Origin of the sequence: Tateyamaria sp. Alg231-49, assembly GCF_900143535.1 — a bacterium.
GTDB lineage: Bacteria > Pseudomonadota > Alphaproteobacteria > Rhodobacterales > Rhodobacteraceae > Tateyamaria.
This window is the reverse complement of record NZ_FRFA01000006.1, coordinates 170,637-272,279: the sequence shown is the minus strand read 5'-3', so window position 1 is coordinate 272,279 and position 101,643 is coordinate 170,637. Positions and strand designations below refer to the sequence as shown.

General features: G+C 58.4%; 94 protein-coding genes and 1 tRNA gene (1 of these 95 cut by a window edge). 38 read left to right on the top strand and 57 right to left on the bottom strand.

Annotated elements, in window-relative coordinates; genetic code table 11:
- Positions 1-540 (top strand): transposase (locus DHN60_RS11960; RefSeq protein WP_159089198.1); only part of this gene is annotated, 540 nt, incomplete at its 5' end.
- A gap of 98 nt (positions 541-638) precedes the next feature.
- Here DHN60_RS11960 and DHN60_RS11955 read toward each other — a convergent pair.
- From DHN60_RS11955 to DHN60_RS11910, 10 genes are all read right to left on the bottom strand, one after another.
- Positions 639-1,922 (bottom strand): DUF3422 family protein, encoded by a 1,284-nt coding sequence (locus DHN60_RS11955; protein WP_108837525.1) that lies wholly within the window; start codon positions 1,920-1,922, stop codon positions 639-641.
- Positions 1,923-2,328: 406 nt separating this feature from the next.
- Positions 2,329-3,846 carry an NAD(P)(+) transhydrogenase (Re/Si-specific) subunit beta gene (locus DHN60_RS11950; RefSeq protein WP_108837524.1) on the bottom strand — a complete coding sequence of 506 codons (1,518 nt, stop codon included), beginning with the start codon at positions 3,844-3,846 and terminating at the stop codon, positions 2,329-2,331.
- A 16-nt stretch (positions 3,847-3,862) separates the two neighbouring features.
- Positions 3,863-5,443, bottom strand: coding sequence for a Re/Si-specific NAD(P)(+) transhydrogenase subunit alpha (locus DHN60_RS11945; protein WP_108837523.1), 1,581 nt, complete (start codon positions 5,441-5,443; stop codon positions 3,863-3,865).
- 155 nt (positions 5,444-5,598) lie between these two features.
- Positions 5,599-6,051, bottom strand: a complete 453-nt coding sequence (locus tag DHN60_RS11940; protein ID WP_234423618.1) for an isoprenylcysteine carboxylmethyltransferase family protein — start codon at positions 6,049-6,051, stop codon at positions 5,599-5,601.
- A gap of 110 nt (positions 6,052-6,161) precedes the next feature.
- Complete coding sequence (locus DHN60_RS11935; protein WP_108837522.1) at positions 6,162-6,719, bottom strand: transposase; 558 nt, start codon at positions 6,717-6,719, stop codon at positions 6,162-6,164.
- Between the two features lie 43 nt (positions 6,720-6,762).
- On the bottom strand, positions 6,763-7,542 hold the full coding sequence (locus DHN60_RS11930; RefSeq protein WP_108837521.1) for a gamma-glutamyl-gamma-aminobutyrate hydrolase family protein: 780 nt from the start codon (positions 7,540-7,542) through the stop codon (positions 6,763-6,765).
- A 111-nt stretch (positions 7,543-7,653) separates the two neighbouring features.
- Positions 7,654-8,079: a heme-binding protein gene (locus DHN60_RS11925; protein WP_108837520.1), complete on the bottom strand. Its 426-nt coding sequence runs from the start codon at positions 8,077-8,079 to the stop codon at positions 7,654-7,656.
- Between the two features lie 112 nt (positions 8,080-8,191).
- The gene (locus tag DHN60_RS11920) at positions 8,192-10,345 is read right to left on the bottom strand and encodes a malate synthase G (RefSeq protein WP_108837519.1); all 2,154 of its coding nucleotides are present in this window, start codon (positions 10,343-10,345) and stop codon (positions 8,192-8,194) included.
- A gap of 135 nt (positions 10,346-10,480) precedes the next feature.
- Positions 10,481-10,627, bottom strand: coding sequence for a DUF2256 domain-containing protein (locus tag DHN60_RS11915; protein ID WP_108837518.1), 147 nt, complete (start codon positions 10,625-10,627; stop codon positions 10,481-10,483).
- 1 nt (position 10,628) lies between these two features.
- On the bottom strand, positions 10,629-12,146 hold the full coding sequence (locus tag DHN60_RS11910; RefSeq protein ID WP_108837517.1) for an FAD-binding domain-containing protein: 1,518 nt from the start codon (positions 12,144-12,146) through the stop codon (positions 10,629-10,631).
- 146 nt (positions 12,147-12,292) lie between these two features.
- Here DHN60_RS11910 and pepN point away from each other — a divergent pair, with 146 nt between their 5' ends.
- From pepN to DHN60_RS11890, 4 genes are all read left to right on the top strand, one after another.
- Entirely contained in the window at positions 12,293-14,836 is a 2,544-nt protein-coding gene (pepN, locus tag DHN60_RS11905; RefSeq protein WP_108837558.1) for an aminopeptidase N, read from the top strand.
- Between the two features lie 97 nt (positions 14,837-14,933).
- A complete protein-coding gene (locus tag DHN60_RS11900) occupies positions 14,934-15,431 on the top strand; it encodes a DUF1993 family protein (protein WP_108837516.1) in 498 nt (165 codons plus the stop codon).
- A gap of 18 nt (positions 15,432-15,449) precedes the next feature.
- Positions 15,450-16,193, top strand: a complete 744-nt coding sequence (locus tag DHN60_RS11895; RefSeq protein ID WP_108837515.1) for an SDR family oxidoreductase — start codon at positions 15,450-15,452, stop codon at positions 16,191-16,193.
- A 7-nt stretch (positions 16,194-16,200) separates the two neighbouring features.
- Positions 16,201-16,632, top strand: coding sequence for a hypothetical protein (locus DHN60_RS11890; protein WP_159089197.1), 432 nt, complete (start codon positions 16,201-16,203; stop codon positions 16,630-16,632).
- 87 nt (positions 16,633-16,719) lie between these two features.
- Here the strand turns inward: DHN60_RS11890 and DHN60_RS11885 are convergent, their stop codons facing one another.
- Positions 16,720-17,505, bottom strand: a complete 786-nt coding sequence (locus DHN60_RS11885; protein ID WP_234423617.1) for a transglycosylase SLT domain-containing protein — start codon at positions 17,503-17,505, stop codon at positions 16,720-16,722.
- A gap of 219 nt (positions 17,506-17,724) precedes the next feature.
- On the opposite strand from DHN60_RS11885, the gene DHN60_RS11880 reads away from it, so the two are divergent.
- A complete protein-coding gene (locus DHN60_RS11880) occupies positions 17,725-18,987 on the top strand; it encodes a hypothetical protein (RefSeq protein WP_234423616.1) in 1,263 nt (420 codons plus the stop codon).
- A gap of 18 nt (positions 18,988-19,005) precedes the next feature.
- On the opposite strand, the gene DHN60_RS11875 is transcribed toward DHN60_RS11880, so the two are convergent.
- Positions 19,006-19,494, bottom strand: a complete 489-nt coding sequence (locus tag DHN60_RS11875) for a hypothetical protein (RefSeq protein ID WP_159089196.1) — start codon at positions 19,492-19,494, stop codon at positions 19,006-19,008.
- A 119-nt stretch (positions 19,495-19,613) separates the two neighbouring features.
- On the opposite strand from DHN60_RS11875, the gene gatB reads away from it, so the two are divergent.
- A complete protein-coding gene (gene gatB, locus DHN60_RS11870) occupies positions 19,614-21,137 on the top strand; it encodes an Asp-tRNA(Asn)/Glu-tRNA(Gln) amidotransferase subunit GatB (protein ID WP_108837511.1) in 1,524 nt (507 codons plus the stop codon).
- A gap of 221 nt (positions 21,138-21,358) precedes the next feature.
- Complete coding sequence (locus DHN60_RS11860) at positions 21,359-23,023, top strand: alpha/beta-hydrolase family protein (RefSeq protein WP_108837509.1); 1,665 nt, start codon at positions 21,359-21,361, stop codon at positions 23,021-23,023.
- Positions 23,024-23,125: 102 nt separating this feature from the next.
- Here DHN60_RS11860 and DHN60_RS11855 read toward each other — a convergent pair whose 3' ends face one another.
- The gene (locus tag DHN60_RS11855; protein WP_108837508.1) at positions 23,126-24,313 is read right to left on the bottom strand and encodes a bifunctional 2-polyprenyl-6-hydroxyphenol methylase/3-demethylubiquinol 3-O-methyltransferase UbiG; all 1,188 of its coding nucleotides are present in this window, start codon (positions 24,311-24,313) and stop codon (positions 23,126-23,128) included.
- Between the two features lie 79 nt (positions 24,314-24,392).
- Here DHN60_RS11855 and DHN60_RS11850 point away from each other — a divergent pair, with 79 nt between their 5' ends.
- Both DHN60_RS11850 and DHN60_RS11845 read left to right on the top strand, forming a co-directional pair.
- Entirely contained in the window at positions 24,393-24,866 is a 474-nt protein-coding gene (locus DHN60_RS11850) for a thioesterase family protein (RefSeq protein ID WP_234423614.1), read from the top strand.
- 85 nt (positions 24,867-24,951) lie between these two features.
- Entirely contained in the window at positions 24,952-25,353 is a 402-nt protein-coding gene (locus tag DHN60_RS11845; RefSeq protein WP_108837506.1) for a DUF4177 domain-containing protein, read from the top strand.
- 92 nt (positions 25,354-25,445) lie between these two features.
- Here DHN60_RS11845 and DHN60_RS11840 read toward each other — a convergent pair whose 3' ends face one another.
- The gene (locus DHN60_RS11840; protein ID WP_108837505.1) at positions 25,446-25,703 is read right to left on the bottom strand and encodes a BolA family transcriptional regulator; all 258 of its coding nucleotides are present in this window, start codon (positions 25,701-25,703) and stop codon (positions 25,446-25,448) included.
- A gap of 74 nt (positions 25,704-25,777) precedes the next feature.
- Here DHN60_RS11840 and DHN60_RS11835 point away from each other — a divergent pair, with 74 nt between their 5' ends.
- Complete coding sequence (locus DHN60_RS11835) at positions 25,778-26,404, top strand: J domain-containing protein (protein ID WP_108837504.1); 627 nt, start codon at positions 25,778-25,780, stop codon at positions 26,402-26,404.
- Here the strand turns inward: DHN60_RS11835 and DHN60_RS11830 are convergent.
- Complete coding sequence (locus tag DHN60_RS11830) at positions 26,397-26,858, bottom strand: hypothetical protein (RefSeq protein ID WP_108837503.1); 462 nt, start codon at positions 26,856-26,858, stop codon at positions 26,397-26,399. The genes DHN60_RS11835 and DHN60_RS11830 overlap by 8 nt on opposite strands.
- A gap of 225 nt (positions 26,859-27,083) precedes the next feature.
- On the opposite strand from DHN60_RS11830, the gene cobS reads away from it, so the two are divergent.
- The 5 genes from cobS to DHN60_RS11800 all read left to right on the top strand — a co-directional run bounded on the left by cobS (position 27,084) and on the right by DHN60_RS11800 (position 32,899).
- Positions 27,084-28,070, top strand: coding sequence for a cobaltochelatase subunit CobS (gene cobS, locus DHN60_RS11820; protein ID WP_108837501.1), 987 nt, complete (start codon positions 27,084-27,086; stop codon positions 28,068-28,070).
- Between the two features lie 26 nt (positions 28,071-28,096).
- Complete coding sequence (locus tag DHN60_RS11815; protein ID WP_108837500.1) at positions 28,097-28,450, top strand: hypothetical protein; 354 nt, start codon at positions 28,097-28,099, stop codon at positions 28,448-28,450.
- Positions 28,451-28,760: 310 nt separating this feature from the next.
- Positions 28,761-30,638, top strand: a complete 1,878-nt coding sequence (cobT, locus tag DHN60_RS11810; RefSeq protein ID WP_108837499.1) for a cobaltochelatase subunit CobT — start codon at positions 28,761-28,763, stop codon at positions 30,636-30,638.
- 51 nt (positions 30,639-30,689) lie between these two features.
- On the top strand, positions 30,690-32,480 hold the full coding sequence (locus DHN60_RS11805) for an aminopeptidase P family protein (protein ID WP_108837498.1): 1,791 nt from the start codon (positions 30,690-30,692) through the stop codon (positions 32,478-32,480).
- Positions 32,481-32,554: 74 nt separating this feature from the next.
- On the top strand, positions 32,555-32,899 hold the full coding sequence (locus DHN60_RS11800) for a DUF427 domain-containing protein (protein WP_108837556.1): 345 nt from the start codon (positions 32,555-32,557) through the stop codon (positions 32,897-32,899).
- A gap of 186 nt (positions 32,900-33,085) precedes the next feature.
- Here DHN60_RS11800 and DHN60_RS11795 read toward each other — a convergent pair whose 3' ends face one another.
- The 19 genes from DHN60_RS11795 to DHN60_RS11705 form a co-directional block, all read right to left on the bottom strand.
- A complete protein-coding gene (locus DHN60_RS11795; protein WP_108837497.1) occupies positions 33,086-34,774 on the bottom strand; it encodes a chloride channel protein in 1,689 nt (562 codons plus the stop codon).
- A gap of 133 nt (positions 34,775-34,907) precedes the next feature.
- Positions 34,908-36,557 carry a DNA repair protein RecN gene (recN, locus tag DHN60_RS11790; protein WP_108837496.1) on the bottom strand — a complete coding sequence of 550 codons (1,650 nt, stop codon included), beginning with the start codon at positions 36,555-36,557 and terminating at the stop codon, positions 34,908-34,910.
- Positions 36,558-36,597: 40 nt separating this feature from the next.
- Complete coding sequence (locus DHN60_RS11785; protein WP_108837495.1) at positions 36,598-37,461, bottom strand: outer membrane protein assembly factor BamD; 864 nt, start codon at positions 37,459-37,461, stop codon at positions 36,598-36,600.
- A gap of 198 nt (positions 37,462-37,659) precedes the next feature.
- Positions 37,660-38,583, bottom strand: coding sequence for a UDP-3-O-acyl-N-acetylglucosamine deacetylase (gene lpxC, locus DHN60_RS11780; RefSeq protein WP_108837494.1), 924 nt, complete (start codon positions 38,581-38,583; stop codon positions 37,660-37,662).
- Between the two features lie 197 nt (positions 38,584-38,780).
- Positions 38,781-40,421 (bottom strand): cell division protein FtsZ, encoded by a 1,641-nt coding sequence (ftsZ, locus tag DHN60_RS11775; RefSeq protein WP_108837493.1) that lies wholly within the window; start codon positions 40,419-40,421, stop codon positions 38,781-38,783.
- 468 nt (positions 40,422-40,889) lie between these two features.
- Entirely contained in the window at positions 40,890-42,224 is a 1,335-nt protein-coding gene (gene ftsA / locus DHN60_RS11770) for a cell division protein FtsA (RefSeq protein ID WP_199913666.1), read from the bottom strand.
- 9 nt (positions 42,225-42,233) lie between these two features.
- On the bottom strand, positions 42,234-43,091 hold the full coding sequence (locus tag DHN60_RS11765; RefSeq protein WP_234423613.1) for a cell division protein FtsQ/DivIB: 858 nt from the start codon (positions 43,089-43,091) through the stop codon (positions 42,234-42,236).
- Complete coding sequence (locus DHN60_RS11760; RefSeq protein WP_199913665.1) at positions 43,088-44,014, bottom strand: D-alanine--D-alanine ligase; 927 nt, start codon at positions 44,012-44,014, stop codon at positions 43,088-43,090. The genes DHN60_RS11765 and DHN60_RS11760 overlap by 4 nt, the downstream gene beginning before the upstream one ends.
- A gap of 89 nt (positions 44,015-44,103) precedes the next feature.
- The gene (gene murB / locus DHN60_RS11755; protein ID WP_108837491.1) at positions 44,104-45,039 is read right to left on the bottom strand and encodes a UDP-N-acetylmuramate dehydrogenase; all 936 of its coding nucleotides are present in this window, start codon (positions 45,037-45,039) and stop codon (positions 44,104-44,106) included.
- 220 nt (positions 45,040-45,259) lie between these two features.
- Positions 45,260-45,529 (bottom strand): hypothetical protein, encoded by a 270-nt coding sequence (locus DHN60_RS11750; RefSeq protein ID WP_108837490.1) that lies wholly within the window; start codon positions 45,527-45,529, stop codon positions 45,260-45,262.
- Positions 45,526-45,774 (bottom strand): DUF2484 family protein, encoded by a 249-nt coding sequence (locus DHN60_RS11745; protein WP_108837489.1) that lies wholly within the window; start codon positions 45,772-45,774, stop codon positions 45,526-45,528. Before DHN60_RS11745 ends, DHN60_RS11750 begins: the two co-directional genes overlap by 4 nt.
- Complete coding sequence (locus DHN60_RS11740; protein WP_108837488.1) at positions 45,771-46,034, bottom strand: DUF2484 family protein; 264 nt, start codon at positions 46,032-46,034, stop codon at positions 45,771-45,773. The genes DHN60_RS11745 and DHN60_RS11740 overlap by 4 nt, the downstream gene beginning before the upstream one ends.
- A 64-nt stretch (positions 46,035-46,098) precedes the next feature.
- Positions 46,099-46,374: a hypothetical protein gene (locus tag DHN60_RS11735; RefSeq protein ID WP_108837487.1), complete on the bottom strand. Its 276-nt coding sequence runs from the start codon at positions 46,372-46,374 to the stop codon at positions 46,099-46,101.
- On the bottom strand, positions 46,371-46,691 hold the full coding sequence (locus DHN60_RS11730; RefSeq protein ID WP_108837486.1) for a hypothetical protein: 321 nt from the start codon (positions 46,689-46,691) through the stop codon (positions 46,371-46,373). Before DHN60_RS11730 ends, DHN60_RS11735 begins: the two co-directional genes overlap by 4 nt.
- Positions 46,692-46,697: 6 nt before the next feature.
- Entirely contained in the window at positions 46,698-48,104 is a 1,407-nt protein-coding gene (murC, locus tag DHN60_RS11725) for a UDP-N-acetylmuramate--L-alanine ligase (protein WP_108837485.1), read from the bottom strand.
- Positions 48,101-49,198 carry an undecaprenyldiphospho-muramoylpentapeptide beta-N-acetylglucosaminyltransferase gene (gene murG / locus DHN60_RS11720; RefSeq protein WP_108837484.1) on the bottom strand — a complete coding sequence of 366 codons (1,098 nt, stop codon included), beginning with the start codon at positions 49,196-49,198 and terminating at the stop codon, positions 48,101-48,103. The genes murC and murG overlap by 4 nt, the downstream gene beginning before the upstream one ends.
- A 109-nt stretch (positions 49,199-49,307) precedes the next feature.
- Positions 49,308-50,474: a putative lipid II flippase FtsW gene (gene ftsW, locus DHN60_RS11715; protein WP_108837483.1), complete on the bottom strand. Its 1,167-nt coding sequence runs from the start codon at positions 50,472-50,474 to the stop codon at positions 49,308-49,310.
- Positions 50,475-50,764: 290 nt separating this feature from the next.
- Entirely contained in the window at positions 50,765-51,388 is a 624-nt protein-coding gene (locus tag DHN60_RS11710) for a DUF922 domain-containing protein (RefSeq protein ID WP_159089195.1), read from the bottom strand.
- 223 nt (positions 51,389-51,611) lie between these two features.
- Positions 51,612-52,139, bottom strand: coding sequence for a peroxiredoxin-like family protein (locus DHN60_RS11705; RefSeq protein WP_108837481.1), 528 nt, complete (start codon positions 52,137-52,139; stop codon positions 51,612-51,614).
- A 110-nt stretch (positions 52,140-52,249) separates the two neighbouring features.
- On the opposite strand from DHN60_RS11705, the gene DHN60_RS11700 reads away from it, so the two are divergent.
- Positions 52,250-53,425, top strand: coding sequence for an NAD(P)/FAD-dependent oxidoreductase (locus tag DHN60_RS11700; RefSeq protein WP_108837480.1), 1,176 nt, complete (start codon positions 52,250-52,252; stop codon positions 53,423-53,425).
- 314 nt (positions 53,426-53,739) lie between these two features.
- Here the strand turns inward: DHN60_RS11700 and murD are convergent, their stop codons facing one another.
- From murD to DHN60_RS11640, 11 genes are all read right to left on the bottom strand, one after another.
- Positions 53,740-55,143: a UDP-N-acetylmuramoyl-L-alanine--D-glutamate ligase gene (gene murD / locus DHN60_RS11690; protein ID WP_108837478.1), complete on the bottom strand. Its 1,404-nt coding sequence runs from the start codon at positions 55,141-55,143 to the stop codon at positions 53,740-53,742.
- Between the two features lie 132 nt (positions 55,144-55,275).
- On the bottom strand, positions 55,276-55,695 hold the full coding sequence (locus DHN60_RS11685; protein WP_108837477.1) for a hypothetical protein: 420 nt from the start codon (positions 55,693-55,695) through the stop codon (positions 55,276-55,278).
- Positions 55,696-55,836: 141 nt separating this feature from the next.
- Positions 55,837-56,919 carry a phospho-N-acetylmuramoyl-pentapeptide-transferase gene (mraY, locus tag DHN60_RS11680; RefSeq protein ID WP_108837476.1) on the bottom strand — a complete coding sequence of 361 codons (1,083 nt, stop codon included), beginning with the start codon at positions 56,917-56,919 and terminating at the stop codon, positions 55,837-55,839.
- Between the two features lie 12 nt (positions 56,920-56,931).
- A complete protein-coding gene (gene murF, locus DHN60_RS11675) occupies positions 56,932-58,380 on the bottom strand; it encodes a UDP-N-acetylmuramoyl-tripeptide--D-alanyl-D-alanine ligase (RefSeq protein ID WP_108837475.1) in 1,449 nt (482 codons plus the stop codon).
- Positions 58,377-59,852, bottom strand: coding sequence for a UDP-N-acetylmuramoyl-L-alanyl-D-glutamate--2,6-diaminopimelate ligase (locus tag DHN60_RS11670; protein WP_108837474.1), 1,476 nt, complete (start codon positions 59,850-59,852; stop codon positions 58,377-58,379). Before DHN60_RS11670 ends, murF begins: the two co-directional genes overlap by 4 nt.
- Positions 59,853-59,868: 16 nt before the next feature.
- The gene (locus tag DHN60_RS11665; RefSeq protein ID WP_108837473.1) at positions 59,869-61,656 is read right to left on the bottom strand and encodes a penicillin-binding protein 2; all 1,788 of its coding nucleotides are present in this window, start codon (positions 61,654-61,656) and stop codon (positions 59,869-59,871) included.
- A complete protein-coding gene (locus DHN60_RS11660; protein ID WP_108837553.1) occupies positions 61,653-62,009 on the bottom strand; it encodes a cell division protein FtsL in 357 nt (118 codons plus the stop codon). The genes DHN60_RS11665 and DHN60_RS11660 overlap by 4 nt, the downstream gene beginning before the upstream one ends.
- Entirely contained in the window at positions 62,009-62,971 is a 963-nt protein-coding gene (rsmH, locus tag DHN60_RS11655; protein WP_108837472.1) for a 16S rRNA (cytosine(1402)-N(4))-methyltransferase RsmH, read from the bottom strand. The genes DHN60_RS11660 and rsmH overlap by 1 nt, the downstream gene beginning before the upstream one ends.
- A 28-nt stretch (positions 62,972-62,999) precedes the next feature.
- Entirely contained in the window at positions 63,000-63,491 is a 492-nt protein-coding gene (mraZ, locus tag DHN60_RS11650) for a division/cell wall cluster transcriptional repressor MraZ (RefSeq protein WP_108837471.1), read from the bottom strand.
- A 652-nt stretch (positions 63,492-64,143) separates the two neighbouring features.
- The gene (locus tag DHN60_RS11645; protein WP_108837470.1) at positions 64,144-64,479 is read right to left on the bottom strand and encodes a gamma-glutamylcyclotransferase; all 336 of its coding nucleotides are present in this window, start codon (positions 64,477-64,479) and stop codon (positions 64,144-64,146) included.
- A 2-nt stretch (positions 64,480-64,481) separates the two neighbouring features.
- Positions 64,482-65,555 (bottom strand): Mrp/NBP35 family ATP-binding protein, encoded by a 1,074-nt coding sequence (locus tag DHN60_RS11640; RefSeq protein WP_108837469.1) that lies wholly within the window; start codon positions 65,553-65,555, stop codon positions 64,482-64,484.
- Positions 65,556-65,780: 225 nt separating this feature from the next.
- Here DHN60_RS11640 and DHN60_RS11635 point away from each other — a divergent pair, with 225 nt between their 5' ends.
- Positions 65,781-66,014, top strand: a complete 234-nt coding sequence (locus tag DHN60_RS11635) for a DUF1127 domain-containing protein (RefSeq protein WP_108837552.1) — start codon at positions 65,781-65,783, stop codon at positions 66,012-66,014.
- A gap of 652 nt (positions 66,015-66,666) precedes the next feature.
- Here the strand turns inward: DHN60_RS11635 and DHN60_RS11625 are convergent.
- The gene (locus DHN60_RS11625) at positions 66,667-69,090 is read right to left on the bottom strand and encodes an ATP-dependent helicase (protein WP_108837467.1); all 2,424 of its coding nucleotides are present in this window, start codon (positions 69,088-69,090) and stop codon (positions 66,667-66,669) included.
- 169 nt (positions 69,091-69,259) lie between these two features.
- On the opposite strand from DHN60_RS11625, the gene DHN60_RS11620 reads away from it, so the two are divergent.
- Complete coding sequence (locus tag DHN60_RS11620; RefSeq protein ID WP_108837466.1) at positions 69,260-70,399, top strand: alpha-hydroxy acid oxidase; 1,140 nt, start codon at positions 69,260-69,262, stop codon at positions 70,397-70,399.
- Here the strand turns inward: DHN60_RS11620 and hisH are convergent.
- Together hisH and hisB are read right to left on the bottom strand one after the other, a co-directional pair.
- Positions 70,396-71,037, bottom strand: coding sequence for an imidazole glycerol phosphate synthase subunit HisH (gene hisH / locus DHN60_RS11615; protein ID WP_108837465.1), 642 nt, complete (start codon positions 71,035-71,037; stop codon positions 70,396-70,398). The genes DHN60_RS11620 and hisH overlap by 4 nt on opposite strands.
- The gene (gene hisB, locus DHN60_RS11610) at positions 71,034-71,621 is read right to left on the bottom strand and encodes an imidazoleglycerol-phosphate dehydratase HisB (RefSeq protein ID WP_108837464.1); all 588 of its coding nucleotides are present in this window, start codon (positions 71,619-71,621) and stop codon (positions 71,034-71,036) included. Before hisB ends, hisH begins: the two co-directional genes overlap by 4 nt.
- A 142-nt stretch (positions 71,622-71,763) precedes the next feature.
- Here hisB and DHN60_RS11605 point away from each other — a divergent pair, with 142 nt between their 5' ends.
- Positions 71,764-72,003, top strand: coding sequence for an Lrp/AsnC ligand binding domain-containing protein (locus DHN60_RS11605; RefSeq protein WP_108837463.1), 240 nt, complete (start codon positions 71,764-71,766; stop codon positions 72,001-72,003).
- 2 nt (positions 72,004-72,005) lie between these two features.
- Here the strand turns inward: DHN60_RS11605 and DHN60_RS11600 are convergent, their stop codons facing one another.
- Entirely contained in the window at positions 72,006-72,440 is a 435-nt protein-coding gene (locus DHN60_RS11600; protein ID WP_108837462.1) for an acyl-CoA thioesterase, read from the bottom strand.
- Between the two features lie 287 nt (positions 72,441-72,727).
- Here DHN60_RS11600 and DHN60_RS11595 point away from each other — a divergent pair, with 287 nt between their 5' ends.
- The 9 genes from DHN60_RS11595 (at position 72,728) to DHN60_RS11555 (ending at position 81,821) form a co-directional block, all read left to right on the top strand.
- A complete protein-coding gene (locus DHN60_RS11595) occupies positions 72,728-74,461 on the top strand; it encodes an ABC transporter substrate-binding protein (RefSeq protein WP_108837461.1) in 1,734 nt (577 codons plus the stop codon).
- A 95-nt stretch (positions 74,462-74,556) separates the two neighbouring features.
- Complete coding sequence (locus DHN60_RS11590; protein WP_108837460.1) at positions 74,557-75,621, top strand: ABC transporter ATP-binding protein; 1,065 nt, start codon at positions 74,557-74,559, stop codon at positions 75,619-75,621.
- On the top strand, positions 75,621-76,694 hold the full coding sequence (locus DHN60_RS11585; protein ID WP_108837459.1) for an ABC transporter ATP-binding protein: 1,074 nt from the start codon (positions 75,621-75,623) through the stop codon (positions 76,692-76,694). The genes DHN60_RS11590 and DHN60_RS11585 overlap by 1 nt, the downstream gene beginning before the upstream one ends.
- Complete coding sequence (locus DHN60_RS11580) at positions 76,691-77,554, top strand: carbohydrate ABC transporter permease (RefSeq protein WP_108837458.1); 864 nt, start codon at positions 76,691-76,693, stop codon at positions 77,552-77,554. The genes DHN60_RS11585 and DHN60_RS11580 overlap by 4 nt, the downstream gene beginning before the upstream one ends.
- Positions 77,551-78,348, top strand: a complete 798-nt coding sequence (locus tag DHN60_RS11575; protein ID WP_108837457.1) for a carbohydrate ABC transporter permease — start codon at positions 77,551-77,553, stop codon at positions 78,346-78,348. The genes DHN60_RS11580 and DHN60_RS11575 overlap by 4 nt, the downstream gene beginning before the upstream one ends.
- Positions 78,348-78,749, top strand: coding sequence for a DUF2160 domain-containing protein (locus DHN60_RS11570; protein WP_108837456.1), 402 nt, complete (start codon positions 78,348-78,350; stop codon positions 78,747-78,749). Before DHN60_RS11575 ends, DHN60_RS11570 begins: the two co-directional genes overlap by 1 nt.
- Before the next feature lie 81 nt (positions 78,750-78,830).
- A complete protein-coding gene (locus tag DHN60_RS11565; RefSeq protein ID WP_108837551.1) occupies positions 78,831-79,223 on the top strand; it encodes a BlaI/MecI/CopY family transcriptional regulator in 393 nt (130 codons plus the stop codon).
- Positions 79,210-80,352, top strand: a complete 1,143-nt coding sequence (locus tag DHN60_RS11560; protein ID WP_108837455.1) for a M56 family metallopeptidase — start codon at positions 79,210-79,212, stop codon at positions 80,350-80,352. The genes DHN60_RS11565 and DHN60_RS11560 overlap by 14 nt, the downstream gene beginning before the upstream one ends.
- Positions 80,353-80,426: 74 nt before the next feature.
- Positions 80,427-81,821, top strand: coding sequence for an alpha/beta fold hydrolase (locus DHN60_RS11555; RefSeq protein WP_108837550.1), 1,395 nt, complete (start codon positions 80,427-80,429; stop codon positions 81,819-81,821).
- A gap of 111 nt (positions 81,822-81,932) precedes the next feature.
- Here DHN60_RS11555 and DHN60_RS11550 read toward each other — a convergent pair whose 3' ends face one another.
- Complete coding sequence (locus tag DHN60_RS11550; RefSeq protein WP_108837454.1) at positions 81,933-83,021, bottom strand: LacI family transcriptional regulator; 1,089 nt, start codon at positions 83,019-83,021, stop codon at positions 81,933-81,935.
- Positions 83,022-83,208: 187 nt separating this feature from the next.
- Here DHN60_RS11550 and DHN60_RS11545 point away from each other — a divergent pair, with 187 nt between their 5' ends.
- From DHN60_RS11545 to DHN60_RS11515, 7 genes are read left to right on the top strand one after another with little or no spacing between them, the layout of a single operon-like run.
- Positions 83,209-84,438 (top strand): ABC transporter substrate-binding protein, encoded by a 1,230-nt coding sequence (locus DHN60_RS11545; RefSeq protein WP_108837453.1) that lies wholly within the window; start codon positions 83,209-83,211, stop codon positions 84,436-84,438.
- 60 nt (positions 84,439-84,498) lie between these two features.
- Positions 84,499-85,410, top strand: a complete 912-nt coding sequence (locus DHN60_RS11540; protein ID WP_108837452.1) for a carbohydrate ABC transporter permease — start codon at positions 84,499-84,501, stop codon at positions 85,408-85,410.
- Positions 85,403-86,293, top strand: a complete 891-nt coding sequence (locus DHN60_RS11535) for a carbohydrate ABC transporter permease (protein WP_234423612.1) — start codon at positions 85,403-85,405, stop codon at positions 86,291-86,293. Before DHN60_RS11540 ends, DHN60_RS11535 begins: the two co-directional genes overlap by 8 nt.
- 3 nt (positions 86,294-86,296) lie before the next feature.
- Entirely contained in the window at positions 86,297-87,370 is a 1,074-nt protein-coding gene (locus DHN60_RS11530) for an ABC transporter ATP-binding protein (protein WP_108837451.1), read from the top strand.
- A 6-nt stretch (positions 87,371-87,376) separates the two neighbouring features.
- Positions 87,377-89,779, top strand: a complete 2,403-nt coding sequence (locus tag DHN60_RS11525) for a glycoside hydrolase family 2 protein (RefSeq protein WP_108837450.1) — start codon at positions 87,377-87,379, stop codon at positions 89,777-89,779.
- On the top strand, positions 89,776-90,531 hold the full coding sequence (locus DHN60_RS11520; protein WP_108837449.1) for a sugar phosphate isomerase/epimerase: 756 nt from the start codon (positions 89,776-89,778) through the stop codon (positions 90,529-90,531). The genes DHN60_RS11525 and DHN60_RS11520 overlap by 4 nt, the downstream gene beginning before the upstream one ends.
- Before the next feature lie 11 nt (positions 90,532-90,542).
- Positions 90,543-91,667, top strand: coding sequence for a Gfo/Idh/MocA family protein (locus tag DHN60_RS11515; protein WP_108837448.1), 1,125 nt, complete (start codon positions 90,543-90,545; stop codon positions 91,665-91,667).
- A 218-nt stretch (positions 91,668-91,885) separates the two neighbouring features.
- Here DHN60_RS11515 and DHN60_RS22310 read toward each other — a convergent pair whose 3' ends face one another.
- Positions 91,886-92,065 (bottom strand): hypothetical protein, encoded by a 180-nt coding sequence (locus tag DHN60_RS22310; protein ID WP_159089194.1) that lies wholly within the window; start codon positions 92,063-92,065, stop codon positions 91,886-91,888.
- Between the two features lie 14 nt (positions 92,066-92,079).
- On the opposite strand from DHN60_RS22310, the gene DHN60_RS11505 reads away from it, so the two are divergent.
- Complete coding sequence (locus DHN60_RS11505; protein ID WP_108837446.1) at positions 92,080-92,616, top strand: SRPBCC family protein; 537 nt, start codon at positions 92,080-92,082, stop codon at positions 92,614-92,616.
- Here DHN60_RS11505 and DHN60_RS11500 read toward each other — a convergent pair.
- Both DHN60_RS11500 and DHN60_RS11495 read right to left on the bottom strand, forming a co-directional pair.
- On the bottom strand, positions 92,613-94,502 hold the full coding sequence (locus DHN60_RS11500) for an SLC13 family permease (protein WP_108837445.1): 1,890 nt from the start codon (positions 94,500-94,502) through the stop codon (positions 92,613-92,615). The genes DHN60_RS11505 and DHN60_RS11500 overlap by 4 nt on opposite strands.
- A 548-nt stretch (positions 94,503-95,050) precedes the next feature.
- Positions 95,051-95,125, bottom strand: a tRNA-Gly gene (locus DHN60_RS11495).
- Between the two features lie 117 nt (positions 95,126-95,242).
- Between DHN60_RS11495 and DHN60_RS11490 the strand changes: the two genes are divergently transcribed.
- Positions 95,243-95,626 carry a hypothetical protein gene (locus DHN60_RS11490; protein WP_159089193.1) on the top strand — a complete coding sequence of 128 codons (384 nt, stop codon included), beginning with the start codon at positions 95,243-95,245 and terminating at the stop codon, positions 95,624-95,626.
- Here DHN60_RS11490 and DHN60_RS11485 read toward each other — a convergent pair.
- The 4 genes from DHN60_RS11485 to DHN60_RS11470 all read right to left on the bottom strand — a co-directional run.
- Positions 95,623-96,000: a VOC family protein gene (locus DHN60_RS11485; RefSeq protein ID WP_108837443.1), complete on the bottom strand. Its 378-nt coding sequence runs from the start codon at positions 95,998-96,000 to the stop codon at positions 95,623-95,625. The genes DHN60_RS11490 and DHN60_RS11485 overlap by 4 nt on opposite strands.
- A 45-nt stretch (positions 96,001-96,045) precedes the next feature.
- The gene (locus DHN60_RS11480; protein WP_234423611.1) at positions 96,046-97,188 is read right to left on the bottom strand and encodes an MFS transporter; all 1,143 of its coding nucleotides are present in this window, start codon (positions 97,186-97,188) and stop codon (positions 96,046-96,048) included.
- A 374-nt stretch (positions 97,189-97,562) separates the two neighbouring features.
- A complete protein-coding gene (locus DHN60_RS11475; RefSeq protein WP_108837442.1) occupies positions 97,563-98,684 on the bottom strand; it encodes a serine/threonine protein kinase in 1,122 nt (373 codons plus the stop codon).
- Between the two features lie 172 nt (positions 98,685-98,856).
- On the bottom strand, positions 98,857-101,643 hold the 3' portion of the coding sequence (locus DHN60_RS11470; RefSeq protein WP_108837547.1) for a pyruvate carboxylase. The gene runs 660 nt beyond the window's last position; the window shows 2,787 of its 3,447 coding nt (coding positions 661-3,447); its start codon lies beyond the right edge, outside the window; its stop codon occupies positions 98,857-98,859.

Here is a 101,643-nt window from a genome sequence, read left to right as displayed (position 1 = left end):
CTTATCAAGGATCGCACCCGATTGATAAATCGTCTGCAAACACAAACTCTTGCTCTCGTCAGGCGGCAAACCAAAGCACGGATAGAACAGCTAACGCGTCAGCTGAAGGCATTACAACAAGACATTAACGTAAGGCTGCAAGACTGCCCCAGCCGCGCCCGGGCCAACGCAATTTTACGATCAATCCCGGGCATAGGCGAAGTGGCCGCAGCAACCATTCTGATTGAGATGCCTGAGGTCGGTACTCTTGATAAGAAGAAAGCTGCAAGCCTGACCGGGCTGGCTCCGATGACCCAACAGTCGGGAAAGTGGCGTGGCAAAGCCAGCATTCAAGGGGGCCGAAAGCAGTTGCGCGACGCGCTCTACATGCCTGCTCTCGTCGCTGTAAAACACAACCCCGATATGTGCAAAAAATACCAGAGAATGATCAAACAGGGAAAACCGCAAAAGGTCGCTCTCACAGCAATCATGCGGAAACTCATTGAGCTCGCCAACACATTGGTCAAAGCAGATCGAGAGTGGGTTCAAAACCACGCTTGACCAAGACGGATACTCGAAGCGGCCATTCGCTGCGCGGCACAGATCTCTGCAGGTTCGAAGCCAACACTTACTTCGTGCAGGTGCGTGATCAACCCGCCCTACTTCTCCACCGCGCGCCGTAACCGCCGCACTGATGCCCAGACCAGCACCACCACCGGGACGGTGATCAGCGCGGTCAACAAACCCTTGGAGAACCCCGTTGGCGCTTCCAGTGGATAAAGAAGATAACTGGCCAGCGACACCGCGTAGTAACTAATCGCCACCACAGACAGCCCCTCGACCGTGCGCTGTAGGCGCAATTGCAAATCCGCACGCTTGTCCATGCTTTCCAGCAGGTTCTGGTTCTGGGCTGAGCGCTCCACATCTACACGCGTCCGCAGCAGGTTGGCCGCCCGCACCCCGCGCGCACTCATCGCATCCAACCGGTCCTGTGCAGAGCGTACCGTGCGCATGGCAGGCTGATAGCGCCGTACCATGAACTCGCGAAAGGTCTGACGCCCGTGAAACCGCTCTTCGCGCAGGGCAGCGATCCGCTCCGTCACGATGGCTTCGTAGGCCCATGTGGCCCCAAACCGGAACGACGATTGCGCTGACAGTGTTTCCAACTCCGCCGAGATTTCCAGCAGCGCATCCAGCGTGTCTTCGGCCTTGGAGGTTCCGACAGACATGGACTCGACCAGTTCAGTCAACCGCGTGTCCAGCGCGCCCAGCTGTGCCCCCATGCTACGGACCCGGGCAAAGCCCAGCATCGACATCGACTTGTATGTCTCAATTTCACACAGGCGCTGTACGATCCGGCCCATACGATGTTCACCCGTGCTGGGGCTTGCAAACAAGGCAAAGCGCATGTGTCCGTGCTGATCAATCCGGAAGTCGCCTGCCATGATGGCCGCGTCTTCCAGAACTGAACTGACCGCAAGGCTTTCGGGCACGAACCATTCACGCAGGCGAGTTTGAACTTCGCCCTCCGACCCCCGCTGTTCAACGCGCACAAGGATCGATGTCACCCGTTGGCCCGGAGCCTCTTCCAGCCAGTCTTGCGGGAACGGATCAAAGGCGCGCGGATCAAAAGGGCGCTCTTCGACCCCCTCGGAAAAGATCGTGTAGGTGACAAATTCTGTGTGCTGTTCCCATTTGAGCCAATGCTTGCCGATCTGCCCGTAATAGTGGGTCGCACCGGGCTGTGGATGCTGGGCACCATGCCTATCGAGCAACTTGTGCAAATGTTCCAAGTCCGCGTTGCGGTCGCGGTTGGCGGCCATTTCAGCCTGTTTGAACGCCACATAAGCGGCCGTACTTGGAGCCTGCATCGACGGAAAGGGCCGCGCATGCAATTCGTTTGCCAGTTGGTAGCGTAGCGGGTGATCTTGGACAGGGGACATGACTGCTCCGACTTCTTTTGCAGCGAAATAATCCTAAAACTGCACAAAGCGAAACTATTTTTTATTGTTTTTCAACATGTTAACGGAATACAACGGTATGCAATGGACAATCCCATTTCCAAAGTCCGCGCCTTGCCGCCAAAAGCTGATGGAATTTCATAACCTTCGCGGCAAACGCTCCGCTTGCAGCTCACACTTGGCTGCCCGTTCCGAAAAAATAAATTTTCGCTCACATCGGCAATTTACGCGACGGAAACGGGCTGGTGGTTCATATTACCAAATGTGGCACCAGACAGCGCAAGCCAAAAACGTCGCCACTCACTCACGGAAAAAAAGCACCGCCCCCATTATGGGGGCGGTGCACTTTTCTTAAGGCGCCGACGACAAAGGTCGTCAACACCCTGTATCAGTCAATGATTGGCAGCAGTTTGTCGATGGAGGCTTTGGCGTCGCCATAGAACATCCGCGTGTTGTCCTTGAAGAACAGCGGGTTTTCGATGCCCGAATACCCCGTACCTTGACCACGCTTGGATACGAACACCTGTTTCGCCTTCCAGCATTCCAAAACCGGCATCCCCGCGATGGGCGAGTTTGGATCGTCCTGTGCGGCCGGGTTTACGATGTCGTTCGAGCCGATGACGATGGCGACATCCGTGTCGGGGAAGTCGTCGTTGATCTCGTCCATCTCCAGCACGATGTCGTAGGGCACTTTGGCCTCCGCCAGAAGCACGTTCATGTGCCCGGGCAAACGACCCGCCACCGGGTGGATAGCAAAGCGCACTGTTTTGCCTGCCGCACGCAGTTTGCGCGTCAACTCGGCCACGCCCTGTTGGGCTTGCGCCACCGCCATACCGTAGCCGGGGATGATCACCACGCTGTCCGCCTCGTTCAGGGCGGCGGCGACACCGTCCGCCTCAATAGCGATCTGTTCGCCTTCCACGGCCATCTGCTCGCCCGCAGGGCCGCCAAAGCCGCCCAGGATCACGGACACGAAACTCCGGTTCATTGCCTTACACATGATGTAGGACAGGATCGCACCAGAAGAGCCGACCAGCGCGCCCACAACGATCAACAGATCGTTGCCAAGGGAGAAGCCGATGGCCGCAGCCGCCCAGCCAGAATAGCTGTTCAGCATGGACACCACGACCGGCATATCAGCGCCGCCAATCCCCATGATCAGGTGATAGCCAATAAAGAGCCCCGCCAGCGTCAGCAGAACCAGCGCCCATGACCCGCTACCGCCAAGGTAAACGATCAAAAGCAGCACAGACAGAGCCGCAGCCCCGGCATTCAGCATATGCCCGCCGGGCAGTTTCTTCGCACTGGTGTCGATATTAATTGGCAGTTTCGAAGACGAACCTGCAAGCTTGGCGTAAGCGATCACAGAGCCAGTAAAGGTCACGGCCCCGATCCAGATGCCAAGCACCAGTTCAACGCGCAGAATACCAATCTCAACGCTGGATTTCTTCGCGATAAGCTGTCCAAAGGCTGACAAGCCTTCATAGACCTCTTTGGGCAGTCCAATTGCCTTGACGCCACCTGCGTCCACGGCGCCCATCACAAGGCCCTCAGCTTCATACACACCGCCAATGTAATTGATCATTAGGTCCGCGTTGAAGCCAACAAAGACCGCCGCCAGACCAACCAGCGAGTGCATGATGGCCACCAGTTCGGGCATCTGGGTCATCTCGACCTTGGTGGCGAGTTGATACCCAACTGCTGCGCCGCCAGCGATCAGAACAAGCGAGGCAAACCACAGGCCCGAACCCGGGCCAATCAACGTGGCCAGAACGGCGATGGCCATGCCCACAATGCCGTACCAGACGGCCCGCTTGGCGCTTTCCTGCCCGGACAGACCGCCAAGGCTCAGGATAAAGAGGATGGCTGCGACCACATAGGCCGCAATGGTGAATGCGTTTTCCATAAGTCCCTGCCCCGCCTTAAGATTTCTGGAACATGGCGAGCATACGCCGTGTCACGAGGAAGCCGCCAAAGATGTTGACGGACGCCATGAATATCCCCAAGGCCCCAAGCAACGTTATGAGTAGACTTGACGATCCAACCTGGATCAAAGCCCCCAAGATGATGATGGACGAAATCGCGTTGGTGACCGCCATCAGTGGTGTGTGCAACGAATGCGCCACGTTCCAGATGACCTGGAAGCCAATAAACACGCTCAACACAAAAACGATGAAGTGTTGCATGAAGCTGGCGGGCATACCGGGGATCAATCCCACGCCCAACACGAGGGCTGCACCAACACCCAGCAAAGTGACCTGATTGCGGGTCTGCTGCTTAAAGGCAGCGTCTTCGGCTGCGCGCTTTTCTTCCGCTGTAAGCTCCTTGGCGGGCTCTTTCTTGGGAGCCGCCGCAATGGCCGCCACTTTGGGCGGTGGTGGCGGGAAGGTGACTTCTTTTCCGTGCGCAATGGTGGCGCCCCGGATCACGTCATCTTCCATGTTGTGATTGATTTCGCCGTCTTTTTCCGGCGTCAGGTCCGTCATCAGGTGGCGGATGTTCGTCGCATAAAGGCTGGAGGCCTGCGTCGCCATACGGCTTGGGAAGTCGGTGTAGCCGATGATGGTGACGCCATTGGCCGTCACAATCTTTTCGTCCATCACCGTCAGTTTGCAGTTGCCGCCTTTTTCTGCGGCAAGGTCGACGATGACCGAACCCGGTTTCATCGCTTTGACCATGTCCTCGGTCCACAATTCGGGTGCGTCCCGGTTGGGGATGAGGGCTGTGGTGATCACGATGTCAACTTCGGGGGCCAGTTCACGGAACTTGGCCAGTTGTGCCTCGCGGAATTCAGGGGAAGATACGGAGGCGTATCCACCAGTGGCAGCGCCGTCTGTCTGCTCTTCTTCAAAGTCCAGATAGACGAACTCTGCGCCCATCGATTCAACTTGCTCGGCCACTTCCGGGCGCACGTCAAAGGCGTAGGTGATCGCACCAAGGCTGGTGGATGTCCCGATGGCCGCCAATCCGGCGACACCGGCGCCCACAACCAGCACCTTGGCCGGGGGCACCTTGCCCGCAGCGGTGATCTGACCGGTAAAGAAACGGCCAAAGTTGTTGCCAGCCTCGATGACGGCACGGTAGCCCGCGATATTGGCCATCGAAGACAGCGCATCCATCTTCTGCGCGCGGCTGATACGCGGGATCATCTCCATTGCGACGACGGTCGCGCCTTTCTTGGCGGCGGCCTGCATCTTGTCCTCGTCCGCGACGGGGCTGAAGAATGAAATGAGAGTTTGGTCTGCGCGCAGACGCTTCATTTCGGCGTCATCGGGCACGCGCACCTTGGCGACCACATCAGCGGCCTTCCACAATGCGGCCGCAGTCTTGACCACTTCGACGCCTGCCTCTTTATAGGCTTTGTCGGCAAAACCCGCAGCAGCGCCGGCACCGGCTTCGATCACACAGGTGTGCCCGAGCTTTTGAAGCGCCAAAGCACTTTCAGGCGTCATCGCGACGCGGTGCTCTCCGGCAAAAATCTCTTTTGGTGTCCCGATCTTCATGCGAAGCGCTCTCCCCCTTTGGCAGTCGTGTCCAATAGCTGGCGGCGTTGTACCGCACTGACAGAACGGCATGTGCCGCCCGCGTGTTCAGTTACCGGGACCTGTGCAGAGATACAAGCAGGCGGGAAACATGGCCGCGCAATAATCGCAAAGAATTAGAGCCAACGACGCACTTTGCGTTCGTAAGCAGCAAAATCCGCGCGGAAACTACGGCGCATGCGGTTTTCTTCAGGGACAATGAAATGCCGTTCGATCCACCAAACAAAGATCGGCACCAGCACCAACGAGGCCACGGCATCAAAGCGCAAGATAAACCCAGCGAGGATCAATACGTCGGCAAGGTAGATGGGATTACGGGTCCGTGCGAAAACGCCAGTGGTGATCAACACCGCCGGGGTCTGATGCGGAAGGATGGTGGTCCGCGCCCGGCGAAACGCCAGTGCCGCCGCCAGAATCAAGATAGCGCCCGCGCCGATCATCAGGCCCGCCAAAGCATCCGTCACAGCGCCTTCCAACGTCAGCCCCAAAGGCAACAAGCGCGCCTGCCACCATGCAACGAGGATGGCAAGGACCAGCCAGACCGGGGGAATATCGAAGAGGTTTTTCAATGCCGTGCTCCGCTTACTGTGCGTTGCAACAGAGCATAGCGTGCCGCAAATACGAAAGGAAACGGGGCTTGGGTCACACGCGCCTGATCAGGGCGCAGGATGTGCGCATCTTACGCAACCCTGTTGGGCTGGGGTGCAATCCGCTCCGGTGGCGCCCGTCGATGAGCGGACCCAACCGATGGCTCCGGCACATGTGTGCCGCGCGCAATGGCGCGGTGGATGGATGAGTATGGCCAAGCCTCGGGTCGTTTGATCAGACCTGCCTGCACAGGTGCGCTGAATATCAAATGGCGGTGCGCGGCCAAATCGTCTGCGTCCCTGATTTTATGTTCCCAAAACCGCCGCTGCCAAAGCCCCTTTTCTCCGGGGCGCAGCCGCAATGTGCATGTATCTTTCGGGCCATCCACGGCGCGCGAAAACAGGCTCTTGAGCATCCGCCAGCGCTGCGAAAAATCAGCGTCCCCCTCGGGCAGTGTCCAAAGAGTGTGGATCACGTCGGGAAGCACTACGATTTCATCTATGATGAAAGGGCGTGTTTCGCGTGTCTTTCGAAAGGCTTGGCGCAATACATCAATGTGTCGGATGAATAGATCATCCCCATTCCGTGCGGCACGGGCCGTAAAGAAATAGGAATCAGATTGTGCGGTGGATTGAACATATCTGGCCATGCCAAAAGGCTATGCCAACATGGTTAAAGCAGTGTTAAAGGGCTCAGGCGCTGCGCAGCATCGGGCGGGCACGACGCCCGTCAGCCCAGTCCCGGCAAGCCGAACCAAAGGCTTCAAAAAGAGGCCGGGACACCGGATCCGCCTTGGCGTTCCACTCAGGATGCCATTGCACCGAAAGCGTGAAGCCAGGTGCGCCGTCGATGTAAATCGCCTCGGCTGTCCCGTCTGGGGCATGACCATCCACCACAACACGTGGCCCAGGCGACTTGATCCCCTGCCCGTGCAACGTATTGGTCAAAACCGACTGTGACCCCATCAGTTGATGGAAAACGCCATCTTGCGAAAACTCCACATTGTGGCGCAGGGCAAATTTCTCTTCGAGCGTGCCATCCGGGGGCATGCGGTGATTGTCGCGGCCCGGCAAATCCCGGATCTCAGGGTAAAGCGTGCCACCCATCGCAACATTCACTTCCTGAAACCCACGGCAGATGCCAAGCAGTGGTTGACCCCGCTCGACCAGCGCACGGATCAGCGGCAAGACCACGCGGTCGCGGTTGCGGTCAAAGGCACCGTGGGCCGGCGTTTCTTCTTCGCCATATTCTTCGGGATGCACGTTAGCGCGCCCACCGGTAAAGACAAAACCCGAGCACGCCTCCAACAAATCTGCCAATGGCACTTTTTCCGGGTCCGCGGGCACCATCAGCGGCAAGCCCTCTGCCACTTCGGCAACCGCTGAGACGTTGATCACGCCGGCGGCTTGCACCTCATATTCGTCGTTGATGATGTGCTGGTTCGAAATGATGCCAATAACGGGCCGTACCATGCTGTCCTCATAAGTCGCGCTTTGAGCTAACGTATAAACGGCATGGAAAGGATCGCCTAGTGCGGCTGAGCGCGCAGATCACTGTGCGCTCAGCAGCAAACCGTCAAACGCTTAAATTTCCGCCACAAGGCCAGCCGCAGCGATCCCGGCTTGTGCTGCGGCTGCGTCATTGTCGGACGTATCACCTGTGACGCCAACGGCGCCAACAACAGCACCGCTTGCATCGCGCACCAAAACGCCGCCGGGCACAGGAACCAGCTGACCACCGAACAAACCATTCACAGCGCCCATGAAATAGGCCTGCGCCTCGGCGCGTGCCATTTGGGCCGTTCCCGCCATGCCCAGCATAACGGACCCATACGCCTTGCCATGCGCAATCGCAAAGCGACCCGGTGCTGCACCATCTTCACGTTCAAAGGCCTGAACGTTTCCACCAGCATCCAACACCACCACAGAAAGCGGCTTCAGCCCCATCTCGTGGCCGGTTTCAAGAGTGGCGGCAATCATCGTGCGCGCCTGATCCAATGTAATTCCCATGTCGTCTCCTTACGTGGAACGGGTCAATTCGCGCCCATTCCTTTCTCTTGACTAAAAATACCACGGGGAGCCCGAGGGGCTGGCCCCTCGGTCCCACCGTCTCATCTCTTGCTTACGCCGCCTTGAATTCCAAACGGCGGGCATGCAGCACAGGTTCGGTGTAACCCGACGGCTGCACCCGGCCTTTGATGACCAGATCGCAAGCCGCCTGAAACGCAATCCCGTCAAAACCCGGGGTCATCGGCAGATAGGCCGGGTCAGACGCATTCTGGCGATCCACCACGGCAGCCATCTTCTTCATTGCGGCCATGACCTGCTCTTCGTTAGCGACACCATGGTGCAGCCAGTTCGCCATTGCCTGAGCGCTGATACGGCAGGTCGCGCGGTCTTCCATGAGACCAACGTCATTGATGTCCGGCACTTTGGAACAGCCCACGCCCTGATCGACCCAGCGGACAACGTAGCCAAGGATACCTTGGGCGTTGTTCTCCAACTCGCGCGTGATCTCGGCGTCGGAAAAATTGCGACCCACAGCAACTGGGATCAACAGCAAGTCCTCGAGTTTGCCACGCGGACCACCTGCCTTGATGGCGTCCTGACGCGCCAGCACGTCAACCTTGTGGTAATGCGTGGCGTGCAAAGTGGCCGCCGTTGGCGAAGGCACCCATGCACAGGTCGCGCCCGCTTGGGGGTGGCCAATCTTGGCCTCAAGCATGTCGGCCATCAGGTCCGGCATCGCCCACATACCTTTACCGATCTGCGCGCGCCCTTTCAGACCACATTCCAGACCGATATCGACATTGCGATCCTCATAAGAGGAGATCCATGCCGCCCCTTTCATCTCGCCCTTTGGCACCATAGGCCCCGCTTCCATCGAAGTGTGGATTTCATCGCCGGTACGATCAAGGAAGCCGGTGTTGATAAAGGCCACGCGGGATTTGGCAGCGCGGATGCACTCTTTGAGATTAACAGAGGTGCGGCGTTCCTCATCCATGATGCCCAGCTTGACCGTGTTGGCGGGCAGGCCCAGCACCTTTTCGACGCGCGTGAAAATCTCGTCGGCAAAGGCCACTTCGGTTGGACCATGCATTTTAGGCTTCACCACATAGACCGAGCCCGTGACCGAGTTGCGCAGACCGTCCGTCTTTTGCAGGTCATGCATGGCGATCAATGTCGTCACCATTGCATCCATCAGCCCCTCGCCGATCTCTTTTCCATCGCGGTCCAGAATGGCAGGGTTGCTCATCAGGTGCCCGACATTGCGCACCAGCATCAGGCTGCGGCACTTCACCGAAACAGGCGCGCCATCCGGACCGGTATAGGTGAAATCGTCGTGCATTTTTCGGGTGACAGACTTGCCACCCTTTTCGAATGTTTCTTGCAAATCGCCCTTCATCAGGCCCAGCCAGTTGCCATAGGCCAGCACCTTGTCTTCGGCATCGACCGCGGCAACAGAATCTTCGCAGTCCATGATGGTCGACATAGCTGATTCAAGGTTCACTGTGGCGATCCCGGCGGCATCAGTGCTGCCGATCTGGTTGTCACGGTTGACCAGAACTTCGACCCCGAGACCGTTGTTTTTGAAAAGGAACTTGCCCCAATCCTCAACCGTCGCCGAGCCCACAAATTGGGTTGGGTCAGCAAGACCAACAGACGCCCCCGCCGCACGCAGCACAAGCGCGTTGCCTTCGCGACCAAGATAATCGACGTCAGCCCACTTGGCCCCCGCCAGTGGCACCGCTTCATCCAAAAACGCCTTGGCCCACGCGATGACGCGCGCGCCGCGTGCCGCGTCATATCCCTTGCCTGTCGGCAGGTCGCCCAGCGCGTCCGTGCCATAAAGCGCATCATAAAGACTGCCCCACCGTGCGTTTGCAGCGTTGAGTGCAAAGCGGGCGTTGGTGATCGGTACCACCAACTGTGCGCCGGGGATCGATGCGATTTCCGGGTCCACGTTCTCTGTCTCGATTTCGAAGTCATCGCCTTCCGGCACGAGATAGCCAATTTCCTTCAGAAAATCGGTGTAGGCTGCCGCCTCATGCGGGCTCGCACGGTGCGCGATGTGCCACGCATCAAGTTTGGCCTGCATCTCTTCCCGCTCTGCCAGCAAGGCGCGGTTTTTTGGGCCCAGATCATGTACCAGTGCAGACAACCCTGCCCAAAAGTCAGCCGAGGCGACGCCGGTTCCCGGCAACGCCTGAGTTTCTATAAACTGTGCCAGCGTGTCCGCCACACGTAGCTCTGCCCGTTCAACATAAGTCGCCATTGCATGCTCTCCTGACTTTGGTGTGTTCGTCGATGGGACGATTAGAGAAAAAGTTTCCTATCGTAAACAGCATTGGTCAAATAATTTTACCAAATTTACCGAACTACCCAAAAAACCTCTAAATCGACGTTCAGATCACCCGCGCGCCGCACTGCGACACCGATCCGAGCAATACTTCACCTCATCCCAGACGCGCGCCCACTTCTTGCGCCATGTGAATGGGCGGGCACAGATCGGGCACACCTTTTCCGGTAAGTCAGACTTTTTGCGCATCCGTCCCATGTCAGAAATCAAAACCCATTTGGCGCGTGTCTTTGGCGGGTATGGCGCGCACCTTGCGCGGCCCCGGCGCCCGGTCATTCACGAAATGACCTTGAGGATCTTTACGGCTGGCGTGTTTTTGCACCACGCGCGCCGCTTCGGTGCGAAAGGCGCTGCCCTTGCGCACAGCCCACACTTTTTGGTGGGCCTCCCGCGCGGCCTCGGCCACATCCACAATCGGCATTGGATAATGACAGCCCAAAAGCGACCCGGCCCCCTCCCACGTCCACGGGCTTTGCAGATGCGCATCCGGCACATCCACCAGTTCGGGGCACCAACGGCGCGTGAATGCACCTGACGGGTCCTGATCCCTGCCTTGTTTAACCGGGTTGTAAATGCGCACCGTGTTCATGCCAGTGGTCCCGGACTGCATCTGCACCTGCGGCCAGTGAATACCGGGTTCAAAATCGGTGAACTGACGTGCCAGATGCAGTCCGGTCACACGCCAGTCCAGCCACAGATGGTATGAGGCCACCGCCATCAACATCGAGCGCATTCGAAAATTCATCCATCCCGTCGCGGCCAGATAGCGCATGCACGCATCAACAAAGGGAATGCCGGTTTCTCCCTTTTCCCATGCAGCCAACCGCTCGGAATCCGGCATGCGCGGGCGCAGCCCTTCGTAGGCGCGGTGCAAACAGTGGGACTCCAGTCCCGGCTCATCCTCAAGCTTTTGCGTGAAATGATCGCGCCAAGCGAGCCGAGCCTGAAACGACTTAAGCGACCCGCCCCATCCCGTGCGTGTTCCCTTGACGGCGCGTTGGCGCGCAGCGGTGGCTTGCGATGTTTCGCGTCCCGACAGGCACCCAAAAGCCAGATAAGGGGACAGACGCGAACAAGACCATTCGCCCGTAACAGGCGAGGACATATCGCGGCGATAGGTCTGCCCGCGCGTTTCGAGGAATGAAGTCAGCAGGGCCTCACCCGCACTCCGTCCGCCCATTTGTCTTTCGGGGCAGTGATCGTGTGGGACAAGATCGGGAACAGGATCGGACAGCAAGGACGGCCCACTCAGCGACTTTGGGTCAGCCGCTACAGGCTGGCGCAAATATGCGTTGCGCTGTTTGGCCCAACCATCACGTCCATTGAGACGGCGCACGACGCCCGACTGCGCCAGCTCTTCCCACACAACACTATGCGCCCCGCACCACGCAGCCACATCGCGGTCGCGCGCATAGGTCCAGGCGTTGCCCGTCTCTTCGTGGCTGATCAGCCGATCAAAGGCGGGCAGACTGCCCAAGACGTCACCCACCCGCCCCACGCGCACCACCAGCGGCACACCCAAAGCAGACAGCGCCGTGCCCAGCTCGGCCACGCTTTCACGCACAAAGGCAAATTGTCGGCCAGACACATCAGGTTCGGCCCAATATTCAGGCTCAAACACATACAGAGGGATCACATCACCACACGCCGTGGCCCGCGCCAGCGCCGGGTGATCGTGCACCCGTAAATCCCGTTTGAACCACAGTACTGTTGTCATGGGTCACCAGTTAATCGGACTTGCTCAACTGTCAAAGGCTGCGCGCTTCTGGGTTAATCCCGTCTGGGCTCCAACACCGCTTGAAGCACTGACGCCGCAGCACTACCCTCATGTCGAAACTCCTTCCCACCAAAGGCGGCCCCCATATGCGCGATGCGTCCCCCCAAACGATCTACCTCAAGGACTACGCCCCCTTCGGCTTTGCCGTTCAGGACGTGCACCTTACCTTTGATCTGGCGCCATCCGCCACGCGCGTGACGGCGCGTATCCGATTTGTACCCGACCGCGCAGCCGCGGATCGCACCTTCTTTCTGCACGGTGAAAACCTGTCGCTGATCTCTGCCAAGATCGACGGTGAATCCGTCAAACCCACACTCACAGATGAGGGGCTGACCTGCGACGTGCCGGACATGCCCTTTACGTGGGAGGCCGAGGTGCAGATTGATCCAGCGGGCAACACAGCGCTCGAAGGGCTTTATCTGTCCAACGGTATGTACTGCACTCAATGCGAGGCCGAAGGGTTTCGCAAAATCACCTACTACCCCGACCGCCCAGACGTGATGAGTACATTCACGGTTCGCATCAACGGTCCCCATGGCACGCTCCTGAGCAACGGGAACCCCGTGGCGGCAGGCGATGGCTGGGCCGAATGGCACGATCCGTGGCCCAAGCCCGCTTACCTCTTTGCGCTGGTGGCAGGCGAGTTGATCGCCCATCGCGACACCTTCACCACGATGGAAGGACGCAAGGTCGACCTCGCCCTTTACGTGCGCCCCGGTGACGAGGGCAAATGCGCCTTTGGGATGCAAGCGCTGAAAGATTCGATGGTCTGGGATGAAAAGGTCTATGGCCGTCCTTACGATCTCGATGTGTTCAACATCGTGGCTGTGGACGACTTCAATATGGGCGCGATGGAGAACAAAGGGCTCAACATCTTTAATGCCTCTGCGGTCCTGGCCAGCCCGGAAACCTCGACAGACGGAAATTTTGAACGGATCGAAGCGATCATCGCTCACGAGTATTTCCACAACTGGACCGGCAACCGGATCACGTGCCGTGACTGGTTTCAACTGTGCCTGAAAGAAGGGCTGACCGTCTTTCGCGACAGCCAGTTCACCGCCGATATGCGCTCGGCCCCGGTAAAACGGATTTCGGACGTCATCGACCTGCGCGCCCGCCAGTTCCCCGAAGATCAGGGGCCATTGGCGCATCCGGTCCGTCCCGAGAGTTTTCAGGAGATCAACAACTTCTACACCGCGACGATCTACGAAAAGGGTGCCGAAGTCATCGCGATGCTCAAAACCCTCGTCGGCGATGACGCTTATGCCAAGGCACTCGACCTCTACTTTGAACGCCACGACGGGCAGGCTTGCACGATCGAGGACTGGCTCAAGGTGTTTGAGGATGCGACCGGGCGCGACCTGAGTCAGTTCCAGCGTTGGTACGCGCAGGCGGGCACGCCGCATGTGGCAGTGTCCGAGGCGTTTGCCGATGGAACCTATACCCTAGAGTTCACCCAAAGCACGCCGCCCTCCGCGACCACACCCGACCCTGCCCCGCTTGTCATCCCGATCGCCGTTGGCCTGATCGCACCTGATGGGTCCGAAGCGATGCCGACCCAAATCCTCGAACTGACCCAAGCCTCGCAGACCTTCACCTTTCCCAGTCTGAACGCAAAACCGGTGCCATCGATCCTGCGCGGGTTCTCCGCCCCAGTCGTGCTGGACCACGACGCCGATCACGCCTTCTTGCTGGCCCACGACACCGACCCGTTCAATCGATGGGAAGCAGCACGCAGTCTGGCGCGTACATCTTTGATGAACACGATCCTGAAAGGGACGGCACCGGATCCGGCTTGGATCAACGGAATCGCCAGCGTGATGCGGGACGACACGCTTGACCCGGCCTATCGCGCGCTGATGTTGGGGCTACCGGGTCAATCCGAACTTGCCGCTGAAATTCAACGCGCAGGACACATCCCCGATCCGGACGCGATCTGGGTCGCAGTGAACACCCTGAAACAGGCATTGTCTGACAAAATCAGCGATGAACTGCCAGCGATGTACGCCGCCTATCAGGTCACAGCACCCTATGCCCCGGACGCCGCTCAATCCGGTATGCGCGCCTTTGGCAACGCCATACTTTCGCTGATCACGCGTCAGGACGGCGGTGATCAGGCGCAGGCGCAATACGACGCGGCCGACAATATGACCCAGCAGCTAAGCGCTCTGGCCAACCTGATCCGGGCCGGACGCGGCGATGCAGCCCTGTCCCAGTTCGAGGCGCAGTGGAAGGATGACCGGCTGGTCATGGACAAATGGTACGGCCTGCAAGTGATGGAGGCCAAACCCGATGACGCCGCCGACACCGCAAAGGCGCTGACCAAACATGCAGGCTTCAACTGGAAAAACCCCAACCGGTTCCGCGCCACACTTGGTGCGCTTGCCGCGCATCACGCAGGCTTTCACGCCAAAGACGGGTCAGGCTACGCCCTGCTGGCGGACTGGCTGATCACACTCGATCCGGTGAACCCACAAACCACAGCGCGCATGTGTTCGGCCTTTCAGACGTGGCGGCGCTATGATGCAATCCGCCAATCCATGATCAGCAAGGAACTTGACCGGATCGCCAGCACACCTGACCTCAGCCGCGACACAACCGAAATGATCACGCGGATCAGAGAGGCGTAAGCGCCTCTCACACCTTTTCCTGCTTTATCTTGCAACGTACACTTCTGGCAGCGCGAGGGGCTGCCCCCTCGCTCCCACACCTTTGGAATCGCCACCCATGGACTTCTTTGACGCCACCGTCCCACCGCTGAAACGGCTTGCTAAAACCGTGCCCCGGCTGATTGCGCGCTTAGAAACCGAAGATCCGATTTCCGCGCGCCTGACACCTGACAGCTTTACCGCCGGAGAACACTTCTGTTGCGCACTTGGGTTTGTGGCGCGGACGATCCTGCCGCTTGTGGGGCGCGACATCCCAGAACTGCCATTTGACAATGATCCCGGACTGATCGTGGCGCTGTCCGAAGATATGACGTTCCTTCTTCAGTCCGTCTCACGCCATGATTTCCACGACGCAGAACATCGCGAGATCACCCATAATGCTGGCGAAGCGACATTGACCCAAAACGGCAAAGACTATGCACTCCTCTTTGCGCTACCAAATGCGCAGTTCCACCTGACGCTTGGCTATGCCACGTTGCGCCACGCAGGCGCGAATGTGGGCAAAGGCGATCTGGATGGCTTCCACCTCTATACGTCCACACCAACGCACCACTAAGACATAAGGTTATATTTCATGACACAACGCCCCATCTGCCTGATCACAGGTGCCTCCGCCGGAATAGGCGCCGCCTGCGCGCGGCTGGCGGCCCCTGACTATGACCTCGTTCTGAATTACCGCAGCAACCAAAGCGCGGCCGAGGCCGTAAAAGCCGAAGCCGAAGCATTGGGCGCGCGCGCCATACTGGCACAAGGGGATGTCGCTGACCCCGAAGACATCGCAGCCATATATAAGGTGGTCGACGATGGGTTTGGCCGCATCGACGTGCTGATCAACAACGCAGGGATCGTTGACCAGACCGCCAAAGTCACTGAAATGACCCATGCCCGCCTGACCCGGATGATGAACGTCAACGTCATCGGTGCAATGTTGGTCGCCAAAGAAGCAGTGATGCGTATGCAGGCACAGGGCGACGGCGGAGCGATCATAAACATCTCATCTGCTGCCGCACGGCTGGGATCAGCCAACCAATATGTGGATTATGCAGCCTCAAAGGCCGCCATCGACATCTTTACCAAGGGGCTGTCAGATGAAGTCGCAGGCGACAACATTCGCGTCATGTCTATCCGCCCCGGCCTGATCGACACCGAAATCCACGCCAAAGGGGGCGAACCTGGCCGTGCGCAACGGCTGGCCCACATGGTGCCAATGAAACGGGAAGGCTCTGCTGAAGAGGTCGCACGCGCAATCCTGTGGCTTGCTTCGCCAGATGCCAGTTACGTGACAGGCTCAACGCTCGACGTCACGGGTGGCCGCTGAGGGGCGCATGACACCTTACAGCTTTGAGACAAGCGGGCGAAATCGCAAGACGCTGATGGCGCTTGTGATTGTCTGGGCCCTCATCATCACAGCTGTGCTCACGATCGATGCGTCGCTCTGGCTGGCCGGACTTATCGGCCTGTGCACCTTGCCTGCAGCATACGACCTGATTGTGGGGCGCCGTTCTGGGGTCGCGCTCGACACAGACGGGCTGCGCTGGTTTGCAGGCAAACGCACAGGCGAGATCACGTGGGACAAGATCAGCCACATGCGGCTCGACACCCGCCTCGACTTTTCGGTCCGCGCCAGTGCCGTGCTGGTATCAGGCCGCAAGGTGCGCCTGCCACTGGAGGCCACGCCTCAGGCCGACACGTTCGAAAAAGTATTGAAAGAGCGCGACATCAAGGTCGAACGTCACCACTTTTCGCTATTGGGATAGAGGCGGGGGTGATTTGATGCGGAAGACCTGTCTGCGCGTCAGGATGATTATCCGTCAAAACATCGTATTTACTGTCGAATGCGCCGTTCAGTCAGAGGCCAAACGTACTGGCCGCAATACTGGGCGCGTGGTTGCAAGCGGTGTGCAATAGCTTTGACGCCGCAACCAGCCCGCCATGTCTGTACGCTTGGACCGGCTGCGCATGGGCCCCCAATCGGCCGCAACACCGCGCCCGCCGGGCGCATAGATTACTCCGTCACGCGGCACAGTCACCGCCATGATACGCGCCGCACAACTCAGATTGGCGGCCCCGCTTTTGAGGGCAGACCCAGAACCGGCATTGCAGCCATACCCGCGCGCAGTGGCAGGCGAAATCTGCAACAAACCGAACCATTTCCCACCGCCTCCAACAGCACGCTGATTATAAGTGCTTTCGAATTTGGCCAGAGCGGACATGAACCCAAGCCAGAAACTACGGCGCTGCTCGTCCGTTGCGTCCGGATAAAGAGGACACCACGCCCCAATATCCTTGGGCACTTCTTCAACCAGCGCCACTGCATGGGTTTTTAGCGCACTCAGGGCGGCATGGTTCCATAGCATATGGTCTTGTTTGCCGCTCCAGCGGGTGGCAGGCATATCGTGCTCTCGGAGTCGGGGCCGGACATCGGCAAGGCCAGGCTGTGCATCAGAAGTCATTGTTTCTACTTCAGACTGCAATCCATCAGCAGCCTGAACGCTCGCCTCGGCGCGCACAATGGATGGCACCGAAACACTCACCGCTCCGACGGCTGTACAAATCACAAAAAGGGCCCGGCTCAAAAACATGCGCGCGACTATGAACGGGCCGTTTGCCTCGTGTCCAGCAAAGGGCATTTTTGAGCGGCATTTGACCTGTCTTGGGCAACAATCCACCGATTTCGATCAAATTGTCACGTTTATGGGAAAATCCACCGCCAAATCTCCACTGAAGAAGCGCGAACATGTCCCGCCACCGCCCTGTTTGTGACCCAATCGACTGCCATCTATTCAGGTGTAACAAGTACGGATTTAACAATGGCACTGGCATCACGCCTCATGGCACCAATCGCGCACATGCGCACCAAACTCAAATCACAACGTATGGAAATGGCGCATGATGGCGTGATGCAGCCGGTGAATGCCGCGCATCCTGTGCCTCAGCCCTGCGCAGCGGCGCCCAAGCCGCTCAAAGCAGCGTTGACCATCCCCTGCCCCGATCCCACAGCCGAAGAGCGCGCCCGTGACGTCCACCAAATGCGGGGTCAGAAACTGGCCCGCCTCGAAGACTGGGACAAGCTGACAGCAGAGATTGCGGCCGCCGATGCCGCGCGCCTTAAGACACCTGGCGGGATGCCGGTCGCCGAAATCCTCGCATATGGCGCGCGAAATGATGTGGTCAACGCGGTAGAGCACGCTCTGATGAACGGGCGTCCGGCGCATGATGCACCCTTGTTGGCTGGGATCGAGGCGCTTGAACATGTTTTGTCCGAAGATCCGAAAAACCCGGCTCTTGCGTCTATTGTGGCGTTGGCGCACGTGGATCTGGGGTGGGCCTGGCGCGGGACTGCGTGGAAAATCGAAGTGCCCGCACGCAATCTTGAGGCCTTCAGCGCGCATTTTGATCGTGCCGACAGCATTCTGTCCGACTTTGACGCAACCAGCCTCAATTCCCCGCTTGTAGCAGCGGCCAAATGCGCTCTGAGCGCTTCGCGCACTCTGTCTCCTCGTCAGGTCGCACAACAGTTTGAAACCTGGATCGATCTTGATCCACGCAATGGGCGCGCCTACCGCGCCTTTGGCGCACAGTTGCTGCCGCGCTGGAACGGTTCCTATGACCAGCTAGAGCTAGAGGCACGCCGCACCGCAGGCCGTATGCATGATGTCTGGGGCGCAGGTGCCTATGCGTGGACAATGTTCGACGCGATCTCAAGCGACACCGCAGCATGCGCGCTTGTCGATCTGGATTTCTTTCTGGATGGGTTGCGCGACATCCTGCGCCACACCAGTGACCAGCATACCGTCAATCTGCTCTTGGCCTATTGCGCCAACACGATGGGCGCGACACAGACCGGCAATAACGAGGCCGATTATGTGCGCGCTCAAATTGCGCAGGCCGCAGACTGGATCGTACGCGAACACCTGACCGAACTGCACCCGATGCTGTGGGCCCACGCCGCACGCGGCTTTGACAACGCCCTGCGCGTGCGCAGCGCCGAGCGCTTCGCGGCCTCGGGCCATTCGGACGCGATGCATTTCCTGCGCAGCGTTTTCCGTCGGGAGTTGTCCTCGGGCAAACACGTCGTGTTTTCGCAGGGTGGTCTTGAAGCTGTGGGATGACAGAACGGCGCACCGGCATCAGACAGACGCCAGCTTGCGCGCCGCCCCAGCAAGCAATGCTCGCGAGTAATGTTTATGCGCGCCCAAAAGGCTGTGAAACACTGGCCCAAGGGTCAGCTTACCGCCCCGCCCTCGCGCTGGCACCACAACTGAACCAAAACGTAACATGCCGTCCCCAGCCTGAAGCCATGAACACGTGCGCCCACCCTTTTGCACAAGCAATACTTGGTCGTTTCGCCGCTCGCTGACCTCCCAAACGGCAAACTGGGTGGTCAGGCCTTGCGCCAAGGCTGTCACATCAGCATCGGTTGACCGCGCACCCGCCACCAACCCCAACACGAAACGTTCTGCACGAAACAGCCGTTGCGTATAAAAAGCGGTGATGAAACGAGGCAATGTAACGGAGCGATCGCACGAAACTTCGAAACAGTCCGTGTAATGCGCCTCGAGGTGCGCATAGGGCGCGATCAGACTGCCTTGAGGCAAAGCGGTTTGCGTTATCATCATGCCCCGCATCATGGCACATGTACGCGACGTGCAAACCCGCGCAATCGTCGCGCCCCCCTTGCAGCGCATCTTGGGCTGATCTATTCCCGCATCAGCACCCTTACCCACGGATAGAACCGATGCTGGACCTGACCTACGAGACCCCCAAAATCAAAACCATTGCCGGGGCCAAGCACGATTGGGAGCTGGTGATCGGGATGGAGGTGCACGCGCAAATCTCCTCGAACGCCAAACTGTTTTCCGGGGCTTCGACCACCTTTGGCGCTGAACCCAATTCAAACGTTGCCTTTGTGGACGCAGCGATGCCCGGCATGCTGCCCGTCATCAACGAATTCTGCGTCGAGCAAGCAGTGCGCACAGGACTGGGGCTCAAGGCAGCAATCAACCTGACCTCGGCTTTTGACCGAAAGAACTACTTTTACCCAGACTTGCCCCAAGGCTACCAGATTTCCCAGCTTTACCACCCCATCGTGGGCGAAGGTGAAGTGCTGGTTGAAATGGGCCCCGGCCCTGATCTGGGCAAAAAGCGTCTGGTGCGGATCGAACGCATCCACATGGAACAGGACGCAGGCAAATCGATCCACGACATGGATCCCAACATGTCCTTTGTCGACCTCAACCGCACAGGCGTCGCGCTGATGGAAATCGTGTCGCGCCCTGACATCCGTGGCCCAGAAGAGGCCGCCGCCTACATCACCAAACTGCGTCAGATCCTGCGCTATCTCGGGACGTGTGACGGTAACATGCAAAACGGTAACCTGCGCGCAGATGTGAACGTGTCGATCTGCCTGCCCGGTCAGTATGAAAAGTATCAGGAAACGCAGGACTTTTCCCATCTCGGCACGCGCTGCGAGATCAAGAACATGAACTCGATGCGCTTTATCCAGCAGGCGATCGAGGTCGAAGCACGCCGCCAAATCGCCATTGTTGAAGGCGGCGGAGAGGTCGATCAGGAAACGCGCCTTTATGATCCGGACAAGGGCGAAACGCGGTCCATGCGCTCCAAAGAAGAAGCGCATGACTATCGCTATTTCCCCGACCCCGATCTGCTGCCGTTGGAAATCGAACAAGGCTGGGTTGATGACATCGCAGCCTCCCTGCCCGAACTGCCGGACGCCAAAAAAGCGCGGTTCATGGCTGATTTCGGGCTGACAGACTATGACGCATCCGTTCTGACGGCCGAGGTCGACACAGCCGCCTATTTTGAGGCCGTGGCTGCAGGCCGCGACGGCAAGGCAACGGCGAACTGGGTAATCAATGAGCTCTTTGGACGACTGAAAAAGGACGACCGCGACATCACGGAAAGCCCGGTCAGCCCAGCGCAACTTGGTGGCATCGTAGACCTGATCGCCAAGGGAGACATTTCGGGCAAGATCGCCAAGGATCTGTTCGAAATCATCTACACGGACGGTGGTGACCCTGCCGAAGTTGTCGAAGCGCGCGGCATGAAACAGGTGACCGACACTGGCGCTATTGAAGCCGCCGTTGACGAGATCATCGCCGCGAACCCTGCACAGGTCGAAAAGGCACGCGAAAACCCGAAACTTGCGGGTTGGTTTGTGGGTCAGGTGATGAAAGCCACGGGCGGCAAGGCCAACCCCAAGGCAGTGAACGAGATAGTTGCGGGCAAGCTCGGACTTTAGACTCGGCAGACGGGCTTTAGAACCCTCTGTTGCACAGGCACTCAAACGGCGCGCACAAGACGAGACTCGACCGCGTTCGTGATGAATTCGTGATTTCCCACGCCGAAAGCGCCGCAAGACACGGATTTTAGTTTTGCGTCGCGCCCCAGTTTCAGCGAGTTTACCGTTGTGCCAAAGATCTGACGACTTGGCGCTACGATACATCTGGTTGGGAACCAAAAGTGCATATTATCAAGAGAATTCTGGCTTCGTTTTCAGTCCCTTGCGTACTCTTTGGCTTTCTGTTTTTTGCGGCATCTCTCACACCGTCTTTAATCCCACGGGGGCCAATGGTTCAGGGTGTTCTGGGCGGTTTGGTGATGGCACTCGGGTATCTTGTCGCCAGAATCGTAGGGCTACTATGGCGTGCAGGAGACCTCCCACAGCTGACGGGACAAACCGCACGGCTGACAATGGGGGGCCTTACGATTGTGGTCGTTTCGTTTCTGGGCTGGACTGTGGCGTCGAGCCTGACGTGGCAAAACGCGCTACGTGCCAAAATGGGCCTCGCGCCTGCTGACGCACTGGATCTGATTTCGATCCTCACCGCTGCAGTTCTGACATTTGCCGTCGTCTTTCTTATCATGGGCGTGATCGAGTGGCTGTTCTGGATTGTCCAAAAGCGGCTTTACAGGATCATGCCACCACGCCGCGCGAATGTACTGGCGGCAGTCCTCGTTGCCCTGATCCTGTTCGTGGTCACACGCGATGGCCTTTTTGATCAGGCCGTGCGGGCTCTTGATACCAGCTACGAGACCGCACAAGAGTTGTTTGATGCGGCCCCCCCACCACCGGACGATCCAGATGTTGTTGGGGGCGCCAATTCACTGATCGATTGGGCTTCGATGGGTCAACCGGGGCGCGATTTTGTCACCACTGGCCCAGATGCTGCCGCGATTTCTGCATTCTCCGGACGGCCCGCGCGAACTCCAATTCGCGTGTATGTCGGACGCGCGCAGAGCGAGACCCCAAGCGAGCGTTCCGAATTGGCGCTGGCTGAACTGATACGCCTTGGCGCATTTGAGCGCGAGGTTTTGATTGTCACCAGCCCCACAGGCACCGGGTGGATGGATCCGGGGTCGCATGATCCCGTCGAATATATGCACAACGGTGACATCGCGACTGTGAGTGTGCAGTATTCGTATCTGCAATCTCCCCTTGCACTGATCCTCGAAACGCGGACGGGCCTTGATCAGGCCACCTCATTGCTCGAAATCGTGCACCAATACTGGAAGACCTTGCCCAAGGACGACCGTCCACGGCTCTATGCCCACGGGCTCAGCCTTGGCGCTTGGTCATCAATGTATGCGACCAACCTGTTCCGCCTTGTGGACGACCCGATCGACGGAGCGTTCTGGGCCGGCCCACCCTTTCCGTCTGGTTTCTGGAACTATGTCCAAAACGCACGTACTCCTGACAGCCCATGGGTCTTGCCAACCATCGGTGACGGCTCTCTCGTGCGGTATGCGTCCCACTATTCCGATGCATCCACCGCCACTGCGAACTGGGGCCAAATGCGGATCGTATTCCTGCAATACTCCAGCGATCCAATCGTCTTTTACGATCCTTACTCTCTGTGGCGCGCTCCGCCTTGGATGAATGATCCACCTGCGCACGATGCGTCAGAGCATATCCGTTTCATACCCATCGTGACGCAGTTTCAGCTGGCGCTTGATATGGCTCTGGCCTTTGGCGCACCGCCGGGCCACGGGCACTCCTACTACGCACAGGACTACATCGCGCCATGGGTGCAGGCGACGGCCCCAACGGGTTGGACAGACGCTGATACGGAGCGGCTGAAAGCGCATTGCGATCTCGGCGTTCAATTCGGATGCAAGAACGACTAGAGGAACAGGGACAGAAAGCCTTTCTTTGACCACATGGCTGTGCGCAGCGTTGGGCCATTTGCCAATACTGCACCACACATCAACTATTGGGTCTCGGGTCGCTCAGGCAAACAGCCGTGAATAGTGCATCATGCCCGACCCGCACAGGGCTGTTTCCACAGCAGACCAAAGCCGATCAAACTCGGCAACCCCTGCACCAATTTCGCCCAAAGACCGCTTGCCATCAATCTGCGCGATCAGCGGACCAGCCTCGCGGGCCACATCAAAGTGAAACGCCTCACCGGCCGTATCGATTGTTATCCCACCCGTCTTGGCGACATGAGCGGCCAAATCTGCCGCCGCGACGGCCCGCAGATGCGGCACCGCATCTGCCTGCCCGAACGGTGGCGGTACGACTGCGCCCTTGGCGCGCACGTAGACCACATGGGTCTTGAAAGTGCCGCGCAAATCCTCGGCCAGTTGCTGTACCTCGATGTCGCTCAGCCCCTCGGGCAGCTCGCCCACAAGCCGCGTTGGATCGTATAGAACAGGCTCTGGGCAGCCTGCGTATTCCAGTTCTGCCTGTGCCAGTGCATTCTGAACCTCGCTGATGGAAAAAGGCCGGTCGCGCCCGTGCAGCAACAAGTCATAGAAACCCGCATCCCCCTGCTCATGATCCACCACCCGCGTGTTGCGCTTGAACGGGTGTCCGTCAGGCAAGGCGGCAAAAACGGCCTTTGCTCGTTTCAGCCGTTTTTCGGGGGAAAGCCCCTCAAACAATCGCCCGAACGCTGCCTGCAATGGATAAACACCCGAACGTCCGTGCGGGGCATATACCATCAGGCCCATGCCGCCATCCGGAGCGAGCACGCCTGCCAGCGCATCAAAGCCCGCCTGCGGGTCCTCTAGATGGTGCAGCACGCCACAGCAGTCGATGTAATCAAAGGGACCATAGGCACCTGCATCCAGCAAAGACCCCGTGACAAACGTGATACCGTCCAGCTTTCGTACCTTGGCACGTTTTTCGGCCAAAGAGCGCGCGGCCACAGACATATCCAGATAGGTGATGTCGTAAGGGCGCCCCGCATCGGTCAACAATTGCGCCAATTGGATCAACGCGTCGCCAGTGCCTCCTCCCGCCACAAGAATACGCAAGGGTTGGGTCCAGTCGCGCGCCCCGCCCCACAGCCAGTGATCCATTTCGACCGGCAAAGACGGGGACCCGGTGATCAACCGCTTGCGCTCGTCTGTTGGTTTGCGTTCGGGATAGGGATAAGATTCGTACTGCGCTTTTACCGCTTCATCGCTCATGATGGTGTCCCTGTGCCTTGCGCTTTTCTCTGCCCATGCTCTGCCCTAACTTGGACGAAACCGCAAACAGGAGACTGCCGTGACCGCCCCTTTTCGTTCTTCGATAATGACCGTGCGTCCCGAATGGATCGACTACAACGGCCATCTGAATATGGCCTATTACAACGTGCTGTTCGATCAATGCGCGGATGAGGTTTACGAGCGGATTGGTTTTGGCCCCGACTATCATCAGACCACAGGCAACACGACCTATGTGGCCGAATTTCATCTGGCCTATGTCCGCGAATTGCATGTGAACGATCCGGTCACAGTAACATTTCAACTTATTGATTTTGATGCCAAACGTTTCCACTCATATCAGGAAATCTGGCATCAGGACGGTTGGCTGGCCGCCACCGGCGAGGCGCTGACACTGCATGTCGACCAATCCGGGCCCAAAGTTGCCCCAATGCCCGATGATGTACTGAACAAAGTGCGCACTCTGGCGGACGAACATTCCAGCCTGCCTCGGCCGTCCGCTGTAGGCGCCAGTATTGGTATCCGGCGCAAATAGGACCCACGCAAACAACGCAGTCACGGTCTTTTCATGCCGGGCGCCCACGGATATACGCGCCCGACAAGTATAAAAGGGTATGGTCATGTCTCAGTGGGAATACAAAGTCGTCCCGGCCCCAACCAAGGGCACCAAAGCGCACGGCGTTAAAGGCCCCGAGGGGCGGTTTGCGAATGCGCTTCAGTCGTTGATGAACGACATGGGCCGCGAAGGGTGGGAGTATCAACGCGCAGAGACTTTGCCGTCAATTGAGCGCTCCGGTCTGACGGGCAGCACGACAGAATGGCGCAATGTGCTGGTCTTCCGCCGCGCTGTGGCCGACGCAATCGACGATTTCGAACCCGAATTGTTGCCAGCTCCCACGCCAGAAACGGCTGTGTCGAAAAAACCGGCAGACCCGCCCATGACAGCAGCCACGCAACCCGCCGCCGAAACTGAGGAGGCAAGCGCAGAAACAACAGCCGACGAAACCAACGCGCAAAAATAAGGCGGTCAATAAGTACTCTGACCGTCACCGCATCGGTGAGAATGCATTCGGTCAGAAATTAAACGTCCAAGTCAGAGACTTGCGTGGTCGCCTTAAACGTCCAGATCAAGCGCCAGCGCGTGTATGCGTCCGATGAGATCCGGCCCCAAGGCGGAATGCACCGCGCGGTGTCGGGAAACTCGATTTTTTCCTTCAAATTCAAGGCTGCGCAACCGGACATTAAAGTGGCTTTCACCCGCAGCGGGGGCACCTGCATGCCCTGCATGGCTTGCACTGTCATCCACGACATCTATCTCTCGTGGATCAAAGGCTGCACACAATGCATCTTCTATTTCTTGCCGTACGGACATTTTTTTCTCTGACCCCCTTCAATCCTCGCTGTCATAGCCTAAACTCCAGCGCCTGAGTCGAAAAGGACCATCCCATGAGCAAGTCTGATCCCTTTGGTTTTGATATGTCCGTTTCTTCGGCCAAAAAGAAGAACCCGCGCGGTCGTCGCGGCATGTCTGGTGCGTCCGAAACCTCGACGCGGATATGCGATCACGAGGGATGCGAAGAGGCCGGCAAGTTCCGCGCGCCCAAGGCACCTGACGTGCTGGATGACTTTTTCTGGTTCTGCCAGCAGCACGTGCGTGAATATAACAGCAAGTGGAGTTTCTTTGACGGCACGACCGAGGCCGAGATCAACGCCCAGCAGTCCAAGGACAAGGTGTGGGAACGCGCAACAAAGCCGATGACTGACCCCGAGGCGCGCGCCTGGGCCCGCCTTGGCATCGAGGACCCGCATCAGGTGCTGGGCAAGAACGCGACCCAAAACCCTGGGCGCGGCGGCAACGCGGCTGCTCGCAAACTGCCCCCCACCGAAAAGCGCGCCATCGAAATCCTTGAAACAACTGCGGACGCGACCAAAGCCGACGTGCGCAAGTCATACAAAGCGCTGATCAAAGTCCTGCACCCTGACATGAACGGTGGGGACCGAAGCCAGGAAGAACAGCTGCAAGAGGTCGTCTGGGCCTGGGATCAGATTAAGGACAGCCGTAACTTCAAGTAGTTGGGCTGCGTTCTGCCATTGCACCGTGGTGCATGGCCAGACCGCAGATCAACCAGATGACGGCGACAGCCGGGCTGGTGCTTAACCCATCGCTGACGGCCATGATGCCAAGCGGAGCACCCGCCACCAATGCCTCGGGCAAACCTGCCAGCGGCTCGGCTGATGACGCAATTCCGACCAGACCAGCGCCCAAGGATGCACCACAGACTGTCGCAATCGGCCACGCAACAACGGTCCAGATAGCGCCACGCCACCCCCGGCGACCAAATGCGTCTGCAAGCAGAAACCCGGCCACACCTGCCCCGACACAAGCCGCGAGGATCATCGTGCTGAGTGATGGCAAAAACCGGGACAAATCGCCGCCCCACAGTGTCATAGCCTGCGCCACAGCACCGCCCGACAGGGCCATCAGCACGCCGCAGCGCACCCTTTGATAAACTGGGAAATATGTCATGGATCGCGTCCTGTTGTTTTGTTCCACACCAGGATGGTCGCCGTTCGTGCAATCGGAGTGCGTAAATTGTGCAGAGCTTGTGCAGTTTCTCAACGCCAACGGCCCCCTTCCCCTTGCCCTTCCCCGCGTTATGTTGCACCACGACCCACGCGCCCAAACGCGGCGCATGACCAGCTTTGTCGCGCCCGAACAGGCGCGCACCTCTTGACTTTAAGGAACGGCGAAATGGCGGACGGCGCGATGGATATCAATGCAAAACCAAGCGAAGAGATTTCCGTCCGCGAGGTCTTTGGCATTGATACGGATATGGTTGTCAAAGGCTTTGCCGACACAAGCGACCGCGTGCCCGCCATCGACACCACCTACAAGTTCGATCCTGACACGACCCTCGCCATTCTTGCCGGGTTTTCGCACAACCGCCGCGTGATGATCCAAGGGTATCACGGCACAGGGAAGTCGACCCACATCGAACAGGTCGCTGCACGCCTGAATTGGCCCGCCGTGCGGGTCAACCTGGACAGCCATATCAGCCGGATTGACTTGATCGGCAAAGACGCGATCAAACTGCGCGACGGCAAGCAAGTCACTGATTTCCAAGAAGGTATCCTGCCTTGGGCGTTGCGCAACCCTTGCGCCATCGTCTTTGACGAATACGACGCGGGCCGGGCGGACGTGATGTTCGTGATCCAGCGTGTACTGGAAGTGGACGGCAAGCTCACGCTGCTTGACCAAAACACCGTGATCGAACCCCATCCCTATTTCCGTATCTTTGCGACGTCCAACACGGTCGGCCTTGGTGACACCACGGGCCTTTATCACGGCACGCAGCAGATTAACCAAGGCCAGATGGACCGGTGGAGCCTTGTCGCCACGCTCAACTACCTGAGCATTGATGCTGAGACCGCAATCGTTCTGTCCAAGAACCCACACTACAACACAGCCGAGGGGCGCAAAACGGTCAAACAGATGGTGACCGTCGCCGACCTTACGCGCACCGCGTTCATGAACGGTGATCTGTCGACCGTGATGTCCCCACGCACAGTCATCGCATGGGCGCAAAACGCCGAAATTTTCCGCAATGTCGGCTATGCCTTCCGCCTGTCCTTCCTCAACAAATGCGATGAACTGGAACGGCAAACCGTTGCAGAGTTCTATCAGCGCCTGTTTGACGAAGAACTGCCTGAATCAGCGGCCAGTGTCAGCTTGGGGTGATACGCGCGCTTAAGTGTCTCGCACTTTTGGCGTGGCCCCTCCAGCTGGGGGCGGCACAACATACCCTCTCCAACGATGCAGCCCAGTGCGCCGGGTTCTGGCTGGGTTATCATGACTATGGCCAGCTATCCGCATATCTGGAAGCGAGCCCAGCCGACATCGAACGCGCCAACGCCTTTCGCGCTGTTGCAATTCGTATTGGCTCAGCCTCCCCGATAGCCATCGACGCCTTTATTGCAAACCAACGCGACCATATGATTTCGTTGATGGATGCCGTGATTTATCACCGTGACCGATCCAGCCAGCGCGTCTTCGAAGACCTCACTGAAACCTGCGAAGCGCTGGCCAAAATGCATCCCGAAACCAGCGCGCGGCGGTGACGGCTTTTGTTTTGCCTCTCTTGTAGCGGGCACGTCGCCAATTCCGGTTCTGCCATGGCATGGGGCGTTGATGAACCGCCCGTCCAAGCTGCATCAAAAATCTAGATGGGCATAAAGCGATCAGTTGCTCGCTACGCGGAGCGTAGATTGGAACGGTCTACTCAGCGCCAGTTTTTGTGAGCACAAGCTTCCTCGCCCACCCTGCGCGTAACAACGCAAAGCATCATATCCAGATGTGAGAAACGTTTGTCCTTAGCTATCTGGCCAATTCCCCCTTGCCATTCCCGCCCATAAGGGCAATTTCAGGGACATGGCGCAGAACAATGACAACCCCGCAGATCCGTTCAAAAAGGCCTTGGCCGAGGCCACCAAAGTCATGGCCAATGACCCCGAGTTGAACGTCAGTTATTCGGTCGACCCATCGGGCGTGTCGGGCGATGCGATGCGCCTGCCTCAAGTCAGCCGCCGCATGACCCGCGATGAGGTGATGCTGGCGCGGGGCACAGCCGATGCGCTGGCGCTGCACCGCCGCTATCACAACGGTCAGACCCACGCCCGCTATTCGCCCCAAGGCGACATGGCGCGTGACCTCTATGAGGCGATGGAAACCGCACGCTGCGAAGCGATGGGCGCGCGCGATATGCCGGGAACGGCTGGCAACATCGACGCCAAAATCAAGAATGACGCAATGCGCCGTGGCTATGATCAGGTCAAACAAGCCAGCGACGTGCCCTTGTCCGCAGCTGCGGGCTATCTCGTGCGCCATCTGGCGACAGGTCGTGACCTGCCCGGTGGTGCGCAGAACGCTATGGACTTGTGGCGCGGGTTTATCGAGGATCAGGCTGGTGGAACGCTGGATCGCATCGATGACATTCTGGACGACCAGACCGCCTTTGCCCGCTTTGCCCGGCAGGTAATCACTGATCTGGGCTATGGCGACCAGTTGGGCGATGATCCCGACCAGATCGACGAAGATCAGGAAGACGAGGCCGAAGAAGGCAGCGACGAGGATCAGGATCCTGACAGCACCGGACAGGATGACCAGGATCAGGAGGACGAAGACGCCTCCCCCGAGTCCAGTCAGGAAGAACAACAAGACGCGAGTCAGGCGCAGGTCTCCATGGACGACATGGCCGATCAAGAGCTTGGGGAAGAGGCAGAGATGCCTGATGGCGAGGCCCCTCTGGAACCGCCCCCACCCCAACCCATGTCAGAGGCAGACCCGAACTATCAGGTGTACCTAAGCGATCATGACGAAGAGATCGCCGCAGAGGATCTCGCCGAGCCTGTCGAGCTCGAACGGTTGCGCGCCTATCTGGATCAACAACTAGAACCGCTCAAAGGGGCGGTCAGCCGTCTGGCCAATAAATTGCAGCGCCGCCTTCAGGCCCAACAGAACCGGTCATGGGAGTTTGATCTGGAGGAAGGCACTCTGGATGCGGGCCGTCTGGCACGGGTTGTGGCAAACCCGACAACGCCCCTGTCCTTCAAGGTCGAAAAAGACACCGAATTCCGCGACACCTGCGTCACCCTTCTTTTGGACAATTCAGGATCCATGCGGGGTCGTCCGATCTCCATTGCGGCCATTTGCGCGGACGTTCTGGCGCGCACATTGGAACGGTGCAACGTCAAGGTCGAAATCCTCGGCTTTACCACCCGCGCGTGGAAAGGCGGGCTTGCCCGCGAGGCGTGGCTGAACGATGGCCGCCCCGCGCAACCGGGACGGCTTAATGATCTGCGCCACATCGTCTACAAATCCGCGGACGCCCCTTGGCGGCGCACGCGCCCAAATCTGGGGCTGATGATGAAAGAAGGGCTGCTTAAGGAAAACATCGACGGCGAGGCGCTGGAATGGGCGCATCGCCGCATGGTCGGTCGTCCCGAGGCACGTAAGATTTTGATGGTGATTTCCGATGGCGCGCCTGTTGATGACAGCACCTTGTCAGTGAACCCGGCCAACTATCTCGAAAAACACTTGCGCGACGTGATCGCCATGGTCGAACGCAAGCGCGCTGTCGAATTGCTGGCCATCGGGATTGGGCATGACGTGACCCGCTATTACGACCGCGCGGTAACCATCACGGATGTAGAGCAGTTGGCGGGTGCGATGACCGAACAACTGGCGGCTCTGTTTGACAGTGACCCACGGGCACGCGCGCGTGTGATGGGCATGAAGCGCGCCAGTTGATGCCACCCTTTCGGGGGAACATTCTTTCTGGCCAGATAAAGGGGATGCGGCATGTTTCAGTCGTTTGAAGTCACGGCAAGACCCGAGCAAGGCCCACCCCGGCTGGAGGCGTTGCGCGCTGTGATGCAAGGCGCATCGCTGGACGGGTTCCTCGTTCCACGCGCGGATGCGCATCAGGGCGAATATGTATCGGCACGCGACGAACGTTTGGCATGGCTGACCGGGTTCACCGGATCAGCAGGGTTTTGCGCAGTATTGACGGACAGTGCAGGCGTGTTCATCGACGGGCGCTACCGCACGCAGGTCAAGGCGCAGGTGGCGGATGTCTACACACCGGTCCCCTGGCCAGATGTCAGCCTTGGTGCATGGCTGAAAGATCAGTTGCCCGACGGTGGTCGGGTCGGCTTTGATCCATGGCTCCATACCCCCGGCCAGATCGAGCAGACGCGCAGCGCACTGGCAGGCAGCGGCGTTGAACTGGTGCAATCGGAAAATCTGGTGGATCGTGTTTGGGCCGATCAACCCGCGCCAGCAGCAGAAATGGCCAAGGCACATCCTATTGAATTTGCAGGCGAAAGCCATGCAGACAAACGCGCCCGTCTGGCGGCAGGCCTTGCGGACGCGGGCGTCAGCTCTGCGGTTATCACCCTGCCCGACGCCTTGTGCTGGTTGCTGAACATTCGCGGGGCGGACATCCCCAGAAATCCGATTGTGCAAGGGTTTGCCATTTTGCACAGCACGGGTGGCGTTGACCTGTTCATGGACGCGGCCAAACTGGATGAGGTGCGCGCGCATTTGGGTGACGATGTGACCTGCCATATGCCAGATGCGTTTCTGACCACCCTCAAGACGCTTGAAGGCCCGGTCCTTGCCGACAAATCCTCGGTGCCAGTAATCGTCGCCGACACCCTCGGCGACGCCGTTCAGTGGGGAGAAGACCCCTGTGCCCTGCCCAAAGCCTGCAAAAACGCGGCCGAAATCGCAGGTAGTGCAGAGGCCCATTTGCGCGATGGCGCAGCCGTTGTGGAACTGCTCGCATGGCTTGACGCCCAAACGCCCGGCAGTTTGCGCGAAACCCAAGTGGTGAGCCAGCTGGAAGGATACCGCCGTCGGGATAACGCCCTGCAAGACATCAGCTTTGAAACGATCGCGGGCACCGGGCCAAACGGCGCGATTATGCACTACCGCGTCACCGAAGAGACAGACAGCACCCTCCAAGACGGTCAGTTGATCGTGTTGGACAGCGGTGGGCAGTATCTGGACGGGACCACAGACATCACCCGCACCATTGCCATCGGCACACCGCCCCAAGAGGCCCGTGCCGCCTTTACACGCGTGCTGATGGGCATGATCGCAATGTCGCGCCTCATTTGGCCGAAGGGTCTGGCGGGCCGCGATATCGAAGCGATCGGACGCGCGCCACTCTGGTATGCCCATCAGGATTTTGACCACGGGCTGGGCCACGGCGTCGGGGCGTACCTATCGGTGCATGAAGGTCCACAGCGGCTGGCCCGCACCAGTTCGGTGCCCTTTCAACCCGGAATGATCCTGTCAAACGAGCCGGGGTATTACCGCGAGGGCGCCTTTGGCATCCGGATCGAAAACCTTCTGGTGGTCGAACAGGCCACGCCGCCCGCGGGTGGAGACACACATCGCGAGATGCTCAGTTGGCGCACTCTGACCTACGCTCCGATCGACCGAACGCTGATTGTACCGGACATGCTGGACGCGCCATCGCGGGCTTGGCTTGATACCTATCATGCTGAAACTTTAGCCAAAATTGGACCCCGCGTGTCAGAATCCACGCGTACGTGGCTGGCCGAGGCATGCCGCCCGCTCTAGCTCTGGCAGCACCGTCGCGCATCTGTTACATGTTGCGTCCATCATCCCAGATAGCCCAGCAAGAGGAGCCGTTTATGGCCGACCACATCACAATTCGTAAGGCAGACGGCACCTGGTCAGTGCGTGCCGGTGGGGCTGTGTTGGGTGAAAGCACAAACGCGCTGGAGCTGAGCGAGGGCGACTACCCGCCCGTGATCTACTTTCCACGCTCCGACATCGCGATGGCATTTCTGGACAAAACCGACAAGGTCACGCACTGCCCCCACAAGGGTGATGCGAGCTATTTTTCCGTCGTGACAAAGTCTCAAACCCTTGAAAACACGGTTTGGAGCTACGAAGCGCCGAAAGAGGGCGTGGCTCGGATCAAAGACCATCTGGCCTTTTACACCAGCGAAGGCGTCGCAGTCGAAAAGATCTGAGGAGCGATCACCTATGTGATCGCAAACGGTGGCAAGGACCGTTTTTGCACAAAAACTGTCGGCCACACCGTCGATCCTACAAGTGCCGAGGCCTCATCACGTGTTAAGGCCGCGCAGTTTATCCCAAGATATATACTGGGTTGTCGGTGGGTGCCTTTGCGCAGCAAACAGAGCGGCCGCCGCCCCTCAACTGTGCTCTTCTGCCGCCGTCGCTGCCAGCGCCCGGTTGTATGCCTTCAGCGCGTCCACATGAAACAGCGCGCCCTTCAGCTCTGGGGCCGCATCCTTGCCTGTCAACGTCACCACCGGAATGAACGGCACCAATGTCCGATCAAAGATGGGCAAGGCGACCTCAAGCGTGGCCGCTGCATCCACATAGATGCCGTCCCCAATCAATTCCCAACTGCGCGCTTCATCCGCGGCACGCGGATCGTCCGGTTTGCGCATGACAGAGCTGACGGTGAACATCGCCAGCAAATAGGCCTGCGGCCCTGCGGCCAGATGCACGCCGCGCCGCTCAAGTTGGGTAAGAAAGAAACTCCGATCAACCAGCCGCGAGGCCAAAGCAGTCGACATCGACACAGCGACCATCACAGCAAGCCCGGTCTGCCAGTCTCCTGTCAGTTCGAACACGATCAATGTCGTTGAAATCGGCGCGCCCAGAACCGCAGCCGCCACAGCGCCCATGCCCGCCAATGCATAGAGCGACACAGACCCCGACACATCCGGAAACACACTTGTCGCAATCAACCCAAAGGCCAACCCCGACAAAGCCCCGATCATAAGAGACGGCGAAAACACCCCGCCCCCCATGCGGCCCGCCATCGTGATCGCCACAGCGGCCGTTTTCAGAACCACAAATACCATGACCTCGTTCAAGGCCAGTTCCCCGGTCAATGCCAGTAACGTGGTTTCGTACCCCACCCCAATGATGTGCGGATAGAAAATGGCGATGCCGCCCAGCAACGCTCCTGCAATGGCTGGGCGCAGCCAACGCGGAATGCCCGTGTGTTTTTGAAACGCTGTCCCAATATCGTCTGTCCAGAAAATCGACCGCATCAGCACGACCGCCACCAAACCACAGACAAGCCCAAGCAACAAAAAGGCCGGAAGTTCCTGATAAAACACAAGTTCGTTCGTCTCAGGCGATGTGAATTCCCGCACGTCGCCAAATTCCAACCGACTGATCACAGTGCCTGCCACGGACGCAATCACGATCGGGGCAAAGGCATGGACCGCAAAATGGCGCAATACCACCTCAAGCGCGAACAACGCCCCTGCAATCGGCGCGTTGAAACTGGCCGATACAGCCGCCGCCACCGCGCACCCCAGCAGATCGCGCCCGGTGATCCCATCCGCGCTGATCCAACGCGACACCCTGGTGGAGATGACGGCAGCAATGTGCACCACCGGGCCTTCCCGCCCGGTCGAACCACCTGTCGACAGCGTGATGAAGCTGGCAAAAGCCGACGCAATCCCAGCCTTCGTTCCCACTTGCCCATTGCGCAAGGCGGCTCCCTCAATGACGTCCGCCACACTGCGGGCCACGCCGTCACGGGTGAAATGGTGCAGTATCAGGCCCGTCAACAAACCGCCGATAATTGGGATAACCAATATCCAGTACCACGGCAGATAGGTCGCGGCGCTATGCAGGTATTGAACGTCCTCGGTCCCATAAAGCCAGGCTTGCAGTGCCTCGATTCCCTTGCGGAAAAACAGCGCTGCAAAACCGGCGGCGACACCGACAGCCAATGCAATAAACCAGAACTGTACTTGAGATGGTCCCTGCTGGCGTAGCACCAACCACCCGTCCCGGCATGCGTTCAATGCAAGGCCATATTGCTTGGCAATAAAGGGGCGTGTGGGCTCTGCCATGGGTCGGGTGCGGATCACAATGCGCGAAGGTATACCTCAGGGTAGGCCAAATGCTGCACCTGCGAAACCCCAGAACCCGTGCAAAGATGCGTGATCTCCGAATTTCAATCGGAACGAGAAGATTTACCCGCCTTCACCCCGCCAGTAGTGCAATCGCAGCACCACGCGCCTGATCGGTGATGGTATCCCCTGCCAACATGCGGGCAATCTCATCGACGCGGGCGTCTTGCTCCAGCGGGACCACAGTTGATGTGGTCATCTCGCCGCTCACACGCTTTTCAACCCGCCAGTGATGCGCACCCAGTGCCGCAACTTGCGGGGAATGGGTCACGACCAGCACTTGCCCACCCGCCGCCAGCGCCGACAACCGGCGCCCAACGGCATCCGCTGTTGCACCACCAACGCCCCGGTCAATCTCGTCAAAGATCATCGTGAGGCCCGACTGCTCGCGCGTGAGGCAAACTTTGAGCGCCAGCAAAAACCGACTAAGCTCGCCCCCCGATGCAATCTTGTTCAGCGCACCCGCAGGAGCACCGGGGTTGGTGGCCACGGAAAAGGCAACCGCGTCAAACCCCTCCGGGCCGGGCGCCTCATCCCCCACTTGCGTGGCAAACACCGCCCGCTCCATTTTGAGCGGGGCCAGCTCTTGCATCACGGCTGTGTCCAGATTTTTGGCAGCGGCGACACGCGCCGCGCGCAAGGTCTGCGCAGCAGTCTCATAAGCGGTTTCGGCTGCGGCCAATTCCGCACGCAAGCGCCCCAAATCTGCTTCCCCAGCATCAAGCGCGGCAAGTTTGGCCCGCAAATCGCCCGCAAAGCCGGGCAAAACATCCACACTGATCCCATGTTTGCGTGCCAGTGCACGGATCGCAAACAAACGCTCTTCAGTCTCTTCAAGGTCTGTCGGGTTGAACTGCATCACCTCAAGGGCCCGGACGATCCCGTCGCTGGCCTCATCCAGCTCCCCAAGCGCGCGGGACAACGCGGCCAATGGCGCATCAAGCGTTCCTTCGGCCTGCTCGGCCACCCCATCGAGCCAGCGGATCGCGTCGCTTAACGTGCCTTCGGCCCCATCATGCCCCAAGCCCTGATAAGCACGCTGGACATCCTCGCGAATGCGTTCGGCCCCCTGCATCTGGCGGCGGCGTGTGTCCAGCTCGGCCTCTTCCCCGGCCTTGGGATCAAGGGCGTCGCATTCAGCAACAGCATGGCGCAAGAATTCCTCTTCCGCCCGGATCGCTTCCATCACAGCTTCTGCATCCGCCAATGCCTTGCGGGCCTGCCCCATCTCGCGCCAGCGTGCGCGCGTGTCAGCACGCGCGTCATCACAGCCCGCAAACGCATCCAAAATGGCGCGGTGACCACGGGGGTTCAAAAGGCCCCGGTCATCGTGCTGGCCGTGCAATTCAATCAGCGTCTCGCTCAACGCGCGCAGCACTTCGCCTGAACAGCGACGATCATTGACCCACGCCGTCTTGCGACCATCAGACGTGTTCACCCGGCGCAGGATCAATTCATCATCGACGGGCAACCCCGCCTCTTCCAATACAGCAATGGCAGGATGACCCGGGCTCAGATCGAAGGATGCAACCACCTCGCCTTGCTCAGCCCCCTGTCGGACCAGTTCGGCCCGCCCCCGCCAACCAAGGACAAAGCCAAGCGCGTCCAGCAATATCGACTTGCCCGCTCCCGTCTCGCCAGTCAGCACGTTCAAGCCGGGCTGAAACTCAAGTTCCAGCCGGTCAATGATCAGCATATCCGAGATATCAAGGGTACGCAGCATCAGGGCCCATCCAAAAGGCGGCGTTCACTCTGCCATCACCTCAGAGCCACCGGCCCTTGATCATCTGACGGTAAGTTTGTGACAGCCAGTTATCGCCGCGCACACGGGGCTCCAGCCCCTGCCCGGTCAGCAGTTTGAAACTGTCCTGATACCAGTCGGTCGATTGATAGTTGTAGCCAAGGATAGCACCCGCCGATTGCGCTTCATCCGTCAACCCAAGCGACAGATAGGCCTCGACCAGTCTGTGCAACGCCTCGGGCGTGTGGGTCGTGGTCTGAAAGTCTTCTACCACCACGCGGAAACGGTTGATTGCGGCGGCAAAGTTGTCGCGGCGCAGATAATAGCGACCAATTTCCATTTCCTTGCCCGCAAGGTGATCAAACGCCAGATCAAATTTCAGGATAGACGCCTTGGCGTACTCGCTGTCAGGATAGCGCTCAATGACTTCCCGCAATGACTGCAGGGCTTGAAACGTCAAACCTTGGTCGCGCCCCACTTCATCGATCTGATCATAATAGCTGAGCGCCAGCAGATACTGTGCATAGGCTGCATCATCATCGTCGGGGTAGAAGTCGATAAACCGCTGCGCAGAAGAGCGTGAATTGGGATAATCACGATCCCGGTGGTACGCAAAGGCCTGCATGATCAACGCGCGCCGCGCCCAGTCCGAATAGGGGTAAAGCCGCTCAATCTCGGAAAAGTAAAACGCCGCTTCGCTCAGTTGGTCCTGTTCAAGCTCAAACTCGCCGCGCTCAAAAATTTGCTGCGGTGTAAAGCTTTCGAGCGGGACTTCCTGCTGGTTCAGAAAACTACCGGTCGTGGGCCGATCGGAACCGCAAGCCGCCACAAGCCCAGTCAGCGCCAGTACGCCTGCCAGTCGCAAAATGGATGTACCGCAGTTCATGCTTTTCCCCAACGACACTCAACACCGCCCTGTTTCGGACTGTTTGAGATTCTTTAACACAAAGTCAGGGAAGGATAAAACGCCGATTTGCCTTACTGCACGGCGTTTTGAGAAAAGCGCGCGCAAAACAGCGTGCCGGTTTTCTCGTGTCATTGGAAGTTTTGAACGCATGATGCCCCAGGCAACCCGCAAAGCGGATCAGGCGACTTGTGGGATCTCGTCCCAGACAAGGCCCGCACCGGGCAACAGCGCGGCCATGTCGGCATCGCATGTCACCATACGTACCGCACCGGGTGTTGCGAACAACTTGCGCAGCAACTGGTTGGTCAGCGTGTGACCCGCGCGCACGCCGGTATAATGTCCGATCAAGGGCGCACCTGCCAATGCGATGTCACCCAACGCATCCAACATCTTGTGACGCACAGGTTCATCCCGATGACGCAAGCCACCGGGGCTGGCCACGTGATCTCCGTCAAAAACAACTGCGTTCACACCGGGCGTGCCGCCCAAGGCAAGACCGCTCGCTTGCATCTTTTCAACGTCGCCCTTGCGGCAGAACGTGCGGCTGTCGCTCAACTCACGCGCAAAACTGCCATTGGACATGTTCAGCGTCTTGGATTGGCGGCCAATTGCAGCATCGGCAAAATCAATGTGGAATTCGATCTTCAGAACAGGCGACGGCGCAATGGTCGCGGTCGCATCGCCTTGCGTGACTGTAACCGGCTTCAACACCTCAAAGGCGCGGACGCGGGCAGGAAGACGACGCAGGCCGCGGTGCATGATGCCGCGCACAAGCGGCACAGCGGATCCATCAAGGATCGGCACTTCGGGGCCGTCGATCTCAACCAGCGCATTGTGCACGCCGCACCCGGCTAGGGCCGCCATGACATGCTCAACAGTGCCAACACTGACACCAGCCTCATTCACAAGCGTGGTACATAGCGGGGATTGGTGCACGACGTCATAGCGCGCCGGAATCATCGTATCGCCATTTTCGATGTCTGTGCGGCAAAACCAGATTCCGTGCTCAGCCATCGCGGGACGAATCGTCAGGCGTACAGGCTTGCCAGAATGGAGCCCGCGTCCTGTAAATGTGATTGGTCCTTTGACTGTCGCTTGCACTGGGCCCACCCTGTTACACCTTTGTTACGCAACAGACCTATGGGCTGGGGTCCAGACACACAACTCAATCTTTGCAACGGTCTGAAACATCGTGACACAATGGATTTCGTGTCGAGAATCGGGCCATGCAACACGCTGTTCTCAAACGAAAAAAGGGCCGCTAAACAGCGGCCCTTTCTGTCTTGAAGTAAAATAAATCAGTTCGCTTGACGGCGCAGGAAGGCCGGGATTTCAATCCGTTCCTGGTCCGGGTCAACCGCCTCAGCAGGCTTTGGCGCAGGGGCTGGTGCTGTCGCGGCACCCGTCTGAACCGGGGGCTGCTGGCGCGCCGGGCGCGCCTCTCCACCAGCGGATTCGTTGCTGCCTGTCATGCGCCCGATCAGGGAATTGATACCAAAACGCGGCTTTTCACCTGCTGCGGCCGGGGCTGCTGCGGGCGCCTCTTCAGGGACCAAAGGAGCGCGATGAGGTGCGGCCTTTCGGGTGGCAGCCTGCAGACGGGCCAGCGCCTCTGGCGACGGAGTGCCGGGAGCTGGCGCACGTGGCGCGACAAAGGTTTCGGGCTCTGGCGTTGGCTCAAACGCCGCCACTGCCGGCTGATAGGCTGGCGGTGGCAGATCGTCGTCCGTTGCTGCGGGTGCGACTTCTTCGGCAAAGATATCTTCGGCCATATCGACAGCAGCCGCCTGAGTCACATCCAACTCTTCAAACAGAGTTGGCTCTTCTGCGGTAGCGGCCACAGGAGCAGGCGTTGCTTCAGGCGTCGGGGTTGGCGCGGGTGCAGCCGCGTCTTCGGGCTCATCCGCCGAAAAGGACGCAGGCAGCGGGGCCGCCATCGACCGGCGCGGGACCGGCATATCAGACTGAACGTCCGTGGCGTCGATGCCAGTGGCCACAACGCTTACACGCATCATACCTTCCATGGCGGTATCCAGTGTCGAGCCGACGATGATGTTGGCCTCTGGATCAACTTCTTCGCGGATACGGTTGGCCGCCTCGTCCAGTTCGAACAGGGTCAGGTCGTGGGCACCGGTGATGTTGATCAGCACGCCCTTGGCACCGCGCAGGGAAATCTCGTCCAGCAGCGGGTTTGCGATGGCTTTTTCAGCGGCCTGAATGGCGCGATCTTCGCCTTCCGCCTCACCTGTGCCCATCATGGCTTTGCCCATCTCGTCCATCACGGCGCGAACATCAGCAAAGTCGAGGTTGATCAGGCCAGGGCGCACCATCAGGTCAGTCACACCCTTCACACCTTGGTACAGGACGTCATCGGCCAACGAGAACGCTTCGGTAAAGGTTGTCTTTTCGTTGGCAAGACGGAACAGGTTCTGGTTGGGAATGATGATCAGCGTGTCGACCATCTTTTGCAGGGCCTCGACACCGTCTTCGGCCTGCTTCATCCGCTTGGCGCCTTCGAACTGGAAGGGCTTGGTGACAACACCAACGGTCAGCACACCAAGTTCACGCGCGGCTTGCGCAATGATCGGCGCAGCACCCGTCCCAGTGCCCCCGCCCATGCCTGCGGTGATGAAACACATGTGCGCACCGGCAAGGTGGTCAACGATCTGTTCGATGCTTTCTTCGGCGGCGGCGGCGCCTACTGTTGCGCGGGCCCCTGCCCCCAAACCTTCGGTGACTTTGATGCCCAATTGCACCCGGTTGGCGGCGGCAGATTGCTGCAGCGCCTGAGCGTCGGTGTTGGCAACAACGAATTCAACACCGTCCAGTGCCTTTTCGATCATGTTGTTGACCGCATTGCCGCCCGCACCCCCAACACCAAAGACCGTGATCCGGGGTTTCAGCTCTTCATTGCCGGGCATCGTGAGGTTCAGCGTCATGGGTCAATTCCACCTGTATGTTTGCCGCGTTCGCGGGTGTTTTTGTGCCTAAATTTCGCCAATCCTAACGCTCCGTGGCGCGAAGGTCACTTAAAAAACGCATTTTCCCTACAAAATATAGGCGGTGCTTTGCCAGTGCACACGTGATTTGGCAAAAATAGCCAGATGTGGGGGGCTTACAAGACAAAGCTACCACGCACGCAGGTTCACGACCCACGCCAGACGCATTGCGAAACACACGCAATGGTAGATTAAAAATCTGGGGCTACTGCTCGACAGTGCCGCCGGGCCTCTCTTGGGCCTTGTTCATAAGTCTATGCGAAATCACGCAAAAACCCAAGCGATTCGATGTCTGAAAATGTGTGCCGCACGACGCGTGGCAGTGGCCAGTTCAGCCCCCCAGCCAAGACCCGGCGCAGGTCCACGAGACTCAATAGAAACAAGCCAAGTCTGCGATCTGATTTCAGATTACCAGTTTTCGCGGAACCATTTGACCGCGCGGCGCAAGCTGCGCGCCGAATGGCGGTCATGGGGGATGTCAAAATCCCACCATTCGTCCTGTGGATGGGCCGCAAACAGCGCCAGCCCCACAGCCGACGCAAACGAAGGCCCGGTCGCGGCCTGCGGCAGACCGTGCACCCGCAAGGGGCGTCCCAGACGCACTTGCTGGCCCAAAATCTTGCTGGCAAGACCGTCAAGACCGGGGATTTGGCTGCCCCCACCCGTCAGCACGATCTGCTGGCTGGGCAGGTGGTCAAATCCAGCGGCGTCCAGACGCAGACGCACTTCTTCCAAAATCTCTTCCACACGCGGGCGCATAATCCCAATCAACTCGGCGCGGCTGGCCGTCCGGCGGTCGTGTTCGTAATCGCCGGAATCGCCACCAATCTCGATCATCTCGCGGTCATCCATACCGGTCGCGTGCACACCGCCATAGAACGTCTTGATCCGTTCGGCATTAGCCATCGGCACCTGCAATCCCATGGAGATGTCAGAGGTCACATGATCCCCACCCATGCGCACCGCATCAGCAAAAATCATGTGCTTCTTGATAAAGATGGACACGCCAGTGGACCCGCCCCCCATATCGATACAGGCCGCACCAAGCTCCTGTTCATCCTCAACCAGCGACGCAATGCCCGACACATAAGCGGACGACGCAATACCAGCCAGTTCCAGATCGCAGCGTTTGATACAGTGGGCCAGATGCTGCACAGCGGCGGCATCAACGGTCAGCATATGCATGTCCACAGCCAACTCGTTGCCCAGCTGCCCACGAGGGTCAGACAGGCCAGACCGGTGATCCAGCGCAAAGTTCACAGGTTGCGCGTGCAGCACCTCGCGCCCCTCGCCGTAATCCGGCACGTCGCAGCGCGCCAGCACTTGGGCCACATCCTGTTCGGACACCATCTGCCCGTCCAACTGCACTTGTGCGTCCAAACCATAGCTGCGCGGCTCCGCGCCGCCAAAGCATGCGATCACATGATCCACACGGATCCCGGCCATCTTTTGTGCGGCCTGCAGGGCCGTGCGAATGGCCCGTTCGGTTTCCTGCATCGCACAAATCTCGCCAAAGCGGACGCCGCGTGACCGCGTGGTGGCAGCGCCAATAACACGGAAACCCGATTGTCCGGCGAGCGAGCCAATCTCGCCCTCTTCGCCCAGCTTGGTCGTGCCGTCAAACCGCAGAACAAGGCAGGCGATTTTCGAACTGCCCACGTCCAGAATGGCCACAACGCCTCGCTGCATGGCGATCTTGCGCATATTCCGCATGCTGCGTTGGTTTTGATATAGGTCAGTCATTGAGGCCACTCATTGTTTGGAATTCATTTGCCGGATGCGCCACCATTCTTCGGTGGCGCTGGCGTTCATACGGACAGTTGGGCGATCAGACAGGCGCAGGTCGACACGGGCAACATCCCGCGCCAGGATCTCATCCACAGCATCAAGGGCCAACGCGCGTTCCAGCGCGCGCACCGCCCTGGAGGCCGGCAAAAGGATGCGTTGATTTCGGTCCAGCACCACGTCCCACCGGCGATCCCCAAGACGAACAAGCCCACGCAAACGGGTCCCCAAGGGCGCACCCGCCTCCATCAGGGCCAAAGCTTCGCCCACATGCTCAGGAGCACCCTCGCCCGCGATCACGGGCAAATCGGGGCGCAAACCACGCCGGTCGATCAGACCAACTTTTGCGCCCGTGTCATCAATCAGACTTAACCCCTCAGCTGTGCGCCAGATCGCGACCGGCACACGCGGTGTGATATCCACTTGCAGCACACCGCCGGGGCGGATGCGTACACTTGCCTCTTTGATGGGCGGCATTTCAAGGATACGGGCCCGCATGGCGTTGGGATCCAGATCAAAGGACGAGACCGGGAAATCCAGCGGCAAGGCCTGACGGATCGCAGCATCCAGATCACCGTCGCCCCCATCAATGGCCATTAGGTTCACCATGAACTCAGGCCGTTCTTCGATGGCTGCACGCGCCTCTGCAACAGTGGCCTGGATGGCTGCCTGGTTCTTCGGGTCGGACAAGAACCACGTGGCCGCGCTCAACGTCACGGCAAAGGGCAAACCAGCGCGCAGCCCAAACCGGAAAAGCGGCGTGAGCATAAGGCGCTGCATACGCCATGACCACCGCGACGGGGCCGGATCAGATCGACGGTTCATCTGTGGCAAGACGCATCCTCCACCATCCACGCACATAGTTCAGGAAATGAGATGCCCGCCGCCTGTGCCTGTTCCGGCGTCAGCGACGTGGGGGTCATGCCGGGCTGTGTGTTGGTTTCAAGCAGGATAAGGCCAGCCGCCCCCTTGCTTTCATCCCAGCGATAATCCGTACGGCTGACACCCCGGCACCCAAGGGCGTTATGGGCACGGACCGCATAATCGAGGCATAATTCTGTAATTTCATTGGGCACATCCGCCGGGATCACATGGCGTGAGCCGCCCGGTTTGTACTTGGCATCATAGTCATACCAGCCATCGGTCAGGATATCCGTAACCCCAAGGGGGCGCGCGCCCATAACCGTGGTGGTCAACTCGCGCCCGGGGGCAAAGGCTTCGACCATCACCTCGTCGGGCATGTCCGCGCTCAGCTGCGGCGGGCCGTTGGCCCCGTCATTGACAAGGTAAACGCCGACACTGGACCCTTCATTGTTGGGTTTGACCACATAAGGGGTCGACATCACGTGGGCACGGCGCACCTCATCTGCGGGTGCGATGATGCTGTCGACAACCGGCAGGCCTGCCGCACGGTAGACGACCTTGGTGCGCTGCTTGTCCATCGCCAAAGCCGAAGACAGAACGCCGGAATGCGAATAAGGAATGCCAAGCCACTCCAAAAGCCCCTGCACACAGCCATCTTCGCCCCAACGCCCATGCAGGCAATTGAGAACAGCGTCAGGGCGCTCTGCCACCAAAACGGCAGCAAGGTCGCGGCCCGCATCGACCTCGACCACTTCGTATGTATCCAAACTCCGCAGCGCGGCAGCGCACGATGTCCCACTAGACAGCGACACCTCACGCTCAGCCGAGGGGCCACCCATCAATACCGCCACTTTCGGAGTCGTCCTGCTCGACTGACCCGCCATGTGCTCTCTTTTCGGGGTCCTTTAGCGGACCCTCGTATATAATGCCGTTATTTTAATCGTTTTTTCCGGCCCATCTGCGCTCATGAAACCTAGCCCGGTTCGCCGATCCGCATGATTTCCCATTCTAGCGTGATACCGCTTGAATCGTAAACCTTTTTTCGCACTTCCTCCCCTAATCCTTCAAGGTCGGCAGCACTGGCCCCGCCAGTGTTGATGAGGAAGTTGGAGTGTTTTTCGCTCATTTGTGCGCCACCACGGGTCGCGCCCCGCATGCCTGCATCATCAATGACCTTCCATGCCTTCAGATCATGGACATCGTCAGCACGCCCTGTCGATGAAAACCCCGCCGGATTGCGAAAGGTTGATCCTGCACTTCGGTCCTTGGTCGGCTGGGTCGCATCCCGCTTGGCCAGTTGATCCGCCATCCGGGCATTCAGGTGTGCCGGATCGCCCAAAGGCGCGCGTAAGGTTACTGAGGTCAACACCGCGCCTGTCGGCAAATCGCTTTGCCGATAGCGAAAATTCATATCTGCGGGGGCCAGTGTCGTGATGGTCCCGTCGCGCAACACCACCTGCGCCGAATGGAAAACATCGGCCGTATAACTGCCGTAGCACCCGGCGTTCATGCGCACCGCACCGCCAAGTGTGCCGGGGATTGTGCGCAAAAACGTAAGATCGACGCCCGCGTCCGCCGCACGACGCGCCACATGGGCATCCAATGCAGCCGCCCCCGCGGTGACCATGTCACCGTCCACCTTGATCTCGTTAAACCCGCGCCCCAGCCGGACCACCACAGCGCGCAAACCTCCGTCGCGCACGATCAGGTTGCTGCCCACCCCCATCGGAAACACGGGCACGTCCAGGCCCAGCGCTTTCAGAAAGTCCGACAGGTCTTGGACGTCGGCCGGTTGCAACAGCCAATCCGCAGGGCCACCAACGCGCAGCCACGTGAGGGTCGAAAGGTCTTTGTGTGCAGTCAGACTGCCGCGCACATCTGGAATACCTGTGCCGTTCATCACGATCATCCGCTCTTAAGAGGCATTGAACCCGCGCTTTGCAGGGCTGCGCGCCTTTTGGCAACAGCTGTTGCGCCGACAATGGCCGCCAATACAAAGGCTCCAGTCCAGCCAAAAGCGCGCGCGCGCAATCCCAAAGCATGCGATGGCCGCGCTCAGGACGTAGGTAATGTAAGAGGACATCAAAACGTGCTTTCTTGGGTGGCGGCACCGCAGTCGCTGCTGCAACTCAGGCCGTCTTGGTTCTATTTCTGAAAAGCCATGCAAACACCGCTCCACCAAACAGGCCCGCAGCCAGGGGCGGCGCAATCAGGTACGCGGCAACGACCATGGCGTACCCGTCCCCGGGCAATGCCTCTGCCGGCGCCCACGACACCAACACAATAAGCCCGATCAACCCCAGAACCAGTGACACCAAGATACGGAGCATGAACCGGCGGGCCAGCGCAAATCCGGCGACAATCCCAACCAGCAGCGTTGCCAATGCTATCGGTATCATCGCACGATCCGCGCCTTGATCCAGCGGCTCAGGTAAATGACGGGCCAGCGCAGCACGCTCATGCCCGCTGCCAGCAGCAGCAGACCCACCCACGGCCCATGTTGCCACGTGACAAAACCAAGGATCGGGATGCCAATGGCGATCAGGCCATAGGCGTTGGTCCAATGTTGATCACGGCTCGGCAACATCGCGATCACGTTGGCGGCCAGCGCCCAAAGACAGGCAAGGATGATCGAAAGACTCATGACCGCAACTCCGGCGGAAGCTGTGGATTTTGCCCGCGCGCCTTTGCCCAGAAATAGCGCAGCGGGTTGCGAAACATAGACACGAACGCGCACAAGGCAAGAACACCGGCCCACCACGCCACTGCAATACCGATCCACAAGATCAGCACAGGGGACGCAAGCAAAAGAGTCACGCCGGGAATGTACTGATGGCGCATAGGCAACATCGCCACGGCCGTCGCGGCAAAAACCCAAGCGATGCAGGCCAGCGCAAGTGTCATCGGGACAACTCTCTAAAAATACATTTCGAATGCAGGCCGTTCGCACTCAGCCATTTCAGGTTTGTCATGTTGTAGCCAGTTGGGCGCGGCGCTTGGATTTGGCCAGATGCGCCGCTCCGATACCCGAAAGTGCCATGACCGACAGATAGACGGTCAACAAAACCAGCGAAAAGTTCGCTGCCATTTTCATCATGTTCGGATCCAGTCGTGTCGCCTCAACCATCCACTGATAGCCCAGAAAATTGGCCGAGACCCAGAACAGCCCCGCAATACGCGTGTTGATCCACGCCACGCCAAAGGCAAGTGACAAGGCAAGTATACCCAGACAGACAACCATCATGCTCTTTCCCTCCTCAAATAGAACCACCCCAGTCGTATTCCTGCAGCAATCGCGCCATACGCCACCGTCCACACCAGCATCCAGCCGACAATGACCGCAGCCGCCGGGAACGACACCGCGACAGCTTGCAATGTTGTCCAGAGGTCCTCGCCCTCGATCAAAGCCCAGACGCCAAAAGAGACATAAGGAGCCACCAGCATCAGCGCGCAGATGCCCAAGACGACAATCAAAGTCCTGCGCAATCCCCAGATCAACGCCGCCGGGGCCGCCAAAAGCGGCACACCGATCACAGTCACACTGAACAGGTTGGCCTCCATGCGCTCTTACGCGGCTCCCTTTTGCAATCGCCCCGGCAACCCGTTTGCCCAAGCGGAAATCGTCCCTGCCCCAAGGCAGACCACCATGTCACCGGGACGCGCCTGTTCGCGCACGAGGCGCTCCAGATCATCCTCGCTCATTACAGAACGCGCATGGCGGTGACCGTGGCGAATAAGACCTGCGACCAGGTCATCGCGGCTGGCCCCTTCGATCGGATCCTCGCCGGCAGCGAAAATGTCAGTGATCCCGACCACGTCGGCATCGTTAAAGCAGGAACAGAAATCCTCAAAATGGTGATGCAGGCGGGTATAGCGGTGCGGCTGGTGCACGGCGATCACGCGTCCTTCGGTGGCTTGGCGGGCCGCCTTCAGGACGGCAGCAATTTCAGTTGGGTGGTGACCATAGTCATCGATAATGGTCACCCCCTCAATTTCACCTACGCGGGTAAAGCGGCGATTAACGCCACCGAAATTGGCCAGCGCGGTCCGTATCTGGTCGCCCTTCATGCCCAAATGGCGCGCCACAGCAATGGCGCTCAGGGCGTTGGACACGTTGTGATCGCCCGGCATCGGCAACGAGCAGCCCTCGATGAGTTTGTCCTCTGATTGCAGCGCCACATCGAAATGGGCCACACCGTTTTTGTAAGTCAGGTTCACGGCACGCACATCCGCCTGCGCGTTAAAGCCATAGGTAATCACCCGGCGATCGGTGATCTTGCCCACCAACGCCTGAACATCCGGATCATCCGTGCAGCACACAGCCAGCCCGTAGAACGGGATGTTGGACACAAACTCATAAAAGCCCTGATGCAGGGCCTCTTCGGTCCCCCAATGTTCCATATGTTCGGGGTCGATGTTGGTGACGATGGCGATGGTGGCGGGCAACCGATTGAAGGTCCCGTCGCTCTCATCGGCCTCAACAACCATCCATTCGCCCTCGCCCTTGCGGGCGTTCGAACCATAGGCGTGGATAATGCCTCCGTTCACGACAGTGGGGTCAAAATCGCCCTCGTCCAGCAAGGCCGCAACCATCGTGGTGGTGGTGGTTTTGCCATGCGTGCCCGCAATCGCAATGTTGGATTTCAGACGCATCAACTCGGCCAGCATCTCGGCGCGACGCACAATGGGCAGGCCGCGCGCGCGGGCGGCATCCAGCTCGGCGTTGCCCGGCTTGATCGCAGAAGAGATCACAACAACCTCGGCGTTATCAATATTGCTGGCGTTTTGGCCAACAAATATCTGTGCACCCAGTTCGGCAAGGCGCTCCGTGATCTTGGAGGCCTTCAAATCCGAACCCTGAACGACATAGCCGTGGTTCAACAGCACCTCAGCAATGCCCGACATCCCGATCCCGCCGATACCAACGAAATGAATTGCGCCCACGTCTCCGGGCAGTTTGGTTGCGGCGTTCATGGTGTCCCTTTCTGTGCGAGGGTTTCTACAAGGTGAACAAGGTTTTCTGTTGCGTCCGGCTTGCCAAAGGTGGTGGCCGCACGTGACATCTCAGAGGCAGCGTCGGGCGTATCAAGGACAGCGCTGATCTGCTCAGCCATCGCTTCAACGGTCAACTTGCTTTCAGGGATCAGAATGGCGGCCCCGGCCTCTACCAGCCCGCGCGCATTGGCGGTTTGGTGATCCCCCGTTGCCGCGGCATAGGGGATCAGGATCGACGGGCGCCCAATGACCGAAATATCGGCAACAGACGAAGCGCCCGCACGCGAAATGATCAACTGCGCCTCGCTCATCCTGCGAGGCACATCCGTAAAGAATGGCTGTACATCTGCGGCGATGCCGTGGTCTTCATAAAAGGCGCGCACGCGGTCTTCATCCTCACCACGCGCCTGATGGCTGACACGCAGGTTCTTCAAACGCGCGATTGGCAGGCTGGCAATCGCAGGCGGTATCACGTCAGACAGAATACGTGCGCCCTGAGACCCACCAATCACCAGAATTTCTATCGGATAATCGCCAGGTGGAATGTAAGACGCAGCTTCGCGCTCCAACACCGCAGCGCGCACCGGGTTGCCGACATGAATGCCTTCAACACCTTCAGGCAGGTCCGTCGGCCACGTCCCGCAAGCCACCGCATTGACCCGCTTGGTAAGCAAATGGTTCACCCGCCCCAGAACGCCGTTTTGCTCATGGATCATGCGTGGCAGACGCAGCAACGTGGCTGCGACCATCGCCGGAATTGTCGGATAACCGCCAAAGCCGACAACAACAGCGGGCTTGTCGCGCAGCATTTTCAGGCTTGCGCTGAACACACCAGCGGCAATGCGAAACGGGACCGCCAGTTTGGCAATTGGACCGCCACGGGCAAATGTCGCAGACGAGATCTGCTCAATCTGTGTGGTGTGTGGAAATCCACCGGTGTAGCGCGCACCGCGCGCATCGGTGCTGAGCTTGACGCGCCAGCCACGCTGCAACATCGCCTCGGCCAAAGCTTGCGCAGGGAACATATGCCCGCCCGTGCCACCCGCCGCGATGAGAAGCAAAGGTTGGCTCATCCCCGCGCCCCTTTCGCCAACAGACCTGTCTGCCAAACCTGCTTGAACACCCGGGCCAGCCTACTCATCCAAAGAGCAGGCTTCGCGCCGCCGCCATGCCGCGCGCGCATCATCTGCGCCCCCGCCCCAGCAGGTCCGCTATCTCCCCTTGGGGGCGTGTTCGCGTAAAGGCGAGCAGCATACCGACCGCGATGCCCGAGGCAATGACCGACGACCCGCCATAACTCACAAAGGGCAATGTCATGCCCTTGGCAGGCAACAGCCGCACCGCCACGCCCATATTGATCATCGCCTGCACACCGAACATGCAGGCAAGACCGGTTCCAGCAAGACGGATGAACGGATCACGCTCGCGCAGCAGACGCATCAGCGACCGCACAACGATGCCTGTATACAGCGCGATGATACACAGCACGAGGATCAGGCCATATTCTTCGGCGGCCACAGCAATGATGAAATCCGTATGCGCATCAGGCAAGGACCACTTCACCTGCCCCTCGCCCACACCAACACCGAACAACCCACCCTCTTGGATGGCGTTGGTGGCATAACCCAACTGCGTGCGCGGATCGACGTCGGGGGACAAAAACCCGTCAATGCGGCGGGCAAAGTGTTCTGAGTTGGAATAGGCGATCGTCCCGAAAAAGACCACGGCACCCGCCATACACACCAACAACAGCATCGGCGCCCCAGCGACAAAATACATCACACCCCAACCAAACAGGACAAGGCAGGCCTGTCCAAAGTCGGGCTGCAAGGCCAGCATCAACACAATGGAAACGCATAAAGCAAAAGACCACAGCTTGCCGGGCGGTCCGTTGATGTCCTGACTTGCGGCCATCATCCATGCCGCAGCAACGACAAAGCCGGGTTTAAGGAACTCTGACGGCTGCACAGAAGCAAAGCCAAGCGAATACCACCGCATTGCACCCTTGCCAAAATCTGTGCCGAAAAACGGCAAAAACGCCAACGCCACAAAGGCCACCAAGAACCCAAGCACCGCCAAACGGCGCACCAGCAATGGGGACATCATCGACGTCACGATCATCGCAATCAACGCAGCAGCGCCAAAAATCGCCTGCTTTGTGACGTAGTAGAAAGGTGGGAAACCGTTCTTTTCAGCCAAAGGGACCGAGGCGGCCAGCGCCAGCAACAACCCGATTGAAAAAAGGATCAAAACGCAACTCAACGACCATTTGTCGATGGTGCGCCACCACTTTGGAAGTACTGGTTCGCCGTCCCGAACAGGGACCGCGCCAAAGACCATCTCTGTCATGATCTGCCGCCTTGTTGCCTATATCTGCCTCAATGCCTCCGGTTGATCCAAAGTGCATGTGGTTAACCATAGCTGCAAAATTGCGCGCAGGCTAGTCCTTGCGAGGCTGGCCCACAGGCGATTTAGCGCCGCTGTGGATCGCGCCGCACCAAATGCGGCTTCTCGGATCAGGCATTCAGGCCAAAAGCACTGAGGACAACATAAGCAACCAGCCGACGGACCGCTGGGCGCGGACCTGCGGAATGGCACGCGCGTTTTCGGTTCAGCCGGGCTTTGGTCCTTGCCGGGGATTACTTGATGGTCGCATCAAGGACCGGACCGTGCCCTGGGCGCCCCTTTTTCTTCGGCTTGTCCAACTTTTTGTGGATCGCATTGAAACGCTTTTCCAGCGTCTTGGCGTTGTACTTCTTGACGATCTGCTTTTGCAGATCTCCTGCTGCTGCCAAAGCGGCCTTGCCTTTGTCGGCATCAACACCAACGCCACGCATTGCACTGATATCTGCAACGATCGTGACGGCGTCACTTTTGGCCTTTTTGACATGCTCGTTCTCGTGAATGCCAAGCTTCAACTTGAACCGAGCCCATTCGATCCATGCCCGCACTGAAAGGTTGTTGGCGCCGACCTCAGGCAAAAGGGTTTCGCTGGAATACGCGACTGCCATCGACTTGATCTTTGCCTTCGCCTCGAACTTTCCATCCCTCAAGGTGACAATGTTACCGTCCCCCTCAAACCGGGCGCTCGACACAGCGGCACTCACATCAAGCGTTGTGGACGTCAGTGCCGCGACGCGCTTTCCGTCATTGGGGTCCTTCGGGCCCTTCTTCTTCATGTTTTTCAGGATCGCCATCAGGTCGTCACCTGAAACCTTGTAATTTCTGTATTTTGTCGGGGTCACTTTAAGAGTTGCGGGCATTGCAAAGCCTCCATTGAATGCAGCGCAATCAGTTTGCCCAACAGTACAACATCGGGAAAACCGCACGAAAAAACAGTGCAGCGCCATTAAATATGGCCAGTGTCCTAAAAGCGCAGCCCATTGGCAAATTGGCCGCCAGAGGCGACCAATAGCAGGCAAGTAGTTGCCGATTGGGTTGCTGTTTTTTCAGGCAAATGACGCCGCAATCGCAAGCGCCTCAAGGTCACGCCGCCTTGTGCGTTCCCCGGATCGGATAGTCATTGTTGCGAATGAACGCGATCCCCTTCAGCACCGACTGTAGGTCCGGGCGCAAAAACGGAGCATTGGACACATCGACCATCTGGATCAACCCTTCGGCGTTGATCACAAACAGACCCGGTTCGGCAAAGGGACGGTCAGTTTCCTGCGGGCTGCGCGGGTCCGAGATGTAGACACCCAGAGCACGCATCTGCTCGATGTTCAGATCGTATCCCATGGGCAGGCTCAGTCCTTTTTCATCAACCATGGCCTGCGCCTTTTCTGCCGGATCACCCGAGGCGATCACGATATCCACACCAATGTCATGGAACGCGGCTTGCATGTTTTCGAGTTCGGCAAGGTAATTTTTACAAAGCGGGCAATGCAGACCGCGATAGATCACCACCAACTGCCAGTCGTACCCACTCCGTGGCGCGCCAAGCACAACAGTGCCACCGCCCAACTGCGAAATTTCGATTTTGGGGAACGTAGTGCCAGCGGTCAGTGCAATCATTTTGGGGGCTCCAGGTCTTTTGACTAGGTTTACGTCTGAACTATGGTTGCAGACAGCGTGGGCAAGGTCCGACCCTTGACCCAAACTGTGCATTCCTGCACGGGGGCGTCATGGATTACGACACATTAGTTATCGGAGCCGGTGCGGCAGGCATGATGTGTGCCGCCCATGCGGGGGGGCGCGTGCTGGTGGTCGACCACGCGCGCGCACCGGGGGAAAAGATCCGCATTTCAGGCGGCGGGCGCTGCAACTTCACAAACATGTACTGCGACCCACAGGCCTTCATCAGCGAAAACCCACATTTCGTTAAATCAGCACTGGCGCGCTACACCCAATGGGACTTCATCGCATTGGTCGATCAGCATGGTATCGCATGGCATGAAAAGACGCTGGGGCAGCTGTTTTGCGATGTGTCCGCCAAAGACATCGTGGCGATGCTGCGCAAGCTCATGCAAGACGCAGGCGTCGATCTGCACCTGCAAACCGAAGTCAGCCATTTCGCCAAATCCCCGGATGGGTTCAAAGCAACGCTGGTCAAAGACGGACACACACAGCACATCACCGCCAAACGGGCCGTGATCGCAAGCGGCGGCAAATCGATCCCGAAAATGGGGGCAACAGGCTTTGCCTACGACATCGCACGACAGTTCGGGCACCGCGTGACCGAGACCGAGGCCGCCCTCGTCCCCTTCACCTTCCCCGACCGCCGCTTTGCCGCAATCTCCGGCGTCGCCTGCCCGGCCCGGGTGCAGGCCAACGGCCCGGCCTTTGACGAGGCACTCCTTTTCACCCACCGTGGTCTTTCTGGCCCGGCGGTGCTGCAAGCGTCCAACTATTGGCACGCAGGCGAGGCAATCACCGTGAACCTCTGCCCAAACACAGACCTCGCGCAGGTGCTCAAAGACAAACGAACAACAGACGGCAAAAAGGCCCTGACAACCGAACTCGCGCGGCACTTGCCTGCACGGCTTGTCGAACACCTCAGCGGCGAACACGACCTCCAAGGCCGGCTCGGCGATGCCTCCGACACCCGCATCGCTCAGATCACAAACAGCCTCAGCGCATGGAGCCTCACGCCCAGCGGCACCGAAGGCTACCGCACCGCCGAAGTGACGCGGGGCGGCATCGACACCGCCACGCTCAACTCCAAAACCATGGAATCCAAATCCACACCGGGGCTCTATTTCATCGGAGAAGCGGTGGATGTCACCGGCTGGCTGGGGGGATACAATTTCCAATGGGCGTGGTCCTCGGCCATGGCCAGCGCCCGCGCGCTCCAGGGCTGATCTCTGTCTCGGAGCCGGCGCCGCCTGAACCTGAACGGACAGATGGAGGGCGCCCGGCCAAGAAAAATCGCCGAGGGGCCCCGCTTGCGGGGATACGGCTATTTTACTTGGGCGGGGGGCGGCCTTCTGTCAGGCAAGGCGCAGGCGGGGCCGGATGCGGGACAGATATCTGTCTTGGTGAGGCAGAAGTCAGAGCGCATAAAACATGTCGTGCGCGCGCAAGCGCGCTCCTTTTGGTCGCAGAATGGGCCCAAGGCGGCGATGGGGAACCGCGCCCTGACCGTTCAAAGGCAGTCTGACGTCAGCCCCGCCTTTCAGCCCGTTGAAAGACGCCTCAATACTTCGTCGGCAAAGTCCTCACCGCGACGCTCAAAGCTGTCATACTGATCAAAGCTCGCCGCCGCAGGGGCCAGCAACACAACGTCGCCCGGCGCCGCGTCTTCCATGGCGGCCGCAACAGCGGCCTCCATTGTCCCACAAACCTGCGCATCCACGTCCAGCTGCATCGCAAAATGTGCGGCCTCTCGACCAATCACATAAGCCTTGCGGACAGATTGTGTGGCACCCGCCAGCGCCGCCAACCCGCCATCTTTTTCCAAACCACCGCAGATCCAGCGGATATTCTGAAAGGCAGCCAAGGCTTTGGCGGCACTGTCTACATTGGTCGCCTTGCTGTCGTTCACGAACCGCACACCACCAGCCTCGGCAATGGTCTGGCTGCGATGGGGCAACCCGGCAAAGCTGCGAAAGCCCGCCTCGATCACCTTTGGCGCAATCCCAAGAGAGCGCACAGCAGCATAGGCCGCACAGGCATTCTGATGATTGTGGGCACCGGGCAAACCGGCAATCTCGCGTAAATCAATGGACGCCACCTGCCGGCCCTTGCGCACTTCGGACAAGAACCCCTTTTTGACAAACACGTTCCAGCCCGGACCCCCCAGCTTTGTCCCGGCCGACACCCGGATCACACGGTCGTCCGCGGGTCCTTCGCTCAACTGGCCCGCCAGATACCGCCCCTCCGGCTCGTCCACTCCGATAACGGCGCGGTCCGGGCCGCCTTCGGCAAACAGGCGTCGCTTGGCCGCAAAATACCCGCCCATGCCGGCGTGGCGATCCAGATGATCCGGGCTCAGGTTGGTGAACACGGCAACATCGGGCGTCAGACTGCGGGCCAGATCAGTCTGATAGCTGGACAGCTCCAACACAATCACCTCGCCATCATGTGGCGGATCGATATCAAGCACCCCACGGCCAATGTTCCCCGCCAACTGACAGGGCCGGTTGGCGGTCTCCATGATGTGATGGATCAGGGCCGATGTCGTCGATTTCCCGTTGCTCCCCGTCACGGCAATCACCCGCGGCGCAGTGTCGAAATTGTTCCAGTCGGGCGTTGCAAAGGATTGAAAGAACAGACCGATGTCATTGTCGACAGGCACGCCCGCCTCCAGTGCGGCAACCACCACCGGATTGGGAACGGGATAAAGATGCGGAATGCCCGGCGACACGATCAACCGCGCGACATTCTCAAACGCGCCCTGTTTCTTGAGATCCTTACAGACAAACCCCTCGGCCTCTGCCGTTGCGCGCGCGTCCGGATTGTCATCCCAGCACAGCGGCACAGCCTCACCCGCCTCAAGCGCACGCGCCGCCGACAACCCCGTGCGGCCAAGCCCAAGCACAGCCACAGTCTTGCCCGCAAGGCCACGCACCGGGATCATCGGCGCAGTCCTCGCGCTGACCTCAGGCGCATCACCGCATTTTCATGTCTCAAAACCAACCGCATGGCGCACCTCCCGCTTTGGGCGATACAGGTCCCACGAAACCCCGCCCCCTGCAAGAGGCGCAAGTCTTCAACGATCCGACCAAACGCCGTCACTTCGCGCGACCGAAAGGCCGATGTCATACCGCCGCATCCCCACCACGCGCAGCGCGAAATCGCTCAAGATTGGCAAAGACCTGTTGCGTTTGCGGATGCTGCGCGCCCGCAACTGATCCTTTTCGGCGTCCGGTGCGCGGGCCAGTTCCGCCTCGATGTCCGCTTTCAGTTCTCGACGGACACGGATAAATTCTGCGGTGGTCAGCGCCGCGCCGTTTTTCGATTGTTGCTGCGCAATCTGCTGGATGGTGTCAGGCGCAAGGGCCACAGGCTTGTCGCGTTTGAACGGGGCCTTTATGATGCTAAAGGCCCAGCCGATCAAAAAAACGATACTGCCGACTGCGCCGAGGACAACGGCATTCTCAGTTAAAAAAGCAATTAAGGTTTCAAACACACAAACACCCCAGTTCCCCAAGGCGAGCTTACCCGCCTCCCGCCCTGCGGGAACCCAAAAACCTTACCAAAGCGTTAAATCGCCTCTGTAAGTGCTTGAAAAATAGTCGTGCAGAGAGTGTCCCAGCATGGGACACCAAAATTACCGGACTTTAAGAGTGGCCAGCCCGATCATCGCCAAAATCAGCGCGATGATCCAGAATCGGATCACAATCTGAGGCTCCGCCCACCCCTTTTTTTCGTAGTGATGGTGGATCGGGGCCATCAAAAAGACCCGCTTGCCCGTCTTCTTGAAATAAAGGACCTGGATCATCACCGACAACGCCTCGACCACGAAAATTCCGCCGACGATGGCAAAGACGATTTCATGTTTCGAAGCCACCGCGATGGCCCCCAACGCGCCGCCCAAAGCCAACGAGCCAGTATCCCCCATAAAGACCGCCGCCGGAGGAGCGTTGTACCACAAAAAGCCCAAGCCCCCGCCGATGATCCCCATCGTAAAGATCAGCAATTCGCCCGTTCCGGGGACATAGTGCAGACCCAGATCTTCGGTGAAGTCGACCCGCCCCACAAAGTAGGCGATGACGCCGAGAGTTGCCGCCGCGATCATCACCGGCATAATCGCCAATCCGTCGAGCCCGTCCGTGAGGTTCACCGCATTCGCAGAGCCCACAATCACAATGACCGAAAAGGGGATGAACAAAAGCCCGAGGTTGATCAGCACATCCTTGAACACCGGCACGGCCAATTGGTTCTGCAGCCCCTCTGGATGCGCGACGGCCGCAAAATAGGCCGCAATGGCCGCAATCAAAAACCCAAGCAACAGCCGGACGCGGCCCGGCACCCCAGCCGTGTTTTGTTTCGATACTTTTGCATAGTCGTCCGCAAATCCGATCAACCCGAAAGCGAGCGTCACGCCCAAAACAATCCACACAAACGGATTGTCCAACCGCGCCCAAAGCAGCGTGGACGTTACCAGCGCACCCACGATCAACAGCCCCCCCATGGTCGGCGTGCCAGCCTTGACGAAGTGCCCCTCGGGGCCGTCATCACGGATCGGCTGACCCTTGCCTTGGGTCTTGCGCAACACCGCAATCAGAGGCTTACCGAACATGAACCCAAAGACCAGCGCAGTCATGAACGCGCCGCCGGCCCGGAAGGTGATGTAGCGGAACAGGTTGAAAAAATCGCCCCCATCCGACAGTGCTGTCAACCAATAGAGCATTCTCGCCTCGCCTTACACATTATCTTGTGGGTCTGCGCCCTCAGTCCCCGGATGGCCCATTTTGCGGATCGCGTCAACGATCACGGCCAATTTCATGCTGAGAGACCCCTTGACCAGCACCACGTCGCCGCTGTCGAGACGGCGTGCGACCTGGGCGGCCAAGTCCTGAGACGTTTCTGTCCAAAGGCCTTGTTTCGAAGCCGGAAGTGCGTCGTGCAGGTGTTGCATCAAAGGACCAACGCAGTGGACAGTGTCGATCGCCTCCATCGCATCGAGGTCCGCAAGAGCCGCGTGCAGTTCGGGCCCGGTTGGCCCCAATTCCTTCATGTCACCGACAAAGGCGATCCGCCGTCCCTTGCTTACCCGGCCAATGTCGTTGGTAACTTCTGCCGCGGCTAAAACACCAAGGGCGGCCTCCATCGACGTTGGATTGGCGTTGTAGCTGTCGTCAATCAACTCAAGCGTCATTTGGGTATCCACGGCATCGAGCGCGATGACTTCGCGTGCGCCCCGACCCTGATAGGGCGACCAACGGCCCAGTGATTGGGCCGCGAGCGCAAGATCCGCGCCAAGCGCCTCTGCTGCCGCCAGCGCTCCGAGACCGTTCATGGCAAAGTGTTTTCCCACGGCCCCGATCTTGAACAATAGCGGTGCCTCGTGGGCGGTCGCCTGCACCACCGTAACTTCGCGCCCCAGATCGACAGATTTCAGAACGAAATCAAAACCGTGTTCGCCAAAGCCAATGTCGCGCCGCTTCATGTCATGAGCCTTGGATTGCAGGATTGCAGCGGTCGAACAGTCGTTGTTCAGGATTGCGGTGCCCCCGTATTCAAGCCCTTCAATGATGGATGCCTTTTCCAGCGCGATGCCTTCGATGTTCTCAAAGGCTTCTAGATGGGCGGCGGCGACGGTTGTGATCATTGCCACGTGGGGCCGGGCCAACTTTGCCAAGGGCGCAATCTCTCCGGGATGGTTCATCCCGATTTCGATCACCGCGTATTCCGTATCTGCCGGCATCCGCGCCAGTGTCAGCGGCACACCCCAGTGGTTGTTATAGCTGGCCACCGAGGCATGCGTTCGCCCCTGATCGCCAAGCATCGCGCGCAACATTTCCTTGGTCGAGGTTTTGCCAACCGATCCGGTGATTGCGACCACACGGGCATCGGTGCGCGCGCGGGCGGCAGCGCCAAGCGCCTCCAGACCTTGCAAAACATCCGCGACAATCAGCAAGGGCGCGTCAGGGGCCACACCCTCCGGCACCTGTGTGACAAGAGCGGCGGCGGCGCCTTTTTCCAGCGCCTGCGCCACAAAGTCATGCCCGTCCCGTGCCGCTTGCAGAGCGACGAACAGATCACCCGGTTCCAACGTGCGGGTATCGATGGACACGCCTGTGGCCGTCCAGTCTGTTGTGGCTTGCCCACCCGTTGCAGCGGCGGCGTCGCTGGCAGTCCATAGCGTCACGTCAGTCTTCCTTCCAAGGCAGCCACGGCCACGCTGGCCTGTTCGGCATCATCAAAGGGCAGGATGTCATCGCCCACAATTTGTCCTGTCTCGTGTCCCTTGCCCGCGATCAGCAAAGCATCACCGGGGCCAAGAGCGTCAACCGCGCGCAGGATTGCCTCGGCCCGGTCGCCGACCTCGTGGGCCTCAGGGCACCCCTCCATCACCGCAGCGCGGATGGTTGCGGGGTCTTCTGAGCGCGGGTTGTCATCTGTTACAAACACGACGTCGGCGTTTTGTGCTGCCGCCTGCCCCATCAACGGGCGTTTGCCTGCATCCCTGTCCCCGCCTGCCCCAATCACTGCGATTAGCCGCCCCATCACATGTGGGCGCATTGCGGACAGCGCAGTGGCAACAGCATCCGGCGTGTGGGCGTAATCCACAAAAACGGCCGCTCCGTTCTCGCGCGTGGCGGCAAGCTGCATACGCCCCCGAACGGTGCCAAGATGCGGCAGGGTTTCAAACACATGGGCAGGTTCAGCGCCACAGGCGATGACAAGGCCACATGCCAGCATCACGTTGTCCGCTTGAAAGCCACCGATGAGAGGCAGGCGCGCGGTGAAGGCTTTGCCTGCATAGTCAAAGCGGACATCCTGCCCGGTGCTCTCAAAGCGCTGCGCAGAGAGATGCAGATCACCCCCATCGCGCCCTACACTCAGAACCTTTTGGCCCCGAGCACGCGCAATCGCGGCCATATCCACACCGCGCGGGTCGTCCATGTTGATCACGGCGGTGCCGTCTTCGGGCAAAACACGGGCAAACAGGCCAGCCTTGGCGTCAAAATACGCCTCGAACGTGTGGTGGTAGTCGAGGTGATCCTGGGTGAAATTCGTAAAGCCTGCTGCGGTCAGTGTCACACCGTCCAGACGGCGTTGATCGAGCCCGTGCGACGAGGCCTCCATGGCCGCGTGGGTGATGCCATTGTCGCGCGCCTCGGCCAGAATGCGGTGCAGCGTGATGGGTTCCGGCGTCGTATGCGCCAAGGGGGCGGTCCATGCGCCCTCCACCCCAGTTGTCCCGAGATTGACGGCGGCAAGTTCCAATTCGATCCAGATCTGGCGCACGAACGTGGCAACGGAGGTTTTTCCATTGGTCCCTGTGACAGCAACCATCGTGTCAGGCTGCCCGCCGAACCAAAGGGCGGCGGTGCGTGACAGGGTGGCGCGTGGGTCGTCGGCCAACACCACCGCGATCCCGTCGAGATGATCAGAGGCAATCTCGGCCCCGGCGCGATCGGTCAACACAGCGACTGCACCCATCCGCACGGCATATTGAATGAATTCCGCCCCGTGTACGCGGCTGCCCGGCATGGCGGCAAACAGGGTGCCGGCCTTTACCTCGCGGCTGTCCACGGCCAATCCGGAAACGTTCGGATTGGCACCGCCAAGCGCGGTCAGGCCCAAGGATGAAAGTGGTCGTGCCTGCGCGCCCATTGTTTGGCCTTTTGGCTCAGTTGCTGCTTGTGAGCGTTATATCAGTCAAAGAGCGGGGTTCAACGCCCGGACGCAGGCCCAGCAGCGGAGCAATGCGCCCGATCATCTCGGCCGCGACGGGCACCGCTGTCCAACCTGCCGTACGGCGTGGTTTGTCGCCGCTTGTCTCCACCGGTTCATCCAGCGTCACGATCAGCACGTATTTGGGATCGTGAGCAGGAAAGATCGTGGCAAAGGTCGCGATGACCTTATCCTCGTAATACCCGCCGTTGGGCTTAGGCTTGTCTGCGGTTCCAGTCTTGCCGCCCACCGCGTAACCGGGCACTTCGCCCATGCTCGCTGTGCCGGTGGTCACCACCGCCCGCAACATGTCGCGGGCCGCCTTGGCAGAGGACTCACTCATCACGCGCTTGCCCAGACGGGGGCCGTTCTGTTTCAGGATCGTCGGAGCAACCGTGTACCCCCCGTTTGCGATGGCCGCATACCCAGCGGCCAGATGCATGGGGGACGTGGACAAACCATGCCCATAGCTCACGGTAACAGCGCTCAGATCAGTCCAGCGTTTGGGCAATAGCGGTTTGCCTGTGCGCGCTTCAACAATCTCGAACGGGGTTGCCTCAAAAAAGCCAAGCGATTTCAGGAACTCCTGCTGGCGTTTGACCCCGATGTCCAATGCCATGCGGCCCGTACCCCGGTTCGAGGATTTGACGATGATGTCGGACACTGTCAGCTTGCCATAGTTCTTGTTGCGGAACTCACCGATGGGAAAGCCGCCAACGCGCATTGGTCCTTTGGTGTCGATTACCGTATCGGGAGACACAAGGCCCAGATCGACAGCTTGCGCTGCCGTGAAAATCTTGAAGGTCGAACCCAACTCGTACACCCCTTGCACCGAGCGGTTAAACAGCGGGCTGTCTGACTGATCCCCCGAGGTCGCCGGGCGGGGCCGGTTGTTGGGGTCAAAATCTGGCAGGGAGACGACCGACACCACCTCGCCCGTGTGCACGTCCATCAGAATGGAAGTCGCGCCCTTGGCGTTCATGATTTTCATGCCACCATAGAGGACACGTTCAGCTGCGGCCTGCACGGTCAAATCGAGGGACAATTTGAGAGGGCGCTGCCCGTTTGCGGGGTCGCGCAGGTAATCATCAAAGTGCTTTTCGACACCTGCTACGCCTATCACTTCGGCGGCGTGCACGCCTTCCTTGCCAAAGGATGCTCCACCCATCACATGAGCAGCAAGCGAACCATTGGGATAAAGTCGCATCTCGCGGGGGCCAAACAACAGACCCGGGTCGCCGATTTCGTGCACGGCCTGCATCTGCTCTGGGCTGATTTTCTTGCGTATCCACAAGAACTTACGCTTGCCAGTGAAATCCTTGACCAGCTTCTTTTCTTCCAGATCAGGAAAGATTGCAGCCAGTTCTTTGGCGGCCCGCATCGGGTCAATCATATGCGGCGGTTGGGCATAGAGCGCATGGGTTTCGAAATTGGTCGCAAGCAATCTGCCCTTACGGTCGACAATGTCGGCACGAGCGGCAGAAATGGCAGCCCCTTGGGCACTCGCGCGCGGCTCAACAGGTTCGGATGTCGCCAGCATTCCCATGCGGAATCCCACAACCATAAACGCGCAGAAAAAGAACACACCAAGCACCAATAATCGCCCTTCGGCACGCTGGCGCGAGGTGTCGCGCATTTCTTCGTGGCGCGCGGCTCGGTTTTCACGCTCAATCTCATCAGGGCTATGCCCGGCGGCACGGGCCGGCAGGATACGGGCAAGCGGGCGCAGAGGGGTGCGGGTCATTCTGAAACCTCCACGACTGGCAGAGTGCCAGACACTTCAATGCTGTTTGTTATGTCCAGAAGTGGTGGGGCGGGATAGGCCACCTCGTCTACGCGTCCGAACTGGTCAGGGCGGAAAGGCAACAAACCAAGGCGATCAAAGTTGATGTCCGCCAGATCGCGCAAACGATCGGGGCGATTGAGATAGGCCCATTCTGCCTTGAGCACGGCCAAACGGGCATGGGCTGCACGAATGTCGCGGTGTAGCTGATCTGTCTGGGCCAGCGAATCCTGCGTGGCGTAGTTTTCGCGGTAGGCCCAAAAGGCCAGCCCGATGACTGCCAGCGTTGTGAGAACGTAAAGGACACTGCGCATCATATCCCCCCTTTGATCTGCGGCATACTGATGGATTTGGCGTCGATGATCCCGGCGGGTGCGTCAGTGCGGATACCCACGCGCAATTTGGCCGAACGGCTGCGTGGGTTTGCAGCCAGTTCAGTTGCATCCGGGCCAATGGCTTTGCGGCTTTTAACGGTGAACTGGGCCGCCTCTTGCACCGTTTCAGGCGCATAGCGGTTGGCATTGGCACTGCGCCCGCCGCGCGCTGTGAGAAACCGTTTGACCATACGGTCCTCGACGGAATGGAAGGTAACCACGGCCAGTTTACCGCCGGGTTTCAAGGCGCGTTCGGCCGCCATAAGGCCCTGATAAAGTTCGTCATATTCATTGTTTACGGCAATGCGCAGCGCCTGAAAGCTGCGTGTGGCGGGGTGCGACTGTCCAGGCTTGGGGCGTGGCAGGCACTTTTCGACGATACCCGCGAGCTCCAACGTTGTAGTGATAGGGCGGGCCATGATTATTGCGCGCGCGATGCGGCGACTGGCGCGCTCTTCGCCGTAGTGAAACAGGATGTCGGCCAGCACGCCCTCGTCCGCTTGGTTGACGATATCGGCGGCTGTGGGCCCATCCTGGCTCATCCGCATGTCGAGCGGTCCGTCCTTTTGAAAGGAAAAACCACGTGCGGCCTGATCAAGCTGCATGGAACTGACGCCCAGATCCAGCACAACACCATCAAGGCCTGCCCCATACTCATCTAGTTTTGAAAACACACCGGGCTGCATCCGAAGTCGCGATCCATAACCGGCGGCCCAATCAGCGGCCATTTCGAAGGCCAACGGGTCACGATCAACCGCGATGACTGTATCGGCGCCGCCGTCCAAAAGTGCCCTGGTATAGCCGCCCGCTCCGAACGTACCATCCAACCATGTCCCTTCGATCGGCGCGCAATGTGCCAAGATCGCATCGATCAGAACTGGTATATGTGGCCCCCCGGTCATCCCTTATACGCTCACTGAGACCGACATGTTATGCGAGATCCCCGTCCAAATAGACCGACGGATCGACATCCGGGTCATATCCGTCGTCATCAAGGGCTGCGATGCTGGCATCGTAAGCCTCGGGCTTCCAAATCTCGAAGGTATCTCCGGAAGACACAAAACGGGCCATGCCATCCAGACCAATCTTGTCCCGCAACTTGGCGGGCAAGACGATGCGGCCCGTCTCATCGACAACCGTTTCGATGGATTGTGCGCTATAGAGGCGCTCCATAGCCTTACGTTTGGCCGATCCACGCGGATGGAGAGAGATTTTGTCGTCCACCTCATCCATGGCCTCGACGGTGAACCCTTCGAGGTAGGTGCGGGTGTCGCCCCCATAGACAATGATGATGCGCGGCGGCAGACCTTCGGTCCAGTCGGGATCAGCGGCTTCGATTACACGACGAAACGAGGCCGGGATAGACACCCGCCCCTTTGCGTCCACCTTGTGGTCGCTTTCGCCTCTGAACCTGCGTGCCATCTGTTGGCCCGTCCCTTTTCCTTTGCGCCCCCGCGCTCAAATCGTTCCCCAGTGTCTTGAAATGGAAACGGCGGGTTGATCTGCTGCCACTGATCAACCCGCCGCCCTCGTCCCGTCTCGCGGGATGTCCAGCTGCGCGCGCCACCTGGGGGGATGTCTGCTCGCTCGCGCGCCGGATCTCTTGGTCTGATGAAAGCGAGGTGCCTGTATGAAACCTGCTAGAGTTTTTTGTTTGCTTGGGGTCGTTTGGTGCCCCGGGCTCGTTCTCATCTGATGCATTAGGGATGCCATGGGAATTGATGGGAAACAATAGTTTTTTGTGACCAGTGAACCCTATACCCTGTGAACAGAGGTGTTGAAAAACAACATGTAGTGGAGAAATGTCGCCGAAATGGCGCCCATCATGTGACTCCCAACATCACGCACACAACATATAGTGTCGCATTGGTTGGATCGCTTTTAGCCCATAAAATCCCAGAAAAATGATATTTCCAGATCACTGAACGCAATGTTCTATTTACGTTCTCGCCACAAAAGAAAAAAATACTCGCGAATCTGGAGGAAATGATTCGAATCGCGCACCATTTGAGGCCAATTCCCACGCATTCCCACAAGCAGGACAATACAATCCCATGATCCGGTCGGTTCGGCGTTAAGAAGCCAATGCGTATATATAGGCAAGTATTGGCCCGGCATCGGACTCAACCGAAACCGCGACGCGCGCATATCCCGGCCCCTCGAACGCATCCAGACGCGCCCAGTGACCAGGCAGGTCCGTGGAATGGAACAGTTTCGCTTCGACAGCATCACCCTCCGGATCAAGGATCAAACCGGGATAGCCCATCTGCGCGCCCCACCCCGCTTCTTTCAAATGACCGCGTACAATGCCAAGCGACCAGTGTCCCTTTAACTCCTCCAGCTGATGGGCGTTTGCCCGTCCCGGCGCCAAGGTGCCGTAGGTGGCCAGACAAATCGCGGGATCGGCCACACTCAAGCCATCCCGCCCTTGATCAGACCTTCGGCTATGCGCGCATAGGCTTGCGCCATTGGTCCGTCACCGGCGGCCACGGGTGTCCCACCGTCGCCTGCAAGGCGCGTTTCAAGATCAATGGGCAAGGCCCCCAGCAAGGGAACACCCATTTTGTCCGCTTCCGCCGCAACCCCGCCCTGCCCAAAGATCTGGTGCTCGGCCCCGCAATCCGGACAGACAAACATCGACATGTTCTCGATCAGGCCAAGCACTGGTGTCTTAAGAGTGGCAAACATGTCCAATGCTTTTCGGGCATCGATCAGGGCAACATCCTGCGGCGTACTCACGACGATCGCCCCGCTCAGCTCTGATTTGGTGCACAGCGTCAATTGCACATCCCCCGTCCCCGGCGGCAAATCGACGATCAATACATCCAGCTCGCCCCATTCCACTTGCCCCAGCATCTGCTGGAGCGCGCCCATCAGCATCGGCCCGCGCCAAACAACTGCTTTGCCCTCTTCCATCATGAAGCCGATGGACATCAGCGTCACACCATGGGCGTGCAGAGGGATAATCGTTTTGCCATCCGGAGAGGCGGGGCGTTTGTTCACGCCCATCATCCGGGGCTGGGAGGGACCATATATATCCGCATCCAGCAGTCCGACCTTGCGGCCTGCTCGCGCCAAGGCGACTGCAAGGTTGGATGACACGGTCGACTTACCTACCCCGCCCTTTCCCGATCCGATGGCCAGTATGCGCTGTACACCCGCAGGCTTTGTCGGGCCCTCTTGCGGTTTGGGATGACCCCCAACCTTAAGACTGGGAGGAGCGGGCGGTTTGGGCGCCGGGCCGTGAGCCGTCAGGGCGACGCGCACTTTCTCAACACCGGGCAGGTTCTTGACGGCCGCCTCGGCTGCGGCACGCACGGGCTCCATGCGTGCGGCGAGTTCGGGGCTGGGTGCTTCAATGATGAATTGCACCTCTGCGCCCTGCACCTGAACCGCACGAATCAAATCGCGGTCCACCAGATCGCCGCCGTCCGGCATTGCGATCCGACGCAAGGCGGACAGGATGTCATCTTTGGTTATCGCCATGGTGCATTTCTCCGCTGGTTCGCTGCATTAACTGGCAGAAATTGCCGCAAGAGCAAAGGGGTCGCGTCCATACCCTAGAAAGCGCCAAAAGGCTGTGCGCACTGCCCAGTTTTTAAACACTTACCCTATGCAATTGCTGCATAGCGGCATTGAAAAGGTGGCCATTGTGCACGTGCAGCATTGGCATATGTTAGAGCTAACGAAACGAGCGAAAGGCAAATGAACATGGCCTATTACAACGAAATAACACGACGCAGCGATCTGGTCGAACGGACCTTTGAAACGATTGCAGACTATTTTCACACTGCGGCAGCACGTCATGCAAAGCGCCGCATTTACAAAACAACGCTCGGCGAACTCTCCGCTCTGGGCAATCGCGATCTGGCGGATCTGGGCATACATCGCTCAGAAATCAAGCGCCTCGCATGGGAAGCAGCTGAGAAGGCGAAAGTCGACTGAGCGCAAAGGATCAGGTGTCCCTCTCCTCCTCCCTGGGGCATCTGAGATTGGCGGCGGCTCTCACCTCCTCCCGAGGGTCGCCGCACCTTTTTCTTAGCACCTCAAGGGGTGCATTGATAAAAACAGCGCATATGTGTGCGACAAGATACACCGCGAACGGTCTTTCCTCCTCCCTGACCTGAGTGGTGTTGTAAGAGCGGCGGCCCCTACCTCCTCCCAGGGGTCGCCGCACCAAAAAATACGCATCTAAAAAGGTGCAGCGCGACACATCATGGGTTCGGTCTTCCTCCTCCCTGACTGTACACATGATGGCGTAGAGACGGCGGCCCTTCCTCCCAAGGGTCGCCGTTTTTCAATTCAGGATCAAATGCGCGATCGAGCCTCAGCACTATAGAGATCGACTGCGTGGCTGACGGTTTTTTATAAAAAAGCAATCCTTGCCACTCGTTGCAATCACAGGCGTGATCCGAGGTTTAGCACTCTAGGGATCGACCGTGTGGCCGACAGCTTTTAAAAAAAGCAGTCCTTGCCACTCGTTGCGATCACATGCGTGAACCGAGGTTTAGCACTCTAGGGATCGACCGTGTGGCCGACAGCTTTTAAAAAAAGCAGTCCTTGCCACTCGTTGCGATCACATGCGTGATCGCAACGGTTAAAACGGAATGTCGTCGCAGCCTGAGATAAACCGCGAGACAACCTTCTTTACGCCAGCCTTCTCAAAGTCGATCTCCAGTTTGTCCCCTTCGATCCCCACAACCGCGCCATAACCGAACTTCTGATGAAACACCCGCTCGCCCATGGTGAAACTCGATACCGCAGTCAGGTCGATCACCGTGTTGCGGCTTTCCTTGGGTTGCGAAATGGGCCGCGTGTTCGCGCGGGCTTGCAGGCGCTTCCATCCGGGCGAGTTGTAAACATTCGCCTCAGCCGCCGCCTGATGCAGGTTAGATTCCATTGTGGGGGCCGCCGCCCCGTACCCGCCGCCATAAAGCCCCGGTGGGGTCAGGACATCCACGTGCGCCTCGGGCAACTCATCGATAAAACGAGAAGGCAGCGAGGACTGCCATTGCCCAAACACTCGGCGATTGGCGGCAAAGGAAATCGTACAAACCTCTTCGGCCCGCGTGATACCGACATAGGCCAGACGACGTTCTTCTTCTAACCCCTTGATTCCGCTCTCATCCATACTGCGCTGAGAGGGGAACAGACCGTCTTCCCAACCGGGAAGAAACACCATGGGGAATTCCAGCCCCTTGGCCGCGTGGAGGGTCATGATCGACACTTTGGCGCCCGCGTCGTCCTGTTCGTTGTCCATGATCAGCGATACGTGTTCGAGGAACCCTTGCAGATTTTCAAAGCCTTCCAACGCTTTGACCAGTTCTTTGAGGTTTTCCAGCCGCCCAGGTGCTTCGGGTGTCTTGTCGTTCTGCCAATGGGCCGTATAGCCGCTTTCATCCAGAATCACCTCGGCCAGTTCCACATGGCTGATCGGAGGCGGTCCGTATTCCGTGCGCAAAGGCGCAAGCCCCTCGTCGACTACAGAGTCATCCTCGACAACTTCGATCCGTGGCCCCCGCAATTTGCTGTTCCACCGGGCGATCCCATCAACAAGGCTGCGCAGTTCGTTGCCGCCCTTGCCCTTGATCAATCCTTGATCAACCGCCAACCGCGCACCTTCAACCAGTGACACGCCGTTTGCGCGCGCAGCCACCTGAATGGTCTGTTGTGCCTTGTCACCAAGTCCCCGCTTAGGCGTGTTCACAATCCGCTCAAAGGCCAGATCATCCTCAGGGCTGACCACAACGCGGAAATAGGCCATCGCGTCCCGGATTTCGAGGCGCTCATAGAACCGAGGCCCACCGATGACACGATAGGGCAATCCGATGGTCAGAAACCGATCTTCAAAGGCGCGCATTTGGTGGGAGGCGCGAACAAGGATCGCCATGTTGTCAGGGTTCACCGGGTCCATTCCGCGCGTGCCACGTTGGCTCGCCTCAATCTCATCACCGATCCAGCGGGCCTCTTCCTCGCCATCCCAATGGCCGATCAAACGAACCTTTTCGCCGTCGTCCTTGTCGGTCCACAACGTCTTGCCCAGCCGATCCTCATTGCCCGCAATCACGCCCGACGCAGCCCCCAGAATATGCGGGGTCGAGCGGTAGTTCTGCTCAAGACGCACCACATGCGCACCGGGAAAATCCTTTTCAAACCGCAGGATGTTCCCCACTTCGGCCCCGCGCCAGCCATAAATCGATTGGTCGTCATCGCCCACACAACAGATGTTCTTATGCCCTTGAGCGAGCAAGCGCAGCCACAGGTACTGAGCAACGTTGGTATCCTGATACTCGTCCACGAGGATGTATGCGAACCAGCGCTGATACTGCGCCAGAACGTCAGAGTGATCCTGAAAAATGGTGACCATGTGCAAAAGCAGGTCGCCGAAATCGCAGGCGTTCAGCTCTTTCAAACGCGCCTGATACTGGGCGTAAAGTTCGACGCCCTTGTGGTTGTACGCCCCGCCGTCCGACGCAGGCACCTTATCCGGCGTCAGCGCCTTGTTCTTCCACCCATCGATGATGTTGGCCAGTTGCCGCGCAGGCCACCTTTTGTCGTCAATGTTGGCCGCTCGGATCAGCTGTTTCATCAGGCGGATTTGGTCGTCCATGTCCAGAATGGTGAAGTTCGACTTCAGACCCGCCAACTCCGCATGACGACGCAGCAGCTTTACACAGATCGAATGGAATGTGCCCAGCCACGGCACACCCTCGATTTGGCCACCAAGCATAGAACCAACACGGTTTTTCATCTCGCGGGCGGCCTTGTTGGTGAAGGTCACGGCAAGAATTTCGTTGGGTCGCGCGCGCCCTGTGTTCAGCAAATGCACAATACGCGCGGTCAGCGCCCGCGTTTTGCCTGTTCCGGCGCCGGCCAGCATCAGCACAGGTCCGTCAACCTTTTCCACCGCCTCACGTTGAGCGGGGTTCAACCCATCAAGATAAGGTTGAGGGCGCGCAGCCATGGCGCGCGCGGACAGGGATGCGCCTTCGAAGGCGTCGAATTCATCATAGCTGCTCATGGGCCACAATCTATCTTGCTCCTGAAAAAAGGGAAAGCCGCATGTTCACTCGATGTTCCCCTTCTCTGATTTCAAAAAATCCCAGGGGAGCCGCCTGAAAGGCGGCGGGGGCAGAGCCCCCACAATTCAATGGCTTGCCGCCTCCATGCCAAGCCGACATAGTGCCGAAATGGACCTAAACACGCATTTCCCCGCACTCAGTGACCTGCGCAGCCGTGCCCAAAAACGCATCCCAAAATTCGTATGGGAGTATCTGGACAGCGGAACCGGGGTCGAGGCAACGCGCAGACGCAATCGCGCGGCTTTGGACAAAATTGGAATGATGCCATCGGTTCTGCACGGCGAATTCGAACCCGACCTTAGTGTATCACTTATGGGGGCGGACCTGCCCCTGCCCTTTGGCATCGCGCCAGTCGGCATGTCGGGTCTGATGTGGCCGGATGCAGAACGCCTGTTGGCACGCGCAGCGGCACAGCTCGGTGTTCCTTATGCTCTTTCGACTGTGGCCACCCAGTCACCCGAGGATGTCGCGGATGATCTAGGCGCGCATGCCTGGTTTCAGATGTACCCCCCCCGTGACGAAGACATTCGGCGTGATATGCTCGACCGAGCGCGCAAGGCGGGTTTCAAGACACTTGTCCTTACTGTGGATGTGCCCGTCGCGTCGCGCCGTGAACGCCAAACACGTTCAGGGTTGACCAACCCACCACGCCTGACCCCACGTTTGCTGGCTCAGGTCGCAATGCGCCCGGCATGGGCGCTTGGGATGGCCCAGCGCGGCATGCCGCACATGCGAATGCTTGATGCCTACACCACCCCGGCGGCCGACAATCTGCCTGTTACCGCGCATGTGGGATATCTGCTGCGGACCTCGCCGGACTGGGACTATGTCAAATGGTTGCGCGACGCGTGGGACGGGCCTTTCATTGTCAAAGGCATTTTGCGGGTCGAGGATGCAACCAAACTAGAGACGCTTGGCGTCGACGCGATCTGGGTGTCCAATCACGCGGGCCGCCAGTTTGATGGTGCCCCTGCCTCGATCGAAGTGTTGCCTGAGATTCGAAGCGCAACATCCCTGCCGATCATTTTTGACAGCGGGGTCGAGGGAGGGCTTGATATCCTGCGCGCTCTCGCCCTGGGAGCCGACTTTGTCATGCTGGGGCGCGGCTGGCATTACGCGCTTGGGGCACTCGGGGCTGAAGGTCCCGCGCACCTTGCTCACATTCTGCGCGAAGATCTGAAATCCTGCATGGGACAACTGGGCACACGCACGTTGCGCGACCTGCCGGAGACTTTCACGCTGGCCTAAGGTGCCCACTTCAGGAAATTCCGGATCATGCGCAAGCCGACATCCTGGCTCTTCTCGGGGTGAAACTGCATGCCCAGCATCGTGCCGGTGCCAATCACCGCGCTGACGTCACCACCGTAGTCCACATGCGCCAGCCGCAGGGCCGGATCGGCCACTTCAAACTGATACGAGTGCACAAAATAGGTGTGATCGCCGTTGGCGATACCATCAAAAACCGGGTGGTCTGTCTCCAACACCAGATCATTCCAGCCCATATGCGGGACTTTCATGGACGGGTCCGCAGGCGCAATCGGCACGACCTGCCCCGCAACCCAATCCAGACCGGGCGTGTCTTTGTATTCCCGGCCCCATGTGGCCATCAACTGCATGCCCACGCAAATACCCAGAAACGGACGGGCCTTGACTTCAACCGCTTCAACAAGGGCGTCATATAGGCCACCGGTACCGCGCAAAGCCGCCGCACAGGCCGGAAAGGCCCCGTCACCGGGTAGCACAACACGGTCCGCCCGCGCCACGACATCGGCATCCGAGGTGACAACGACGGTGCCTTCGCCCAAATCGCGGGCCATCCGCTGAAACGCCTTTTCAGCGGAGTGAAGATTACCGCTTTCGTAATCGATCAGTGCCGTCAGGCTCATAGGCTACCCTTGGTCGAAGGAATGGCGTCTGCCACACGGGCATCAACCTCAAGGGCGATACGCAAGGCGCGGGCCACGGCTTTGAATGCAGCCTCAGCAATATGGTGGCTGTTGAGGCCATGCAGCATATCCACATGTAGCGTAATGCCGCCATGAGTGCTGAGCGCCTGAAAAAATTCGCGCACCAGTTCTGTGTCAAAGGTGCCGATTTTGGGCGTGGGCAGATCGACATTCCACACAAGAAACGGACGGCCCGACAGATCAAGGGCAGCCCGGACCAGCGCATCATCCATGGGCAACAGGCAGGACCCGTAGCGCTGGATACCCTTTTTGTCCCCCACGGCGCGGGACAGCGCCTGACCAATCGCGATGCCCACATCTTCGACCGTGTGGTGATCATCAATATGCAGATCGCCCTCGCAGCACACAGTCATGTCGATCAACGCATGGCGCGCCAACTGATCCAACATGTGGTCAAAAAACCCGACTCCGGTCTGGTTGTCATAGACACCAGTGCCGTCAAGGTTCAGCTTAACCGAGATATCAGTCTCTGCCGTGGTGCGGGTCAGGGTGGCGCGGCGCATAAGGAGCCTCTCAAAAAGTCACGTCGCGCTCTCTATAGGCGGGGTGTGCGTCTGCGCCAAGTCCTGCGCGCCCCCCTTGTGCTGGCCGGCCCCGACATGTCACTAAAACGGCACCACTTCATCGCGAAAGGGCCCCTGCCTCATGTCGACTTGCGTCTTTATCCAGATCCGTTGCCGCCCCGGCACCACTTACGACGTGGCTGAAGCCATTGCCTTGCGCGAAATCCATTCCGAACTGTTCTCGACATCAGGGGACTACGACCTGCTAATGAAGCTCTATATTCCGGCCGGCGCAGATGTGGGCAAGTACATCAACGAAAACCTGCTCGACATCGCCGGCATCGAACGGTCACTGACCACGATGACATTCAAAGTGTTCTAGGATCAGGTTTCCGGGATCTGGCGGGGGTTTCCCTGCTCGTCCAAGGCGACAAAGACAAAATCGGCATCCGTCACCTTGTGCCCGGCATGGGCAAACCGCGCCCGCGCCCACACATCCACATGAATGCGCATCGATGTCCTGCCCACCTTTTTCAACGTCGCATAAAGCGTGACCTCATCTCCAACCTTCACCGGGCGCAAGAACTGCATTGCCTCTACAGCCACGGTTGCGCCTCGTCCTTGCGACACACGACCGGCCATATTCCCGGCTGCCAGGTCCATCTGTGACATGAGCCAGCCGCCAAAAATGTCGCCGGCCGGGTTTGTATCTGCAGGCATGGCGATGGTGCGGATAACCAGAACGCCCTCTTCCTGCTGGCGCCCATGTGAGCCGCGCTCTTTCGCGCGGGCCAGATTATCGTCTTGATCGTTGGTCATCGTTGTCCCCTGCCCCGATCATACCATCCTAGCAGTACTGGATACGCTCTGACATCTGCAAAACTTGGTTGTTTCTGGCAGGCCAGAAACCCATTTGAAGCTGATTTATAGTACGACCCACGCAAACTGTGCTGCATGTGAACTGGTGAAACGCGGCGCCCGCAGGCTGCTTCTTTTGCTTTCCCCACATCTTCTACTAAGAAATTAGTTTGACTCTGTAATTCATCTGCGCGTAGCATCCCGTTGCTGGCCGATGTCAGCTCACATAATCTTTGGGAGGAGATAAGATGCGTAAGTATCTACTCTCCGCGACTGCGGCTGCTGCCGTCATCGCGGGGTCCGGGACTGCTTTTGCCGATGCTGCGGCAGCCCAAAAATGGATTGATCAGGAATTCCAACCCTCAACGCTGTCAAAAGCCGAACAATTGGCCGAGATGGAGTGGTTCATTAATGCTGCTGAGCCATACAGCGGTATGGAAATCAACGTGCTGTCGGAAGGCATTCCGACCCACGGTTATGAAAGCGAAGTGCTTACAGAAGCATTTGAAGAAATTACCGGCATCAAGGTGAACCACCAGATCCTTGGCGAAGGCGAAGTGGTTCAGGCTGTGCAAACGCAAATGCAAACGCAGCGGAACCTTTATGATGGGTACGTGAACGACAGCGACCTGATCGGTACGCACTCGCGGTTGCAACTGGCCTACAACCTGACCGAACAAATGGCCGGTGACTGGGCTGCGACCACGTCACCGACGCTTGATCTGGAAGACTTCATGGGAATCCAGTTCACAACGGGACCGGATGGTAACCTGTATCAGTTGCCAGACCAGCAGTTTGCGAACCTGTACTGGTTCCGCAAAGACTGGTTTGATGATGAGGACAACAAGGCCGCTTTCAAGGCCAAATACGGCTATGAACTGGGTGTTCCGGTAAACTGGTCCGCCTACGAAGACATCGCTGACTTCTTTTCCAACGATGTGAAAGAAGTCGACGGCGTCGCGATCTACGGCCACATGGACTACGGCAAACGCGCGCCTGATTTGGGCTGGCGGATGACGGATGCATGGCTATCGATGGCCGGTGCTGGGTCTGTGGGAGAGCCAAACGGGATCCCAATCGACGAATGGGGCATCCGCATGGAAGCCGGTTCGTGTAACCCTGCCGGTGCGTCTGTCACCCGTGGTGGTGCTGCGAACGGTCCTGCAGCGGTCTACGCGATCCGTAAGTGGGATGAATGGCTGCGCGCCTATGCACCACCCGGTGCGGCGTCGTTTGACTTCTACCAGTCGCTGCCAGCACTAAGCCAAGGCAACGTGGCCCAGCAGATCTTCTGGTACACCGCCTTTACCGCTGACATGGTCAAGCCGAAGTCCGAAGGCAACAACACTGTGGATGACGATGGCAATCCATTGTGGCGGATGGCGCCTAGCCCACACGGCCCCTACTGGACCGAAGGGCAAAAGGTTGGCTATCAGGACGTGGGATCGTGGACTTTCCTGAAATCCACGCCCTCTGATCGTGCTCAGGCCGCATGGCTCTATGCTCAATTCGTGACGTCCAAGACGGTCGATGTGAAGAAGTCCCATGTGGGTCTGACCTTCATCCGCGACAGCTCGGTCAACCACGAGAGCTTTACCGAGCGGGCACCTAAATTGGGTGGTCTGGTCGAGTTCTACCGCTCGCCTGACCGCGTGGCGTGGTCTCCAACCGGCATCAACGTGCCCGATTATCCAAAGCTGGCCCAAATCTGGTGGCAACAGATCGGTGACGTGAACTCTGGCGCGTTCACACCCCAAGAGGCGATGGATCGTCTGGCGGAAGAAATGGACATCACCATGGCCCGGATGCAGCAAGCTGACGAAGCAGCTGGAGTCTATGGCGGGTGTGGTCCACGTCTGAACGAGGAGAAAGACGCCGAGTTCTGGTTCGCCAATGGCGGTGCCAAGCCCAAACTGGACAACGAAAAGCCGCAGGGCGAGACCGTCAACTACGACGATCTGGTCGCGCGCTGGAACCAGTAAACGCAATTTCGGCCCCCTGCTTCTTGTTGGGGGCCGATGCTTTGGCCGAAGCTTTTTCCTGAGCTTCGGCCAAGTTCTACCGGGGTAAGGAAATCATGGTCTTAACGTTGAAAGATGCCACGAAGTCGGTCCGTGGGATCACCCATATCAAGCCGACGACGTTAAAACTGGAACCTGGGCACTTTAACGTGCTGTTGGGCCAGACAGGGTCCGGCAAGACCTCACTGATCAAACTGATGGCAGGCCTGGATCCCTTGGCTTCGGGTCAGATATTTATGGATGATCAGGACGTCTCAAGGCTCTCTACGCAAAAGCGTAACATCAGCCTCGTCCACCAGTTTTTCGTCAATTACCCGCATATGACGGTTTTTGATAACATTGCCTCCCCCTTGCGGGTTGCAGGCATGGCAAAATCCGAAATCGAGGGGCGCGTGCAGGAAGCAGCGGACATCCTGCAACTTGCTCCGATGCTCAAACGGCGCCCGCAGGAACTAAGCGGCGGCCAGCAGCAGCGCTGTGCCCTCGCCCGTGCCATCGCCAAAGAAAGCCGGGCCGTGTTTCTGGACGAACCACTCGCCAATCTTGACTACAAGCTGCGCGAAGAACTGCGCGAACAGTTGCCCGAGCTCTTTGCCGGGCGTGGTGCCGTGGTGGTCTATGCCACGTCCGAACCCGAAGAGGCGTTGTTGCTGGGCGGCAAGACGGCATTGATGGATGATGGTGTCGTCACACAATTCGGCATGACCGCCGAAATCTACCGCAAGCCGGACAACCTAACGGCGGCACGCGTTTTTTCTGACCCTCCGATCAACGCGGCAAGCATCATCAAGACAGGCCAGAGCGCCCATATGGAAACAGGCGTCAGCTGGACGCTTGAGGGACCGGCGGCTGCCTTGCCAGATGGCCCCTATACCGTTGCAGTGCGCCCCCACCACGTGACACCCGTCTCTGCCTCAACGCGCGATGTGGTGATGGACGGCACGGTCCTTGTCACTGAGTTGTCAGGGTCGGAATCCAGCGCTCATTTTCAGTTGGGTGAAGACGGTTGGGTATCGCTGGCTCACGGTGTCCATCCTTACGAAATTGGCGAAAGTCACCGCTTTTATATGGATGCCAGTCAGGCGTTCTACTTCGCACCGGACGGGAGGCTCGTGGCCTGATGGCAAAGATCACCCTTTCGAACCTGAAACACTCCTATATGCCCAACCCCAAGGGTGCCGAGGACTATGCACTCAAGGAAATTGACCTTGATTGGGAAGATGGCGGTGCCTACGCGCTGCTCGGGCCGTCCGGGTGCGGCAAATCCACGTTGCTGAACATCATCTCGGGGCTTTTGACCCCGTCAGAGGGCAAAATCCTGTTTGACGATCGTGACGTCACGGACCTGCCCCCGGACCAACGCAACATCGCGCAGGTTTTCCAGTTTCCGGTGATCTACGACACCATGACAGTGCGCGAAAATCTCGCCTTCCCCTTGCGCAACCGCAAGGTTCCAGAGGCAAGGATCGCCGAACGTGTGGCGGACATCGCCGCGATGCTCGAAGTCCAAGAGATGCTCGATGTCCGTGCTTCCCACCTGTCACCCGACAACAAACAAAAGATCTCGATGGGGCGCGGACTGGTGCGCGACGATGTAAACGTTGTGATGTTTGACGAACCTCTCACCGTCATCGACCCTCATCTCAAGTGGAAGCTGCGTTCAAAGCTCAAGGAGTTGCACCAACGGGTCCGCGCGACAATGATCTATGTCACCCATGATCAGACAGAGGCGCTCACGTTCGCCGATCAGGTCGTTGTGATGCAGGACGGCGAAGTGGTCCAGATTGGCACGCCGGTCGAGTTGTTCGAGCGTCCACAACACACATTTGTCGGTCACTTTATCGGATCACCCGGCATGAACGTGTTGCCTGTCAGCGAAAATGGCGGGCGGGTGACATTCGAAGGCCACTCTGTCGCGCTGGAAGGCGCGGTTAGTGGCCAAGGAGGATCGACCGAACTGGGCATCCGCCCCGAATTCGTATCCATCGCTGATGCCGGGCTCGAGGCGCGTGTGCGCAAGGTATCCGATGTTGGCCGACACTCTGTGGTCGAAGCCATGGTGGGCGACACGGCGGTCAAGGCAATCATCGAAGGTGCCGCGCCAGAACAAGGCGCTGCCGTCCATCTCAATTTTGCTCAGGCCCAGACCCGCCTTTATCGTGACGGCTGGATTGCAACGGAGGTTTCGCCGTGAAAACCGAAAATCCAAAGGCGTGGTTCTTTGTCCTGCCGGTCCTGCTTCTGGTCGCATTCAATGCGCTTGTCCCGATCATGACGGTCGTCAACTATTCGGTACAGGAAACCTTTGGCAACAACGTGTTCTTCTGGCAAGGGCTTGATTGGTTTGAACAAATCCTCAGGTCTGAGCGATTTCACGCAGCCCTTGGGCGACAATTCCTGTTCACGTTTCTTATCCTGATCATTGAAGTCCCCTTGGGGGTCATCATCGCGTTGTCCATGCCGCGCAAAGGGATGTGGGTGCCGGTTTGCCTTGTGCTCATGGCGCTGCCCATGCTGATCCCATGGAACGTGGTCGGGGCCATGTGGAACATCTTCACCCTGCCCAATATCGGTCTGTTGGGATACTTTCTGAACGACGTGCTGGGCATTTCCTATGACATGACACAAGACCCGTTCGCGGCTTGGGTCACGATCATCACAATGGACGTGTGGCACTGGACGTCGCTGGTGGTCCTGCTCAGCTATGCGGGCCTCGTGTCGATCCCGGATGCGTATTATCAGGCGGCCAAAATCGACGGGGCGTCCCCTTGGAAAGTGTTCCGCTATATCCAACTGCCCAAGATGAAAACCGTGCTGACCATCGCAATCCTGTTGCGCTTTATGGACAGCTTCAACATCTATACGGAACCCTTTGTTCTCACTGGCGGTGGGCCGGGAAATTCGACCACGCTCTTGTCCATTGATCTCGTGAAAATCGCACTCGGGCAGTTTGACCTCGGGCCAGCCGCAGCCATGAGCCTGATCTATTTTGCCATCACGCTGCTGGTCAGCTGGCTGTTCTACACCCTCATGACAAAGGATGACGGACAATGAAAAAACGTTCCCTCATTCCAATCCTCTACATCGCGTTTTTGATGCTGCCGATCTATTGGCTCGTGGCGATGTCGTTCAAGACAACAAACGAGATCCTGTCGGGTTTCAGCTTGTTTCCGCAAACGTTCACGCTGGACAACTACAAGGTAATCTTCACTGACCCGAGCTGGTACTGGGGCTACATCAACTCGATTATCTATGTGTCTCTGAACACAGTGATTTCTGTGGCTGTGGCACTACCTGCAGCTTACGCATTTTCGCGCTATCGCTTTCTTGGGGACAAGCAACTGTTCTTCTGGTTGCTGACCAACCGCATGGCTCCGGCGGCCGTGTTCGCCCTGCCGTTCTTTCAGCTTTATTCCTCTGTCGGGCTGTTTGACACGCACCTCGCAGTGGCACTAGCGCACTGCCTGTTCAACATCCCACTGGCTGTGTGGATTTTGGAAGGGTTCATGGGGGGCGTGCCAAAGGAACTGGATGAAACGGCTTATGTTGACGGCTACTCCTTCCCGCGGTTCTTCGTCACCATCTTTCTGCCAACCATCAAGGCAGGCGTGGGTGTGGCCGCGTTCTTCTGCTTTATGTTCTCATGGGTTGAACTGCTGCTGGCGAAAACGCTGACAGCGGTGCAGGCCAAACCAATCGCTGCCGAAATGACAAAAACCGCGTCTTCGGCGGGTTATGAACTGGGCCTGCTGGCGGCAGCCGGAACGCTGACCATCATTCCCGGCGCCATCGTGATCTACTTTGTGCGCAACTACATCGCCAAGGGCTTTGCCCTGGGGAGGGTGTAATGAAAAAGCTTACCTACCTATGCGGCCTTATGGCGGCAAACCCTGCCCTCGCGCAGGGCTGGGGGAACGTCGCCAAGCAAGAAGAGGAAACCGGGTTTTCGTGGACGGACCCGCTTTGGCCTGCGTTCTGGATGGCGTGGACACCGGCGACCTTTGTTCTGTTTTGCGGGATCTTTGGAGCCATCGCGATCATCGGCATCCTTGAAGGGTTCAAATACCGCGACGGGCTGGAACGCAAAGGCATCCTTGGACTGACCACGACACTGGGTGATCGGTTGTTCATCACGCTGTTGGGGACAGCTTATATTTTTCTCGCGTGGCTGGGGTTTGTTGGCCAACCGCTCTGGTGGCCACTTGGCCTCTCAGTGATCTGGGCGATCTTCTGCTTTAGGAAAGTCTGACACTTCGGTAGGACGCCTGAAAATGATGACGGTTAATAATGCTTGCGTAATGAGTGTTCGCTCGCACAGGATAGAATGGCGATGAAAAAGAAAAAGAACGAGCTGCTGACCGAAGTTGAACTGGAGTTCATGACTGAGCTTTGGGCACTAGGTGAAGGAACTGTGCGTGACGTGCTGGACAAGCTTCCGCAAGACCGCAACCTCGCCTACACATCGGGGGCAACGATCCTTCGCATCCTTGAGCAAAAGGCATTCGTTACCAGTCGGAAGTCTGGCAAAAGCCATATCTACACGCCGACCCTTGCCAAGGATGCGTATCAGACGCGCTCGCTAAAGAACCTGTCAATGAAGCTCTTTGACGACACGCCCGTCTCGCTTGTGGCGCGGCTCGTGAATGATGATGAATTGACTGAAGAAGCATTGGGGCAAATCCGGGCACTCGTGGATCGGAGGTTAAAAAATGATGGTCGGTGAAGCCCTTCTCGATGCCTACATAAATGCCAATATCCTGTTTTGTGTGGCATTCGCTCTATGGTTTCTTATCCGTGGCGCCATGTCCCGGATCGGATTGAAACACGCTTATACAACTCAACTCTGGCTTTTGAACGCGGGCTTTCTCGCCATCATCAGCGCGCCACTTCTCGTGGCCGGGTTTGGCTTTTTGCAAGGAAACGGAGTGGCCAAGGGCGTCAACGTAAACCTGTCTGATATGGTTGTGTCCTACTATCTCAACGGTGGCTTTGAGATGAAGGCATCTGACTTTGAAGGTCTGATCCTGATGCGCGACAAATTCATCATTAGCGTGATGAGCGCCGAGGGAGCCTTTGCCAAAGCCGTTATAGCAATGTTCATTGTCGGGGTTGGCCTTGGAATGCTCCGATTGGGGTATTCGATCTATTGCCTGTGTCGCCTAGTAGCGGACAGCTATGATGTTCGGCGTATCGGACGCATTCGTATCCGAGTGTCTGACCGGACGCTGGTGCCCTTTTCGACCCGCGGATTTCGCAATTACTACGTGGTCATCCCCTCTCACATGCTGGGCCAGCACCACGAAATGAAAGTGTCCATTGCACACGAGTTTCAACATATCCGCCAATGCGATCTGGAATGGGAGGTGATGCTGGAAGCACTCAAACCCCTGTTCTTCCTCAATCCCGCCTATCATGCGTGGAAACGTCAGGTTGAGCATCTTCGCGAGCTGAGTTGCGACAGTCAGGTAATTTCTTACGGGCGTATCGATGTGCGCGACTACTGCGGAACGCTCTTGGCCGTCTGCCAGCAAACCCTGCGGCGGGATCGCGCGTTCTATATCGCGGTGCCAAAGGTCACACTGGTGACGGCTGACCGAACCTCCATGAAACCTGGCAAGAGCCTTTTGGAACGCAGGATCCTGTCAGTGCTGTCTGGCCGGCGGATCCGCCACAAGCGGCTGGTATTCATGACGGCCGCTGTTCCACTTATGGCGGCACTGGTTATCACTTCCGTTGCCATCCAACGGCCCGGCGACTGGAGCCATGACCGTCTTATGTTATCGACAGTTGTGAACCTTGATCGGCTTGACGAAATCAATCGCCTTTCTGCTTTTGGACGCATCAGAAACTGACTGTTGTTCGCTCTGACATACGTCAAGCAAACACCGGCCGTTGGCTTCTAAACTAGCCTGGGAAAGGAATGGTGATGGAACGCCGATTGGCCGTGATACTTGCCACCGACATGGTGGGGTACAGTCGATTGATGGAGACCGATCAGATCGGCACCATCACGCGCCAAAAGGCGCATCGCAAAGAGCTGATCGATCCAGAAATCGAGCGTAATCAGGGCAGCATCATAAAGACCACCGGTGACGGTTTGCTTGTCGTATTTCAAAGCGCTGTCGATGCCGTCCGGGCCGCAATCGATATCCAAAAGGGCATGGCGCGGCGCGAACGCCAGCGTTCGCAAGACGAGCGCATCACCTATCGCATCGGCATTAACGTCGGGGATGTCGTTTTCGACGAGGGGGATGTTTTTGGAGATGCCGTGAATGTCGCCTCACGACTTGAAAGCATGTCTGAACCGGGCGGGTTATGCATATCAGATGTCATCCATCAATTGGTTCAAGATGGCCTGGACGAGCGGTTCAAGAACCTTGGCTCACAGAAGGTCAAGAACATCACGCGACCTGTTTCGGTTTGGCAGTGGACCCTTGATACAGAGCTTGAGCAGGTCGACGTTGCCGAACCACCCCGAAATCAAAGGGTGCAATTCTGTATAGCTCCGGATGGGGTACAGATCGCCTACGCCCGGGTTGGCGAAGGTCCCGTGCTCTTCAAAGCCCCGAACTGGCTCAATCATATCGAATATGAGTGGCGTAGTGCGGTCTGGGGCCCCTTTCTTGCCCGGTTGGCCAAAAATCATGAACTGGTGCGGTTTGATCAGCGCGGCGGTGGCCTGTCTGATTGGGACGTCGATGACATCTCTGAGGCGTCGATGGTCACAGATATGACGACGGTGGTAGAAGCAGCAAAGCTCGATGACTTCGCCTTGTTCGGAATCTCTCAGGGATGCTCCTTTTCTGTCCGCTATGCGGTCGAAAACCCAGAACGCGTGCGTTGTCTCGTTTTGCTCGGAGGGTTTTCCAGAGGGGCGCTAAAACGAAAGTCCGATGAACAGGCGAAACTGTTCGAAGCCTCTCAAACGATGATTTCCGAAGGCTGGGGGTCAACCAATCCCATTTATCGCCAGTTTTTTACAACCGGATTCATCCCGGACGCCACACCAGAACAGAAAACTGGCTTTGACGAGTTGCAGCGCGTGTCCGTTGGTCCGCAGAACCTTGCCCGGATCAACAGAATGAATGCCCTGGTGGACACCCAAGACCTTGCCCGGCAGCTGCGTGTTCCAACTCTAGTGTTGCACTCTGAGGGCGACAGACGGGTACCGCTGGAAGAAGGGCGCAGACTTGCGGCCTTGATTCCTGATGCGCGCTTTGTTGCACTACAGGGGAACAATCACGCCCTGGTGGAAGGAACACCTGCGTTTGAACAGTTTTTCGATGAGGTCAGCGCCTTTTTGAACGAACACAACAGTTGAACAAGACGCTGCCACAGCGGCCACCGTTGCCAGCATTCCATACATGCTTCTGCCGCAACCAAGGTTTACCGGCCGCCTCAGCCTAGAACGCGGTTTTTTGAACTCATTCACCTAGTTTTGGGTCTTTGCCCGTGGCGCGGCATGCTCGGGTGCGACCTTCCATGCGTTGGCATCGGGATAGACCAGCTTTTGCATTGGCGATGTCTCGGGGTGACTGATCCTGTCCATGACTGCCCGGGCGAGATATCCGCCAGCTTCGTCGGCGTTTTCTTCAAGAACCAGGATACCAGGTCTGAAACGCCTAAGGAAACTCAGGGCCTCTTTCGCAGCCATGTCGAAATCCCGTTCTAAAACCAGACCCATCTGCTCAAACGTCGAAACCATTGTCACGCATCCGCCAATGCTTGGAGCGATCAGCCCATCCGGACGGTCAGCCTTGCCATACACCGCCCGCATTGCAGCCTCTACGTCTGCCACACTGCTATGCGAAGTCGCTCCTTCCAGAACAGACACTGTGACACCATGAGCTTCAGCGGCAGCGCGCGCGCCCGCGACCATGTGGATCGCATACATTTGAGTTTGCGGAGGCGCCAGAATGGCGATGCGCGAGCGGCCGCGTGCGACCAAGGCGTCCACGGCCAAAGATCCAAACGCTGTGTTGTCATAGTCGAAATAGGCATGCGGCTCCGCCAGTTCTGTCCGGCCATGGGCCACAAATGGAAACTTGTGTTCCATCAGGTAGCGCACGCGCGGATCATCCGGTTCCGTCTGGTTCAAAATCAAACCGTCCGCGGATCCGGTTTCCACGATATAGCGGATCGGCACCATCGGATCTTCGTCCGCGAAATAGGGCGTTATGATTACATGGTAAGGCGTGCCGCGCAGAGCGGACGTAATCGCTGCAATCAACTGGCCGGTGTTGTTCATCGCATCATGCTCGGTCGACATCACAACACTGATCACGTTGGTACGCCCAGTCCGCAAACGCACCCCTGCTCTATTGGGCCGGTACCCAATCTGTTTCGCGATTTCGCGAACCCGTTCCTTGGTATCCTTGCCGATATCAGGCGCATCAGACAGAGCACGTGAAACTGTTGGCACGGCGAGACCAGAGAGACGCGCAATCGTCTTGAGCGTCGGGCGTTCTCCCGGTTCTAGAACAACCTGTTTGTCTGATTCCGAGGTCCCGGACTTCGTCATCTTGGGCGCTTTCCCTTGCAAACACCGAGAACCGAGGCGGTCCTCCTTGCGGTGAGTTTCAATAGAATCAGGTCGTTACACGTGATCCGATAATTAATTCGAGCCCTGGCATAATTCTAGCTTGATCGCTAAATCTAAAACGTTGTAGCAATTACTATAACGATTTAGAAGTCAGGGAGGACTCAATATGAAAACTTTTGCAAACCTTTTGGGGTCAGCGGCCCTGCTTGGTGCGTCTATGGCGCATGCAGGCGAGCTGGAGGTCACCCATTGGTGGACGTCCGGCGGCGAAGCGGCAGCGGTAGCCGAATTCGCCAAGGCGTTTGACGCCACAGGCAACACATGGGTGGACGGTGCCATCGCCGGATCAGGCGGCACAGCGCGCCCCATCATCATTTCACGAATTCTGGGCGGCGACCCGATGGGTGCAACGCAGCTCAACCACGGACGTCAAGCCGAAGAACTGGTCGAAGCAGGCCTGATGCTTGACCTCACCGAACTCGCCGACGCCGAAGGTTGGCGCGACATCGTGCAGCCCACCTCGCTGCTGGACAGCTGCACCCTCGACGGAAAAATCTATTGCGTGCCGGTCAACATCCACTCGTGGCAGTGGATCTGGCTGAGCCACAAGGCCTACGCAGATGCAGGCGTAGATGTACCCACCAACTGGGACGAATTCGTCGCCGCCGCCCCCGCGCTGGAAGCGGCAGGCAAGATCCCTCTCGCCATGGGTCAGCAGCCTTGGCAGTCCAACGGCGCGTTTGGCGTGATGGCGATTGCGATCGCCGGGATCGATGCGTGGTCCAAGGTAACCATCGAAAAGGATGCTGAAGCCGCTGCAGGCCCTGAATACGCAAAAGTGTTCCAGGCTGCCGCTGACGCGCGCGCGTTTTCGGCTAACTCGAAGGTTCAGGATTGGAACCAGGCCACAAACATGGTCATCACCGGTCAGGCTGGTGGTCAGATTATGGGTGACTGGGCGCAAGGCGAATTCCAAATCGCTGAGCAAGTCGCAGGTGTCGATTACACCTGTCTCCCCGGTCTGGGCGTAAACGAGATCATCTCGACAGGTGGGGACGCATTCTATTTCCCCAAAAACGACGATCCTGCTGTCACCGAAGCTCAGCTGAAACTGGCCTCAGTCATGCTCAGCAAAGAAGTTCAGGTCGCCTTTAACCTCAAAAAGGGTTCGCTTCCTGTGCGTGGTGACATCGACCTCGCAGCTGCGAATGACTGCATGCAAAAGGGTCTGGAGATCCTCGCATCCGGCGCAATCCTGCCAGACGGCAACCAGACACTGTCCCCTGACACCCAAGGGCAGATCGAAGACCTGATGGTCGAGTTCTGGAACGATCCGTCCTACTCGGCAGCTGATGCTCAGGCCGCTTATGCCGCGATCATCGCAGACGCTGACTAAAGCGTTCTAAAGCCACCAGCCCCGGTTTGACACCGGGGCTGGACCTTCGGGGGAAATCTCATGTCAGCTCCGTCTAAGACAGACAGCGCCAAGCGGCCTGTCCGCCTGCTGCGCAACCTCAACGCCAAGATTGCATCCATACCCATGGTCGCTACGGCGCTGGTTGTGTTCATCGGCTGCACCACGTGGACAGTTGTCCATTCGTTCACCAGTTCCAAACTGCTGCCGAAGCTCGATTTCGTCGGTTGGGAGCAGTACGACCGCCTTTGGGGTACACGCCGTTGGCTGGTATCCATCGAAAACCTCGCATGGTACGGCGTGTGTTCCATGGTTCTGACGCTGTTGATCGGCTTCATCCTCGCCGCATTGCTCGACCGCAAGGTAAGGTTTGAAAATACATTCCGGACCATCCTCCTTTACCCGTTTGCCCTGTCCTTCATCGTTACTGGTTTGGTCTGGCAATGGATCCTGAACCCCGACTTTGGCGTCCAACAAGTGGTGCGCGACTGGGGATGGGAAAGCTTTACTTTTGACCCACTCTACAACCCCGACATCGTCATTTTCGGCATCCTGATCGCAGGCATCTGGCAAGGGTCTGGCCTGATCATGGTCATCATGCTGGCCGGCCTGCGCGGCATTGACGAAGATATCTGGAAGGCGGCCCGCGTCGACGGCATCCCAACGTGGAAGACCTATGTGGTCGTGATCATCCCGATGATGCGGCCCGTGTTTGTCACCGCCCTCGTCCTGATCGCGTCTGGTATCGTCAAGGTTTATGACCTTGTGGTGGCCCAGACCTCAGGTGGCCCCGGCATCGCGTCCGAAGTGCCCGCCAAATACGTCTACGACAAGATGTTTGCCTCTCAAAACCTCGCTCAGGGTTTTGCCGCCTCAACAATGATGCTGGTGAGCGTGATTATCATTCTGATCCCATGGGCCTACCTCGAATTCGGAGGCAAAAAACGTGGATAATGCAATAACCCCGCGCGGCCCCAAACCACGCCGTCGCCTGTCCCGCGCCAACATCATGCTCTATGGCACGCTGATCGTGGTCGCCATGTATTACGCGCTGCCGCTTTATGTGATGGTCGTTACATCGCTCAAGGGCATGCCGGAAATTCGGCTGGGCAATGTGTTCTCGCCGCCCGTAGAAATCACCTTTCAGCCGTGGGTCAAGGCATGGTCCGAGGCCTGCACCGGCATCAACTGCGATGGGCTAAGCCGGGGCTTCTGGAATTCGGTTCAGATCCTGATCCCGTCCGTCTTCCTGTCCATCGTCATCGCTTCGATCAACGGCTACGCGCTCGCCAACTGGCGGTTCAAAGGGGCCGATGTTTTCTTTACCATCCTGATCCTTGGCGCGTTCATTCCGTATCAGGTCATGCTGTATCCGATCGTGATCATTTTGCGGGAAATGGGCCTTTATGGCTCGCTCTGGGGGCTTGTGCTGGTGCACACCGTGTTCGGCATGCCGATCCTGACGCTACTTTTCCGGAACTACTTTACCGCAATCCCCGAGGAGCTTTTCAAGGCGGCCCGCGTCGATGGTGCGGGGTTCTGGGGCATCTATTTCCGCATCATGCTGCCGATGTCCCTGCCGATCTTCGTGGTGGCGATGATCCTGCAAGTCACTGGCATCTGGAATGACTTCCTGTTTGGCGTGATCTACACCCGGCCCGAAATCTATCCGATGACGGTGCAACTCAACAACATCGTAAACTCGGTGCAGGGCGTTAAGGAATACAACGTCAACATGGCCGCGACGCTTCTGACCGGACTTGTTCCTCTCATCATCTACTTCGCTTCCGGAAAACTGTTTGTCCGGGGCATCGCCGCTGGCGCTGTGAAAGGCTGATCCATGACATCCGTACTTGTCAAAGACCTGACCCTGAAATTCGGCGCGGTAACCGTGCTCGACAATCTGAACATCGACATTCCGGAGGGCGAGTTTCTCGTCCTGCTCGGTGCCTCAGGCTGTGGAAAATCCACGCTGCTGAACTGCATCGCGGGGCTGCTTGACCCCACTGATGGTGAAATCCACATCAACGACCGCAATGTGACATGGGAAGAACCGTCGGGCCGCGGCATCGGAATGGTGTTCCAGTCCTACGCGCTTTACCCGCAGATGACAGTCGAGGGGAACCTGTCCTTTGGCCTCAAGAACGCGCGTATGCCCAAGGCAGAAATCAAGGAGCGCGTGGACCGCGCCGCCGAAATTCTGCAAATCGAACCACTGTTACACCGCAAGCCTGCCGCCCTCTCCGGCGGGCAGCGCCAGCGTGTCGCCATCGGGCGCGCGCTGGTGCGCGATGTGGATGTGTTCCTGTTCGACGAACCGCTGTCGAACCTCGACGCCAAGTTGCGCGCCGACCTGCGGGTCGAGATCAAGCGCCTGCACCACAACCTGCAGAACACGATGATCTATGTGACCCACGATCAGGTTGAGGCCATGACCCTCGCCGACCGAATCGCGATCATGAAAGGCGGCATCATCCAGCAGCTTGATTCACCAACAGAAATCTACAACCGCCCCCGCAACAAGTACGTCGCTGGCTTCATCGGCAGTCCCGAAATCAACTTTTTCGAGGGCCGGATCGAAAATGGGGTCTTTGCCACCACAGGGGAACGCTTTTCGCTGGAAGGTTATGAGTTTCAGAACAATGGCCACGAAGGGTCTGCATGGCTGGGCATTCGGCCCGAGCATATCGTGTCGGGCGATGCAGCCAAGGACTTGCCCGTCTCCGCCCGCGTGACAATCGACATTGTGGAACCCATGGGCTCAGACACCCTTGCCTGGGCGACCCTCGCTGGCGTTCCCCTGCGCATCCGCATGGATGGACAGGCGGCCGTGTCTTCCGGCGATGAAATCCATATCGGCTTTGACCCATCACGCGCCTCGCTCTTTGACAAGACGAGCGAGGAGAGGGTCTGAAGCCAGATGTTGGACCTGTCCGGACCTTGGGATTTGTCGGATGACACCGGGCAATACACGGCCCCGATGTCACTGCCCGGCGATAGCATCAGCGCATTGCGTGATGCCGGCGTTATCCCTGATCCCTACTGGCGGCAAAACGAATATGATCTGCGTTGGATCGCAGAGCGTGACTGGGTTCTGACGCGGACATTTCACGTGTCCAGAACAGACATGGCCCTTGTCCTGTCCATGCTGGATACCGTCGTCGATGTGACGCTGAACGGTCAGACCATTTTGCAGGCCGACAACATGTTTCGCACCCATCGCGTAGATGTGTCAGACGCGCTACAAGCCGGCGAAAACGTCATCGCACTGCATTTTCGCTCGGCTCCTGATGCGGCCAAATCCCTGGCCGACGCACAGCCTTACTTTGTGCCCTTTCAGGCAGACAACTGTCCGATCCCAAACGGAAATATGCTGCGCAAACCGGAATGCGATTTTGGCTGGGACTGGAACATCGCGCTGGCGCCATTTGGGCTTTATGGCGATGTCCATCTTGAACCGCTCGGCCCCCGAATTGCAGACGTGATTGTCGCTCAAAACCACGACCCACAGGGCGTTACGGTTTCGATCGATGTGCACACCGAAGGTCACCCGGACGGAGAAACTCTGTTGGCCTCACTGTGCGGGGTCGAGGTGCAAGGAAAGATCGAATTCGAAACCGCACGTCTGCAACTTCGCATCGACGCGCCCGATCTGTGGTGGCCAACCGGGCTCGGCAAACAAGCACTACAAGACCTTTCCATCACCGTGGGCGAAAGCCAAACAACCCGGCGCATCGGGCTACGCGACATTCGGCTTGTGAGCGAACCGGACGATGCCGGAACGGGATTTTCTATTCATGTCAACGGCCATCCTGTCTTCATGAAAGGGGCCAATTGGATCCCCGCCGATGCCCTCGCCGGGGCGATCACACCCGACATGTGCCGCGACCTGCTGCAATCGGCGGTCGATGCCAACATGAATATGATCCGCGTCTGGGGCGGCGGACGGTACGAACCGGACTGGTTCTATGACCTGTGCGACGAATTGGGGTTGCTGGTCTGGCACGACTTCATGTTCGCCTGCCACCTCTACCCTGCAACAGAAGCATTCCTGACCGAAGTCGACCGCGAAGTGCGCGAGCAAGTGGCCCGTCTGAACCACCACGCCTGCATTGCGCTGTGGTGCGGCGACAATGAACTGGTCGGCGCACTGAATTGGTATGAGGAAAGCCGCAAAGACCGCGACCGGTACCTCGTTGCATATGACCGCCTGAACCGCACAATCGAAACAGCGCTGAAAGACACCGCGCCGATGGCGATTTGGTGGCCCTCCAGCCCATCAGCAGGCCCGCTGAACTTTGGTGACGCATGGCATGACGACGGATCCGGAGACATGCATTTCTGGTCCGTCTGGCACGAAGGGCGCGACTTTGACCATTACCGCGACGTTTCACCCCGCTTTTGCTCTGAATTCGGGTTTCAATCCTACCCGTCGATGGATGTAATCCGCCGCTTCACCGAACCATCGGACCGCAACATCGCCTCACCGGTGATGGAAAGCCATCAGAAGAATGCAGGTGGCAACGCACGGATCACGGAAACGATTTTCCGCTATTTCCGCTTTCCGGAAGGGTTCGAGAATTTCGTCTACCTCAGTCAGGTCCAACAGGCGCTCGCTATCAAAACGGCTGTCACACAATGGCGTAGCCTCAAACCGCACTGCATGGGCACGCTGTATTGGCAGCTAAACGACACTTGGCCGGTCTGTTCTTGGTCCAGCCTTGATCATGGCGGGGGGTGGAAGCTGTTGCATCATGCCGCCCGCCATTTTTATGCGCCCGTGATCGTGACCGCAGTGCCCTCATCAGACGGCATCACGTTGCGGGTGGTGAATGACCAGATTGATGCCGCAGCGGTCAAGATCGACGCCTTTGCGATCTCACCCGAAGGCGCTGCGCGCGCATTGGGTACAGCGACCATTAAAGCGCCCGCCGATCAGGCGGTCGATGGTCTTGTCATCCCAACAGGCGCTGTACAGTCCGACGAAATCCTTACATTCGACTGGAACGTCGGTGGGAACCGGCACAGCGATCACTTTGCGCCACGCCCCTACAAGTCCTACCCCTTGGCCGACGCCGGCATCGTTATCGACACAAAAGAACACGCAGATCACATCATGCTGACGCTCACCTCGGAGCGTCTGGCGCTTTTTGTTGCGTTGGAGCCAAATCGCGCCGGCCGCCTGAGCGACAATGGATTTCACCTCGTTCCAGGGCGCCCAGTCTCCGTGCGGTTTGACCCCGAGACGCCCGGTTCCACCCCAGATTTCACACTCAGAGACCTCTATTCCGCCACTCACGCACCTGAAAGGGCCCACACATGACTGACTTGTCCTACCAGCTCTACAGCTCCCGCCTGAATCCACCGCTCGGAGACACGCTCAAAATGCTGTCCGAAATCGGATACACGCATGTGGAAGGCTACGGCGCGCTTGTCGCTGACAGCGATGCCATGGATGCGCTGGAACAGGGCCTTCAGGCCACTGGCCTCACCATGCCCACCTGCCATGTGGGGCTGGACATGTGCGAGGGCGACGCGGATGCCGTCATCGCCATCGCACAGCGTTTCGGGATCGAGACGATTGTGATCCCTTTCATCATGCCGGCAGACCGCCCCACAGACGCAGACGGGTGGCGCAGTTTTGGCGGGCGGTTGGCCGCCGTTGCCGAGACACTCAGCAAAGCGGGGCTGAAACTGGCCTACCACAACCACGATTTCGAGTTCGCCGCGTTGCCGGACGGGACGCTGCCAATCGACCTGATCCTTGCTGAGGCCCCTTCCGTCCTTTTCGAATACGATGTGGCATGGGCAGTGCGCGCCGACGCCGATCCTTTTGCACCCATTGAACGTTATGGGTCACGCATTGAGATTGCACATCTCAAGGACATCGCCCCGGCAGGAGAAGCCATGGACGAAGACGGTTGGGCAGACATGGGCCACGGCACCATGGATTGGGCAGGGTTGATGGCCGCGCTCAAAGCTGCAGGCACCCGCTATTTCGTCGCCGAACACGATAAACCCAACGACCACCAACGATTTGCGCAACGCGCATTTACATCGGCTCAAACACTGTAAAGGAGGCGCCCATGCTCGGCATTGGGATCATCGGTTGCGGCAATATTTCGACCGCATATCTTCGGCTCGCGCCGCTGTTCAAGGGGCTCGAAGTGCGTGCGGTTGCCGATCTCAACCTCGACACTGCGCGGGCACAGGCATCAGCGTTTGATGTGCGCGCGCACAGCGTGGAAGAACTGTTGGCCGCAGACGACATCGACATCGTGGTGAACCTAACCATTCCTGACGCACATTTCGAGGTCACACGCGCCATTCTGCAAGCGGGCAAGCACGCCTATTCAGAAAAGCCAATCGTGCTCACTCAGGAACAGGGAGAAGCACTGCGCGCACTGGCGGCCGAGAAAGGGCTGCGCGTCGGATCAGCGCCCGACACCTTCCTTGGGGGCGCGCATCAGGCCGCCCGCGCAGCAATCGATGCCGGGCAGATCGGTGATGTTGTGGCCGGTACGGCCCATGTCATGAACCACGGGATGGAGCATTGGCACCCAAACCCCGACTTCTTCTTTCTGCCGGGTGCCGGGCCAATGCTCGACATTGGACCCTACTACGTCACCAACCTGATACAGTTGCTCGGGCCCGTTGCCCGGGTTGCGGCGCTGACATCCACACCCGCCACAACCCGCGAGATCCTGTCCGAGCCCCGGCGCGGAGAGGTGATACCGGTAAAGACCCCAACCAACATTCACGCTTTGCTCGACTTCGAAAGTGGTGCGACGATCACCCTGTCGACGTCCTGGGATGTCTGGGCGCATCGCCACGGGCATATGGAGCTTTACGGCTCCAAAGGTACGATGTTCCTGCCCGACCCAAACTGGTTCTCCGGAGAAGTCGAAGTCGTTGATGCGACCGGCAACAGCACCATGCTCGACACGGACACACACCCGTTCGGTATCCCCAATCAGGACAACCACGGAATAGCCAAAGCCAATTACCGAACTGCAGGACTGGCCGATATGGCCGCAGCCATGCAAGACGACAGGCCACATCGCTGCGCACTTGAGTTGGCGTTGCATGCGGTCGACGTAATGACGGCGGTGCTCGATGCGGGTGAGAAAGGGGAAGTGATAAAACTGTCCAGCACATGTCAGCGCCCCGAACCGCTGACCGTGGACGCGGCACGCGCATTGCTCAAGTAACAGGCGACCCGGCGTTCCTGAATGTGAAAGTGATCTGCGCCAAACGGTTCAAGATCTCCCACACTTTCAAACAGGCGCGTTCCGGGTGCCCATCTCGGGCGCGTAACTAGTCTGGCAATCCTGCCTGACGCAGATCGCTCAATACGCGCTCGAGATCCGACTTGTTGGTATATTTGCCTTCATAGTTATGAAGAACGTCGTCGAGCGAGTTTTCAGTTCTACAACGGGTTCCCTGTCGGTCCAGCCCAACGGTACTTATTGTTGTGAACAAAGGTCAGGCCGACATAGCCAAAAAGCTGTGTGGGGTCGGCTTCTACTGCCGCAAGATTGGCCTGCCGCGCTTTTTCATTTCCCTCCGGCGTGAAGTCGAGCAGATGCTGACGCGCTTTCAGGTTCACCTGAAGACTATCAAATCAGTCGCTCAATTGAACTTTCTGCACCGGCTGAAGACCTATGGAGCCTGATTGGAGATTTCTGCGACATCGAGGATTGGCACCCAAGCGTGTCAGCCTGCTCGCTCAAAGTCAGCGACGGCGCACCTGTCCGTTTCGTTACCTCAAAAGACGGCGACGAAGCCGTGCACAAGCGTACCGCGAAAGAGGCTGGCATATCATACACGTATAAAACCGCGCGCTCGCCCCTGCCGATTGAGAACTTCACAGCTACCCTGTCAATTGAGCCCTTCGAGGAGCCCTTGATCATGCGGTCGGCACGTTTCTCATCCGAGGACCCGGCGACCGAGCAGTTCATTGCCGAAGAAATCGAAACGGCATTGTCTGCGATCAAAGTGCATTTCAGCAAACTTGGATATCCATATTTGTTGCAAGGCAAGGGGCACGCGAGCCAAACATTGTTTGGTTCGCGTGGCAGGTCCGACGACGGGTTCTGGAATGCATCCGCCTTTTTTCGTCGCCTCTGTCCAGCCGCGAAACGCTCGTATCTGTACTAAATGAAGAGCGTCAGCCCGACCATAGAGACGATCAGAAACAAGACAGTCATGATCCCACCAGAGCGGAGGAAATCCACAACCCGGTAGCCTGCAGGTCCCATGATCAGCGCATTGACCTGATGCGTTGGGATCAGGAACGAGTTTGAGGTGGAAATCGCAACCGTCAACGCAAAGACCGCCGGATCCCCGCCCGCTGAAATCGCTATGGAGATCGCCAATGGCACCAGCAGAACGGTCGCTCCGACATTCGACATCACGAGCGTAAAGATCGTCGCCAAAACGGCCAGACCCGCCTGCAGCGACCAAAGTGGCCAACCGTCCAACAAAGACAAAATTTGCTCTGCGATCCATGCCGCTGTGCCTGTGTTCTGTACCGCCATTCCCACTGGGATCAGCGAAGCCAAAAGAAAAACCGTGCTCCAACTGACGGCCTCATAAGCTTCATCTATCGACAGGACGCGCGACAAGATCATCCCGACAGCACCGGCCAGCAAAGCCAGTGACAAGAGCAGGTCAGTGAACAAAATCAGGCACAGCGTCATTAAAAAGAAGCCAAGCGCCCAGTTCACTTTGTGCGGGCGCAATTCCTCTTGCGGAAAATCCGACGTCACAACGACAAAATCCTGATCAGATTTGAGCCGGGTAAGCCGCTCCCATTGGACGTGGACAACAAGAGTATCGCCGGCCTGTAGCGGCACGACGCCAATATGGGTGGCAACGTGATCTTCGGTTTCGACGTGGCTCATCGTCTCTTCGCCGCGATGAATACAGAGAATTGACAGCCCATGCGTTTGGCGCAGGCGCAGTTCCATCGGTGACTGGCCTATCACAGACGAACCGGGCGGGATCACAACCTCGGCCACGCCAGACTCCGTCGCCGCAAAGTCATCGGCGAAAACGTCCAACTCAGGCAGTATTTCCAAACCATAGGGCTCAGAAAATTCGTCATGCAGCACCCGCCGCAGGCCCAGAACGGCCAGACGCGCTGGCGCCTCAATTTCAGTATCAGCCATGGGCGCAATGACTTTGTGGCCTCTGTAAGAGGTGCCCAGAATGTAGAGATGGTGCGCAACCATGATGTCAGCCAGTTTCTGACCAATCAAAAGTGAGCCTTCAGGTACACGCACCTCGAACATATCTGCGCGGAGACCATAGGTGTTTTCAACATAGTTCTGCATTGACCGTGCAGCACCAGCATCCGCGCCCCGCCCCCGTTGGCTGGGCAGGACCCAACGTCCCAAAAGCACAAAGTAAAGAACGCCGGTCAGGACCAACATCAACCCGATTGGGGTGACCGAAAACAGGCCAAACGGTTGCATCTGCTGGTCGGCTGGCAATGTTCGGTTCGCAGACGTCAGAAGATCATTCAGCAAGATCAAGGGCGAAGAGCCAACCATCGTGATCGTCCCACCAAGGATCGCGCAAAACCCCATAGGCATCGCCAAACGGCTCATAGGAATTTCGGTTCGCGCAGATATTCGGCTGATGACAGGCAGGAAAAGCGCGGCGGCTCCGACGTTCTGCATGAAAGAGCTGATAACTCCCACTGTGCCCGAAACGATCGGGATAATCCGCGCTTCGGTCGTGCCGCCCCGTTTCAATATCAACGTCGCAACTTTGGACATCAGACCTGTCTTATCCAGCCCTGCCCCGATGATCATCACAGCGATAATTGAAATGACTGCGTTTGATGAGAACCCGGAAAAAAGCTCGGCACGGTTAGAAAGGCTTTCCAGTCCGGGCAGCGTGCTGAGCCCCCCCAGGATCACCATGACAAGGATTGCCGCCAAATCGATGCGAATGATCTCGGAAACAAACAGAAATACCGTAAATGCCAGCAGTCCCAGAACCACCATCATCTCGAACGTCAGAATTGTCGCTTCCATCTCGTCTCCCTGTTTGGAAGCTTAGCGACGGTTTTCCTCTGCGCATAGGTCCAGTCAGAAGGAGATTCTTGGCCAGCGGCGCAATTCATCACGCTGTTCCTCACCAAATTTGGGCTGGCGCGATCACGCGTGTTGTACGCTTTGTTCCGGCGACTGATCCCCACATGGCTGTTGGTCTCGCAGGACGCTCGGCCCGAGTTCATTGCCCGCCTCGACCTTCGAAATCAAAACTACTCGCGAATGCTCCCTCTGAGGGCGAATCTTGGAATGCTGAGACTGTTCACCAAGTGGGAATTGGTAAAGAAATTGTTTTTCGACTTGCAGGGAGCAAGACGCTCCTCCCGGTCGATCCCCAATCGGTTTCGAGGACATGTCAGCATACATCAGTGGCCCACACAGACAGCTCACAGCGGAAACGCGCGCGAAAAATCGAGAACACCTGACGTTCAAATTTACTAAATTCGCCGATCATGCAGCTGCCCAACGCCCAAAAACAGAAGAACCGCCGAAAGGCGGTTCTGTCTAACCAACTGGGTATGTTGGAAAATTGGAGCGGGCGAGGCGATTCGAACGCCCGACCCTAACCTTGGCAAGGTTATGCTCTACCCCTGAGCTACGCCCGCTTCCTTGGGTGAGGCGTGAGATACTTATCCCCGCCCTGCGCTGCAAGTGGAAAATCACATCGCACTGCAAAAATCTTTGGGCAATATAACCGGGCCGACCACGAAATGGGGAAACCGATGAGCAAATCGATCATGAGGCATGCGATATGGCCGCGCATTTGGGGGATGATTGCCCTCGCCGTGCTTATCTCCCCCGCCTCGCTTGGCGCACATGATGGGCCCCACGGGCCCGACGTGCTTACTCGGGTCCTTTCCACGGAACAAATTAACAACCAACTGGCCATCACGATTGAGTTGACCGGCCTTGGCGGTCCGATTGTGCTGACCCGCATGTCGGCCCCCGGCGCCACAAGCCCCGCCATCACACCTGTCTACGTCAACTTCGCCGAAGACGCTTTGGTCAGCACGTACCTGACTTTTGCCAATGGAGTACCGTCGGTCTTCACCCTCACGCTCATATTCGGGCCATTGGGCGAAACAGACATCGAGGTTTCCCCCTAACGACGCTCGATCAGGTCCCAGCGGTTGCCAAAGATGTCGCGAAACACGGCGACTGTGCCATAGGGTTCGACGCGCGGTTCTTCTTCGAACGTCACACCGGCGCCCAACAAAAGCGCATGATCCCGCGCAAAATCGTCCGTTTGCAAGAACAACCACACCCGCCCCGCGCCCTGCGCCCCAATGGCTGCTTGTTGGGAAGGTCCGTCGGCACGAGCCAGCACAAAGGACGCACCGCCTTGGCCAGGCCGCACCTCGACCCAGCGCTTGCGCCCCTGATCGATGTCAGCGATCAGATCGAAGCCCATCTGCCCACAATAAAAGGCAATCGCTTCGTCATAGTCGGGCACGATCAGAGATACAGAGGCCAGCTTCATTACACTTCCCTGCCCCAGCCCGTGCAGGCCTGCAAGGGGGCGGCCTTACTTTGCGCGCACCGCACCCGCCAGAACGATGATCAGAGCCGCCAGAACCGCCAGCAGGGCAAAGCCTGTGCGCAACGTGCTGGCATAGGCCACAAACCCGATCAGCGGCGGGCCAAGAAGCAACCCGCCATAGCCAAGGGTCGACACAGAGGCGATGGCCGTGCCGGGCGGCAAATGCGGGTCGCGTGCGGCGCGTGAAAAGGCCAGCGGCATGATCACCGCATACCCGACTCCCATCAATGCAAAGGCGATCAGTGTCACGCTGTAACTGGTTGAGGACACGGCACAGATGGCGCCAACAGTTGCGATTACCCCGGCGAACCGTGCTGTGGGTGTGGGCCCAAAGGCCCGCGTCGCCTGATCTCCAAGCAACCGCGTGACCACCATGGCCACCGAGAACACGGTATAACCCAAAGCCGCCTGCGCAGGCGTGACTTCTGTCGTTTCGATGAGCAACAGCGCACTCCAATCGACCATCGCGCCTTCGCCCATGGAGGTGCAGAACGCGATAAGGCCCACAGCCACCAGAGGACCTGTGGGCAATGGGAACAACGGCGTGCCAGACACGCCGTCCTGAGTAGGCGAGACCCAACCGATACGGGCGATCGTCAACGTCAGCGTGGCGACTGCCACACCTGTGACTATGAAGTGTGCCGGGATATCGACGCCCCATTGCTCTGCAAAAAAACCGCTTGCCGCGCCCAAACCAGCCCCGAGACTGAACATCGCGTGAAAGGACGACATCACCGGGCGCGCGATATGGCGCTCGGCTTCTCCCGCCCATGTGTTCATTGCGACATCCATCGCACCATGCGTCGCCCCAAACACGGCAAGCGCAACTGCAAGGGTGGCAACGTTCGGAGCAAGCGCTGTGAGCGCGAGGGCCACCGTGTACGCCACCGCGATCCACAACGTGATGAAGGCGGCTCCCAACTTGTCGGCAAAGCGTCCAGCAAGGGGAAAAGCTGCAATCGCCCCACCCGCCAGCAACAACAAGAGCAGACCCAATTCACCCGCATCAAGGTCATGACGTGTCGCCATCGCCGGGATACGCGCCGCCCAAATACCATAAAGCGCGCCGTTCAGAACGAACATCGCGGAAACGGCAAGCCAAGTGGCGCGATTTGACTGTGTGTTCATTTGCCCGTCCCAAGCAATGGTGAGTCAGGGCAGAGTCGCGCCCTGATCCAGCCTGTGCCCAAGAAACATGGAGACACAAGCGCAATTCAAACCGCTTTGATCTCATGTTTCAGACTGCAAACAGATGTGCTTGAGCGGACGCGCCGCGTGGCATTGCCTGCGCACGGCGCTCCTTCTTAATCCTGACCAGAACCGCGCCACGCTTCACAGGCCTCAACATCCAAGACATGTGCCGGACAGCGATCGGGCATCAGTGACAACGCTACCGTTCGCCGTGCCGGACGAAGCCGCCGTTAGACTTTTCTGCGCTGGTGTTCGCTGGCGCCCGCAAGTGTTTTGCGCACCTTAGGCTACCACTGAACAAAACAGGCGGCTTATGCGAGTGTCGGCATTTTTGGGAAGTAGTCTTCGCACGTGCCTTCACGGTTCACGTCCGCAGTACAGCAATGCAAACCACCCCCAAATGCATATGCGTCGCGCAAATCGACCTCGACGACTTCCATGCCAAGTTTGTCCATCTGTTCCGCCTGATAGACCTCGGATTTTTCAACACAGACTGTTTTCGGGTCAAGAACCAACACGTTCATCGAAAGCCAAGTGGACGAATAGCATAGCGGAGGTGGTGCATTGTGCGCAGGTTGGGCCGCATCGACGATTTCCCAATCGTTATCCGCATACATTTTGCGCTGTGCCTCAGGCAAACGGCGCTGAGGGTTGTTCAGGATCAAGCCGGGGCGCAAGGGTGTAAAAGTTGCATCAATGTGGATCGGGTAAGGATCACCTGGAAAGTTCACCGTATGCACACGATGATCAGGAAAGTGACGACGCAACCATTCAATGCCTTTTTCGTTGGTCGTGAACCCATGCTGCACAACCAAGTCGCGCCCAAATCGCAGCACGTCCGCCGCATCAAATAGCGGCTCTTCTTCAGTCGTGACAAAGAATTTCTCTTCGGCCCACTTAAGGCGCTGCTCAACACCGATCTTATCGCTCAGATAGTCAGGGTGGTAATCCGCATCCGTAAGGCGCGGTTTGGGTGCGCTTTCATGGCGGAAATTGGGATCTTCGTCGAAATACCGCTGCATTAGTGGGCGATAGTTCAGATACTCAAACCAACGACAGCGATACGACATCGTTGCCTCAAGCATCTCGGACCCGACCGTCAACAACACGTCGCGGGGCGGCATGCACCCAAATTGACTGTCAGTTTTGAAATCTGGCGTCTCTGCGGGCAGTGCGTGATTTATTGAGGTCGGGCGATCAACGCGAATGCCACGGCCTTCCAGCATCGTGGCGAAATTGTCCAAAAGCTCGTTGGCACGGTCAATCGTTTCTTGTGGTCTGCGACCCCACTGTCCACGCATGTCGCTATCTTCAGGAACTTTTGCTTCAAGCGCTGGTTCGTTTGGCGGGATATGACAATCATCCGCTCGTCCCACGATCACGTGTTTGAGCGGGTCCCATTCGTTCCAACTATTGACGACAGTTTTCTGCATTTTACACCTCAGGCCAGATGCTGTCGTCGTAGTATCAATGCCTAGAATTCACAAGTCTCCGGAAACAGCAGAAACGGTTCAAAGTGGGCTGTCGGCGCGCCGCGCGCATTTGAGCGTTTTGTGCTCAAAAACCAGACCTTTGCCGCATCTTGCACGCATGCCTCTCTTCGCCTCACTCCAACTCAACCAATAGGTCCTTGGCATCGATCTGCCCGCCGGGGCCAACGTGCACAGCCTTGACCGTCGCATCGCGCTCAGCATGGATCCCGGTTTCCATCTTCATCGCCTCGATGGTCAACAGCAGATCGCCTTCGCTGACTTTTTGGCCCGCCTGCACGCCCACGGACGCGACCACGCCGGGCATCGGCGCACCAATGTGATCTGCATTGCCTGCCTCGGCCTTTGGTCGCTGCACGGTGGTTGATTTCACCATACGGTTGGGAACGCGAATGACGCGCGGAGCGCCGTTGAGTTCAAAGAACACCTTGGCCTCGCCGTCCTCGTTGGTCTCGCCCACGGCTTGAAGGCGGATTTCGAGGGTCTTGCCGGGGTCGATCTCGGCCGTGATTTCTTCACCGGGCTGCATGCCGTAAAAGAAGGTCTTGGTCGGCAGCACCCGAACGGGGCCGTATGTGCGATGGCGGCCCATGTAATCAAGGAACACCTTGGGATACATGAGGTAGCCCGACAGGTCCTCGTCATCGACCTCCCTGCCCTCCAGCTGTTTCGTAAGGTCCGCGCGCGTGTCGTCCAGATCAACTGCCGGAACATCGGCACCGGGGCGTTGTGTATTGGGCGCTTCACCCTTCAGGATTTTCAGCTGGATCTCAGGCGGGAAGCCTCCGGGAGGCTGGCCCAAATTGCCGCGCATCATGTCCACAACACTGTCGGGAAAGGCGACGTCTTTTTCCGGGTCCTCGACCTCGTCCCGGGTGAGGTTCTGGCTGACCATCATCAGCGCCATGTCCCCCACAACTTTGGAGGATGGTGTCACCTTGACGATATCGCCAAACATTTGGTTCACGTCTGCATATGTCCGCGCCACGTCGTGCCAGCGTTCTTCCAGACCCAGCGAGCGCGCCTGCGCCTTGAGGTTGGTAAACTGCCCGCCGGGCATCTCGTGCAGGTAAACCTCGGAGGATGGAGCCTGCATCCCGCTCTCGAACGCGGCGTAGTGATCGCGCACGGATTCCCAGTAGTCCGAGATGTCGCGGATTGCATCGACCGACAGGCCCGTGTCACGGTCTGTGTGCTGCAAGGCGCCGACGACGGTGCCCAACGTTGCCTGAGACGTGTTGCCCGACAGGGCGTCCATGGCACAGTCCACCGCATCTACGCCCGCTTCGGCCGCCGCCAGAATGGTGGCACAGGCGATGCCTGCGGTGTCATGGGTGTGGAAGTGGATGGGCAGGCCCACCTCTTGCTTAAGCGCCTTAACCAGCACGCGTGCGGCGGCGGGTTTCAACAGGCCCGCCATGTCCTTCAAGCCGAGCACATGCGCGCCCGCGTCCTTCAGTTGGTTGCCCATGTCGACATAGTATTTCAGGTCATACTTGGCGCGATCCGGGTTCAGGATGTCACCGGTGTAGCAGACCGTGCCTTCACAAATCTTGTTGTTCTCTATGACCGCGTCCATGGCTACACGCATGTTCTCAACCCAGTTCAGGCTGTCAAAAACGCGGAAAACATCGACACCTGTGGTGGCGGCAACGCGGACAAACTCCTGCACCACGTTGTCAGGATAGTTGGTGTACCCGACCCCGTTGGCGCCGCGCAGCAGCATCTGGGTCATCAGGTTCGGCATCCGCTCGCGCAGATCGCGCAGGCGCTGCCAGGGGCACTCCTGCAAGAAACGATAGGCAACATCAAAGGTTGCCCCACCCCAACACTCAACCGAGAAGAGCTGTGGCAGGTTGGCTGCATAGGCCGGGGCCACATTGATCATGTCATGGCTACGCATCCGAGTGGCAAGCAGAGACTGGTGCCCGTCGCGCATGGTGGTGTCGGTAATCAGCAACTGTTGCTGCGCCTTCATCCAGTCAGCAACCGCTTGGGGGCCCTTTTGTTCCAGCAGGTTGCGGGTGCCCATCTGGTGCGTCGGGTCAGCTTGCAAAGCTGGCGGTTTGGGCGCCTTAAGGTCCGCGCGTGGTTTTGGACGGTCCTTGACCTCCGGGTGCCCGTTCACCGTGATATCGGCAATGTAGGTCAGAACCTTGGTGCCGCGGTCACGCCGCTTCTTGAAGGTGAACAGGTCCGGCGTCTCGTCGATGAACTTGGTGTGGTAGGTGTTGTCGAGGAAGGTCGGGTGCTTGAGCAGGTTTTCGACAAAGGCGATGTTGGTGGACACGCCGCGAATACGGAACTCGCGCAGGGCGCGGTCCATACGTGCGATGGCCATCTCAGGCGTCGGGGCCTTGGCCGTCACCTTGGTGAGCAGGCTGTCGTAGTAGCGGGTGATCACACCACCCGCGTAGGCCGTACCGCCATCCAGACGGATACCCATGCCGGTGGCTTCGCGGTAGGCGGAGATGCGGCCATAATCGGGAATGAAGTTGTTCTGTGGATCTTCGGTTGTGATCCGGGTTTGCAGGGCGTGGCCGGTCAACACTACGTCGGCCTGAGACGGCTTGCCGGTGGCCTCAGCGATGGTCTTGCCTTCGGCAATCAGGATTTGAGCCTGCACGATGTCGATGCCTGTCACCTCTTCGGTCACGGTGTGTTCGACCTGTACGCGCGGATTCACTTCGATGAAGTAGAATTTGCCATCGGCCATATCCATCAGGAATTCGACAGTGCCCGCACATTCATAATTCACGTGCTTGCAAATCTTGTAGCCAAGCTCGCAAATCTCGGCCCGCTGTTCTTCAGTCAGGTACGGCGCTGGCGCGCGTTCCACCACTTTCTGGTTACGCCGCTGGACAGAGCAATCGCGCTCAAACAAGTGGTACATGCCGCCATG

Coding starts and splice junctions, on each gene's coding strand:
- DHN60_RS11765 (WP_234423613.1), bottom strand. CDS start 43,091: ATGAACCGTCGATCTGATCCGGCCCCGTCGCGGTGGTCATGGCGTATG.
- DHN60_RS11530 (WP_108837451.1), top strand. CDS start 86,297: ATGACATCCGTACTTGTCAAAGACCTGACCCTGAAATTCGGCGCGGTA.
- DHN60_RS11490 (WP_159089193.1), top strand. CDS start 95,243: ATGAGCAAATCGATCATGAGGCATGCGATATGGCCGCGCATTTGGGGG.
- ftsW (WP_108837483.1), bottom strand. CDS start 50,474: ATGACAGAGATGGTCTTTGGCGCGGTCCCTGTTCGGGACGGCGAACCA.
- DHN60_RS11785 (WP_108837495.1), bottom strand. CDS start 37,461: ATGAACTGCGGTACATCCATTTTGCGACTGGCAGGCGTACTGGCGCTG.
- DHN60_RS11910 (WP_108837517.1), bottom strand. CDS start 12,146: ATGACAACAGTACTGTGGTTCAAACGGGATTTACGGGTGCACGATCAC.
- cobS (WP_108837501.1), top strand. CDS start 27,084: ATGGCGGACGGCGCGATGGATATCAATGCAAAACCAAGCGAAGAGATT.
- DHN60_RS11595 (WP_108837461.1), top strand. CDS start 72,728: ATGCGTAAGTATCTACTCTCCGCGACTGCGGCTGCTGCCGTCATCGCG.
- DHN60_RS11560 (WP_108837455.1), top strand. CDS start 79,210: ATGATGGTCGGTGAAGCCCTTCTCGATGCCTACATAAATGCCAATATC.
- DHN60_RS11525 (WP_108837450.1), top strand. CDS start 87,377: ATGTTGGACCTGTCCGGACCTTGGGATTTGTCGGATGACACCGGGCAA.
- DHN60_RS11795 (WP_108837497.1), bottom strand. CDS start 34,774: ATGGCAGAGCCCACACGCCCCTTTATTGCCAAGCAATATGGCCTTGCA.
- DHN60_RS11605 (WP_108837463.1), top strand. CDS start 71,764: ATGTCGACTTGCGTCTTTATCCAGATCCGTTGCCGCCCCGGCACCACT.
- DHN60_RS11660 (WP_108837553.1), bottom strand. CDS start 62,009: ATGCGCAGTGTCCTTTACGTTCTCACAACGCTGGCAGTCATCGGGCTG.
- hisB (WP_108837464.1), bottom strand. CDS start 71,621: ATGCGCCGCGCCACCCTGACCCGCACCACGGCAGAGACTGATATCTCG.
- DHN60_RS11735 (WP_108837487.1), bottom strand. CDS start 46,374: ATGATGGTTGTCTGTCTGGGTATACTTGCCTTGTCACTTGCCTTTGGC.
- DHN60_RS11925 (WP_108837520.1), bottom strand. CDS start 8,079: ATGGGAATTACATTGGATCAGGCGCGCACGATGATTGCCGCCACTCTT.
- DHN60_RS11700 (WP_108837480.1), top strand. CDS start 52,250: ATGGATTACGACACATTAGTTATCGGAGCCGGTGCGGCAGGCATGATG.
- DHN60_RS11640 (WP_108837469.1), bottom strand. CDS start 65,555: ATGGCGATAACCAAAGATGACATCCTGTCCGCCTTGCGTCGGATCGCA.
- DHN60_RS11475 (WP_108837442.1), bottom strand. CDS start 98,684: ATGCAGAAAACTGTCGTCAATAGTTGGAACGAATGGGACCCGCTCAAA.
- DHN60_RS11800 (WP_108837556.1), top strand. CDS start 32,555: ATGGCCGACCACATCACAATTCGTAAGGCAGACGGCACCTGGTCAGTG.
- DHN60_RS11920 (WP_108837519.1), bottom strand. CDS start 10,345: ATGGCGACTTATGTTGAACGGGCAGAGCTACGTGTGGCGGACACGCTG.
- DHN60_RS11590 (WP_108837460.1), top strand. CDS start 74,557: ATGGTCTTAACGTTGAAAGATGCCACGAAGTCGGTCCGTGGGATCACC.
- DHN60_RS11760 (WP_199913665.1), bottom strand. CDS start 44,014: ATGGCGGGTCAGTCGAGCAGGACGACTCCGAAAGTGGCGGTATTGATG.
- DHN60_RS11805 (WP_108837498.1), top strand. CDS start 30,690: ATGTTTCAGTCGTTTGAAGTCACGGCAAGACCCGAGCAAGGCCCACCC.
- mraZ (WP_108837471.1), bottom strand. CDS start 63,491: ATGGCACGCAGGTTCAGAGGCGAAAGCGACCACAAGGTGGACGCAAAG.
- DHN60_RS11710 (WP_159089195.1), bottom strand. CDS start 51,388: ATGCCCGCAACTCTTAAAGTGACCCCGACAAAATACAGAAATTACAAG.
- DHN60_RS11895 (WP_108837515.1), top strand. CDS start 15,450: ATGACACAACGCCCCATCTGCCTGATCACAGGTGCCTCCGCCGGAATA.
- DHN60_RS11745 (WP_108837489.1), bottom strand. CDS start 45,774: ATGAGTCTTTCGATCATCCTTGCCTGTCTTTGGGCGCTGGCCGCCAAC.
- cobT (WP_108837499.1), top strand. CDS start 28,761: ATGGCGCAGAACAATGACAACCCCGCAGATCCGTTCAAAAAGGCCTTG.
- ftsZ (WP_108837493.1), bottom strand. CDS start 40,421: ATGACGCTGAACCTCACGATGCCCGGCAATGAAGAGCTGAAACCCCGG.
- murG (WP_108837484.1), bottom strand. CDS start 49,198: ATGAGCCAACCTTTGCTTCTCATCGCGGCGGGTGGCACGGGCGGGCAT.
- DHN60_RS11945 (WP_108837523.1), bottom strand. CDS start 5,443: ATGAAGATCGGGACACCAAAAGAGATTTTTGCCGGAGAGCACCGCGTC.
- DHN60_RS11565 (WP_108837551.1), top strand. CDS start 78,831: ATGAAAAAGAAAAAGAACGAGCTGCTGACCGAAGTTGAACTGGAGTTC.
- DHN60_RS11635 (WP_108837552.1), top strand. CDS start 65,781: ATGGCCTATTACAACGAAATAACACGACGCAGCGATCTGGTCGAACGG.
- DHN60_RS11585 (WP_108837459.1), top strand. CDS start 75,621: ATGGCAAAGATCACCCTTTCGAACCTGAAACACTCCTATATGCCCAAC.
- DHN60_RS11930 (WP_108837521.1), bottom strand. CDS start 7,542: ATGGTACGGCCCGTTATTGGCATCATTTCGAACCAGCACATCATCAAC.
- DHN60_RS11840 (WP_108837505.1), bottom strand. CDS start 25,703: ATGTCCGTACGGCAAGAAATAGAAGATGCATTGTGTGCAGCCTTTGAT.
- DHN60_RS11500 (WP_108837445.1), bottom strand. CDS start 94,502: ATGGAAGCGACAATTCTGACGTTCGAGATGATGGTGGTTCTGGGACTG.
- DHN60_RS11515 (WP_108837448.1), top strand. CDS start 90,543: ATGCTCGGCATTGGGATCATCGGTTGCGGCAATATTTCGACCGCATAT.
- DHN60_RS11545 (WP_108837453.1), top strand. CDS start 83,209: ATGAAAACTTTTGCAAACCTTTTGGGGTCAGCGGCCCTGCTTGGTGCG.
- DHN60_RS11670 (WP_108837474.1), bottom strand. CDS start 59,852: ATGGGCGCGCAGGCACGACCACTTTCATCCTTGGGCCTGACCGCGCTT.
- DHN60_RS11600 (WP_108837462.1), bottom strand. CDS start 72,440: ATGACCAACGATCAAGACGATAATCTGGCCCGCGCGAAAGAGCGCGGC.
- DHN60_RS11955 (WP_108837525.1), bottom strand. CDS start 1,922: ATGTCCCCTGTCCAAGATCACCCGCTACGCTACCAACTGGCAAACGAA.
- murB (WP_108837491.1), bottom strand. CDS start 45,039: ATGATCGTGATGAACGGCACAGGTATTCCAGATGTGCGCGGCAGTCTG.
- DHN60_RS11885 (WP_234423617.1), bottom strand. CDS start 17,505: ATGCCCTTTGCTGGACACGAGGCAAACGGCCCGTTCATAGTCGCGCGC.
- DHN60_RS11665 (WP_108837473.1), bottom strand. CDS start 61,656: ATGACCCGCACCCCTCTGCGCCCGCTTGCCCGTATCCTGCCGGCCCGT.
- DHN60_RS11845 (WP_108837506.1), top strand. CDS start 24,952: ATGTCTCAGTGGGAATACAAAGTCGTCCCGGCCCCAACCAAGGGCACC.
- DHN60_RS11485 (WP_108837443.1), bottom strand. CDS start 96,000: ATGAAGCTGGCCTCTGTATCTCTGATCGTGCCCGACTATGACGAAGCG.
- DHN60_RS11740 (WP_108837488.1), bottom strand. CDS start 46,034: ATGACACTTGCGCTGGCCTGCATCGCTTGGGTTTTTGCCGCGACGGCC.
- mraY (WP_108837476.1), bottom strand. CDS start 56,919: ATGCTCTATTGGTTGACAGCACTGTCGGATGGGGGCGATTTTTTCAAC.
- DHN60_RS11625 (WP_108837467.1), bottom strand. CDS start 69,090: ATGAGCAGCTATGATGAATTCGACGCCTTCGAAGGCGCATCCCTGTCC.
- hisH (WP_108837465.1), bottom strand. CDS start 71,037: ATGAGCCTGACGGCACTGATCGATTACGAAAGCGGTAATCTTCACTCC.
- DHN60_RS11880 (WP_234423616.1), top strand. CDS start 17,725: ATGCGCACCAAACTCAAATCACAACGTATGGAAATGGCGCATGATGGC.
- pepN (WP_108837558.1), top strand. CDS start 12,293: ATGCGCGATGCGTCCCCCCAAACGATCTACCTCAAGGACTACGCCCCC.
- DHN60_RS11890 (WP_159089197.1), top strand. CDS start 16,201: ATGACACCTTACAGCTTTGAGACAAGCGGGCGAAATCGCAAGACGCTG.
- DHN60_RS11555 (WP_108837550.1), top strand. CDS start 80,427: ATGGAACGCCGATTGGCCGTGATACTTGCCACCGACATGGTGGGGTAC.
- recN (WP_108837496.1), bottom strand. CDS start 36,557: ATGCTGCGTACCCTTGATATCTCGGATATGCTGATCATTGACCGGCTG.
- DHN60_RS11575 (WP_108837457.1), top strand. CDS start 77,551: ATGAAAAAACGTTCCCTCATTCCAATCCTCTACATCGCGTTTTTGATG.
- DHN60_RS11855 (WP_108837508.1), bottom strand. CDS start 24,313: ATGAGCGATGAAGCGGTAAAAGCGCAGTACGAATCTTATCCCTATCCC.
- DHN60_RS11835 (WP_108837504.1), top strand. CDS start 25,778: ATGAGCAAGTCTGATCCCTTTGGTTTTGATATGTCCGTTTCTTCGGCC.
- rsmH (WP_108837472.1), bottom strand. CDS start 62,971: ATGACCGGGGGGCCACATATACCAGTTCTGATCGATGCGATCTTGGCA.
- DHN60_RS11540 (WP_108837452.1), top strand. CDS start 84,499: ATGTCAGCTCCGTCTAAGACAGACAGCGCCAAGCGGCCTGTCCGCCTG.
- murC (WP_108837485.1), bottom strand. CDS start 48,104: ATGAACGCCGCAACCAAACTGCCCGGAGACGTGGGCGCAATTCATTTC.
- DHN60_RS11950 (WP_108837524.1), bottom strand. CDS start 3,846: ATGGAAAACGCATTCACCATTGCGGCCTATGTGGTCGCAGCCATCCTC.
- DHN60_RS11620 (WP_108837466.1), top strand. CDS start 69,260: ATGGACCTAAACACGCATTTCCCCGCACTCAGTGACCTGCGCAGCCGT.
- DHN60_RS11750 (WP_108837490.1), bottom strand. CDS start 45,529: ATGATACCGATAGCATTGGCAACGCTGCTGGTTGGGATTGTCGCCGGA.
- DHN60_RS11705 (WP_108837481.1), bottom strand. CDS start 52,139: ATGATTGCACTGACCGCTGGCACTACGTTCCCCAAAATCGAAATTTCG.
- DHN60_RS11570 (WP_108837456.1), top strand. CDS start 78,348: ATGAAAAAGCTTACCTACCTATGCGGCCTTATGGCGGCAAACCCTGCC.
- DHN60_RS11520 (WP_108837449.1), top strand. CDS start 89,776: ATGACTGACTTGTCCTACCAGCTCTACAGCTCCCGCCTGAATCCACCG.
- DHN60_RS11900 (WP_108837516.1), top strand. CDS start 14,934: ATGGACTTCTTTGACGCCACCGTCCCACCGCTGAAACGGCTTGCTAAA.
- murD (WP_108837478.1), bottom strand. CDS start 55,143: ATGATCCCGGTGCGTGGCCTTGCGGGCAAGACTGTGGCTGTGCTTGGG.
- DHN60_RS11830 (WP_108837503.1), bottom strand. CDS start 26,858: ATGACATATTTCCCAGTTTATCAAAGGGTGCGCTGCGGCGTGCTGATG.
- DHN60_RS11875 (WP_159089196.1), bottom strand. CDS start 19,494: ATGATGATAACGCAAACCGCTTTGCCTCAAGGCAGTCTGATCGCGCCC.
- ftsA (WP_199913666.1), bottom strand. CDS start 42,224: ATGACTGACCTATATCAAAACCAACGCAGCATGCGGAATATGCGCAAG.
- DHN60_RS11935 (WP_108837522.1), bottom strand. CDS start 6,719: ATGGCCAGATATGTTCAATCCACCGCACAATCTGATTCCTATTTCTTT.
- gatB (WP_108837511.1), top strand. CDS start 19,614: ATGCTGGACCTGACCTACGAGACCCCCAAAATCAAAACCATTGCCGGG.
- DHN60_RS11730 (WP_108837486.1), bottom strand. CDS start 46,691: ATGGAGGCCAACCTGTTCAGTGTGACTGTGATCGGTGTGCCGCTTTTG.
- DHN60_RS11550 (WP_108837454.1), bottom strand. CDS start 83,021: ATGACGAAGTCCGGGACCTCGGAATCAGACAAACAGGTTGTTCTAGAA.
- DHN60_RS11915 (WP_108837518.1), bottom strand. CDS start 10,627: ATGGGACGGATGCGCAAAAAGTCTGACTTACCGGAAAAGGTGTGCCCG.
- DHN60_RS11480 (WP_234423611.1), bottom strand. CDS start 97,188: ATGAACACACAGTCAAATCGCGCCACTTGGCTTGCCGTTTCCGCGATG.